General features: G+C 34.0%; 94 protein-coding genes, 2 tRNA genes, 1 other RNA gene and 2 pseudogenes (2 of these 99 cut by a window edge). 57 read left to right on the top strand and 42 right to left on the bottom strand.

Features of this window, described 5'->3' with window-relative positions:
• The 3 genes in view from ACZIX2_RS07155 to ACZIX2_RS07165 are tightly spaced (at most 29 nt apart) and all read left to right on the top strand, a layout consistent with a single transcriptional unit that may run on beyond the window.
• Positions 1–1,256, top strand: the 3' portion of a protein-coding gene (locus tag ACZIX2_RS07155; protein ID WP_463339407.1) for a TolC family protein. It extends 145 nt beyond the left edge of the window; the window shows 1,256 of its 1,401 coding nt (coding positions 146–1,401); its start codon lies beyond the left edge, outside the window; the stop codon is at positions 1,254–1,256.
• A 29-nt stretch (positions 1,257–1,285) separates the two neighbouring features.
• The gene (locus tag ACZIX2_RS07160) at positions 1,286–2,239 is read left to right on the top strand and encodes an HlyD family secretion protein (RefSeq protein WP_463339408.1); all 954 of its coding nucleotides are present in this window, start codon (positions 1,286–1,288) and stop codon (positions 2,237–2,239) included.
• 2 nt (positions 2,240–2,241) lie between these two features.
• On the top strand, positions 2,242–3,399 hold the full coding sequence (locus ACZIX2_RS07165; protein WP_463339409.1) for an ABC transporter permease: 1,158 nt from the start codon (positions 2,242–2,244) through the stop codon (positions 3,397–3,399).
• Positions 3,400–3,458: 59 nt separating this feature from the next.
• Here ACZIX2_RS07165 and ACZIX2_RS07170 read toward each other — a convergent pair whose 3' ends face one another.
• The 3 genes from ACZIX2_RS07170 to ACZIX2_RS07180 all read right to left on the bottom strand — a co-directional run bounded on the left by ACZIX2_RS07170 (position 3,459) and on the right by ACZIX2_RS07180 (position 6,863).
• The gene (locus ACZIX2_RS07170) at positions 3,459–5,096 is read right to left on the bottom strand and encodes an ABC-F family ATP-binding cassette domain-containing protein (RefSeq protein WP_463339410.1); all 1,638 of its coding nucleotides are present in this window, start codon (positions 5,094–5,096) and stop codon (positions 3,459–3,461) included.
• Positions 5,097–5,271: 175 nt separating this feature from the next.
• Complete coding sequence (locus ACZIX2_RS07175; RefSeq protein ID WP_463339411.1) at positions 5,272–6,447, bottom strand: GlmU family protein; 1,176 nt, start codon at positions 6,445–6,447, stop codon at positions 5,272–5,274.
• Positions 6,448–6,611: 164 nt separating this feature from the next.
• Entirely contained in the window at positions 6,612–6,863 is a 252-nt protein-coding gene (locus ACZIX2_RS07180; RefSeq protein ID WP_024981357.1) for a type B 50S ribosomal protein L31, read from the bottom strand.
• Positions 6,864–7,109: 246 nt separating this feature from the next.
• On the opposite strand from ACZIX2_RS07180, the gene ACZIX2_RS07185 reads away from it, so the two are divergent.
• The 5 genes from ACZIX2_RS07185 (at position 7,110) to ACZIX2_RS07205 (ending at position 13,047) form a co-directional block, all read left to right on the top strand.
• Positions 7,110–7,643 carry a DUF4199 domain-containing protein gene (locus ACZIX2_RS07185; protein WP_463339412.1) on the top strand — a complete coding sequence of 178 codons (534 nt, stop codon included), beginning with the start codon at positions 7,110–7,112 and terminating at the stop codon, positions 7,641–7,643.
• A gap of 5 nt (positions 7,644–7,648) precedes the next feature.
• The gene (locus tag ACZIX2_RS07190) at positions 7,649–8,605 is read left to right on the top strand and encodes a glycosyltransferase family 2 protein (RefSeq protein WP_463339413.1); all 957 of its coding nucleotides are present in this window, start codon (positions 7,649–7,651) and stop codon (positions 8,603–8,605) included.
• Between the two features lie 62 nt (positions 8,606–8,667).
• Complete coding sequence (locus ACZIX2_RS07195; protein WP_463339414.1) at positions 8,668–10,395, top strand: phospho-sugar mutase; 1,728 nt, start codon at positions 8,668–8,670, stop codon at positions 10,393–10,395.
• A 73-nt stretch (positions 10,396–10,468) separates the two neighbouring features.
• Positions 10,469–12,304, top strand: a complete 1,836-nt coding sequence (locus tag ACZIX2_RS07200; protein WP_463339415.1) for an ABC transporter ATP-binding protein — start codon at positions 10,469–10,471, stop codon at positions 12,302–12,304.
• A 41-nt stretch (positions 12,305–12,345) separates the two neighbouring features.
• The gene (locus ACZIX2_RS07205) at positions 12,346–13,047 is read left to right on the top strand and encodes a hypothetical protein (RefSeq protein ID WP_463339416.1); all 702 of its coding nucleotides are present in this window, start codon (positions 12,346–12,348) and stop codon (positions 13,045–13,047) included.
• On the opposite strand, the gene ACZIX2_RS07210 is transcribed toward ACZIX2_RS07205, so the two are convergent.
• The 3 genes from ACZIX2_RS07210 to ACZIX2_RS07220 form a co-directional block, all read right to left on the bottom strand.
• Complete coding sequence (locus ACZIX2_RS07210; protein WP_463339417.1) at positions 13,044–13,766, bottom strand: hypothetical protein; 723 nt, start codon at positions 13,764–13,766, stop codon at positions 13,044–13,046. The genes ACZIX2_RS07205 and ACZIX2_RS07210 overlap by 4 nt on opposite strands.
• Before the next feature lie 88 nt (positions 13,767–13,854).
• Positions 13,855–16,320, bottom strand: coding sequence for a TonB-dependent receptor (locus ACZIX2_RS07215; RefSeq protein WP_463339418.1), 2,466 nt, complete (start codon positions 16,318–16,320; stop codon positions 13,855–13,857).
• Positions 16,321–16,327: 7 nt separating this feature from the next.
• Positions 16,328–18,028 (bottom strand): M23 family metallopeptidase, encoded by a 1,701-nt coding sequence (locus ACZIX2_RS07220; RefSeq protein ID WP_463339419.1) that lies wholly within the window; start codon positions 18,026–18,028, stop codon positions 16,328–16,330.
• 178 nt (positions 18,029–18,206) lie between these two features.
• Between ACZIX2_RS07220 and ACZIX2_RS07225 the strand changes: the two genes are divergently transcribed.
• The 4 genes from ACZIX2_RS07225 (at position 18,207) to rny (ending at position 20,568) form a co-directional block, all read left to right on the top strand.
• A complete protein-coding gene (locus ACZIX2_RS07225; RefSeq protein WP_463339420.1) occupies positions 18,207–18,497 on the top strand; it encodes a hypothetical protein in 291 nt (96 codons plus the stop codon).
• 2 nt (positions 18,498–18,499) lie between these two features.
• Positions 18,500–18,790 (top strand): cell division protein ZapA, encoded by a 291-nt coding sequence (locus tag ACZIX2_RS07230; protein ID WP_463339421.1) that lies wholly within the window; start codon positions 18,500–18,502, stop codon positions 18,788–18,790.
• A 55-nt stretch (positions 18,791–18,845) separates the two neighbouring features.
• A non-coding RNA gene (gene ssrS / locus ACZIX2_RS07235) (6S RNA) lies at positions 18,846–18,952 on the top strand.
• Positions 18,953–19,002: 50 nt separating this feature from the next.
• Positions 19,003–20,568, top strand: a complete 1,566-nt coding sequence (gene rny, locus ACZIX2_RS07240) for a ribonuclease Y (RefSeq protein ID WP_463339422.1) — start codon at positions 19,003–19,005, stop codon at positions 20,566–20,568.
• A 513-nt stretch (positions 20,569–21,081) separates the two neighbouring features.
• Here rny and ACZIX2_RS07245 read toward each other — a convergent pair.
• Positions 21,082–21,984, bottom strand: a complete 903-nt coding sequence (locus ACZIX2_RS07245) for a site-specific tyrosine recombinase (protein WP_463339423.1) — start codon at positions 21,982–21,984, stop codon at positions 21,082–21,084.
• 193 nt (positions 21,985–22,177) lie between these two features.
• Between ACZIX2_RS07245 and aroQ the strand changes: the two genes are divergently transcribed.
• Positions 22,178–22,591 carry a type II 3-dehydroquinate dehydratase gene (gene aroQ / locus ACZIX2_RS07250; RefSeq protein ID WP_463339424.1) on the top strand — a complete coding sequence of 138 codons (414 nt, stop codon included), beginning with the start codon at positions 22,178–22,180 and terminating at the stop codon, positions 22,589–22,591.
• A 120-nt stretch (positions 22,592–22,711) separates the two neighbouring features.
• Positions 22,712–25,240, top strand: a complete 2,529-nt coding sequence (locus tag ACZIX2_RS07255) for a DUF5686 and carboxypeptidase regulatory-like domain-containing protein (RefSeq protein WP_463339425.1) — start codon at positions 22,712–22,714, stop codon at positions 25,238–25,240.
• A 20-nt stretch (positions 25,241–25,260) separates the two neighbouring features.
• Here ACZIX2_RS07255 and ACZIX2_RS07260 read toward each other — a convergent pair whose 3' ends face one another.
• The 4 genes from ACZIX2_RS07260 to ACZIX2_RS07275 all read right to left on the bottom strand — a co-directional run bounded on the left by ACZIX2_RS07260 (position 25,261) and on the right by ACZIX2_RS07275 (position 28,574).
• A complete protein-coding gene (locus ACZIX2_RS07260; protein ID WP_463339426.1) occupies positions 25,261–26,127 on the bottom strand; it encodes a cation diffusion facilitator family transporter in 867 nt (288 codons plus the stop codon).
• Positions 26,128–26,206: 79 nt separating this feature from the next.
• Positions 26,207–27,517, bottom strand: a complete 1,311-nt coding sequence (gene murA / locus ACZIX2_RS07265) for a UDP-N-acetylglucosamine 1-carboxyvinyltransferase (protein ID WP_463339427.1) — start codon at positions 27,515–27,517, stop codon at positions 26,207–26,209.
• Positions 27,518–27,558: 41 nt separating this feature from the next.
• Entirely contained in the window at positions 27,559–28,275 is a 717-nt protein-coding gene (locus tag ACZIX2_RS07270) for a DUF4290 domain-containing protein (RefSeq protein WP_463339428.1), read from the bottom strand.
• Between the two features lie 2 nt (positions 28,276–28,277).
• Positions 28,278–28,574: a DUF493 family protein gene (locus tag ACZIX2_RS07275; RefSeq protein ID WP_463339429.1), complete on the bottom strand. Its 297-nt coding sequence runs from the start codon at positions 28,572–28,574 to the stop codon at positions 28,278–28,280.
• A gap of 271 nt (positions 28,575–28,845) precedes the next feature.
• Here ACZIX2_RS07275 and ACZIX2_RS07280 point away from each other — a divergent pair, with 271 nt between their 5' ends.
• The 5 genes from ACZIX2_RS07280 (at position 28,846) to ACZIX2_RS07300 (ending at position 33,406) form a co-directional block, all read left to right on the top strand.
• Complete coding sequence (locus ACZIX2_RS07280) at positions 28,846–29,406, top strand: AAA family ATPase (RefSeq protein WP_463339430.1); 561 nt, start codon at positions 28,846–28,848, stop codon at positions 29,404–29,406.
• 26 nt (positions 29,407–29,432) lie between these two features.
• The gene (locus tag ACZIX2_RS07285) at positions 29,433–31,325 is read left to right on the top strand and encodes a RecQ family ATP-dependent DNA helicase (protein ID WP_463339431.1); all 1,893 of its coding nucleotides are present in this window, start codon (positions 29,433–29,435) and stop codon (positions 31,323–31,325) included.
• 1 nt (position 31,326) lies between these two features.
• Entirely contained in the window at positions 31,327–32,274 is a 948-nt protein-coding gene (gene fmt, locus ACZIX2_RS07290) for a methionyl-tRNA formyltransferase (RefSeq protein ID WP_463339432.1), read from the top strand.
• A gap of 177 nt (positions 32,275–32,451) precedes the next feature.
• Positions 32,452–32,724: an HU family DNA-binding protein gene (locus ACZIX2_RS07295; protein ID WP_200107302.1), complete on the top strand. Its 273-nt coding sequence runs from the start codon at positions 32,452–32,454 to the stop codon at positions 32,722–32,724.
• A 121-nt stretch (positions 32,725–32,845) separates the two neighbouring features.
• On the top strand, positions 32,846–33,406 hold the full coding sequence (locus ACZIX2_RS07300) for a YqgE/AlgH family protein (protein WP_463339433.1): 561 nt from the start codon (positions 32,846–32,848) through the stop codon (positions 33,404–33,406).
• On the opposite strand, the gene ACZIX2_RS07305 is transcribed toward ACZIX2_RS07300, so the two are convergent.
• Together ACZIX2_RS07305 and ACZIX2_RS07310 are read right to left on the bottom strand one after the other, a co-directional pair.
• Positions 33,403–34,242, bottom strand: coding sequence for an aminotransferase class IV (locus tag ACZIX2_RS07305; RefSeq protein ID WP_463339434.1), 840 nt, complete (start codon positions 34,240–34,242; stop codon positions 33,403–33,405). The two genes, ACZIX2_RS07300 and ACZIX2_RS07305, sit on opposite strands and share 4 nt — an antisense overlap.
• A 50-nt stretch (positions 34,243–34,292) precedes the next feature.
• Positions 34,293–34,685: an START-like domain-containing protein gene (locus ACZIX2_RS07310; protein WP_463339435.1), complete on the bottom strand. Its 393-nt coding sequence runs from the start codon at positions 34,683–34,685 to the stop codon at positions 34,293–34,295.
• A 147-nt stretch (positions 34,686–34,832) separates the two neighbouring features.
• Here ACZIX2_RS07310 and ACZIX2_RS07315 point away from each other — a divergent pair.
• Positions 34,833–34,906 (top strand) — tRNA-Met (locus tag ACZIX2_RS07315).
• Positions 34,907–35,169: 263 nt separating this feature from the next.
• On the top strand, positions 35,170–35,343 hold the full coding sequence (locus ACZIX2_RS07320; protein WP_463339436.1) for a hypothetical protein: 174 nt from the start codon (positions 35,170–35,172) through the stop codon (positions 35,341–35,343).
• Between the two features lie 32 nt (positions 35,344–35,375).
• On the opposite strand, the gene ACZIX2_RS07325 is transcribed toward ACZIX2_RS07320, so the two are convergent.
• On the bottom strand, positions 35,376–35,837 hold the full coding sequence (locus tag ACZIX2_RS07325; protein WP_463339437.1) for a DUF4442 domain-containing protein: 462 nt from the start codon (positions 35,835–35,837) through the stop codon (positions 35,376–35,378).
• 37 nt (positions 35,838–35,874) lie between these two features.
• Here ACZIX2_RS07325 and ACZIX2_RS07330 point away from each other — a divergent pair, with 37 nt between their 5' ends.
• The 5 genes from ACZIX2_RS07330 (at position 35,875) to ACZIX2_RS07350 (ending at position 39,538) form a co-directional block, all read left to right on the top strand.
• Entirely contained in the window at positions 35,875–36,042 is a 168-nt protein-coding gene (locus ACZIX2_RS07330; protein WP_463339438.1) for a hypothetical protein, read from the top strand.
• Positions 36,043–36,167: 125 nt separating this feature from the next.
• Entirely contained in the window at positions 36,168–36,623 is a 456-nt protein-coding gene (locus tag ACZIX2_RS07335; protein WP_463339439.1) for a DUF4870 domain-containing protein, read from the top strand.
• A gap of 118 nt (positions 36,624–36,741) precedes the next feature.
• The gene (locus ACZIX2_RS07340; protein WP_463339440.1) at positions 36,742–37,074 is read left to right on the top strand and encodes a PadR family transcriptional regulator; all 333 of its coding nucleotides are present in this window, start codon (positions 36,742–36,744) and stop codon (positions 37,072–37,074) included.
• A 2-nt stretch (positions 37,075–37,076) separates the two neighbouring features.
• On the top strand, positions 37,077–38,795 hold the full coding sequence (locus ACZIX2_RS07345) for a PspC domain-containing protein (protein ID WP_463339441.1): 1,719 nt from the start codon (positions 37,077–37,079) through the stop codon (positions 38,793–38,795).
• Positions 38,796–38,797: 2 nt separating this feature from the next.
• On the top strand, positions 38,798–39,538 hold the full coding sequence (locus ACZIX2_RS07350) for a head GIN domain-containing protein (RefSeq protein WP_463339442.1): 741 nt from the start codon (positions 38,798–38,800) through the stop codon (positions 39,536–39,538).
• A gap of 60 nt (positions 39,539–39,598) precedes the next feature.
• On the opposite strand, the gene trxB is transcribed toward ACZIX2_RS07350, so the two are convergent.
• The 4 genes from trxB to ACZIX2_RS07370 form a co-directional block, all read right to left on the bottom strand.
• The gene (gene trxB, locus ACZIX2_RS07355) at positions 39,599–40,546 is read right to left on the bottom strand and encodes a thioredoxin-disulfide reductase (RefSeq protein ID WP_463339443.1); all 948 of its coding nucleotides are present in this window, start codon (positions 40,544–40,546) and stop codon (positions 39,599–39,601) included.
• Positions 40,547–40,838: 292 nt separating this feature from the next.
• Positions 40,839–42,005 (bottom strand): response regulator, encoded by a 1,167-nt coding sequence (locus ACZIX2_RS07360; protein WP_463339444.1) that lies wholly within the window; start codon positions 42,003–42,005, stop codon positions 40,839–40,841.
• Between the two features lie 22 nt (positions 42,006–42,027).
• Positions 42,028–43,191 (bottom strand): glycosyltransferase, encoded by a 1,164-nt coding sequence (locus ACZIX2_RS07365; protein WP_463339445.1) that lies wholly within the window; start codon positions 43,189–43,191, stop codon positions 42,028–42,030.
• Between the two features lie 21 nt (positions 43,192–43,212).
• Positions 43,213–44,451: an MATE family efflux transporter gene (locus tag ACZIX2_RS07370; protein ID WP_463339446.1), complete on the bottom strand. Its 1,239-nt coding sequence runs from the start codon at positions 44,449–44,451 to the stop codon at positions 43,213–43,215.
• Between the two features lie 1,063 nt (positions 44,452–45,514).
• On the opposite strand from ACZIX2_RS07370, the gene ACZIX2_RS07375 reads away from it, so the two are divergent.
• The 7 genes from ACZIX2_RS07375 to ACZIX2_RS07405 all read left to right on the top strand — a co-directional run bounded on the left by ACZIX2_RS07375 (position 45,515) and on the right by ACZIX2_RS07405 (position 54,419).
• Positions 45,515–45,928: a response regulator gene (locus tag ACZIX2_RS07375; RefSeq protein ID WP_463339447.1), complete on the top strand. Its 414-nt coding sequence runs from the start codon at positions 45,515–45,517 to the stop codon at positions 45,926–45,928.
• 253 nt (positions 45,929–46,181) lie between these two features.
• Complete coding sequence (locus ACZIX2_RS07380) at positions 46,182–48,479, top strand: PAS domain S-box protein (protein ID WP_463339448.1); 2,298 nt, start codon at positions 46,182–46,184, stop codon at positions 48,477–48,479.
• A 59-nt stretch (positions 48,480–48,538) separates the two neighbouring features.
• Complete coding sequence (locus ACZIX2_RS07385) at positions 48,539–49,672, top strand: FIST signal transduction protein (RefSeq protein WP_463339449.1); 1,134 nt, start codon at positions 48,539–48,541, stop codon at positions 49,670–49,672.
• A complete protein-coding gene (locus ACZIX2_RS07390; RefSeq protein ID WP_463339450.1) occupies positions 49,672–50,712 on the top strand; it encodes a sensor histidine kinase in 1,041 nt (346 codons plus the stop codon). Before ACZIX2_RS07385 ends, ACZIX2_RS07390 begins: the two co-directional genes overlap by 1 nt.
• Positions 50,699–51,025, top strand: a complete 327-nt coding sequence (locus ACZIX2_RS07395) for an Hpt domain-containing protein (protein ID WP_463339451.1) — start codon at positions 50,699–50,701, stop codon at positions 51,023–51,025. Before ACZIX2_RS07390 ends, ACZIX2_RS07395 begins: the two co-directional genes overlap by 14 nt.
• Positions 51,026–51,028: 3 nt before the next feature.
• Positions 51,029–51,739 carry a LytR/AlgR family response regulator transcription factor gene (locus ACZIX2_RS07400; RefSeq protein ID WP_463339452.1) on the top strand — a complete coding sequence of 237 codons (711 nt, stop codon included), beginning with the start codon at positions 51,029–51,031 and terminating at the stop codon, positions 51,737–51,739.
• A 226-nt stretch (positions 51,740–51,965) separates the two neighbouring features.
• Positions 51,966–54,419 (top strand): DUF4114 domain-containing protein, encoded by a 2,454-nt coding sequence (locus ACZIX2_RS07405; RefSeq protein WP_463339453.1) that lies wholly within the window; start codon positions 51,966–51,968, stop codon positions 54,417–54,419.
• 312 nt (positions 54,420–54,731) lie between these two features.
• Here the strand turns inward: ACZIX2_RS07405 and ACZIX2_RS07410 are convergent, their stop codons facing one another.
• The 7 genes and pseudogenes from ACZIX2_RS07410 to ACZIX2_RS07440 all read right to left on the bottom strand — a co-directional run bounded on the left by ACZIX2_RS07410 (position 54,732) and on the right by ACZIX2_RS07440 (position 66,485).
• Positions 54,732–56,786 (bottom strand): tetratricopeptide repeat protein, encoded by a 2,055-nt coding sequence (locus ACZIX2_RS07410; RefSeq protein WP_463339454.1) that lies wholly within the window; start codon positions 56,784–56,786, stop codon positions 54,732–54,734.
• A 247-nt stretch (positions 56,787–57,033) separates the two neighbouring features.
• The gene (locus tag ACZIX2_RS07415; protein WP_463339455.1) at positions 57,034–58,587 is read right to left on the bottom strand and encodes a glycoside hydrolase family 2 TIM barrel-domain containing protein; all 1,554 of its coding nucleotides are present in this window, start codon (positions 58,585–58,587) and stop codon (positions 57,034–57,036) included.
• Positions 58,571–59,803: a hypothetical protein gene (locus ACZIX2_RS07420; RefSeq protein ID WP_463339456.1), complete on the bottom strand. Its 1,233-nt coding sequence runs from the start codon at positions 59,801–59,803 to the stop codon at positions 58,571–58,573. The genes ACZIX2_RS07415 and ACZIX2_RS07420 overlap by 17 nt, the downstream gene beginning before the upstream one ends.
• Positions 59,803–62,892, bottom strand: coding sequence for a hypothetical protein (locus tag ACZIX2_RS07425; protein ID WP_463339519.1), 3,090 nt, complete (start codon positions 62,890–62,892; stop codon positions 59,803–59,805). Before ACZIX2_RS07425 ends, ACZIX2_RS07420 begins: the two co-directional genes overlap by 1 nt.
• Positions 62,893–62,917: 25 nt before the next feature.
• On the bottom strand, positions 62,918–64,288 hold the full coding sequence (locus tag ACZIX2_RS07430) for an IS1380 family transposase (protein WP_463339520.1): 1,371 nt from the start codon (positions 64,286–64,288) through the stop codon (positions 62,918–62,920).
• A gap of 67 nt (positions 64,289–64,355) precedes the next feature.
• Positions 64,356–65,251: pseudogene (locus ACZIX2_RS07435) on the bottom strand (IS982 family transposase).
• A gap of 349 nt (positions 65,252–65,600) precedes the next feature.
• Positions 65,601–66,485: pseudogene (locus ACZIX2_RS07440) on the bottom strand (IS982 family transposase).
• A 395-nt stretch (positions 66,486–66,880) separates the two neighbouring features.
• Between ACZIX2_RS07440 and ACZIX2_RS07445 the strand changes: the two are divergent.
• The gene (locus tag ACZIX2_RS07445; RefSeq protein ID WP_463339457.1) at positions 66,881–69,169 is read left to right on the top strand and encodes a glycosyltransferase family 4 protein; all 2,289 of its coding nucleotides are present in this window, start codon (positions 66,881–66,883) and stop codon (positions 69,167–69,169) included.
• A gap of 201 nt (positions 69,170–69,370) precedes the next feature.
• On the opposite strand, the gene ACZIX2_RS07450 is transcribed toward ACZIX2_RS07445, so the two are convergent.
• Entirely contained in the window at positions 69,371–71,221 is a 1,851-nt protein-coding gene (locus ACZIX2_RS07450; RefSeq protein WP_463339458.1) for a glycoside hydrolase family 130 protein, read from the bottom strand.
• Positions 71,222–71,801: 580 nt separating this feature from the next.
• Positions 71,802–71,876 (bottom strand) — tRNA-Pro (locus ACZIX2_RS07455).
• Positions 71,877–72,192: 316 nt separating this feature from the next.
• On the opposite strand from ACZIX2_RS07455, the gene ACZIX2_RS07460 reads away from it, so the two are divergent.
• The 6 genes from ACZIX2_RS07460 (at position 72,193) to ACZIX2_RS07485 (ending at position 77,449) form a co-directional block, all read left to right on the top strand.
• A complete protein-coding gene (locus tag ACZIX2_RS07460; protein WP_463339521.1) occupies positions 72,193–72,960 on the top strand; it encodes a ParA family protein in 768 nt (255 codons plus the stop codon).
• A 4-nt stretch (positions 72,961–72,964) separates the two neighbouring features.
• Positions 72,965–73,864, top strand: a complete 900-nt coding sequence (locus ACZIX2_RS07465; protein ID WP_463339459.1) for a ParB/RepB/Spo0J family partition protein — start codon at positions 72,965–72,967, stop codon at positions 73,862–73,864.
• Positions 73,864–74,424 (top strand): DUF5683 domain-containing protein, encoded by a 561-nt coding sequence (locus ACZIX2_RS07470; protein WP_463339460.1) that lies wholly within the window; start codon positions 73,864–73,866, stop codon positions 74,422–74,424. Before ACZIX2_RS07465 ends, ACZIX2_RS07470 begins: the two co-directional genes overlap by 1 nt.
• Before the next feature lie 22 nt (positions 74,425–74,446).
• Complete coding sequence (gene dapB, locus ACZIX2_RS07475; protein ID WP_463339461.1) at positions 74,447–75,151, top strand: 4-hydroxy-tetrahydrodipicolinate reductase; 705 nt, start codon at positions 74,447–74,449, stop codon at positions 75,149–75,151.
• A 40-nt stretch (positions 75,152–75,191) separates the two neighbouring features.
• Positions 75,192–76,748 (top strand): signal peptidase I, encoded by a 1,557-nt coding sequence (lepB, locus tag ACZIX2_RS07480; RefSeq protein WP_463339462.1) that lies wholly within the window; start codon positions 75,192–75,194, stop codon positions 76,746–76,748.
• 80 nt (positions 76,749–76,828) lie between these two features.
• Positions 76,829–77,449 carry a WbqC family protein gene (locus tag ACZIX2_RS07485; protein WP_463339463.1) on the top strand — a complete coding sequence of 207 codons (621 nt, stop codon included), beginning with the start codon at positions 76,829–76,831 and terminating at the stop codon, positions 77,447–77,449.
• A 23-nt stretch (positions 77,450–77,472) separates the two neighbouring features.
• On the opposite strand, the gene ACZIX2_RS07490 is transcribed toward ACZIX2_RS07485, so the two are convergent.
• The 6 genes from ACZIX2_RS07490 to ACZIX2_RS07515 form a co-directional block, all read right to left on the bottom strand.
• Positions 77,473–78,516 (bottom strand): endonuclease/exonuclease/phosphatase family protein, encoded by a 1,044-nt coding sequence (locus ACZIX2_RS07490; protein WP_463339464.1) that lies wholly within the window; start codon positions 78,514–78,516, stop codon positions 77,473–77,475.
• A 92-nt stretch (positions 78,517–78,608) separates the two neighbouring features.
• Positions 78,609–79,475 carry a rhomboid family intramembrane serine protease gene (locus ACZIX2_RS07495; protein WP_463339465.1) on the bottom strand — a complete coding sequence of 289 codons (867 nt, stop codon included), beginning with the start codon at positions 79,473–79,475 and terminating at the stop codon, positions 78,609–78,611.
• A gap of 58 nt (positions 79,476–79,533) precedes the next feature.
• Positions 79,534–80,292 (bottom strand): rhomboid family intramembrane serine protease, encoded by a 759-nt coding sequence (locus ACZIX2_RS07500; protein ID WP_463339466.1) that lies wholly within the window; start codon positions 80,290–80,292, stop codon positions 79,534–79,536.
• On the bottom strand, positions 80,289–82,178 hold the full coding sequence (mutL, locus tag ACZIX2_RS07505; RefSeq protein WP_463339467.1) for a DNA mismatch repair endonuclease MutL: 1,890 nt from the start codon (positions 82,176–82,178) through the stop codon (positions 80,289–80,291). Before mutL ends, ACZIX2_RS07500 begins: the two co-directional genes overlap by 4 nt.
• Positions 82,179–82,339: 161 nt before the next feature.
• Positions 82,340–82,912, bottom strand: coding sequence for a 6,7-dimethyl-8-ribityllumazine synthase (gene ribH / locus ACZIX2_RS07510; protein ID WP_463339468.1), 573 nt, complete (start codon positions 82,910–82,912; stop codon positions 82,340–82,342).
• 247 nt (positions 82,913–83,159) lie between these two features.
• Positions 83,160–83,933, bottom strand: a complete 774-nt coding sequence (locus tag ACZIX2_RS07515) for a tetratricopeptide repeat protein (RefSeq protein WP_463339469.1) — start codon at positions 83,931–83,933, stop codon at positions 83,160–83,162.
• A gap of 236 nt (positions 83,934–84,169) precedes the next feature.
• On the opposite strand from ACZIX2_RS07515, the gene recF reads away from it, so the two are divergent.
• The 10 genes from recF to ACZIX2_RS07565 all read left to right on the top strand — a co-directional run bounded on the left by recF (position 84,170) and on the right by ACZIX2_RS07565 (position 94,864).
• Positions 84,170–85,249, top strand: a complete 1,080-nt coding sequence (gene recF, locus ACZIX2_RS07520) for a DNA replication/repair protein RecF (protein ID WP_463339470.1) — start codon at positions 84,170–84,172, stop codon at positions 85,247–85,249.
• A gap of 83 nt (positions 85,250–85,332) precedes the next feature.
• The gene (locus ACZIX2_RS07525; protein ID WP_463339471.1) at positions 85,333–86,028 is read left to right on the top strand and encodes a thioredoxin domain-containing protein; all 696 of its coding nucleotides are present in this window, start codon (positions 85,333–85,335) and stop codon (positions 86,026–86,028) included.
• Between the two features lie 8 nt (positions 86,029–86,036).
• Positions 86,037–86,708 carry a DUF2461 domain-containing protein gene (locus ACZIX2_RS07530; protein ID WP_463339472.1) on the top strand — a complete coding sequence of 224 codons (672 nt, stop codon included), beginning with the start codon at positions 86,037–86,039 and terminating at the stop codon, positions 86,706–86,708.
• Positions 86,709–86,718: 10 nt separating this feature from the next.
• Entirely contained in the window at positions 86,719–87,732 is a 1,014-nt protein-coding gene (murB, locus tag ACZIX2_RS07535; RefSeq protein ID WP_463339473.1) for a UDP-N-acetylmuramate dehydrogenase, read from the top strand.
• A 263-nt stretch (positions 87,733–87,995) separates the two neighbouring features.
• Positions 87,996–89,102 (top strand): glycosyltransferase, encoded by a 1,107-nt coding sequence (locus tag ACZIX2_RS07540; protein ID WP_463339474.1) that lies wholly within the window; start codon positions 87,996–87,998, stop codon positions 89,100–89,102.
• Complete coding sequence (locus ACZIX2_RS07545) at positions 89,093–89,644, top strand: RNA polymerase sigma factor (RefSeq protein WP_463339475.1); 552 nt, start codon at positions 89,093–89,095, stop codon at positions 89,642–89,644. The genes ACZIX2_RS07540 and ACZIX2_RS07545 overlap by 10 nt, the downstream gene beginning before the upstream one ends.
• Positions 89,645–89,813: 169 nt before the next feature.
• A complete protein-coding gene (locus ACZIX2_RS07550; RefSeq protein WP_463339476.1) occupies positions 89,814–90,629 on the top strand; it encodes an energy transducer TonB in 816 nt (271 codons plus the stop codon).
• 135 nt (positions 90,630–90,764) lie between these two features.
• Positions 90,765–91,634 carry a lipoyl synthase gene (gene lipA / locus ACZIX2_RS07555; protein ID WP_463339477.1) on the top strand — a complete coding sequence of 290 codons (870 nt, stop codon included), beginning with the start codon at positions 90,765–90,767 and terminating at the stop codon, positions 91,632–91,634.
• A 45-nt stretch (positions 91,635–91,679) separates the two neighbouring features.
• Complete coding sequence (gene gap / locus ACZIX2_RS07560; RefSeq protein WP_463339478.1) at positions 91,680–92,687, top strand: type I glyceraldehyde-3-phosphate dehydrogenase; 1,008 nt, start codon at positions 91,680–91,682, stop codon at positions 92,685–92,687.
• Positions 92,687–94,864: a tetratricopeptide repeat-containing hybrid sensor histidine kinase/response regulator gene (locus ACZIX2_RS07565; RefSeq protein ID WP_463339479.1), complete on the top strand. Its 2,178-nt coding sequence runs from the start codon at positions 92,687–92,689 to the stop codon at positions 94,862–94,864. The genes gap and ACZIX2_RS07565 overlap by 1 nt, the downstream gene beginning before the upstream one ends.
• Here ACZIX2_RS07565 and ACZIX2_RS07570 read toward each other — a convergent pair.
• Together ACZIX2_RS07570 and lpxK are read right to left on the bottom strand one after the other, a co-directional pair.
• Entirely contained in the window at positions 94,861–95,673 is an 813-nt protein-coding gene (locus ACZIX2_RS07570; RefSeq protein ID WP_463339480.1) for a purine-nucleoside phosphorylase, read from the bottom strand. The two genes, ACZIX2_RS07565 and ACZIX2_RS07570, sit on opposite strands and share 4 nt — an antisense overlap.
• Complete coding sequence (lpxK, locus tag ACZIX2_RS07575; RefSeq protein WP_463339481.1) at positions 95,645–96,670, bottom strand: tetraacyldisaccharide 4'-kinase; 1,026 nt, start codon at positions 96,668–96,670, stop codon at positions 95,645–95,647. The genes ACZIX2_RS07570 and lpxK overlap by 29 nt, the downstream gene beginning before the upstream one ends.
• A gap of 204 nt (positions 96,671–96,874) precedes the next feature.
• Here lpxK and ACZIX2_RS07580 point away from each other — a divergent pair, with 204 nt between their 5' ends.
• From ACZIX2_RS07580 to rluF, 4 genes are all read left to right on the top strand, one after another.
• Complete coding sequence (locus tag ACZIX2_RS07580; protein ID WP_463339482.1) at positions 96,875–97,990, top strand: Nif3-like dinuclear metal center hexameric protein; 1,116 nt, start codon at positions 96,875–96,877, stop codon at positions 97,988–97,990.
• A gap of 3 nt (positions 97,991–97,993) precedes the next feature.
• Positions 97,994–98,773 carry a zinc ribbon domain-containing protein gene (locus ACZIX2_RS07585; RefSeq protein ID WP_463339483.1) on the top strand — a complete coding sequence of 260 codons (780 nt, stop codon included), beginning with the start codon at positions 97,994–97,996 and terminating at the stop codon, positions 98,771–98,773.
• A 48-nt stretch (positions 98,774–98,821) separates the two neighbouring features.
• Complete coding sequence (locus tag ACZIX2_RS07590; protein WP_463339484.1) at positions 98,822–99,679, top strand: alpha/beta fold hydrolase; 858 nt, start codon at positions 98,822–98,824, stop codon at positions 99,677–99,679.
• An 86-nt stretch (positions 99,680–99,765) separates the two neighbouring features.
• Entirely contained in the window at positions 99,766–100,584 is an 819-nt protein-coding gene (gene rluF, locus ACZIX2_RS07595) for a 23S rRNA pseudouridine(2604) synthase RluF (protein WP_463339485.1), read from the top strand.
• An 85-nt stretch (positions 100,585–100,669) separates the two neighbouring features.
• Here rluF and ACZIX2_RS07600 read toward each other — a convergent pair whose 3' ends face one another.
• The 7 genes from ACZIX2_RS07600 to argS all read right to left on the bottom strand — a co-directional run bounded on the left by ACZIX2_RS07600 (position 100,670) and on the right by argS (position 110,714).
• Positions 100,670–101,596: a magnesium transporter CorA family protein gene (locus ACZIX2_RS07600; protein ID WP_463339486.1), complete on the bottom strand. Its 927-nt coding sequence runs from the start codon at positions 101,594–101,596 to the stop codon at positions 100,670–100,672.
• Positions 101,597–101,822: 226 nt separating this feature from the next.
• On the bottom strand, positions 101,823–102,701 hold the full coding sequence (locus ACZIX2_RS07605; RefSeq protein WP_463339487.1) for a bifunctional 5,10-methylenetetrahydrofolate dehydrogenase/5,10-methenyltetrahydrofolate cyclohydrolase: 879 nt from the start codon (positions 102,699–102,701) through the stop codon (positions 101,823–101,825).
• Between the two features lie 95 nt (positions 102,702–102,796).
• Complete coding sequence (gene ffh, locus ACZIX2_RS07610) at positions 102,797–104,149, bottom strand: signal recognition particle protein (RefSeq protein ID WP_463339488.1); 1,353 nt, start codon at positions 104,147–104,149, stop codon at positions 102,797–102,799.
• 184 nt (positions 104,150–104,333) lie between these two features.
• Entirely contained in the window at positions 104,334–106,031 is a 1,698-nt protein-coding gene (locus ACZIX2_RS07615) for an MBOAT family O-acyltransferase (RefSeq protein WP_463339489.1), read from the bottom strand.
• 9 nt (positions 106,032–106,040) lie between these two features.
• Positions 106,041–107,447 carry a GDSL-type esterase/lipase family protein gene (locus ACZIX2_RS07620; protein WP_463339490.1) on the bottom strand — a complete coding sequence of 469 codons (1,407 nt, stop codon included), beginning with the start codon at positions 107,445–107,447 and terminating at the stop codon, positions 106,041–106,043.
• Positions 107,437–108,906: an SGNH/GDSL hydrolase family protein gene (locus ACZIX2_RS07625; protein ID WP_463339491.1), complete on the bottom strand. Its 1,470-nt coding sequence runs from the start codon at positions 108,904–108,906 to the stop codon at positions 107,437–107,439. Before ACZIX2_RS07625 ends, ACZIX2_RS07620 begins: the two co-directional genes overlap by 11 nt.
• A 29-nt stretch (positions 108,907–108,935) precedes the next feature.
• Positions 108,936–110,714 carry an arginine--tRNA ligase gene (gene argS / locus ACZIX2_RS07630; protein ID WP_463339492.1) on the bottom strand — a complete coding sequence of 593 codons (1,779 nt, stop codon included), beginning with the start codon at positions 110,712–110,714 and terminating at the stop codon, positions 108,936–108,938.
• 330 nt (positions 110,715–111,044) lie between these two features.
• Between argS and ACZIX2_RS07635 the strand changes: the two genes are divergently transcribed.
• The 3 genes from ACZIX2_RS07635 to ACZIX2_RS07645 form a co-directional block, all read left to right on the top strand.
• On the top strand, positions 111,045–113,447 hold the full coding sequence (locus ACZIX2_RS07635) for a TonB-dependent receptor (RefSeq protein WP_463339493.1): 2,403 nt from the start codon (positions 111,045–111,047) through the stop codon (positions 113,445–113,447).
• 232 nt (positions 113,448–113,679) lie between these two features.
• Positions 113,680–114,594, top strand: a complete 915-nt coding sequence (locus ACZIX2_RS07640; protein ID WP_463339494.1) for a S66 peptidase family protein — start codon at positions 113,680–113,682, stop codon at positions 114,592–114,594.
• 2 nt (positions 114,595–114,596) lie between these two features.
• Positions 114,597–115,343 carry the 5' portion of a S66 peptidase family protein gene (locus ACZIX2_RS07645; protein WP_463339495.1) on the top strand. It continues 234 nt past the right edge of the window, so the window shows 747 of its 981 coding nt (coding positions 1–747); the start codon lies at positions 114,597–114,599; its stop codon lies off the right edge, out of view.

Raw genomic sequence — 115,343 nt, forward strand, 5'->3', positions numbered from 1 at the left:
AAACACTCGAAATCGAAAAATTGCATTTACAAGAAAAAGGAATCTGGAACAAATACATTCCGACGGTTGAAGCTAGTGCCCTTTATTCTTATTTCGACAACAAACTCACGGTAGATTTACCCACTACTCAAATACCCATTATCAATTATCCTCTTTTTGACGGAAAAACGCCTTTCGATAATTATGGCAATATTTTCAATGGTAGTATTATGGCAAAAACAGTCCTTTTTAGTGGTATGCAAATCCCAAATGGCGCCAAAGCGATTAAAGAAAAAACCAAAGGGACGCAATTCCTAAAAGACTCCGAAAAAGACCAAATCATCAAAGAGGTTATCAATACTTTTGATCAATTGTCACTTTTAAAAGCCATTGACACTTTAATTAAAGACAGTAATAATCGCCTTCAAACCGAAGCAAAAAGAGTCCAAAAAGCCATCGAACAAGGCCTAGCAGTACCCTATGACCGAGACAAAATCAAACTTGCTGCTTTAGAGTTACAATCCAAAAAAGCAGAACTTGACGGAAAAAGAGAGCTGATTTACAAAAAAATCACATATTTAACCGGCTACGATGCCTCGCAAATTAACTTGGTTACCTACAATTTAGAACCATACCTTATCCTGAATAATCAATTAAACACTGAAAACAAACAGGAAATCAAAGCTCTCGAATCTTTTAAAACAGCTTATGAATTTTTATTAAAAAAAGAAAAAGGCACTTATCTCCCAACAGTTGGAGCCTTTGGAGGCATTACCTATTCAAGTTTATTCGATGCTAGAGCCACTACACCAGTAATCACTGGAGTCAATCAGGCGCTATATTTAGGGCTCAACGAATTGACCATAAGCAACAATTGGATGGTTGGAGCAGCTGTAAAATGGGAGATTTTCACAGGCTTTGAAAGACAACACAAAATTCATGAAGCCAAACTAAACATCCATCAACTGCAAAATCAAATTGATGATACGAAAGAAAAACTAGCATTGCTACTTGAAAACAATTGGGTCAATTATACAGTTTTGAATAAAAAATTAGAAATCGCTTACCAACAAGAAAAAATTTCAAAAAACAATTTAAATCTTGCTTCGAAACAATACGCTCAAGGTCTTATCTCAGTCTCTGAACGATTAGAAGCTGAAAATGATTGTTTCAAAAGTGCCGTAAGCAAAATTAATACCCTAATTGACCAACGTTTGGCAGCTATAGAAACGATAATTGCTACTGGCGATCTTACCAAACAACTTAACAAACAATAAATCAGATTCCAATCAAAATATAGCTAAAGATGAAAAATATACTCCTATCATTCCTCACTCTTCTATTATGTGCGAGTTGTAACCAATCCCAAAAAAAAGAACTCCTTCAGGGTAAAGTAGAAAAAGAACAAATTGCAATTGTTAGCAAAGTACCTGGAAAAATCATCCGTTTGCTGGTCAAAGAAGGAGATTTGGTACAGAAAGGAGACACCCTTGCCATTTTGGATATTCCAGAAGTCGATGCTAAAAAAAGTCAAGCAGAAGGCGCTGTTTTTTCGGCAAAAGCCCAATACAACATGGCTGTAAAAGGAGCAACCGACAATCAAATCAAACAATTGGAAGCCAAACTAATGGCTTTAAGAGAACAATATCAGTTTGCACAAAAATCGATTAAACGTTTGAATAATATGCTGAAAGACTCTCTGATCCCACAACAAACTTACGACGAAACTTTTGCCAAATATCAAGGCGCTTTAGCCCAATACAATGCCGTTCAAGCCGAATTGGACGATGCTAAAAAAGGAGCAAGAAAAGAGCAACAAGAAATGGCGCTCGGACAACAAGAACGTGCATACGGGGCACTACAAGAAGTAGAAACTGCCAATAAAGAACGATATGTAATTGCACCTCAAGACATGAGCATCGAAACCATAACTTTAAATCTGGGAGAATTGGCGCTTCCAGGCTACACTCTATTTAATGGATTTATAAAAAATAGCACGTATTTTAGATTTACAATCGCAGAGAGCAAGTTAAACCAACTCAAAAAAGGTCAAGAAGTAGAAGTTACTATCCCATACAACAAACAATCGATCAAAGGAAAAATCACTACCATAAAGCAATTGAGCGCCTACGGAAATATCGCAACCGCTTATCCCGACTATGAAATGCAAGAAAGTTTGTTTGAAATCAAAATTACACCCATCCAAGTGCAAGACACGAAAGATTTGATCTCAAAAACATCAGCCACTTTATCTTTATAATTATGCAGCACTTCTTTTCCCTATTAAAAAGAGAATTTCAATTGTTTTGGCAAAATAGTGTGTTACGAATGCTTTTCATTGGTGCACCACTTTTGTATGCCATATTATTAGGATATGTATATAGCAAAGGAAAAGTAACCGACTTACCCATACTAGTAATAGATTATGATCAAACCGAAATGAGCGCCAAAGCCATCGAGATGTTTAACGATGATGAAGTTATCAATGTAGCTGCGGTTTTATACGATCAAAATGAAGTGGCAAAAATTACTATTGATAAAGAGGCTAATGCGGTAGTCATCATTCCAAAAGGTTTTCAAAAAATGGTGTTTACCAAAAAATATCCTGAGATAACTACTATAGTTAACACAGCCAATATTCTAACTGCCAATTATGCATCAACCGCTATACAAATTTGTTTAGGGACTTTAAAGGTGGGAATTCAAATGGAAACGCTAAGAAAACAAGGTGTTCCCGAAAAATTAATTCCCTCTCAATACGAACCTTTTAAAACAACTTTCATAAAAAAATACAATCGAAGCACCAACTATATGTATTATCTATGGCCAGGTGTTTTATCGGCGGTTCTACAACAAGTTATGTTATTAGCCTTAGCGCTTTCCTTTGCGTCCGAATTCGAGAACGGTACTTTTAGCCAATTAGTCCAAAAAAGCAATTCGATTGTACAGATGATAAGCGTTAAAATTATCCCTTATTTAGTGATGAGTTTTGGAGTATGGCTTATCTATTGGTTGTTCACCTTTTACTTCCGGATTCCTTTTTTCACGAACCTTCCACAACTCACTTTTGTGGCAGGTATCTTTATTCTCTCGGTCTCTTTTATTGGAATTCTAGTAAGTATTTTGATTCCAAATCAGCTCAAAGCCACCGAAATTTTAATGGTGATTGCTACTCCAAGTTTTATTTTGAGTGGATTTAGTTGGCCTTTAAGCCAAATGCCCAATTGGGTTCAAGGCGTGGCTAATATTATTCCATTGACCCACTTTTTAAAGGCGTTTCGAATCCTAATTATTGAAGAAGGCACCTTATCACAAGTACAAAATCCAATTTACAATATGATTATAATTGGAATAGTTTGCGCTATTTTATCCTATATCGCCTTGTATTTCAAAAGCAAAAAAGCATTACAATCAACATAAAACAAAAAAGGCAAGTGAATGAACCACTTGCCTTTTTGATTATTTCAAAATAAAATAAATTATTTCTTTTCGATTTCTCGCATACTATCCATTTTCTTATGAGCAAGAAAACCTTTGATATCTTCAAAATGCTCTACGACACGCTTGTTTCCAAACTCAAAAACTTTTGTGGCCAATCCGTCAAGGAAATCCCTGTCGTGCGAAACTAGAATTAAAGTCCCATCAAAATCACGCAACGCATCTTTGATAATATCTTTGGTTTTCATATCCAAGTGATTGGACGGCTCATCCAGAATCAAAAGATTTACAGGTTCTAATAACAATTTAATCATGGCCAAACGCGTTTTCTCTCCACCAGAAAGTACTTTTACTTTCTTTTGAATATCATCTCCTTGAAACATGAACGCTCCAAGAATATTTTTTATTTGCGTTCGAATATCTCCAACAGCAATTCTGTCAATGGTTTCAAATATGGTAGCATTCTCATCCAACATGGCGGCTTGATTTTGGGCAAAATAGCCAATTTGTGCATTGTGCCCAACCTCTACAGAACCCCCATTGATTTCGATTTCCTTCATGATGGCTTTAATCATGGTAGATTTACCTTCACCGTTTTTACCCACGAAAGCCACTTTTTGACCGCGCTCAATTACTAAATTGGCATCTTTAAAAATCAATTTATCGCCATACGATTTTTCCAAATCTTTCACAATAACAGGATATTGCCCCGAACGAACTGATGGTGGAAATTTCAATTTCAAAGCCGAAGTATCAATTTCATCTACTTCGATAGGAACAAGTTTTTCCAACATTCTCACACGAGATTGTACGGCATCGGTTTTAGAAAAAGTACCACGAAAACGCTCAATAAACGCCTGATTATCTGCGATAAATTTTTGTTGCTCATCGTAAGCTTTTTGCTGATGAACACGTCTTTCTTTTCGCAATTCTAAATAATGAGAATATTTGGCTTTGTAGTCATAAATTCTTCCCATTGTCACTTCGATAGTACGGTTGGTAATATTATCGACAAAAGCTCTATCGTGAGAAATTACCATAACCGCTTTGGCTTGATTAATCAAAAAGTCCTCTAACCATTCGATACTATCCATATCCAAGTGATTGGTTGGCTCATCGAGTAGAATCAAATCAGGCTTAGTCAAAAGGATTTTTGCCAATTCAATTCGCATTCTCCAACCACCAGAAAACTCTTTGGTGGGGCGATTGAAATCCTCTCTTTCAAAACCTAAACCTTTTAATATTTTTTCAACTTCAGCTTCATAATTAACCTCTTCAATCGAATAATATTTTTCGGACAATTCAGAAACTCTTTCAATCAATTTCATGTAGTCATCGCTTTCGTAATCCGTGCGAATGGTCAATTGTTCATTGATATCATCGATTTCTTTTTTCATATTCAAAACACCCGCAAAAGCTTTGGATGTTTCTTCCATCACAGTACAATTATCTTCCGTTAATAAATGTTGCGGCAAATAAGCTACTACGGCATCGTTTGGAGCCGAAATAACCCCACGTGTAGGCTTGTTTACCCCTGCTACAATCTTTAACAAAGTAGATTTCCCCGCTCCATTTTTACCCATAAGGGCAATTTTATCGGTTTCATTAATAGCAAAAGTAACTTCGCTAAAAAGAGTTGTGCCACCAAATTCAACGGCAATATCGTTTACTGTAATCATTAATTTAAAAATAAAAGGTTAGAGGTTAAAAATCAGATGATTTTGAACGCTAAAATTTTGAAGGTGCAAAGATAGTTTAAATAAAGAATTGCGCAATTGGTATCCCGATTAAGTGCAATAAAAAAAGCCTCTCCAAAATGAAAGAGGCATTTTCTATAAACAGTTGAAGAACTTTTTATTCTTTACGATACTTTTTAGTAATTTCAAAAACGTGCTCTAAAATCGCTGCTTCTTTTTCATCAAAAGCAATATTGCGACGTGACATTACTAGTCTCGCCGTTTCAAAAGCTTTTTTGGTTTGATAAGTCGTAAACCCAGATGCACCTCCCCATGAAAAACTTGGAACAAAATTTCTTGGAAACCCACTTCCAAAAATATTAGCACTCACTCCTACTACAGTTCCTGTATTGAACATGGTATTGATACCACATTTACTATGATCGCCCATCATTAATCCGCAAAACTGAAGTCCTGTTTTCGCAAAACCCTCTGTTTGATAGCTCCACAAACGTACTTCTTCATAATTGTTTTTAAGGTTCGAATTGTTGCTATCGGCGCCAATATTACACCATTCACCCAGAACAGAATCCCCTAAAAACCCTTCATGACCTTTATTAGAATTAGCAAAAATAACCGAGTTTTTCACTTCGCCTCCTATCCTAGAACCCGGGCCTACTGTAGTCGCGCCATAAATTTTGGCCCCCAATTTTACAGAGGCATTATCACAAAGCGCGAATGGTCCACGAATTACAGTACCTTCCATGATCTCGGTATTTTTCCCAATATAAATAGGACCAGTTGATGCATTCAAGGTTACAAATTCAAGTTGAGCCCCTTCTTCAATAAATATATTTTCCGGCGCTATAACATTCACACTTTTGGGTACTCTTTGTGAATGTCTCTCTTGTGTCAAAATAACAAAGTCCTCTCTAATTGCTTGATCATTCTTAGAAAAAATATCCCAAGTATTTTCGATAACAATCCCCTCATCAAGGTAATCAATAATTTCATAGGAATCAAAATCAACTTCCTCTTGACTATCTGTTGTGTAAAATGCAACAATTTCATCATTCTTAAGAATGGCTTGATTGGGTTCCAAATTTTTAACCATTTCTGCCAAAACAGCATTGGGCAAATAAGAAGCATTAATCATTACATTATGCTCTAATTCTACCATAGGGTATTTCTCAGACAAATACTCCTCGGTCAAAGTGGTAGTTGTTGTACCTAAATACCACTCCCACTTTTGACGAATGGTCATGATACCTACCAAAATATCAGCCACCGGACGAGTAAAAGTAAACGGCAACAACGCATTTCTTGCGGGACCGTCAAAAAGGATGTAATTCATTATTAAACGTTTTGGTTATTGTTTTAGTTTTTGCGTTTTTGTGCACAAATTTACAACTAATTTCCTTTACACTCCCATTATAAACGTATAGCAAACCACTAAAAACCAATAAAAAAAGCCTTTCTAAATAGAAAGGCTTTACTGTATTTAAAAACGAGTTAAAATTATTTAACGTGTTTTGCGTATTTAGTTTTGAATTTATCAATACGTCCTGCAGTATCGATAAGTTTAGATTTACCTGTGTAAAAAGGGTGAGAAGTTCTAGAAATCTCCATTTTTACAACTGGATATTCAACGCCTTCGTGAATAATTGTTTCTTTAGTTTCTGCTGTAGATTTAGTGATAAAAACATCGTCATTTGACATGTCTTTGAAAGCAACTAATCTGTAATTCTCTGGGTGAATACCTTTTTTCATGATAAATTTTGTTTTATAAGTTTCAATTATAATTTGTTTTGCAGCTTTTCAAAAACCTTGAAAAGGTATAAACAACTTATAACTTTTTAATATTTCATTTTTATTTTTGAGTGTGCAAATTTACATTTATTTTTAGAAACACAAATCTTTTATTTCATTTTTTTTTACCTCAGCTGAAAAAACATTTTTAATACTAATACGTGCATATTTGCTATATTTGTCGATTAAATTAAAACCTTGCCTAAAATGATTAACGAAATCATCAAAAAGAACGGGATAACCTTCGGAATCGTATCAGGACTATTCTCTTGTCTCCTTACTGCTACACTCTACACAATTGACCTTAAACTATTTATCAAACCATGGATTGGAATTTTAAGTATTGCCATCTATTTAATTATTGGCATCCTTTTATTAATTAAAACCAAAAAAGAAATTCAAGGAGATTTTTCTTTTAAAGACGCTTTCACTACTTATTTCATAGCTGCAGCTTTAGGAATACTAATATCTACCCTTTTTAATATCTTGCTTTTCAATATTATTGATCCTTCTGCCAAAGATACATTAAACGAAATTACCCTAAAATATACCATTTCAATGATGCAAAAGTTTGGAGCTCCAGCTTCGGCAATCAATGAAGCGATAAAAGGAATGAAAGAAAGTAGCCCTTATGACATTTCATCCTTATTAAAAGGAATGCTAACTAGTTTAGCTTTTAGCTCTATTTTCGGTCTTATTATGGCCGCTTTTTTCAAAACAAGAAAATCTTATCAAGAATAAATTAAATGAATTTATCAATTGTAATACCTCTTTTGAACGAAGAGGAATCTCTACCGGAATTGTACTCATGGATAATCAAGGTGATGCAATCCAACAACTACTCTTATGAAATCCTTTTTCTAGACGATGGAAGCTCAGACAACTCTTGGCAAATAATCGAAAAGCTGGCTGAGGAAAATCCTAATGTAAAAGGCATTCGTTTCATGAAAAACTTTGGTAAATCGCAAGCGTTACATGCTGGATTTGCCCAGGCTAAAGGTGATGTAATTATCACAATGGATGCCGATTTACAAGATAGCCCTGATGAAATCCCAGGATTATACAACATGATTACCGAACAAAAATATGATTTGGTTTCGGGCTGGAAAAAGAAACGCTATGACTCCGTTGTAGCCAAAAATCTTCCTTCCAAACTATTTAACTGGGCTGCCAGAAAAACCTCTGGAGTGCAATTGAATGATTTCAACTGCGGATTAAAAGCCTATAAAAATGTTGTGGTTAAAAACATTGAAGTTTCTGGTGAAATGCACCGTTACATTCCTGTATTAGCCAAAAACGCTGGTTTTGGAAAAATTGGCGAACAAGTAGTACAACATCAAGCCAGAAAATACGGCGAAACCAAATTTGGAATGGACCGTTTCATCAATGGATTTTTGGATTTAATCACCATTTGGTTTTTGTCTCGTTTTGGCAAAAGACCAATGCATTTATTTGGTGCCATTGGCTCTCTAATGTTTGTTATAGGTTTTTTTGCAGCCGCTTACATTGGAATTTCAAAATTGTATCATATGTACAATGACATGAAGTATAGCCTCGTTACCAACAACCCCTGGTTTTATATTGCATTAACAACAATGGTATTGGGTACTCAATTGTTCTTAGCAGGATTTTTGGGAGAAATCATCCTTAGAACCAAAAACAATGAAGAGCGCTATAAAATTGCAAAACAAATAAATGTATAAGTTGATTTCATCCTTTTTTAATTATACATCCAATATAAATTGTTTCACTAAAATTAATAAAAATGCATATTCCTCAAAATATCCTAGATGCACTAAATGTTTGGCTTACCCCAACATTTGACACCGCAACTCAAGAGGCGGTAAAAGAGTTAATGACCACTGCTCCAAAAGATTTAGAAGAAAGTTTTTATAAAAATTTAGAATTTGGCACCGGCGGTATGCGAGGTGTAATGGGGGTTGGCGATAATCGCATCAACAAATACACTTTAGGCAAAAGCACTCAAGGCTTATCCAATTATTTAAAAAAAGTATTTCCAGGGGAAAAAATTAAAACCGTAATTGCTTACGACTGTAGACACAATAGTAAAACACTAGCAAAAACAGTAGCGGATGTATTTTCGGCTAACGGAATAGAGGTGTATTTATTTTCCGATTTAAGACCTACTCCCGAATTGTCATTCGCCTTAAAACACTTAAATTGTCACTGCGGAATTGTTTTAACTGCGTCTCACAATCCACCAGAATACAACGGTTATAAAGTATATTGGCAAGATGGCGGACAAATTGTTCCTCCACAAGATGGAGAAATTATTCAAATGATTGAAAATCTCAAGTATGACGAAATCAACTTCACCGCCCAAGAAGAGTTGATTCACCTGATCGATACAGAAATTGACGAGGCTTTTATCGCTTCATCAATCAAAAACGCAAGTTTCAATACACCATCAGCAGCCAAAGAAAACCTAAACATCGTTTTCACTTCTTTACATGGTACATCAATTACAGCAATTCCTCAAACATTGAAAAATGCTGGCTACACAAATGTACACATCGTTGAAGAACAAGCAGTGCCGAATGGTGATTTCCCAACAGTAAAATCACCCAACCCCGAAGAGCCAGAAGCACTAACTATGGCATTGGCATTAGCTGAAAAAACCAATGCCGACATTGTAGTTGGAACCGACCCTGACTGTGACCGTTTAGGTGTAGCCGTTAGAAATAACGAAGGAAAAATGGTGTTATTAAACGGAAATCAAACCATGATTTTAATGACCGCCTTTTTGTTAGAAAAGTGGAAACAAGCCGGCAAAATCAACGGAAAACAATTTGTTGGATCCACTATTGTTTCTACACCAATGATGATGGAGTTAGCCTCAGCCTATGATGTAGAATGCAAAGTTGGACTAACAGGTTTCAAATGGATTGCCAAAATGATCAAAGATTTCCCTGAATTAGAATTCATTGGAGGTGGCGAAGAGAGTTTTGGATTCATGGTCGGCGATGCCGTAAGAGATAAAGATGCCGTAGCAGCTACCTTGTTGGTTTGCGAATTAGCCGCTCAAGCAAAGGCCAATGGAAGTTCTGTTTATAAAGAATTAATCAATCTATATGTTGATCACGGATTTTATAAAGAGCACTTAATTTCCTTGACCAAAAAAGGTATGGATGGCCTACAAGCTATCAATCAAATGATGATTGATTTGCGCGAAAATCCATTGAAAGAAATTAACGGACAACGCGTGATTATGGTGGAAGACTATCAATCTTCTATTGCCAAAAATTTATTGACAGGCGAAGAAGACACTATGAACATTCCAAAATCGAATGTACTGATATACTACACCGAGGACGGTTCAAAAATTTGCGCTAGACCTTCTGGTACTGAACCTAAAATTAAGTTTTATATCAGCGTGAATGCCACTTTAGAATCAACCAAAGATTTTGATGCAGTTGAAAGCCTTTTAAACCAAAAAATCAACAATATCATAACTGCAATGCAACTTAATTAAGCCCAAACTACGTTTTGGCAAAGACCCGATAAGTGATCAACTCATCGGGTCTTACTAATAAAAAACAACTTAAATGGATCAAAACATAAAAAAATTATTACCCTATACAAAACCTTATCAAGCACATATCATTTGGAATGTGATTTTTAATATTTTGTATGCCTTGTTTAGCACCATATCGATGTTGACTCTATTTCCTGTACTTCAAGTACTTTTTGGAAAAACAGAAGATCAAAAAGCATATGCTCAACCTATTTATAAAGGAATAGGGCACCTGAAGGAATATGTAACTGATTATATCAATTTCAAAATTTCATCTTTATCAGAGAATGAGAGTACCGAGGTGGTACTCTTGTTTGTGGTTGCTATGGTAATAACAACTTTTTTTATTAAGAATTTATTCAATTATTTAGCCTCTTTTCACATCATGCATCTTAAAAATGGTGTTTTGAAAGATTTGAGACGATCAATGTATGCCAAAATTATTGAGTTACCTATCTCCTATTATTCTGAAAAAAGAAAAGGTGATATGATGGCGCGCATGCTTGGTGATGTTAACGAAGTTCAAAACTCTTTTTTTTCCATCTTAGAATTAGTAGTAAAAGAACCCTTAACTATCGTTTTTGCTTTGGGAATGATGTTTGCCATTAGTACGAAACTTACTTTATTTGTATTGGTTTTCATGCCAATCTCGGGTTGGATTATTTCCAAACTAGCTAAAAATTTACGAAGTCAATCCTTAGAAGCGCAAAGAGAAAGCGGTTCATTAATTTCTGTGGTTGAAGAAACTTTAGGAGGACTTAAAGTAGTAAAAAGTTATAATGCAGAACCTAGTTTTAAAGGTCGATTTAATGACTCGGTAACACGTTTGCTTAATTTAACCAACAGCATCGGAAGCCGAAACAACTTGGCTACTCCGCTTAGCGAATTTCTTGGGGTAACTACCATTGCCATACTACTTTTTTACGGAGGCCTCTTAGTTTTAAATGACAAATCACTTGATGGAGCTTCTTTTATTGTCTATTTAACCTTAGCATTCAATATCCTAACACCAGCTAAAGCTATTTCCAAAGCTTCGTATTCGGTGAAAAATGGACTAGCAGCTGCCGAGCGTGTTTTTGAAGTTTTGGATGTAGAAAACGAAATCACTTCTAAAGAAAATGCAATTCAAAAAGAAGCATTTGAATCAGAAATTACCATTTCGAACATTAATTTTAAATACGAAGATGAAAATGTACTTAAAAACTTCTCTTTAGAGGTTAAAAAAGGACAAACCGTTGCCTTAGTTGGACAATCTGGAAGCGGAAAAAGCACCATAGCCAACTTGTTAACCCGTTTTTACGATGTACATGAAGGAGCCATTCAAATTGATGGAATAGACATCAAAGACATGGACTTGGTGGCTTTGAGAAATTTGATTGGTTTGGTTACACAAGATAGTATTCTATTTAACGATACGATAAAAGCCAATCTACTTTTAGGAAAACCAGACGCTACCGATGAGGAAATTATTGATGCTTTAAAAATTGCCAATGCTTTTGAATTCGTAAATGATTTACCTAACGGAATCAACACCAATATTGGTGACAGCGGTAACAAACTATCAGGCGGACAAAAACAGCGACTTTCTATCGCTCGAGCCGTACTCAAAAATCCTCCAATTATGATACTTGATGAGGCAACATCTGCCTTAGACACTGAGAGCGAAAAATTTGTACAAGAAGCCCTAGAAAACATGATGCAAAATCGCACTTCTATCGTTATTGCCCACCGCCTTTCCACTATACAAAATGCTAATCTTATTGTGGTAATGAAAAAAGGCAAAATTGTAGAACAAGGTACACACGAAGAATTAATTGCGCTAGACGGAACCTACAGTAAATTGGTTTCGATGCAATCGTTAGAATAATTTCTGAAAGATTAATTTAATTAACATTCAATCCCTAAAGAATGTATAAACATCAATCCAAAATCAAACTTCCGCAAGATTTAGATACTATCGTATGGAAATATCTAGACTTGTCGAAGTTTTTGGATTTGTTGATTTCAAAGAAATTGTTCATGTCTAGGTCCGACAAATTTGAAGATCAATACGAAGGGACATTTAGCGAACCAACTTACGAAGAAATAAAAAAACTATCGAAAGACAATCCAGACTTCCTTTCCTATTATAAAAAACACCGAGAAAAAGTAGCCATTAGTAGTTGGCATATCAACGAATACGAGTCTTTTGCGATGTGGCAAATATTTACACAAAATAGTGAAGGACTTGCTATACAATCCACCATAAGAAGATTACAAGACGCGTTAAAACCTGAAAAGGAATTTGAACAATACATTGGAGAGGTTAATTATATTGACTACAAAATTGAACACATTCCTTTTGACGATATGTTTTTCCCATTTTTATACAAAAGAAAAAGCTTTCAGTACGAACGTGAGGTTCGGATTTTGAGTGATGTTAGCCCATCCAATCACAAACTAAATGACGGCTTAAAAATCAATGTGGATTTAGATATACTAATTGAAAAAATATACATCCATCCTAAATCAGAAAATTGGTATAAAAGACTAGTCATCGAATTGGTATCAAAATTAGGATACCAAATTAAGATTGAAAAATCTGATTTAGAAAGTGATATTTTAATTTAAACTGGAGAATATCGGATTACTTCCCATTTATTTTTAGACAAATCAATGTAATTGTAGTGTAACACATCATTTTTGTCAAATTGCCCATTTTTATTAGTATCTTCTATTGTTCTAAAATACAATTTGTTATTTGATTCTATAAGATTCCAATCGATTAGTTCTTCTAACTCCGCAGACATTTTAACAAAATTTTGCCCACTAACCCAACTTAAGTATAAGGTATTGATATCATTCGTATCCAATTTACCATCTCTATTAGTATCGTTATCAACCAAAGTATAAACTAAAATTTTCTTACCCAAGTTATCGGAAACTGTTTTCAAATAGGTTATGGTCTCAATTAAAACAGGTTTCTTTGTCAATGGACGAATAGAATCCGAATTGATTTTTTGGAATTTTACATTCTGTAAATAACCTGTGATTTCATACTGAGATACATTGCTTATGGTAAAACTAACATCTTTTACAGCAGAAGACCCAAATCTTGATTTATCGCCTCGTTCCAAAACTCTCATATCACCTACTGGGTGAAGCAAATAATCCGTCCCTTCCATTTGAATGGGTAAATCAGCAATCTCCACCTTAGCAGAGTCAACTCTTACGGTTGCCGCTTTTTTAGAAGAATCCCCATAAATTACTTTTGGCTTTTCTATTTCCTTTTGGCAACTTACCAATACAACGAGACAAAACAAGCAACTACTGAACGAAAATTTTATCATCTTTATAAATTTATATCCAAAAATAATCAATTCTAACGAACCATAAACTGAAACTCAAAAGTTAAAAAACAAAACTGTATGTTTTTAATTAAAAACTAGCATTGAGTTTTACATTAAAAACCCTTGAAGTCATATAATTGGGAATCCCGTATTGCGTTTTGGTATACACGTCGCGCACCCAAGTATTGGTTATTGCATTTTGATTATTAAATATATTAAAAACTTCAAGACCAATGGCTAATTCTTGAAAATATTTTGCCCATTTCCCATAAGACCTTGAAGCATTCCTGTCTACTAAAAGCTTGGAAAAACCAACATCGGCCCTTCTATAATCCCGCAATCGGGATTGATACAAATATGGATCAGCATAGGACGGTGAACCTCCAGGCAAACCCGTATTGTATACTAAGTTCAAATACAATTTAACGCTTGGAATATTCGGCATATAATCTTGGAAAAGCATGGCAAACTTCAATCGTTGATCTGTAGGACGAGCAATAAATCCATTGTTTTGATAATTTTCTTCTGTCTTCATATAGCCAAAACTAATCCACGACTCAGTACCCGGGACAAATTCTCCATTCCACCTCAAATCAATACCTTTGGCATAGGCAACAGCATCATTATTGGCCTGATATCGAATGCGAACATTATCAAGAGTATAGACATTAACATCTGATAAGGACTTATAATACCCCTCCGAAATCAATTTAAAGGGTCGGTCCCACAGATTAAAAGAAAACTCATTAGCCAACACCAAATGAATAGACTGCTGGGCTTTTACATTGGGCACCACCTCCCCTTCACTATTCCGAAGTTCGCGATAAAAAGGAGGTTGATGATAAAATCCTCCCGAAATTCGGAATAAAAGATTTGGAATTGCTTGAGGAATTAAAGACAATTGAATTCTAGGACTAACCGTCAATTGTGATTTACCCGCAATTAGTCCACCATTTACTTGCCAAGATTGAAATCTAGAACCTAAAGTATACCAAACTTGCGCTTTTTCAAAGTTTAACTTTTGACTCCATTGTATAAACCCTGACAATCTATTAATTGTATTATAATTGATAGCTCTTACCTCTTGAAAAGGCACTAAAGGCCCATTGTAAACAGTGTAAGGTTCGTCCTTTTGGGGTAATAAAATAGGGGGATTAATGGCAAAACCGGCCGAATCTATCACCTCCCATTCACTTATTCTATCACGTATGGACTCCCGAGTGAATTTTACCCCCCACTCCAAACTGTTTTTTTTCCAATCGTGCATCGCTTTGATTTCCGTATTGAGAATTAGAGCATCCAAATCATTTCTAGCATGATTTAACTGAGACCCAATCCCTCTTGAAAAAGTAACTTCTCCAAAAGACTCCGAACCAATATTGGCATCCACTTCTGCCAAGCGATATTGTGCTAAAATGTCAAAATACTCTTTTTCTTGGGTGTGAAAAATTGTATTTAAAAATTTAAAAGTTGAAACATCGTTGGCTTTGAATGTAGTTTTCATGGCGCCAAAAGTTGTTTTATATTGATCTTTTTCTTTCCCCTCATAAAAAATCAACAATGCTTGAGGATTATCAATGGTTCCAAAATTAGTTTTTCTGGTAAGGGGCTCGTAGTTATAATTGTTTTGAGAAATGTTACCTAAAAAACTCCATTGCCATTTTGAAGAAGCGTGATAATTAATAGCGGTCTGCACATCAACAAAAGTGGGGGTGAAATTGGTTTGCGTTTCTTGACTCTCAACCAACAAACTGTTGTTTCGGTATCTAACACCGGTAACTGCTGACCATTTTTGGTTCTTAGAAACCAAATCCAATGCTGCACTCCCTCCTAAAAAGCTAGCCTCAACTTTGGCTGCAAAGGCATCTGGAATTCGATAGGTGATATCCAAAACAGAAGACAATTTATCTCCAAATTTTGATTGAAAACCTCCCGCCGAAAAATCAATACTCTGAATCAAATCAGAATTGGTAAAACTAAGCCCTTCTTGTTGTCCAGAACGAATTAAAAAAGGGCGATAGACTTCCATTTCATTTACATATACCAAATTCTCATCATAATTTCCACCTCTAACGGAATACTGACTACTTAATTCATTGTTGGCATTAACACCCGCTAAGGATTTTAGGATATTCTCTACTCCTGGATTTGCTCCTGGTATATTTTTTAAAATTTTAGGATCAATAGTCGTAATCCCTTGAATTTTTTTCTTGTTATAAATCGTCACTACTACTTCACCAATTTGCTCTTCACTTTCTTTTAGTACCAAATTAAAATCAACTACTTCATTGGGAGCGATGGTCAAAGTCAATGTAACCTTTTTGAAAGAAATATGGGTAAAAACCACAGCTACTTTTTGGTTGGGTTCTACAGCAACACTATAAAATCCTTTTGTATTTGATACTATCGTTTGCCCAGAAGCCGAAACGTTTACTCCAGAGACAGGGATGTTTTTTTCATCAACAATAACACCTTGTAACCTGCCTTTCTGAGCAAAAACACTCAAACATATAAAAGGAACAAACCATAAAAAACGAAGGGAGACTAATTTCAAAAGATATTTATTTTTGTATTTGACTTCTAAAAAAACGTGTTTCAAAGGTAGTAGAATTCCCCATTTGATCTTCAACAATTACTTTTAATGTATTGGCACCTTCAGCTACTATACCATCATCAAATTTATGTGTAATCGTATTGGTTTTGTTATCATACTCCATTAAAATCCATTGGTCATTCAAATACCCATTGTAAGATTTGATCCCAGATAATGCATCAAAAACAATCAAACTTAATTCTTTTTGCCCAGTCAGCCATTTCCCCTGTATAGGTTTATTCATTGTAATAACAGGTTTAACATCATCGATGATCAAACCATATTTCCCTAAAACTTTAGTTTTAATAGCAAAGGTATCCTCATTAACTATAGTTGGGTTATATGCAATTTTTTTTCCGTTAACGCGACCAATAAACATTTTTTGCCTTTTTTCTTTGGCATGAGATGCATCTTGAACCTGAATCGAAAAACTAGCATTAACCGGAACAATATCTTCGTGTAACGAAAGGACTTTGTTAGCCACAGAAAGATTGAGGTCAAAATCATTAAAAAAAGTATTGGCTGGAAGATTAACAGACCAATTATCCTTTTCAAAAACATAATCTTTTTTCGCTTTGACAGCATAAAGTGATGGCATAGGTTCTGATGGAACTACAACTGCATGGGTATCATAAACAATTGGTATGTTGATTTGCGTTACATTATTATGATAATCGGCAATTTCCATTCGATAAGTACCCGATAAATTGGGCATAACAGATATCATTCCATTACTAGCATCTGCTTGTATACACTTAAAACCAAAAGAACTTTTGCTAAACAATTGTTGTACGCGCTGTTGTGTCTTTTTATACTTTTCGTAATCTATTAGTACGTTGATGTATTTCATATCATCAAAAGAATAGGTATCAAATTGAAAAGCATAACTCAGACTGCCATTATAATATCCTTTGGCTGAAAAAATTCCATTATTATTATTCGACACATTGTCTTTATCAGAAGCAACAAAACCAAATCCAATTGTCCCTCTAGCCGCAACCGGATCGGCCAAATAGGTCCCATCTTTTTGCAATGACAATGAAATAGGGATAGGACGCTGAGATTGATTTACTGCACTATTTTCATCCAAAGGATAAACATAAACAGCTGTAACTTGTGGCTTTCTAGTATCCTGCATAAACGAATCAAAACCAAAAAACATAGGATTTATAACCCATTCCGTTTTAGAATCTCTGATTTCAAAATGCAAATGCGGCCCTTGAGAAGCTCCAGTATTTCCAGTATAAGCAATTACTTGGCCTTTAGATACAGGCAATTCATTAGGAGATAAAAAAAGTTCCAATTCAAATGTTTTCTCCTCATAATGGCGTTTTTTGACTAAGGCTTCAATAACGCCTTCCATTTTTAAAAGATGCGCGTAAACTGTTGTAAACCCATTGGGATGTGTAATATATAGTGTTTTTCCATTGCCGAAAGTCGAAATTTTAATTCTAGAAACATAACCATCGGCTGCAGCAAAAACAGGTAAACCTTGTTTTTGCTGTGTTTTAAAATCCAACCCGGCATGGAAATGATTGGGTCTTAACTCGCCAAAATTACCCGACAATTGCATTGGTATACCCAATGGAGATTGAAAATAATCCTTAGGATATTGATTCTGAGCCTGTAAAAGCCCTGTTAAAAGAAATAAAATTAAAAAGTTTTTCATACCATTTACTTTCAGCTAAGTTAAGTAAAAGAGGTAAAAATACGACCAAAAAAAACAATACGCTATACTATTGGTTAATAAAGTGTTAGTTGTTTTTAAAAGAAAAAATCAAATAAAACGTTGTAATAATAAAAAGGAATACTAACTTTGTATGATTAAGAAATGATTGGATTCAAGGATGAGTGTAATTGCAGAAATAATTGATACTCTTGAAATTAAAATAGCTCGGCTTTTTTCTAAGATACAACTTTTACAAAAAAACGAACTAGAATTAAAGGCAAAAATATCAGAATCAACAGCAATCATAGCCCAACAGTCGCATGAAATAGATCGACTGCAAAAGCAAAATGAGGCACTCAAATTTGCCAATTCATTATTAGGCAGTGAGGATAATAAAAGAGATACAAAGCTGAAAATAAATTCATTAATTCGTGAAATTGATTCCTGTATAGCCCAGCTATCAGAATAACCATGAAAGAAAAGCTTAAAATAAAAATATCAGTTGCAGATAGAGTATACCCTCTAACGGTAGACGCTAACCAAGAAGAAGGCTTAAGAAGTGCTTCGAAAAAGATTGATATGATGATTAAGCAATTTGAAGAAAATTATGCGGTTCGAGACAAGCAAGATGTACTTGCCATGTGTGCACTACAATTTGCTGCTCAGGTGGAACAAAAACAGATTGACAAAACATTGGATAATAGTAACACTATCGACCGATTGCAAAAAATCAATTTGATATTAGACCAATATCTCGATTAAATACGTTCTTTACAAAAAATTAAGATACTGCCTACATTAGTTTTTATTTTGATAAACTCAACACTAACAAATTAAAATGAGCGAATCATCGTTACTATAGCAAGCCAATTCAGTTTGGAAGCTTGAACAGCGAGTTAGCTCAAAACTTGTCTTTTCGAGTTTATACAAACCCACTAATGTAGGTTTTTTTTATATAAATAACTCAAACACCAATGGATAGTACATTATTAATTATCATTTCAGGAATCATAGGAGTAGCCATAGGTTTTGGCGTAGCCAAAATCATTGAAAAAAGTAACATTTCTAACTTAATCAAAAATGCGAAAAAAGAAGCTGCTTCTATCTTAAAAGATGCCTCTTTTGAAGCTGAAAACATTAAAAAAGATAAAATTCTTCAAGCTAAAGAAAAATTTATCGAATTAAAATCAGAACACGAACAAGTGATTTTGGCTCGCGACAAAAAAGTAGCAGAAGTAGAAAAAAGAATACGCGACAAAGAATCGCAAGTATCTAACGAACTTTCTAAAGCCAAAAAAATCAACGAAGATTTTGAAAACAAAAAAGCGGAATACCAAGCCAAAATAGATGTTTTAGACAAAAAACAGGCTGAAGTAGAAAAATTGCACCGTAGCCAACTCGAACAACTTGAGGTAATTTCAGGTTTATCTGCTGAAGAAGCCAAAGAACAACTTGTTGAAGGTTTAAAAGCTGAGGCAAAATCGAAAGCAATGTCTCACATTCAAGATACAATCGAAGAAGCCAAACTTACAGCCCAACAAGAAGCTAAAAAAATCATCATCAACACCATTCAACGTGTAGGTACCGAAGAAGCTGTAGAAAACTGCGTATCCGTTTTCAATATCGAATCGGATGATGTAAAAGGAAGAATTATTGGTCGAGAAGGACGAAACATCAGAGCCTTAGAAGCAGCAACAGGTGTAGAGATTATTGTAGACGATACTCCTGAGGCAATTATTTTATCTTGTTTTGACCCTGTTCGTAGAGAAATTGCTCGATTATCTTTGCATAAATTGGTTACGGACGGCCGAATTCACCCTGCTAGAATTGAAGAAGTGGTTGCCAAAACCACCAAACAAATTGATGATGAAATCATTGAAGTAGGAAAAAGAACTGTTATCGACTTAGGAATTCATGGACTACACCCTGAACTAATCAAAGTTGTAGGTCGTATGAAATACCGATCTTCTTACGGTCAAAATCTTTTACAACACTCTCGAGAAGTTTCCAAGTTGTGTGGTATTATGGCTGCCGAATTAGGCCTTAATGTTAAACTAGCGAAAAGAGCTGGACTATTACACGATATCGGTAAAGTTCCTGACACAGAAAGTGATTTACCACACGCATTATTAGGGATGCAGTGGGCTGAAAAATATGGTGAAAAAGAAGAGGTTTGCAACGCTATTGGAGCTCACCATGATGAGATTGAGATGAAATCCTTACTTTCTCCAATCATTCAAGTTTGTGACGCTATTTCAGGAGCAAGACCTGGCGCAAGAAGACAAGTTTTAGATTCATACATTCAACGCCTTAAAGACCTTGAAGAAGTAGCTTACGGCTTCAACGGTGTTAAAAATGCCTACGCAATTCAAGCGGGTAGAGAACTTCGTGTTATTGTTGAAAGTGAAAAAGTGAGCGATGAAAATGCTGCTACTTTATCATTTGAAATTTCTCAAAAAATTCAAACAGAAATGACTTACCCAGGACAAGTCAAAGTAACTGTTATTAGAGAAACAAGAGCTGTAAATATTGCTAAATAATTACATTTGATATAATCATAAAAAAATGGCTTTCTTTGAAAGCCATTTTTTTTTATAGTATCACTCCATTTATCCCCCGATTTCCTTTTGCCTTTTCTTAAAATAAAGCCGAAAAGTAGTTCCAATACCCAAGATGCTTTCAACTTCAATTTTTCCTCCCATATTTTCAATTTGGTTTTTCGTCAAATACAAACCAACTTCTTAGACATCCTTTTTTTTATGAAAATTTTTAATTGAACAAAATTGAATAAAATTTATTGTAGTAAACCAAAGGCATCCTTAAAAAATTATTAGCTTTTTACGTTTACATTCAAATCGGATTAGAAAGCTAATTTTGGGTAGATTATTAATCAAACTTTCATGAAGTTGATTCAAGTTTTCTAGTACTCTATTGTTTGCAAATAATTACACATTGTTACTTAGGAATAATTTAAAACCATCTTAAAGAAAAAATCAACATGGATAAAGAGTTAAAGTAATTGACAATCCCAAACTAGATTATAAAATAAATGACTATTTATTATTTCTAGGATGATAATTGTGTATTACTTGTTTCAAAAATTTACGATCCAAATGAACATAAATTTCAGTAGTAGTTATGGATTCGTGCCCCAACATTAATTGAATAGAACGCAAATCTGCACCATTTTCAAGTAAATGAGTTGCAAAAGAATGCCGAAACGTATGTGGGCTTATTTTTTTATTGAGCTCAATTAAATCAGCCAATTGATTTATGATAGTAAAAATCATAGCACGGGTTAGCTGTCTTCCTCGACGATTTAAAAACAAAGTGTCTTCAAATCCTTTTTGAATGGGCACATGCAACCTACATTGTTCTTTATAAATCAAGATGTATTTTTGTGCCGTTTCGCTTATCGGAACAAATCGTTCTTTATTGCCTTTTCCTCTAACTTTGATAAACCCTTCCTCAAAAAACAAATCAGAAATTTTAAGCTGAACCAATTCGGATACTCGAAGCCCACAACCATATAACGTCTCAAGCATTGCTCGATTGCGCTCTCCTTCAATAGTACTCAAATCTATAGCCAATATCAAATCATCAATCTCCGAAACTGATAAAGTATCTGGCAATTTTCTACCCAATCTAGGCGTTTCGATCAATGCCATTGGCGTATCATCACGTAAATCTTCAAAAACTAAATAGGAAAAAAAACTTTTTAGTCCTGATATGATTCGGGCTTGAGAACGTGCATTCACCTCCTTAGAAACAGCATAAATAAAATCTTGTATATGCTCTTCATTAATTACTAACGGACTTACATTTATTCTATTTTCTTCCAAAAAAAGGCACAATCGCTCCAAATCAAAAGTATAATTAGCAACCGTATTGGCTGATAATCCCCTTTCGATTTTAAGATAGGATTGATAATTTTTAATATAGGTACTCCAATTCATGTAAAGCAAAAATACAACAAATTTTACTTAGAAGTTAACCAACAATGCTATGTCTTAACTCTAAAATGCTTAAGTCTTTCTAAAGACGGATAAATACACCTATGTTGTTTTTTTTTAAAAAACAAACCTACATTTTTACTCGCTATCATTTAAATTTATTAAAAGTGTTTCCTATTTTTACAAAAAAAAGATTATGCAAATTGCGATTATTAATGGACCAAACCTCAACTTATTAGGCAAAAGAGAACCCGAGATTTATGGCAGCCTAACTTTTGAAGATTATTTAGTTACCCTAAAAGAAAAATTTCCTTCCATAACTTTTACCTATTTTCAAAGCAACATTGAAGGCGAATTAATTGATAAAATTCAAGAATTTGGGTTTTCCTACACAGGCATCATTTTGAATGCAGGGGCCTACACACACACTTCTGTAGGTATAGGTGACGCTGTTAAAGCCGTAACAACACCTGTTGTGGAAGTACATATTTCAAACACTTTTTCCAGAGAAAGCTTCCGCCATCAATCTTACATCTCTGGTAATGCTAAAGGAGTGATCCTTGGTTTTGGATTGAAAAGCTACGAATTAGCCATAGCCTCTTTCTTATAATTGACATAATTTTAACCGTAATAATTTTAACAAATTTTTAATATGTAAGTTTTTTCATCTGTGTAATTTTACTAAAACACAATTTGTCACGCCTTTAACTTTAGTTCTTTTAAACTAACAATGAAGTCAACAGGCGAAAAACAAGGTAAAAAAGCAATTCATTTGAAAAAATTTTACATTTTAACTCTTCTAATTACTACTTCCTTTTTTGCTCAAATTAAAGGCAAGATTACCGACGACAAAGGCCAACCGCTGTCTTATGTTTCCGTTAATATTCAAAACGCTTACACCGGAACTACTTCAAACGAAAAAGGGGAATACGAACTTTTTTTAAAAAACAAAGGCGAACACACCTTGCTTTTTCAATACTTAGGATTTAAAACGGTAAAAAAAACGATACAATTTGACCAACAACCTTTTGTTCTTAATATCCAAATGACTGAGGAAAACTTCAACTTAAACGAAGTTATCATTACCACCAAGAACAATCCGGCCAACTCCATCATCAAAAACGCAATTAAAGCCCGAAAAAACAATACGGAAAAAACAGCGCGATTTACCGCTGATTTTTATTCACGTGGCATGTTTACCATTAAAAATTTACCCAATAAGATTCTGGGTATGAAAATCGATATGCCGGAAACTATGAGTGCAAATCTCGACTCTACCGGAAGTGGCATCTTGTATCTTTCGGAAACAGTTTCAAAAATTTCATACGAAAAACCGAATCATTTCAAAGAAAAAATTATAGCTTCAAAAATTTCAGGAAACGACAAAGGCTTTAGCTATAATACTGCTCTTTCTTCCTTTTATGATTTCTATGAAAATACGGTTGATTTGAATGTAAAAATGATTTCACCTATTGCCTCTAATGCTTTTGAATATTATAAGTTCAAATTGGAAAGTACTTTTACCGATGAAAACCATCAACTAATCAATAAAATAAAAATAATTCCATTACGCGATAAAGAACCTGTTTTTGAAGGATACATTTATATAGTAGAAGATAGTTGGGCAATATATGCTGTAGACTTAGACATTAAAGGGTATCGAATGCGGAATGAATTCACCGAAAAAATGGTGCTTCAGCAAAATTTCAATTTCAATTCCAACACTAAAATATGGAGTAAAAACTTACAAATATTATCTTTTACCGCCGGATTTATGGGTATTTCATTTTCTGGAAAATTCAACTACATCTATAGCAATTATGATTTTCCTAAATATTTTGACAAATCTACATTTGGGAATGAAATTGTAAGTTTTGAACTCAATGCAAACAAAAAAGAAAACAGTTATTGGCAAACCATAAGACCCATTCCTTTAACTATAGAGGAAAGTCAAGATTATCAAAAAAAAGACAGTCTTCAAACACTTCGTAATAGCAAAACCTATCTGGATTCTATTGATAAAAAAAACAACAAATTTCAACTTACAGCTCCAATTGTAGGATATGCTTACAAAAACAGCTTCGAAAAATGGTCTTTCAACTATAGTGGTTTGCTAAACATGAAATCATTTAATTTTAACACGGTTCAAGGATACCATTTAGACTCAGAAATAAAATTTAAAAAATGGGACGATAATTCAGGAAAGATCTCGTCATTAGCTTCTAATTTTAACTATGGATTTTCAGAAAACAAATTGCGAATTTCGGGCATTTTTAGTCATCGATTTAACAATCAAAATTATGCTACACTCGAAATCAAGGGTGGATCGATTGTAAAACAATTCAACGAAAACAACCCTATTAGTGCTTTTGTAAACTCTATAAGTTCTTTATTTTTCAAAGAAAATTACCTTAAACTCTATCAACAAAAGTTTATTGCTGCTAGTTATTTTCAAGATATTGCCAACGGCATCAGCTTATACGGCAATATCAATTATATGCTACGTTCTCCATTGTTTAACACAACCCTTCAAACATTTATTAAAAATGACAAACTTTATACTTCAAATAATCCTTTGGCTCCTAGCGATTATTCAACTCCTGCTTTCACAACTCACAACCTAGTAAAAGCCAACATTAATTGCCGCATAAATCTAGGCAATCAATACATTTCACGTCCAGATGGAAGATTTAATATTCGCAACGAAAAACTGCCTTCTATTTACTTCTTCTTCGAAAAAACATTTGCAGGAAGCGATAAAAAATATGAATACGACTTTCTTGGAACTCGTATAGAATATGATTTAGCTTTAGCTAATAAAGGGATTTTGGGACTTCAGGCAAAATCTGGAAAATTTTGGAATGCCGATCAAATTGCTTTTATGGATTACAAACATTTCAATGGTAATCAAACCTACATTGGTATAACCGATCGATATTTGAATGTTTTCAATCTCTTGCCCTATTATTCAAACAGTACAAACAATGCGTATTTTGAATGGCACTCAGAATACAACGATCAGGGGTATATTATGAATAAAATTCCTTTACTCAATTTACTCAAAACAAACTTAATTGTAGGCTTTCACAATCTATCATTACCCAATCAAAAACCTTATTTCGAAACAAGTATTGGTTTAGACAACATTGGTTTTGGAAAATTCCGTCAATTGCGATTGGATTATGTTCGCTCTTATCAAAGTGGACAACAAAGGGACGGTATTGTTTTTGGACTTAAATTTCTAAACCTTTTAGACTAGAAAAAACAACGAAGGTTTGGTCAATTGGGTTCAACATGAATTAAAACATGACCTAAAGAAGGAATTTTGGACCGCAAAGTGTCTTTCAAATCATGTGCAATTTCATGTCCTTCTCTAACAGAAATGGTACCATCAACTCTTGCGTGTAAGTCCACATGAAATTGCATTCCTGCTTTTCTGATGAAACATTTTTCGGTATCTACAATTCCTGGTACAGTCAAAGCCACTGCACGGATTTCATCTACTAATTCATGATGAAAATGCTCATCCATAATTTCACTCAAAGCTGGTCTAAATATTTTATAGCAATTATAAAGAATAAAAAAGGAAGCAAATAAAGCTGCCCAATCATCAGCGGTTTCATATCCTTTACCAAAATACAATGCAATTGCAATTCCAATAAATGCTGCAACCGACGTAATCGCATCGCTTCTATGATGCCAAGCATCTGCTTTCAAAGAAGAACTATTGGTTTCTTTACTTTTACGCATGACCACCTGAAACGAATACTCTTTCCAAAGAATTATTGCTCCCAAAACATACAGCGTCCATGATTTGGGCAATGCATGAGGGGTGCCAATGTTTTGAATACTTTCATAAGCAATAATAGTTGCCGAAGTAATTAAAAAACCCACTACTATAAAAGTAACCAAAGGCTCAGCCCTTCCATGTCCGTAAGGATGATTTTCATCGGCAGGTTTATTGGCATATTTAATACCAAAAAGCACTAAAAAAGAAGCAAAAATATCTGTAGTGGATTCGATAGCATCAGCAATCAACGCATACGAATTACCAAAAAAACCAGCAGTCCCTTTTATAATTGCTAGCAAAGTATTTCCTATTATACTGAAGTAGGTTGCTTGTATCGCTTTTTGTTCTTGGGTCATTCTCTTTCATTTAAAAAAAATCGTTTAAATTGGTCTTGATAACCAAAACCAATTTAAACGACAATAAATAATTAAAGGCTTAAGCTCTTACAATGTTAGCGCCAATAGCTCTTAGACGCTCATCAATACGCTCATAACCTCTATCAATTTGCTCAATATTTTGAATGGTACTTGTACCTTTTGCGGATAGAGCGGCAATTAAAAGAGAAATACCTGCACGAATATCTGGAGAAGACATCGTAGTAGCTTTTAATTGTGATTTAAAATCATGCCCAATTACCACAGCACGGTGCGGATCACAAAGGATGATTTTCGCTCCCATGTCGATAAGTTTATCTACGAAAAACAAACGACTTTCAAACATTTTTTGATGGATCAGAACATCGCCTTTGGCTTGAGTAGCCACCACCAATATAATACTCAATAAATCAGGAGTAAAACCAGGCCATGGAGCATCGGCTATTGTTAAAATAGAACCATCTATATCGGTTTTTACTTCGTAACCATCAAGATGCGCTGGAATAAAAATATCATCACCTTTTCTTTCTATAGTAATTCCTAATTTTCTAAAAACATTAGGAATAACTCCAAGATTATCCCAACTTACATTTTTGATTGTAATTTCGGACTTAGTCATAGCCGCTAGTCCAATCCAAGATCCAATTTCAATCATATCAGGAAGAATACGGTGTTCGCACCCTCCAAGTTGCTCCACTCCTTCAATAGTTAAAAGATTCGAACCTATCCCTGAGATGTTGGCTCCCATAGCATTAAGCATTTTACATAGCTGTTGCAAATAAGGCTCACAAGCAGCATTGTAAATGGTCGTAGTTCCTTTAGCCAAAACTGCAGCCATCACAATATTTGCCGTACCTGTTACCGATGCTTCATCGAGCAACATATAAGTACCTGTTAGTCCTTCTGGAGCTTCAACACCATAAAAATGATCTTCTCTTCTATAACGGAAAGTAGCTCCTAAATTAATAAATCCTTCAAAATGAGTATCCAACCTTCTTCTTCCTATTTTATCTCCTCCAGGTTTTGGAATATAACCTCTTCCAAAACGAGCCAATAATGGACCAACAATCATAATTGACCCTCTAAGAGATCCACCTTCTTTTTTGAAAGCTTCGGTTTCAAGATAGCCCATATTTACCTCATCGGCTTGAAAAGTTATGGACCCACTTCCGTTTTTTTGGATTTTAACTCCTAGATTACCCAATAATGTAATCAACTTATTGATATCGATAATATCAGGAATATTATTGATAGTTACTTTTTCTGAGGTTAGCAATACCGCACATAAAATTTGTAACGCTTCGTTTTTCGCTCCTTGAGGAGTTATTTCTCCCTTTAATTGAATTCCTCCTTCGATTTTAAAAACACTCATGTCTCTGTATTTAATTTAGAATGTTGAATAATGCTCAACAATTACTTTTTCTTATTTTGATTTTTATGAATTGGAGCTTTGCCCGATTTATTTTTATTGTTTTGATTTTTTTGTTGATTTGAAGAACTGGTTTTATTCGACATTTTTTTATTGGTTCGCAACAAATCATTGGTCCCCAAAAGTTCTTCATTACTCTGCAACAAATTCAATTTGCCATTAGACAACTCTAATAAATGTTCAAAAATGACATCATCTTTTACCGTATCTTTATTCCAACTCAAATACGATTTTTTCATATGATTAGCAATCACTTTTACTAGAGCACTTTTTAACTCTCCATCTTCCCATTCGTTTGCCACATCAATCATGTACTTGATATTATTCCCATAATATCGATACTTAGGGTAGTTTTGAGGATAATGTAACGGGGCTGGTTTTAATTGCAACACTTCTCGAGATGGTATAGGATAGGGCGAATCGACTACCAATCGAAAATCTGAAATGATAAAAAGTTGATCCCACAATTTATGCTGAAAATCAGGAACATCCCTCAAATGAGGATTTAAACTTCCCATCACCTGAATGATGTATTTTGCCGCTTTGTTACGCTCTTCTAGATTTTCGATTGCAATGGCTTGCTCTATCAATTTTTGCAAATGACGCCCATATTCTGGAATAATCAGTGGTTGTCGTTCAGAATTATACTCTAAATGACACACTACATCATTTGCATTTTCTTTTATATATTTTTCCATCATGTTTATAAGGATACAATGCCTTCTATCGTAGAAAGTTCTTGGTATTTCTCAATAATTTCTTGAGAATTCTTCATAGTTACATCAACCGAAACACTTGTAAATTTTCCTGTTTTGGACTTGGTTGTTTTGATAACAGCTCCCATGCAATTAAAAGCTTCTTCTACTTTTTTAACATTTTCTTGCAGAGATGGGACAATAAATTTAAATAAATATTCCGCTGGCCAAGTATTACTATTATCTAGTTCAACTTGCAAACGCTCATAAAATTCGGCAATTTCTCTTTCTCTATCTTTATCCATTACTTTTTAAAATAAACGCAAATATACGGTTTTGATGATAGATATTCGAATTTCACTATAGGTTTTAGGATTTTTTTAAAAAAACAAGTTGTACTAAAATAAATACTTGTTTTGTTTCGCACATTTTCACTTGACACTTTGATCTGCATTGCATTTTTCCTAATTTTTACTTTGCTCCACAACCTAGAAAAACACGATTCTAAAAAACCACTTAATATTTTTTTTAAATTACCAATAAGTTTAGGTAAATTTGCATTTTTATTTCAAAATCGTGCAAAAAGAAATTATCGTAATCATTGGTGGTCCAGGCACAGGTAAGTCAACCATTATAAATCAACTAGTTAAACTAGGCTATTGCTGTTATCCAGAAATTTCAAGACAAGTAACAGTTGAGGCTCAAAAAATGGGAATTGACCAACTTTTTCTGGAAGACCCTTTACTTTTCAGCGAAAAACTTCTCGAAGGAAGAATCAAGCAATTTCACGATGCAAAAAAAGAAAACCATCCAGTTGTATTCATTGACCGAGGTATTCCTGATGTAGTAGCTTATTTGAATTATATTGGAGACGACTACCCTCCACATTTTGAAGAAGCATGCATGAATTGCAACTATTCTAAAATTTTCATGCTCCCCCCTTGGGAAGAAATTTACGAAAGTGATAACGAACGTTATGAAGATTTTGCACAATCAGAAGAAATCTTTCATCATCTCAAAAAGACTTACGAAAGTTACGGTTACGAACTTATTGAAGTTCCAAAAGATACTGTAGATAACCGAATTCTTTTTATCTTGGACAGAATTTCCAACAAACCTTCGCAACCTACAAACTGATTGTCGGTTGCAACGACATTTAATTCATGCAAGAGGCATTACAAATTCTTAAGCAATATTGGCAGCACAACAGCTTTCGATCCTTACAAGAAGAAATCATAACTTCTGTCCTGAAAGGCAATGATACTGTAGCAATATTACCAACCGGTGGCGGAAAATCAATTTGTTTTCAAGTTCCTGCATTAATGACCGATGGTATATGCTTGGTCATTTCACCACTAGTTGCGTTGATGAAAGATCAAGTTGCCAATTTACAAAAAAGAAACATCAAAGCCATTGCGCTCACAGGAGGCATCCCTACAGAGGAGCTTATTGATTTGTTAGACAATTGTCAATATGGCAATTATAAATTTTTATACCTTTCGCCTGAACGCCTTCAAATTGATTGGATTATCAATCGCATAAAAGATTTACCAATAAACTTCATCGCAATAGACGAAGCACATTGTGTTTCGCAATGGGGTCACGATTTTCGACCTTCATATTTAAAAATCAACCAACTCAAACAATTTTTTCCAAAAATCCCTTTTATAGCACTAACCGCAACTGCCACCCCTAAGGTAAAAGAAGACATCATCCAAGATCTGAATTTAAAAACACCCGCTGTTTTTCAAAAGTCTTTTGCCAGACCCAATTTGGCCTATATGGTTTTTGATGTAGAAGACAAACTACACCGCATAGAACAAATTCTTACTAAAAATCCAGAACCTAGTATCATATATGTGCGTAATCGAAAATCTTGTTTAGATATCGCGTTCCAACTTAATGCTTTAGGCTTCAAAGCCACTTACTATCACGGCGGCTTATCCTATAAGGAAAAAGAAAAAAACATGAAAAGTTGGATGACCGAAGAAAATCGAATAATCGTTGCAACAAATGCATTTGGCATGGGTATCGACAAGCCTAATGTTAAAACCGTAATACACATTCAATTACCTGAAAATCTCGAAAACTACTATCAAGAAGCAGGGAGGGCCGGAAGAGACAACAATAAAGCCTACGCCATATTACTCAATAGCCCATCAGACCCTATCCGCGCACAATCCCAATTTGTAAACAATTTACCCGATCGCTCTTTCTTAAATTTGATGTTTAAGAAATTGTGCAATTATTTTCAAATTGCTTACGGCGAAGGCATTCATGAACGATTTGGATTTAATTTGAATCATTTCTGTACCAAATATCAATTTCCGATACTGAAAACTTTTCAATCATTGCAATTTTTAGACCAACAAGGTATTATAACATTGTCACAAGAGTATTCAGAAAAAATAACAATTCAGTTTTTAATTCCTTCCAAGGAGGTAATTCGCTATATCAGTTTACATCCTAACGAAGAAGACTATCTACTGACCTTACTTAGAACTTACCCTGGAATATACGAAATACCCACCTCCATTAATCTTTCTTTGCTTGCCAAAAAAACCAACACAACCGAAGCAACGATTCATAGCATTTTACAAAATTTAAGTAAAAACAACATCATTAGTTACCAAGCCAAAAACAATGATGCCACACTTATTTTTAATGAAATTCGCGAAGACGAACACACAATTAATCGTGTAATAAAATATCTAAATCAACAAAATCAAAACAAAAAAAGCCAGCTAGACGCAGTAATCAATTACGTTCAAGATCAAAAGCACTGCAAAAACCAAATACTATTAGGTTATTTTGGCGAAAAAACACACCAATCCTGCGGTACTTGCTCCTATTGCATCGCTCAAGCAACTCCCAAAAAGCCAAACACTTCGCTAACTTCCATCATACTTAATCTTTTAAAAGATAAAAATTTAGATTCAAGAGAAATCGAAAAAAACACCAATGAAAGCCCAGAGGCTATTATCTTTGCACTTCAATCATTATTAGAAGACAATAAAATTCAAATTCTTTCCAACAATAAATATTCTTTACAATAGCATGAAAAAATTACGAATTGTTTTTATGGGCACTCCTGATTTTGCCGTAGGTATTTTAGACGCTATACTTCAACACCACTATGAAGTAGTAGGAGTGATTACAGCAACCGACAAGCCTGCAGGAAGAGGTCAAAAGATTCATCAATCTGCCGTAAAAGAATATACCATAGCAAAAGGACTTCCAATCTTACAACCTAATAATTTAAAAGATGAAACTTTTTTAGCAGAATTAAAGGCTTTAAATGCCAATCTGCAAGTTGTTGTAGCTTTTAGAATGCTACCCAAAGTCGTTTGGGCAATGCCTGAATTGGGCACCTTCAACCTTCATGCTTCTTTACTTCCAAATTACAGAGGAGCTGCCCCCATCAATTGGGCCATTATCAATGGTGAAACACATACTGGGGTAACCACTTTTTTCATCGACGACAAAATAGATACTGGCGCCATGATTTTAAGCAAAAAGACCCCAATAGAACCGGACGAAAATGCTGGACAATTGCATGACAGACTCATCACTATTGGAGCTGAAACCGTTATTGAAACCCTAAAGCTTATTGAAAGCGACATGGCCCACACTACTGCCCAAGTCGAAACCACAACAGACAAAACAGCTTACAAACTGAATAAAGACAACTGCAAAATCGATTGGAATTTGCCTGGAGATTCGATTTACAATTTAATTCGAGGTCTATCTCCGTACCCTGCAGCATGGTGCGTTTTGAAAGATCAAGAAAAAGAGTATTCAATCAAAATTTATCATGCCAAAACCCAAAAAACACAACACTCCAACCATATTGGCCAAGTAATTTGCACCAAAAAAGAAATGAAAATTGCAGTACAAGATGGATACATTGAAATCTTAGAAATACAATTTCCTGGGAAAAAACGCATGAAAACTTCCGATTTACTCAACGGAGTAAGTTTTACAGATAATGCAATAGTGGAGTAAGACTAGCAAAAACAAGGATTTAAAGGATTTATTTAATTAAAAAGCTATCGTTTATCAACAAAAAAAACGAAGTTATTAACAAATTAAACTAAAATTAACTAAAACGCTTGCAAGGAACATAAATCCTACTAAATTTGTTATCATAACATTTTAACCAACAATTAATAACTATTTATTATGAACAAATCAGAATTAATCGACGCAATTGCAGCAGATGCAGGAATTACTAAAGCCGCTGCTAAATTAGCTCTAGAATCATTTTTAGGAAATGTAGGAGCAACTTTGAAAAAAGGTGGGAAAGTTTCATTAGTAGGTTTTGGTTCATGGTCTGTTTCTTCTAGAGCAGCTAGAGACGGTAGAAACCCACAAACTGGAAAAACGATTCAAATTGCTGCAAAAAATGTTGTAAAATTTAAAGCAGGAGCTGAATTAGAAGGCGCAGTAAACTAAAATACTGACTACAATACACAACCTTCCAATTGGAAGGTTTTTTTTTGCATTTTAACGATTTTTTTTTTTTTTTACCATAATTATGTAATAAATTCAATCTTAAATTTAAAAATTTCGAAAAATGATTACAGAAAAATTAAAAAAAGGGCGCTTGCTTGTAGCGGAACCTTCGTTGATAGGCGATTTATCTTTTAATAGATCTGTAATTTTATTAGCAGATCACAATCAGGAAGGCTCTATTGGGTTCATCATTAACAAACCATTGAAGTACACAATTCATGATTTAATCCCAGATATTGATGCAAAATTTAAAATTTACAATGGTGGTCCTGTTGAACAAGACAATCTCTATTTTATCCACAACATTCCTGAATTAATTCCTAATAGCATTGAAATCTCAAACGGCATTTATTGGGGCGGCGATTTCGAACACACAAAAGAGCTTATCAACGCAGGTCTTATAGGAAAAAACAACATTCGTTTTTTCCTAGGATATACTGGTTGGGACGAACATCAGCTAGAAGAAGAAATGGAGAGCAATTCATGGATTGTAGCCAAGAACTCCTACGAAAACAAAATCATCGGCAAATCAGCAACTCATTTTTGGAGAGAACAACTTATGGAAATTGGAGGAGACTATCTTATATGGTCTAACGCCCCTGAAAACCCTTATCTCAACTAATTTAACTCCAATATCTCGTTAAGCTTTTCAACTAATTGTCTAGCTGTATCCACAGAAAATTCCTTTTTACGGTATTTCGTAATAGGCTGAATTCCTTTCATTACATTAGTCACAAACAATTCCTCTGCTTTTTGCAACTCAAAAGGTGATATAGGCTGTTCGATTACATCAATCCCTAATTCGCTTTTGGCGATTTTAATTATTTGCTTTCTCATAACACCATTCAAACATCCTTCTGACAAGGGAGGCGTAATCAGCTTTCCGCCTGTTTTCATGAACAGATTTCCTTGCAGTGCTTCAGTTACATTTTTAGAATCATTTAAAAGCAAGCAATTATCCAAATCATTTTCTTTGGCATAAATACTACCGGTAATATGCACCATTTTATTAGTGGTTTTTAAAGTAGATAGCAGTTGCTTAGTAACATAAAAATCTTTGTAAAGATCCACTTCGTAAGAAACAGCATCAAAGCTATAAGCTTTTGCGTGCCAAGCTGAGGCTTGTATTGTATAGGAAATTGTATTTTGAGTTGGTAAGTACAAACCTCCTTCATTTCGATAAACTGTAATTCTAACCCTAGCAAGATCAGAAATTCCTAATGTATCAACAAGTGTTAGTATTTCAGTTTCTACAAATTCTGGAGTAAAATGCATCGGAATTTCCATGCGAACAATACGCATGCTTGCCATTAATCTAAAATAATGATCTTCAAAAAATAAGATCTTGCCATTGGCAATTTTTAAAGTTTCGAAAACCGCATCACCGTATAAAAAACCTCTGTTTTGTGCCAATGAATTGTTGGCTACCTCTTGAATCGATCCGTTCCAATTAATCATAAAAAAAGCCCTAAAATTTAGGGCAAAGATAAGGTTTAAAATACAAAAAACTATACAGATCCTATGAGATGTTTCAAATCGGATATTTGATTTTCCCACAGTTTTCTAGCTTCTGCAACTTCGTTTTTCTCAGCAAAATCAATAACCAACAAAGATACGTCTTTAGTAAGTTCGTCTTCTAAAATATGTAATTCAAAAAAATATTCCGTATCCTTATTTTTCTCATCTACCCATCTGAATTTTACTTTTTCACCTGATTTTTTCGAGGCCAAACGAGCTTTCTCTTGAGAATCATCCCAAATAAAAGTAAAAAATTCTCCCCTTGAATTTACATCGTCAGCAAACCATTCAGCCAAACCAGAAGGAGTAGAAATGTATTGATACAATAACTGAGGAGATGAATTAATCGGAAACTCAATCTCATATCTTACTTTTTGGTCCATGTTGATTTTTTTTTCGAAATATAAGAATATAATGCCAAAAACAATGCGTTTGAAAAAAATATTTTTTTTAATGAAATTAACTTGCTTAATATAATTTTATAGCTATATTTGCACCCGAATTCAGGGATTACATTTTTAATCCGATTCGGCGAGATAGCTCAGTTGGTTAGAGCGCAGGATTCATAACCCTGAGGTCCCGAGTTCAAATCTCGGTCTCGCTACAAGGTTGAAAAATCAAAAAACACAGATTTTATGCGGTTTTAAAGCAATTTAAAACCGTTTTTTTATGCCTAAAACTTTCGCTCTTCCTCAAAGTAAAGAATCAAAAAGCAGCATTATACACAATAAAACAGTAATTTTAAATGAATTACCAATACCACTCCACATACAAAAATCCTAAAAAAAATTTTCATCTGTTTTAGGATAAATATATATCTTTATATTTGATATTAAAATGTAATTATCTATCCTAAAAAATAATCAAATGAAAAAAATAGCCTACGTTCTAGCATTAGCTTTTTTCAGCTTAACAATCCAAGCACAAGAAACTCCAGCAAAAGAAAAAGCAAAAAAAGAATCCACCAGCAAAAAGCAAACAAAAAAATCATCATGTTCGATGGAAAGCAAAAAATGCTGTTCTTCAAAAAAGACAAATTAAAAAAAGCCTCATTGAGGCTTTTTTTATATACTTTAAATACAATATTTCACTTTGATACTCCATTCAAAATCCATTTCCGATACCTGAATGCCTTTTTCATCGGTACCAATGGATTTCATCCAAAAAGTTTGCCCCTCTCCTGTTGCTATAGTTTTTTGAATAGCTTCTTCAATTAAATGTCCATCATTGCATATAAATATAATTCTACCCGTGGCTTTTTTTGTAAAATTACCTTTGTTGTTGGCTACCAACATAGATATTTTTCTACCACTTTTTTGAATTTGATACATCACTAAAGCGCCAGTCGACAACTCGGCCGCCATGGCTTGCACCGCAAAATACATTGAATTGAAAGGATTTTGATTAATCCAGCGGTGTTTTACACTCACCACACATTTTCTTTCATCAATAGCTTTTACCCTCACCCCACATAAAAAAGCGGAAGGTAACTTGAATAGCAAGAATTGATTCAATTTTGATACGTTTATTTTCATTTGGTTATAGTTTCTTGTAAAAATAAAAAAAAATAGTATGCATGCATATATTCGATACCAAGATTGTAATAAAGACCCTCTATCCTATATGTATAAAATTACCACAAGTTCAAATCTAAAGAAATCCAGACATCATAATCAGGCTAATTTCTACATGTTTTTCTATCAACCCAAAATCACCCCCGTTTCACAATCCTTTCACTAACAACTTCTTAAACCCAGAAAAACAGCGTATTTTGTTAATTTTTTGTTAACAATTACTACTATGCGTTACATAATACTTGTTTTTAGACATATATTTGTATTAGAAATTACTATATACAATTAATCATGGAAACAACATCAGAAAAAAACCTGGCCACTTTTACTCATCTTAGTACCTTGAGCCAGTATATAATTCCGTTTGGCAATTATATCTTTCCAATCTTAATTTGGACCTCCAAAAAAGAACAATCCGAATTTGTAGATCATCATGGCAAACAAGCCATTAATTTTCAATTGAGTATGCTTATTTACTCTTTGGTTTTGGCAGCAATAGCATTACCGATTTTAATTTTTACTGTTTTGAACAATATGACTTTTAATGAATTCTATCATAATCACGGCTTAGTGATAAAAGATTTTAATTTTGAAGATCACATTGGACTTATTACCGTTGGAATCATCGCAGCTCTAGCCTTTGTGGGATTCAAAATAGCCGAATTTTTCTTAATCATTATTGCGGCAGTCAAAGCCTCAAACGGCGAAAAATACGAATACCCATTTACGATCCCCTTTATAAAGTAATCAATTATAAAGTATATAGTAGTCTCATCAACACTATACAATCATCAAATGTTTCAGCAATGAAAAACAATCAAAAAACGAACAGTTTATTTCAGTATCAAAAATCAAACTTAAAATCATGAACATTGAAAACACAAAAGCACAGATGCGTAAAGGTGTTCTCGAGTTTTGCATCTTATCAGTATTAAAAGAAAAAGATGCTTATACTTCAGAAATATTAGACACTTTAAAAGACGCCAAATTGTTAGTAGTTGAGGGCACTATTTACCCACTCTTAACTCGATTGAAAAACGATGGTTTATTAAACTATCGATGGGAAGAATCAACTTCTGGCCCACCAAGAAAATACTATGGTTTAACCGAAATTGGACAAACATTTTTAAATGAATTAAGCGGTACATGGAATGAATTATCCGAAGCCGTACATCTTATCACCAACCAAAAGAAATAGTCATGAATAAAACAGTAAATATCAATTTAGGCGGAATGTTCTTCCATATTGACGAAGATGCATACCAAAAGTTATCTCGCTACTTTGAAGCAATTAAACGCTCTTTAGCCAATTCTTCAGGTCAAGAAGAAATCATTAAAGATATCGAAATGCGCGTATCCGAACTTCTAGATGAGAAACAAAAAAGCGACAAACATGTTGTAGGCTTAAAAGATGTTGATGAAGTAATCGCTGTAATGGGACAACCTGAAGATTATATCATTGAAGAAGATTCTTCGGCTCAAAAATTTAGCAATTATGAACCAAGAACTACTAAAAAACTATACCGCGACAAAGAAAAAGGTATGATTGGAGGTGTAGCTACTGGACTTGGACATTACTTTGGCATTGATGCGGTTTGGTTAAAAATCATGTTCTTAATTTTTGTATTCGCTGGGTTCGGTACTGGTATATTAGCTTACATCATTTTATGGATTGTAACTCCAGAAGCAGTAACAACCTCTGAAAAATTAGAAATGACTGGCGAACCGGTAACCATTGCCAATATCGAAAAAAAAGTTCGCGAAGAATTTGACAGTGTATCCGATAAAATTAAAAATGCCGATTATGATAAAATGGGAACTCAAGTTAAATCTGGAGCTCAAAAAATAGGCAATTCATTGAGTGATTTTATTATGACTGTATTTAAAGTATTCGCTAAAATACTTGGTGTTGTTTTGATAATGATTGGACTTTCGGTTTTGATAAGTCTGTTTATCGGAGTTTTTACTTTGGGTTCATCAGCATTTATTGACTTTCCTTGGCAAGACTTCATTGAAGCAGGTAACTTTGCAGACTATCCCGTTTGGAGTTTTGGACTACTCATGTTTTTTGCTGTTGGAATTCCATTCTTCTTCTTGACTGTTTTGGGCTTTAAATTGTTATCACCAACCATTGGTTCCATTGGAAACATAGCCAAATACAGTTTGCTTGCGCTTTGGATTATATCGGTTGCAATATTAATATCTATTGGTATTCAAACAGCATCTCAAGTAGCTTATGACGGAAAAACTGTGGAAAAACAAAGTCTACCCATTACCGCAAACGACACTTTGGCAATAAAATTCAAATACAACGATTATTTCACTAAAGACATTAATGATCATTCTGAATTTGAATTTTTACAAGATTCTGCCAACAACAAAGTCATTTATTCCAACAATGTTAGCCTACGCCTATTGTATACTGAAGAAAAATCACCTTACATTCAAGTGGAAAAAACAGCCAAAGGCAAAACATTTCAAGAAGCAAAAATTAGAGCTGAAAAAATTCAATATCATTTGAAATTTGAAAATAAAACTTTGTATTTAGACAATTATTTTATTACCGATATTAAAAGCAAATTCAGAGGACAAGAAATCGAATTGTATTTATATCTACCAGAAGGCACTTTCATAAAACCTGATGCATCTGTTCAAAACTTCGACCACTCTGACAATTCATTTTTTAACTTACATTATAGTTCAGATAATTATGTATATAGAGTAAGTAATTCACAAATTAAATGTTTGAATTGCCCAGCAGATGAAAATGAATGGGATGATGTTGACAACAACGATTCTGTTGATGTGAATATTAATGAGGATGGAATTTCTATCAAAAAAGATACTACCATCAAATCCGGAAAGGATTTTAAAGAACTTCGTATCAACAAAGACGGTATCATTATTAAAACCAAATAATCATGCTTAAAATCATCACCCTAGTAACAAAATTCATCATTGTTACTTTAGCCGCACTGCTTTTTGCTTCCTGCAATATGGTATCACAAATAAATGGCATCAAAGGAAGCGGACACGTTACTACGGAAAAAAGAATTGTAAATGGCAACTTTACTCAAGTATCTGTTAGCAACGCCATTGATTTAGTGCTAGAGCAAAGCGACAAAGTAGAAATCATAGTAGAAGCCGATGATAATTTGCAAAACGGAATTACAACAGAAGTCAACAATGGAAAGTTAGAAATTGGTTGCAAATACAATGGATTCAGCAACATCACTTCCAAAAAAGTTGTGGTTCGAACACCTTTCCTTGAAAGTATAGAAGCCAATAGTGCGGCTACAGTTACTAATCAAGGTATTATCAAAGCCTCGGAGATAACTATAGATGGCTCAAGTGCCGCTACAATCGATTTACATATCGAAGCGGAAAAAATCTACTGCAACGCTAGCAGCGCAAGTACAATAAATATAAAAGGAAAAGGTCTGAATGCCTACTATAAAACCTCTAGCGCAGGCACTATCAAAGCAGCCGATTTATTCATCAACGACATACAATCAAAGGCTTCAAGTGGAAGTCATCAAATTATAAACCCTAGAGTCAACTTGATTGCTGAAGCCTCTAGTGGTGCAAGTATAAAATACAAAAACAAACCTATAAGTCTTTCAAAAGACACATCTTCCGGAGGTTCTGTTTCTCAAGAATAGGCAAATAAAACCAAAAAGTCCTTTTTTCAAGGACTTTTTGGTTTTTAATACTTTATAGTATTATGCTTTGGCAGCTAAATATCGTTCGGCATCCAATGCGGCCATACAACCTGTACCTGCAGCAGTAATAGCTTGGCGGTATACGTGATCGGCAGCGTCTCCTGCCACGAAAACTCCTGCCACATTCGTTTTGGAACTCCCAGGAACATTTACGATATATCCCGTTTCGTCTAAGGTCAAGTAATCCTTGAAAATATCAGTGTTGGGTTTGTGACCAATGGCTACAAAAAATCCAGTTGCTGGAATATCATACACTTCATCGGTGGTTTTGTTTTTTACTTTGATAGCCGAAACCACTTGTTCATCTCCTAAAACTTCAACGGTATCGTGGTTTAAAAGGATTTCGATGTTTTCAGTTTTGCGTACTCTTTCTTCCATAATTTTAGAAGCTCTGAATTTTTCGCTTCTAACCAACATCGTTACTTTTTTACACAACTTAGATAAGTAGTGTGCTTCTTCGCAAGCAGAGTCACCCGCTCCAACGATCACTACTTCTTGATTTCTGTAGAAAAATCCATCGCAAACGGCACAAGCGGAAACTCCTCCACCCATTTTTAAATAATGTTGTTCTGATGGCAAACCTAAATATTTTGCAGAAGCTCCTGTGGAAATAATTACAGTTTCGCAATTTAATTCAATGGAGTCGTTAATCCAAACTTTGTGAATATCGCCAGAGAAATCAACTTTGGTAGCCCAACCATCGCGCACATCGGCACCAAAACGTTGCGCTTGTTGTTGCAACTGAATCATCATTTCTGGTCCTGTAATTCCGTCTACATAACCTGGAAAATTTTCTACTTCGTTGGTCGTAGTCAACTGTCCACCTGGTTGCATTCCTTGGTACAAAACTGGATTCATATTGGCTCTAGCAGCATAAATGGCAGCCGTATAACCCGCAGGTCCTGAACCTATAATTAGGCATTTTATTTTTTCGATAGTATTAGACATGACGTATAGTAATTAAAATAGATAAAAAGCAAAAATAGGATTTTAAAAATAATATTCTGCAATGAAGTATTTATTTTGATTATAGGGTAATAAAAAAATCCCTTCTGAAACTCAGAAAGGATTTTGTCTGCATAGCTGGATTCGGTATGCCCCCCTTTTATATCGATTGAATCACTTTTGTCTAGTTTTTACAAAAAAACAACAAGTCATGTTACTCTTTAAAAATAAAAAACTAGAACATTATTTATCAAATACTTAAATGAACATAAAATTTAAGTAGTAGAATATTCTTTTATCTATAATGAACCGCTATTTGCCCTAATTGTCCTACTATTTTTACGGAATCTTTCATGGAAAGTTTGGACCCATCCGCATGAATCCATCTATTTAATGGTTTTTCAAGGATCATTCCTTTGGTTTCATTGAGTCCGTATATTTTTTTCATTCTCATAAAAATTTCTACATCAAATAGCCATTTGGTAATAAATTTTTCTTGAAATGTTTTTTGTACAATTTCTTTGGTCATGATTTTGGCTCCACATTGGGTATCATTGATTTCCATGGACAATGTTTTTCGAATGATAAAGTTGATGGTTTTGCTAATGATGGCTCGTGCGGATTCTTTGGTAATATCTGCGCCCATTCTGGAGATTCGGGATCCAAATACGAGTTTGTATTTTGAATTAGAAATGGCATCGGTTAGATCATTAAAATCTTCGAAATTAGTGGACAAATCAGCATCTAGGAATCCTACATAATCAAATTGGGATTGTTTGGCCAAATGAAGCATTCCTAGGCGCACGGCTTCGGCTTTGCCACCATTTTTTTCGCAGTCATAGATGCTGATGTAGTCTTCTTTTCCTTTGATTAAATCTTGGAGCACTTCTAAAGTTCTGTCTTTGCTGCCGTCATTGACGAAGCAGAGATGGTAGCCTAAATTTTTGTGTACAAATTTTCTAAAATCTTCTCCTAAAAGCCGTTTTTCTTCGTTGTAACAAGGGATTACAACTCCTACACATTTATTTTGTATGTAGCGTTCTTTTCGGTCAATTTGTGGGCTTTTTTCGGCATCTTCTTTTTCTGGGCTTCCTATTAGTCGTTTTACTCGGAGTCCGATTTCACTCAAACTTAATGGTTTTTTCATATAGTCATCAATTCCTAAATCAAACCCTTTGATGATGACTTCTTCGTCTGTATTGCCAGATAAAACCATTATGGGTGTGGTTGCTTTCTTGTCGTGTTTGATGTATTTGACCACTTCCAATCCTGAATTTTCAATATTGAGTTCTTCACCAGATAAATTGATATCTACAATTACCAAACTTGGTGTGTGCAAATCAAATTTCTCAATAGCTTCAGTGATGGTTGTGGCAGTTACCACTTCGTATCCTAGATCGTTTAGCGATTTTTCTAATGATAATAAAACTAATTGTTGATCATCAATAATTAAAATTTTCATGGTGGTTAAGTTTTAGATTTTGCTAAATAGTTTGAAATGCTTTTAGGTACATCGCGACAATTTTGTCCATTGCCAGTGCATTGGCTGCATTGAAATTAGCCATGGCGATATTTTTTCGATGGGTATCATTGAGAAGGATGTTTTGAATTGCGCTCGCTAAGGAATCAACGTTGTCTGGTATAAAGAATTCGCCTTTATAGCCTTCGTCTTTGACCAATAAGGCTAAATCTCCTAGATCTGGCATGATTACAGCTTTACCATAACTACCGGCTTGATGTAAAACTCCTGAACTACCGGTAGTGGAAGTATAGGGAAAAACAACGATGGAACTTTCGGTAAAAATTCGTTCTACATCATTTTCTTCTACATAACCTGTAAAAATATTTCCTTTGATATGTTGGTATTTTTTTTGAACAGATTCAAGATAGCCTGGGGTATTTGGACTATCCGTTCCTGCTATGACAACGACTAGTTCCTCGGGATACATTTTTCTAACTTTTTCTACGGCTTCTATTAGAATTTCTACTTTTTTATAGGTTCCAAATTTTCCAAATGCCATAATTTGAAGTGGTGCCTGTTTTTTATCGAAATTGGGTTCTTGGATTGTTTCGAAGGTGCCGTGAGGGATTAGCAGTACCCTTTTTGTTTTGTATTTGGCTTCTAAAATTTCTTTATACTTGTGAATAGTTACCGCTACTCTATCGGCTTTTAATATGCATTTTGTTAAATTTGTACCTATAAAATTATAGATACTACTTAAAATTTTACTATCCGTAAATCCTGCTTTCTCTAAATCTACTTGCTCGAGTATGTTATGTAACAGCACTATGGTTTTGTATCCCATGAGACGCAAAAACATGGGGGTCAGCAATCCTAAAGCCGAGGGAATTTTTTTATCTCCAAATTTCACAAACTGCAGATTGAATAAAACACAATCGGGCTTGGTTTTATGAACTCTTTTCAAAATGCGAAATAATGTGCGATAACTATTGAATTTCCAACACGATTCCACGCTGATTTTTTCTTTATTTTGAAAATCCAATTGCTTATTTTCTTTCGTTTCATCAGAAAGCAAAATAAGCTCGGATACCTCATCATTTAGCACAAAATTTTTAACCAAATGATATCCGTATTCATTGAGGGTTACCTTGCTTGGAGGGTAGGCGGTTACTACTGCTAATTTCATATTATAATGGCTATTAAATTATTAATTTGAATTGTTTTTATTCAAAAGAAAAAATAAAGTTTGGGACAACAACAATAAAAACATAGCAATCAATTGCATACTAACAACCTGTTCCAAAGAGCTATGATACCATAGGATTAATACAATTTGAAAACCACCAAAAAAAGCGGCTACTACAACAGGAAAGTATTTTTGAATGGATAAAAAATAATAGGCAAAAATATTGGAAATGGCAAAAATCGAAGTCGCTAAGGCATACTTCCAAAGTAAATTGGCAATGGATAGATACGCGTTACCAAAAAGTATTTTGACCATTAACTCCGGGAATAAAAATGTAGCACCTACGATAATTGTAGCCAAAATAACCACATAAAAAACATATTTAAAAAGGACTCCTTGGGTCGCTTTTCCTTCTTTTTGAAGTAAAATAACTTTAGGTAAAAGCAACATCACAAACATCCATGCCACAAAGTAAACCACCCGTCCTATAAGGGCTAAGGAAGCATAGAGTCCTGCGTTATAATTATCAAAGTAATGCTTGACTAGCAAAATATCGCTGTTGTTTATGATTATTAATGTGAATTCATAGCAAGCAGTAATTAAAAAAAACAGCACAATCGGCTTGGTTTGAAGAGGCTCATCAACTTTTCCTTTAGGTTGCATGATTATTTTTTGAAAAGGAATCAATCCTACCACTATAGAAATCAGTATTCCAATGGAGACAAAAATGGAAGAAGTGGTTTTAGGAAAAAAATAAAGCAAGCAAAAAGTTACTGATAATCGGCAAAACATTTCGTAAAAGTAAGTTTTGGAGAGATCCAATAAATTATTTTGTCCCTGATATAAGCCTCTATTCACACTCATTAAAAAATAAAATGGGAGGGAAAACGAAAACACGGTAAAAATAATGGAGGTTTGTGTGTTCAAAATTTGACTTAAATACCCACTAAATACTATTCCAAAAACAGCCAAACTACCACCAAAAAAAACAGCTCTAGTAGCTATAAAACGCAAAAATTGTGATAAAAAAGAATTTGAAAATAAAACAGCATATTTAGCCGAGACGATTTGAAAAGTCATCCCTACAAAGGAAAGCACCAAAAGCAGTGTAATTAGGATGGCTGCATCAGCAAATGCAGCAGGACCTAGAATTCGTCCTAGTAACAAATTATAGAAATAATTACCGAAATTAACAACAAACATGGTAATCATAAAAAATTTATCGGGGCCTAAATTTTTGTAAACCTGTTTTATTTCCATTATTTAGAATTTGATATGCAATATAATTGTTATAATTTTTGAACTTCGTATTTTTCACACATATCTTGCTGATTTCCAAATATAAAAAATTACAATAAACAATTTTAACTTTTTATTAAATAAATTGTTTTTTTACCCAAAATGCGTTTTATACATTATAGCGAAACTGAATTATGCAAAAAACAGCAGCTCACATACTATTTTTAAAAATGAAAACTATGTAAATTGATTATCTCTTAAAAATGCAAGTTAATGAGCTAATACTTGTTTTTTGGAATTTACTCTGACTATTCTAGTGAGAGTAGGTTCTTAATTTTGAGGAAGAAATTCATTATTTGAACTCCTGTAAAAAAAATAAAATGAAATCCGTTGGGTTAAATTGTATTAATGAAATAAATCAAGGAAAGATATCAACCAAAACATACATACTCAGCACCTTGAAATCACAAAACAAACCAGTATTCATGTCAAATTTAGTAGAATTATTTTGGAGTGAAAGGGTTTTCCACTCTATTGATTAACGATAGTAAATGCTCATGGTTTGAATCATTTAAAAAATCAATTATCAGATTGAGTGTTACTTTCCCATTGAGGACATTTACCTTCAACTAAACAATTGTTTTTTTTTTTAATCAGCATAAATCATTATGGAAACACCAATGAGATTGAATATTAAAAGGGTTTAAAAACCGCCATAAATCTATATCAAGTCAAAAAAAAAAAATTTAAACTATTTTATCATTATTTTAATACGAATTAAAAATAAGAAAGAATTATAACAGGTGTTTCGAAGCATTTAACAAGAGTTTTGTCAAAATTAACGGTTCTTACTCTGACTCTCATTACATTAATAAATTTGAAATGTTAATAAATAACATTTCAATCAAAAATTTTTTATTTCAACAAGGGTTAAAATTATTTACTGACTTAATTCTAAAAATTATGAGCATTCAACGATACTTTAATGCATTTCGTCGAAATTAAAATGCCTCTTATCGATTATTTGTTAATCACAAAAATTAATTAATTAAGTTTAAGTTGTGTAAATACTAAACAATAAAAAATGACAAATTCACTCAATATACTTCTAATAGAAGACGATATGATAGAAATCATGAAATTTAATAGAGTTTTAAATAACTTAGGAGGGAATCATAAAATTATTGAGGCCAATAATGGTGAAGAAGCACTTGAAATATTACAGAACAAATCCAGTATTCTAGATATAATCGTTCTTGATTTAAACATGCCAAAATTGAATGGTATAGAGTTCTTAAGAATATTAAAAGATGATCCTATTTTTAAGTATATCCCTTCTATAGTGCTTACCACTTCTAGCAATCATAGTGATTTGCTAGAATGTTACAAAATTGGAATTGCTGGTTATCTTTTAAAACCATTAAAATATGATGATTACATGGTTAGAATAAAAAGACTTATAGAATATTGGAGTACTAATGAGTTAATTGAAAAATAGTTTTTCTTTAAAAATTTTGGAAACACCATAATCTAAAATGATTAGGGTGTTTTTTTTTATCTACATAATACTTATCCCCACTTGTTTTTTCACCTAATTATTTTATCTTTAATGTTTTATATCGATAATATATGCATTTCAAAGATAAATATAGTGTAAATTAGCAATTGTTAATGTTATAGTTAATTGTCTGAATAGTTTAATTTATTATTTGATTTTGTATTTTGAATTGTGATACCTCAAATTTTTAAGTATGGAAAATATTCAATACCATTTCAATCAATCTACCTTTGATGTAATATTTCCTTTTCATATCTTGATTAATGAAGATTCGAATATTAAAAATATCGGATCATCACTACAAAAAATGTGTCCTTCCTTAATAAAAGATTCTAGTTTTTTTGATTTTTTCAAAATTGGAGAACCTTACGGTTCAGTTTATGATTTAAATAGGATCTGTTCTAGCACAAAAGATAGGATAACACTTGATTATTTACCCAATACTGCCATCTCTCTCGAAGGACAAATCACAAAAAGTGATTCTGATTATTTATTTCTAGTCACTCCTATTTTTAAAGACATAGAGAGTATTGAAAATATGGGACTGTCTAATCATGATTTTTCGGTTCATACTCCTATTTTCGAATATCTGTCTGATTTAAAAGGATACCAAGCCCATAACGAAGGTTTGAAGAATATGCTAACTACTGTAAAATTAGAACAGGCAGTTTTAGAGAAAGATAAACAAGAACTTAATAAGATATCTGTAGTTGCAAGTGCTAACAAAAATGGAGTAATTTTCTGTTATCCAGATGGGAAAATTTATTGGTGCAATGACGCTTACGAAAGCTTAACGGGATATACCAAGCATGAAATTTACGGAAGAACGCCTATAGAAATTGGTAAATGCGCGGATACAGATCTTGAGGAAGTAAAAAAAATGATAACAGCTTTTCACGAAAGTAAAACATTTGATGTGGAATTATTGCACAACACAAAAAGTGGTCACTCTTTTTGGTCAAGATCTAAAGGACAGCCCATAAAAAGTGAAAGTGGATTTACTCATTATTTTGCGATGATTGATGATATAACGCTTGAAAAACAAAAAGAAGAGAAATTACATATTTTGTCGTCCATAGCAGATGTAAATATTAACGCAGTAATTATTTCTGATAAAAACGGCAATATTGAATGGGTTAATAAAAGTTTTGAAAAAATGACGGGATATACCTCCGATGAGGTTATAGGAAAGAGACCAGGAAATTTTTTACAAGGTGAAGAAACGGATCCGGAAACTGTAAAATATTTAAGGAATCAAATAGCAAAAGGAGAACCTTTTAATTGTGATATTCTAAATTATTCAAAATCTAAACAAAAATACTGGATTCGAGTACAAGGACAGGCTTTACGGGATAAATATGGTAAAATTTTTAAATTTTTTGCGATAGAGCAAGATGTTAGCCTTGAAAAAAATTTTTTAGAATCTATCAAAGTAGAGAAGGATAAGTACAGCAATGTTATCGCAAGTATGAAAATGGGACTTCTTGAGGTAAATCTAGAAGACGAAATAGTATTTGCAAATCAAACTTTTTGTGATATCACTGGCTACACTATTTCAGAATTGATAGGTAAAAAATCAGATTTTTTCTATTTCAATGCTGGTGAAAATGTATTAAATCTTAAACACAATAAAACGGAAGGTATCATTTCCTATGAAGTAAAAGTTAGAATCAAAAATGGGACAGAAAAATATTTACTCATAAGTGGAGCTCCAAATTATAATGTAAAAGGAGAGTTGATCGGATCCATAGGAGTACATTTGGATGTTACAGATCAAAAAAAATTAGAGCATCAAAAGGAACAACTCTTGTTGCGTTTAGAAAATCAAAATGAGCAATTGAATAATTATGCCCAAATTGTAGCTCATGATTTAAAATCACCACTAAGAAGTATTCACGCTTTGATTTCTTGGATCAAAGAAGATAATCAAGATGCCTTAAACATGAATACTTTGGATTACTTGAACAAAATACAAGGTAAAGTCGAAAAGATGGATCACTTTATCCAAGGAATTTTGACGTACTCTAAAATTGATACTATCGAACTTACAACGGATTTTGTTGATGTTAATGATATCATTAACAATTTAATAAGCATCATCCATATTCCTGAAACGGTGACGGTGCAAATTGTTCAAAAATTACCTACAATAAGAGCCGATAAATATAGAATGCAGCAACTTTTTCAAAACCTAATTGGAAATGCCGTTACCTATGTTGATAAAAACCCGGGATGGGTTAAAGTAGATTTTAAGGAAGATGAAAATAATTATGTATTTTCAATAGAAGACAATGGCCCCGGCATAGCAAAAGAGAATCAAGAAAGGGTATTTGCTATATTTCAATCATTTACAAAAAATGAGCATTCAACAGGTATCGGACTGTCTATTGTTAAAAGAATTATTGACAACTACAAAGGCGAGATTTGGATTGAAAGTGAAGTAAAAGTTGGCACAACATTTTTTGTTAGAATTCCTAAAAATATTTTATAGAGCGCAAATTCAGATTGTAGATAATAAATCAGTAGTAACCTTACATATATTTTTTGCTTATGAAAATTATACAAGCATATTTGATGCAAAACCAAGAATGGTGTTATTTGTCACCAAAAATAGAGGTAAAGAATCCATTAGTTTTCGTTTTTGGAAATCGTGCTATGTTAGAAAACACTATGATTATCGATGCAGTTAGAGAGGAATTTCCTTATGAAGATATTGTGTATGGCTCTACATCAGGTGAAATTCTGGCCACTAATGTTTTTGATGAATCGATTACAGTCACTGTTGTTGAATTTGAAAAATCAAGTTTTATTATCAAAAGGGCTAATATTTTGGATTATAATTTTGATGCAGTTAAATTAGGTGTAGATTTGTATGCACAGTTTCCTGAACAAAACCTCAAGCATCTCTTTTTGATATCTGAAGGAAGTTTTGTTAATGGTAGTGCCTTAATTCAAGGCTTGGAAACCGATTTAAAAGACAAGCATATCATTTCTGGCGGTATGTGTGGAGATGGCCATAAATTTGAAAAAACAGTTGCCTCATACAAAGAATATCCCAAAGCAGGTGAAGTAGTACTGATCGGTTTTTATGGTGATAGTTTGGAATTTTCGGTAGCTAGTGTAGGAGGTTGGAGTGCCTTTGGGCCTGAACGAATGATCACAAAATCAGATCAAAATGTGCTTTATGAAATTGATGGATTACCTGCATTAGAATTGTATAAAAAATATTTAGGAGAGTTAGCCAACGAATTGCCGCAATCTTCTCTCTTGTATCCCTTAAATGTTACTAAAGAAAACAAAGATAGACCTGTTGTTAGAACCATTTTAAGTATTGACGAAAATAATAATTCAATGACACTTGCAGGTGATGTTCCTATGAATTCAAAAGTACAATTAATGATGGCGTCTAATGATGAATTAGTTCAAGGTGCTTATAATGCGGGAAATCAAGCAATGAAAAACCGAGTGAGCCCTCCTCAATTAGCATTAATTGTAAGTTGCGTTGGCCGTAAGCTTGTAATGAAGCAAAGAGTAGAAGAAGAAATTGAAGAAGTTCATAATGTAATTGGTCAAAAAACGGCAATCTGTGGGTTTTATTCTTATGGCGAGATGGCTCCTTTTTCAGATAATACCTTTTGTGAATTACATAATCAAACTATGACATTAACATTAATCAGCGAATAATGAATCCACTTTTAAGCCGACAAATTAAGAAGAAATTGAAACCTGAACAATTAGAAGAGATTCAGGATTTTCTTAATTTAGTTAACGCTTCATATGATGATTTTGATCAACAACTTATCATGTTGCAAAGGGCAATGAAAATTAGTTCAGATGAATTATTTTTTGCCAATCAAAAATTACGTGCAGAAGCCGAAAGTTTAAAAGAAATCAACAAAAAATTAGAAGAAATATTCGAATCAATGAATGTCGAAGTATCCAAAATAAATAAGGATACAGCCTTCAATACTGCCGAGTATTTAAAACAACAAGCTCTCGAAATTGTTTCTATCAATGAACAAAGAGAAATTTTATTGCAAAATTTAGAAAAACAAAATAAAGAATTGAGTGATTATGCTCATGTGGTGTCTCACGATCTTAAGGCTCCTTTACGTAATATTGATACTCTGATTGGTTGGTTCATTTCAGATTATGAGAGAGTAATTGCAAAGGATGGTATGGAATCCTTAAAAAAAGTAATTTTCAATGTTGAAAAAATGGATTTACTCATTAAAGGAATATTAGATTATTCTACCATTGATAAAATTAAGTCCGAAGATCGATTAGTGGATTTTAATCTTTTATGCGACGAAGCTCTTAAAACGATTGAAATTCCTAAAAATATAACAATTACGATTGAAGATGATTTACCGATCGTATATGGTAATTTTGTTAGATTTAAACAAGTTTTATTAAATTTAATTGAAAATGCCGTCAAAAACTCAGATAAAAACTACGGAATTATTTCGTTAGGTTGTATTGATAAATCTGATTATTTTGAATTTTTTGTAAAGGATAACGGTAAAGGCATTAATCCAAAATATTTTGACCGAATCTTTAATGTGTTTACAAAATTAGAAAGTGATACGCAAGCTCCAGGAATTGGACTTTCAATTGTAAAGAAAATTATTTCACTTTACAATGGTAACGTTTGGCTTGAGAGTGAAGAAAAAAAAGGAACTATATTTTATTTTACCTTACCTAAAAACAATGGAAAATCCTAATTTAGAGTACATCAATCAACTTTCTGCAGGAAACAAGGAATTTGAAATCAAAATTATTTCAATCTTAAAATCCGAACTACCTCAAGAAGTTCTAATTTATCAGGAAGCAATTGCGTCAAAGCGATATAAAGCGGCAGCAGATTGTGTGCATAAATTAAAACATAAAGTTTCGTTTTTAGGTTTAATAGAAGGATATGCTATTGCAGAAAAACATGAAGAAGCTTTAAAAAACAACCAAATTGAGATGAAAGTAGAATTTGAAGAAATCTTAAAAAAAATACAAAATTTTGTTGTAACCATAGATAAAGAGTAGCTTATGAATTGTATAATTATTGATGATGAAGCATTAGCAAGGACTGTACTTGCCCAAATGATTGCTACTGAAGAAAAGCTTAACTTGATAAATCATTTTGATAATGCTGTTCATGCCATAAAATTTTTAAATCAAAATGACGTTGATTTAATTTTTTTGGATATTCATATGCCAGATTTTACAGGCTTTGACTTTATACAAATGATTAAATATCCGCCGAAGATTATATTGGTGACGTCTGACAAAAATTTAGCAATTGAAGCTTTTGAGTATGAATGTATCATAGATTATTTAGTAAAACCAATTACTTTAGAACGTTTTCAAAAAGCGGTTCATAAAGTGTTTGTTTCTAAAAATGTAAAACACTTAGATTTTTTAAACACCTCGTTATCCGCAGATTATACCAAGGAATTTTATGTTAACATTGATAGAAGATTGATTAAAATTGAATTTAATTCTTTAACAATTGTTGAAGCAAAAGGGGATTACATTCACATTATAACTGAAAATAAAAATTACATTGTACATTCTACATTAAAAAAAATTGAAGAGAAATTACCAAAACATTTGTTTTTAAAAGTACATCGTTCCTTTATTATTAATGTTACCAAAATTATCGACATTGAAGATAATAGTGTATTAATTACTAAGCAATTAGTACCCGTTAGTCGATCAAATCGACCTGAATTGATGAAACGTTTAAACTTATTATAATAATACTTTTTGAATGGTGTGTCTAAAATTTAGCCTCATTAAATTTTAGAGTAAGATCTCAAGCTATTACAGCTTAATTTTTCTGTAACCCAGGAAAAATGTGCATGTTACTTTTTTTAATCGCAATTTTTTTACTATTCATCGATAGATTTTTTTCGTTTGCCTATTACTCAAATTTAGCATGAAATGTTTTTTTTAAATTAGTACAAATCTAAAATTACAATCTATGAAAACAGCACTACTTTTTTTGGTATTTTTATCAACTTCTTTAGGATATTCCCAAGCCTACAAGTTTTTAGGATCCTACACTTCTGACGGCACACCATTGTATTTTGATACAAAAGATGTTGTTGACAATGCAACTTTGACTCTAGTATCTAATTCTTTACCAGAAAATTACCCTGTACCTACTTACAATCCACAGTATATATCTTCAGGATATGATACTAATATTGTAGTCACAAAACCAGCCGATGTTTGGGTTACCTTTGTAAGTGAAGGAGCAGGATACAAAAATGTTCTAGGATTTTACACTTACGACATTAATAATCCCCCCACTGTTGCTCCTAGTAGTTCAGATATTACTATAATTTTTCCAAATGTTTCCGCCAAAGGAAGCGGTGGTTCATTGCTAGCTGGAGATAAAGTAAAAATTGGTACTTTCCCAGCAGGAACGGGTATTGGATGGGTATTGTTAGCCAATGCATGGAATGGATCAGCGGTGACCAATGGCTTGTGGAGATTATTTTCAGATACGAGATTTAATCCGGAAGGGACCGCTAGTTTAAGACAACACAATGTGTTATTAAATGATCCAACTAACCAGAGAATTTTGTTAGGTTTTGAGGATATCAGAAGAGATTACAGCAATTGTGATCAAGATTTTAATGATGCTATTTTTTATATTACGGCCAACCCTTATGATGCAATTACTTCTGAAAACATCGCAGATGTAAGTATTTCTAATAATGTAACTTCAGGGAACAACGGCGGACTTGAAAGTGAGGGTAGTTTGGCGGTTCTAATTGCTAAAAGAAACTTTAGTAGAATGAAAAATAATTCCTATAATGATAAAAAAGAAACTCAAAAAAAATACATTAAATCCAGTATAGCAGCTAAGAGTAATTCAGGAATTGCTATTAATTCCTTATTACCAATAACTGCTATGTACCGTTCAGAAACTAGTAATGTTTCTAGCCCCAATGATCTAAAAAATATAACTAATGCTACTGAAGTATTTTCAGTAGATTATTATCAAACCAATGAAAGAGTAGCAGCGGTTCTTGCAACTACCACTAAAACAGAAGTATACAGTCATTCAAAAGCAATTTGTGATCGTTTAAACAACTCTTCGTTAGAAGATATTAGGACTATTACTATAGATGATTATGAGATGATTATGAGCAAAATAAAAAGAGAAAACGGAGCTCTTGAATATGCATTGCATTTCTCAATTCTCAATCCAAATGGAACTGCAAAATTGCAGAGTTATTGGAATTTGAGCCAATATCCCAAAGGAGACTATTTCAATTTTCAAGTTTGGGGAATGAATATGGGACAAGTTTGCAGTATTACAAATAGTATCATCAAAGAATTTAAAGCCAAAGCTACACTAACGCAAGATGTGGTATCTGATAAAATCCCTGCTGTTTTTATTCGAAAAGGTGCTTACAAAGACGGAAAGCTAACCCTATCGTTAGTCAATAAATCTAAAGCGACCTCAGTAGTATTTACAGGCAACAAAAAAGTAACGGAATTTTCTACTATCGAGAATTTTTCTAAAAACTTAACTTTAAATGGAAGCTACACTGAAAGTATTGAAGTAGATACAGGATATTTATTCGATTTAGGACTTTCTATTCAAGAAAATAATTCGTCAAAATTTGATGCAGCCTATATGGCTGATGGCCCTTGGGGATTAGATTATCAGGCTGCCGAAACTGTAATTACAAAATTCGAAATTAACAATAAAGCGACAAAAGTATCCAAAGAAGAGGCTTCTAGTAAAGCTAATTTAAATGACTATGTAGTAGAAAGAGATGTCAAAGTGGAAGGTACGGTTAAAGGTACAGTAAACTTATTCAGAAATTTACTTCCTGGAGAATTAGTACTTGACGCAACAGGTTTTTCTTATGTGAAATTTAAAGTAGTGAATAGCAAAGCGCTAGAAATGGTGCTAGTTACAGAAAATTTGACAGATTGGAATAAACGATACCGTCTTCAAGTAGATCCGAACCTCACCGCCAAAGAATTGAGTATTAGTCTAGCAGATTTTAAAAATGCGCAAGGACAAAGCTTTAACAATGAAAAATTAAAAGGATTTGTTTTTTCTACTATTGGCGATTATGCTTCCTTTCAAAGTTTTGCCATAGCCATCAATGATTTGAGGTTATCGACAAACGGCACTTTAGGAATAAATGAATTTTCTTTAGCCACGAACAAAATTTTCAGTTATCCTAACCCATGTTCATTAGAAACCACAATAGTACTTCCTGAATTTACAGAAGAAGCTACGATTAAAATTATCGGAGTTTTAGGTAATTTGATTCAAAACTACAATCAAAAAACGGATTCTAATGAAGTGAAGGTAAATGTAGCCAACCTAAATAAAGGAATTTACTTTTTTGAAGTCACCACAAAAGAGAATAAAAAATACAGTAACAAGTTCATAGTGAATTGATTAATTAGTTATTTTGTAGTAATGTTGAAAGCCACCTTTTATGCACAAAAGGTGGTTTTTTTTATTGGATTCTGGGTTTAACAACTTTTAGATTTGAATAATTAGAACTAAATACTGTTATGCTTTATACTGATTTCTAACAAAGCCGAAAAGAAAGCAATATGAATACTGCGTCTTAGCGAGAATATTGATTTGTAAATTGCTAGCGAAATTGTGTAAGTCGAAATCGGAATTAAATACTATAATTTATGTTGCCAACATCTTACCTTGAAAAAAATGGTTAGGATTTTGAGGGTAATAAAAAAGCTAGCCCTATAATTTAAAAAGTGGAAGTTTGTACAAATACCATTTTATTCGTAATCCGAATTCAGTGTACGTAAATCCAGCCACAGTAACCGATGCGATATTGCTTCGTCCGCCGTATAAATTCATTAGTAATCTATTAGAGAATTTATAGCCAATTTTAGCTTGTACTCGGTAGGTAAACTGTTTTTTATTGTCCTCAATAAATTGGAAGCCCGTGGCCGCATTGGCACTGTAAAACCATTCTTTGGCTAAGCTTATTTTTTCATCTTTCAAACAATCTATAAAAATTTCAAAAGCATTGAATTTACTGGGACTAAAATAGGTGTTTGGAACTTGGTTTTTAAAGCTAATGTATTGATAATTTAATCCTATTTTGGCAGCAGGTTTTGGAAGAATGTTGTAGTAAAGTGAGGTGAAAAGTAAGTTTCTTGTGTTGTCGTCCGTTTGAGTTGTAAAAAAATATTGTGTAAACCAGCCCAGGTTAAAATTACTAGAAAGGTTAAAATTGAAATAGTAATTATTCGTTGCTATTTTCTCTTCAATTAAATCGGTATTGAAATTTTGAACTTCTCTTTTGTATCCCACTTCTAAATCTTGCAATTTGTATGGTTTTATTTTGAAAAATGAATGAAAAAGAGGTTGAGAATAACTAATTTCGGTTGCATTAGCTGTAGTTACCCCTCCTTCAAAATTCCAACTTATTTTAGGATGAAATTTATATTCAAAAGCCAATAAAAAATCATTTGAATTTGCCTGTATGTCTGTTTGTGAATTTCCGGTTTTTCTAAATTGGTAGGTAGCACTTGCTGCCCATTTTGTAGATATTGGAAAGAATAACAAAGTTTTAAATGATTGGGCTGTATTATTTCCATTATCAAATGAATAGCTTATTTTTTCTTCCAAGTAGGGTGTATAATCCTCCTTTATCTTATTTAAAAAGTTTGTGGCATCATTTTGTTTTTTAAAGATTTCAAGTGTTTGATATACTGCTTTAACAGCATCGTCTGTTTTTCCTGAGGCATAAAAAGCGTTGGCAATTCCTAGATTACCATCAAAGGATTTGTTATCATTTTCGAGTATTTTGGAATAATTTGAAATACTACTATTAAATTCACTTTTATAGATAGCAAGGGTGGCGGCTAAGGATAAAACCCAGTTTTCATTAGGGTAAGTTTTGGTTAATTCATCAATTTTATTTGCTGCTGGTGTGTATTTTTTGTTCCAAATTAAGGCTTGAACATTACGTTCTTGTGTTTGTTTGATTAATTCAATTGGTGTTGAAGTCGAAAGTTCGCTGATCGCTTTATTGGAATATTCTAATGCTTTTTTTTCTTTTCCATCTAGATGTTCAAGTAAAGAAAGTCCGTTTAAGGCAAGTATTGGATTTTCTTTCGAAAGTATGCCGTAAGTACTTTTACCTTTGGCAATATTTTTTGTGATTAAATACAAATTGGCTTTATTCAATAAAGTTTCTTTATCTCCGGGAAAATCATTTAGTATTTCGTCATAAAATTGTTCCGCTTTATTATATTCTTTGTCGCTTATTTTTTCGTTTGCGTAGCCTAATTTTATGTATTTTCTGGAGACTAATGCTCCTTGATTGCCTGGAGAAATTTCAAGTGCTCTATTGACTTGTTGCAAGGCTTCGTTGTATTCTTTTAAATTTGAAAGGGTATTTGCATAGCCTAAATGAGCTACAAAATTGCTTTCATAATCCGTAACGAGTACTTTATAAAAAACTTTTGCGTCATCAAATTTTTTATTCCAAAGTAACGATTCAGCATAATTCAGTTTTATTTCGAGATCCTCTGGATATTCGGCTCTTAAGGTTGTGAATAAGGCTAGCGCTTTTTGTGGGTCTTTGTTTAATCCCACAGCTCTGGCATAACAAAGCCTCGCGGTCTTATTTTGAGGATATTCTTTTAAAATAGTATTGAAAAAAATTTCAGCTTGATCAAATTCTCCTTTTTCTAAATTCGAAAATCCAGATTGCATGTTTTGACAAAACAGTAGGGCAGGCATTAATACTAAAAGAAGCAGTAATTTAGCTGAGTTTTTCATGGGTAGGTTTTATAAATGTTACGGGACTAATGCATTGACAATCAATGTCTAATTTACGAAAATAGTTACAACTTTAAACGATAAAACTAGAGAAATAGCTACGCAAGGCTAAATTAAAATATAGGATTTAAACGGTTGTTGCTGCTATCGAGTGTTTTTTACTATTAAATTAATTTTCTTAATAACTATTGGAGAAATTTTTACTTCTATTTTCTTGGCTACTTAATAAGGGATAGCACCAAAATATTTAGTGATTGATGTACTGGAAGGCGGCTTTTTTGATTCCTTTCTCATTTATAAAACCGAATTTTTTTTGTCTTAATTTTTGCCAAGGCCATTTGCCCGCTACAATATCAGGGACTTTTGGAAAATCATACAGTGTCCATGACATAAAAGCGACGTTGTTTTTTTTAAAAAGAAGTTGCATTTGCTTATGATATTGTGCTTGTTCTTCCTCGTTGTATCCATTCCAATTCCAAATTCCTTTATAGGAGGGGATTCCAAATTCTTGTACGACAATAGGTTTAGAGGTTTTTTTATTAAGTTGAGCTTGTTCATTTTCAAAATCACTAATTGCATTGTAGAAATGATACGAAATAAAGTCTACTTTGTTTTTTAAATGAGTGGCCTCTGTGGAGTTTGACCAGCCAATGGTAATTAGATGATTAGGGTCACTTTCTTTAATTAAGGTGGCCATTTGCTCTAGCCAATGGAGGACATTTTCTTTGCCGCGATTTTCAAAATCTAAATTGGGTTCGTTCTTTAAATCCCATGCTAATATGGCTTTATGTAACTTAAAAGTGGACACAATTTTTTCAGCATGTCGTAATGTTAGGGACCAATCTTTTAAAGAATAATCGCTATAAAAATCAAATAATGTCACAATAACTTTTAGTTTTTTGTGTTCGGCTAAGTCCAAAATTGCTTTTAATTTTCTTAATTTTTCTGGTTTTACATCCGCTTTACCAAAATCTTCATATTGAATAAAAATTCGAATGGTATTCAATTTAGCATGGCTAATAATATCAAAATCTTTTGCAATCGTGTCTAATTGGAATGATTTTCCGAACATGTCCCAGGCCGCGTTTTTTGGATAATAATTGATGCCTTTGATGACAAAATCATTGGATTTGAATTTTATTTTTTTGCCTACGATTTTAAATTCGGAAAGCGTGGGAAGCGTGTCTTTTAAAAATGGAAGTTTTGGCGCTTTATAAAAGTGGCGAATGCGCCAAAATCCATCTTCTAATAGGAAGACAATTTTGTAAGTAGCCGTATCTTGAATTTCAGCTATCAGGTTTTTGTCTTTGTAAACATGTTGAAATTCGATTACATTTTTATCGGTTAAAGCAATTTGTTGTCCATCGGCACTATAAAATTCTATTCTGGGATGATGTTCAATCGTGGTACTTTCAATGTGGATGTTATTTTTTTTATTGTAATCTATTGTTTTAAATAAATTGGCTCTAGAGCTTTTGGTATAAAAATCTTCGATACCATTTTTTTTATTTTCTTCAAAGGCATTGTTTCTTATGTACCAAGAAAGGAGGTAATGTTTTTCTAAAATTTGTAAGGTATTAGGCTCCATGACACGGCCTTCATTGTCGATTTTTTCCCAAATTACTTTCGGAAGATAAGTATTGATGGTTTCTTTTTCTAAGTGGAGAATATTTTTTCTATCAGCGCCTGAATTTAGAAATTCTAAGACGTTACTTAATCCATATAATAAGAGAATGTTTATAAAAACAAAGGAACTTAATAACACTAATCGGATGATATTTTTATTATTGATGAGACTCATAGTTTAGTGTTTTTGTTTTTTTAGTGATTCCCATGGTAGTGATTTCGAAGCTATATTTTTTTAAGGGGTAATATTCTTTTAAAAAATTAAATGTAGCAACCCCATTGGTGGTTTCTTCTTGAATGGTGTTACGGAGCATATTTTTATGGAACACTTTTACCACTACTTTGATGCCGTCGGGTACTAATTGTTTCATAAAACTTTTTAAAGGTCCTACTTTGAGTGTTCTATGATCTTTAGAAAATTGATATTGAAAGGTAGTAATTACTGGAGCATAAGTGATGAAAAGATCATTACTTTCTGCAATACCGGTTACATATCCTTTAACGTTATATTTTTCTGCATGATCAGGGTGTAAGATAGTTGCTGTAGCGATTCCGTTGATAGTTGCCCCAAAACTTTTTAGGATGTAGTCATTTTTTGTTCTAATTATAAAGGAAACTAGGGTGCCATCACTGATGATGTTGCCGTAGGTGTCTTTTATCTGGGAAGTACTAAACTTGGTAAAATGATTGCCATCTGCAAAGCTGTGGTTTCTGTCAAACGATATCGTGAAATTAGTAGGGATATTCGGATAAATTTCGGTCTCAATTTCTTTAGTGGCTATCTTTTCACATTCTGATGAAGCTAATAATTTTCCGGATTTGTTAGGTGAATAGATGGAGTACCAGGTGATGAAAAAATTCGTTTTTAAAAGAGTAGTTGTTATATTTTCTAAAAATTGATATTTCACTAGTACGTTAGTTTGATCTTTTTTAGGATTATCATAAGCGTCTGTTGGGATGGTTACGAGCATTGTAAATTCCTTCCCGCCTGCCAATATGGTTCTGGGGCCTAAATAGTTTTCTATCTCCGTTTTTGTCGCGTCATTGGGCTCTATTTTAAGAATTCCTTTTTGAAGGGTTTGGTTTTTTACAATTAAAAACCAAGATATATTACCCGTTTTGCAATAAAAGCTTTGGGGCAGTGCAAAGAGATAAGTGTTGTTTTTTTCTGTAGCTTCTAAAACTGTTTTTCCGTAGGAATGGATAATAAATAATTCAGGTTTTAGATTACTAAGATTACTTTTGAAGGCCAATGTAAGAGGATGTCCTGCAATAGGAGGCGTAGGTGATTCTTGGAATTGGAATACTGGTTTTCTATCCGGCAATGAGTATCCAAATCCTAAAAGGAACAACAAGATACTGCTGAGTATGATGTAATAGCTTTTTTTCATTATCTTGGATTACCTATGAAATTATTGATTTCAATTTTAATATAGCTAAAACCTCTGCCTTTTACTTTTTGCAGTTGTTGTGGAGCATGTGTATTGTTTCTGTTTGGTACAATAGCTTCTGAAATTGAGGCGTTACTCAAGCCGTTTACAAAACAATTTTTTAGACTCGAAAGGATGACTTTACAGTGGGTTAAATTTTTAAGTTCATAGTCAAAATAATTTTTGCGTTCCACTCTTACTCCATCTCCCAAGAAAAAATGATCCACATAGATAAGTTCTTTGTTTTGGTCATAATAGGAAATCAGTAATTCCGGAATAGTACTTTCTTGTATTCCGTAATTAAAGAGTGTGCCTTTGAGGTGATTTTCTTCAATGGTTAATTCAGATAGGGCTACTTGATTGTATAAATCGGTTATGGCAACGTTTCCGGCACTTTGAATATCAAAAGTAAAAGGTTTATCGTTGAGCTCTGCAGGAGTAAATTCGGTTGGATCAAAAGTTTTTGGTTTGATATCTGTTTTTTTTGCCCAAGCGATATCTTCAAAATTGACTTTGAAACTGGTAATTTCTTTGGGTAAGAGTTTGTGTTTGATTTCATATTTGGAGTTGAATGTAGCCACCATTTTATTGTTTTTGTTGTATAGTGTCGATTTCAACACCACATCTGCGGGTAAGTCATCTACGTTTTGTAGTTCTCCAATGATGATGTATTCGCCTTTAAAGTAGATGAGTTTTGCCGATAAGATTTCTAGGACAGGTTGTTTTAAAATGTCCTCATGATAGGTAACTTGAGTAGATACAGCGCGTCTTCCGTGTTTGTAATACTCAGTTGTATTATTGGCTACAAATTGATCAGGAGGGATGTCTAAATCAATTTTATTTGGAATGATGAACCATTTTCCTTTACGTTTTATGACTTCATGCAGGTATTCTTTGGATAATTTTCGTACTGGAGTTATCCATTTTGTAAACACTTTAATTTTGGCTCTATTGGCAGAAAGATTAGTAATCTTCATATCAATAGCATCGAGTTTTGCATAAGAATTTAAAATACCATCTTGTACGGAAGTTTCTAACATAAATTGGGATAAAGATTTATGAAAGGTAGGGTCCAAATAAGAATGGGCTTTTTCAAATTCTTTGTAATCTAAGGCGTCATAATATGCTTTTACTACATTTTTTGGGCTAATTTGAGCTGTGTTATTGATGTAAAAAAGAAAAATGCAATACGACAAAACTCCTATAATTAGAATCACCCAAATGTGCATAAAGGTGAGTATCTTATTAGAAAAATGATCATATTTAAGGGAATATTTTAGAAAATCAGGTTGCACAAGGAGTTTTATTTTCAATGCCTGATAAAAAATCATTTGAATATTTAGGATGAAAGCAATAAGCACTGTCGCCATAGGCGTGATAGCCCAAAGTAATTTTTGGTAAACCGGCACTTCTTCAAAAGGTAAAATTTTGGACAAAGGAGGAACATTAAGTTTTTCCCAAACCATGATGCCATTTTCTAATTGTGACAAGCGATGCCATCCACAGAAGTACAAAATAGGATCGTAAAACTTATCATTGGAAAAGACATATTTCAGATTGTATTTTTCGGGAACGGTCAAAAATTGTTGTAATGACCCGATGCCTTCGAGTCCTCTAAACTTTGAATTTTCTAAACGTTCGATGGCTCTAGAGGTTAATTCTGGGAGACGTCTGGCGGAGTGATAATTTCCGTCAACAGTCATGGCTCTGGTTTGATAGGATAACACTGCCATTTGATCGCCAAATCCTAAAGGCAAATAACGCCATTTGTCATGTTGATCTTGATTTAAGAAATTGACAATAGGAAGCGTATTGATTTTTTGAGGCTGTAAGGGACGAAAATAGCTAAGCGTGATTGTGAAAATTGCCATCAATAAAAAAGCGCCTGCAAAAAGTCCCGTTACAATTTTGTAATAAACCGAGCCAAATTTTGCTTCTAAACTATCTCGCAAATCACCTTCAACCAATCGATAAATCAATTCGCCAAAAAGTGGCAAACTCATGAACGTTGCCCATAAAGTAAAACGGTCTAACGTTAGAATGTTGAAAGCATTGTCTCCCAAAATTTTTAATGGTATAGGTGTTGTTCCTCCAGTACCTAATAAGGCTAATAACGAAAAGGATAACCCAAAAAAGAGGTAACGTTTACTAAAATAGCGATAAAAAAAGTAAGGCAATAAAAACAACAAAACTCCCCACGGAATAACAAAAAACATCAGTCCTGATGAGGTAACTTCAATGAAATTATCTCTGCTACCATGAGGAATAGGCACTTGAGTTATTGGATTTTTTTTAGAATTGATCCAGTAAGGAAGGATGCAAAAAACTATTAAAAAGACAGCGGTACCCCCAAACAAAATCATTCGCTTTAAATGTTGAATGGCCGTGATTATGAAAATTTTAAAGGTGACCTTTTTGTAATTCTCCACTTTATCTCGTGCGGCATCCATGACCGCTGTGCCAATTAAGGGCAGTATGAAGAATATCATTCCGAACAAAGGCGTAACATGGTGCGAGCAAACGGTAACTGCTATTAATGACACTGCGTTGAAGAAACTTTTTTTCTTACCCTTTTTAATCCAATTATAAATTTCAGGTAAAGCATGCATCAAAACCGAAATGCCCACAATACTGGGTAATTGTCCAAAAACATGCAGGGTTTCAACAAAAGAAGAAGAAAAAATAGCCAAAAGTGATGCGTATCCTGCAACGTTTTTATTGCCCGTCATGAGTAGTGAAAAACGATACACTCCTGTGATAAAAAGTATGATGCCAATGATGGCTACAGTATACAAACCAAATTTTAACCCACCAATTAACGACAACAAACCAATACTTTGATGCACCAATGGCGGATAACCCATTACGGTAAATCCGGTATACCAACTATAATTCCATGGTTCGAACCAACTATGAGCGTAATGATTTCCGAAAAATAAGTGAATAAGTGCGTCGTAAGTGTTGTCAAGAGTGTAAAATATGGCACTCGAATGGAAAACCACTCCAAATAACAAGGCAGTGAGAAGATATTTGTTGGATTTTTCTCTAATCAAGGGATGTTTTTTTGGTTATCAGTTATGTAAATATAATAATTATTGTTATAAATATTACATAATTTAACCCAGAGTATACATTAGAAATCCCAAAGGGATAATTAAAATTTTTTGAATGATTCCAAAGTCCCCCAAACCAAGCTCTCCGTTTCTTGTTTAAAGCAATTTTTAGGACAATTTTGTCATTCTGTTTTTCAAAATAGGCTCCTATTGCAAAGGTTCTGTACCTCAAAGTAGATAACGTTTTTTGAGTCATTTCCTGTAATACAAAAGTTCTGAAGAGCGACATCAGATTGTATGCAATCATTGCAAAGATTAATGCCCCTTCGGTGGCAAAAAAATCTTTTAGATTAAAACTATCGAATCCAAAGTCATATTTCAATTCTTTGATTCTGTTTTCGGCATTGGCTCTTCCTCTATAAAGTCTCCAAATTTCTGCGGGTGCTAATTTCATATTGGTTACATAGGCAGAATACCTGTAATTTTTGAAGATTTCTTCTTCCGAAAAAAGAGAGAGTTGTTTACCGGGAGCTTTGGGCCTGTCTTTTATTCTTTGTCGAACAATTACCATTCTTCTTGATTTCACCCAAGAATTACTTTGGTACATTTGTTCACAAATTTCAATCCCTGTGTCTAATGTAATCCAATTGGTACTATCGTGAATAACTCTTTGGATGGGGTGCGTAAATTTAGCAGCAATAATATAATCGATTGTTTTTTGTTCCAAATAATCCAAAATATCAGATTGAAAAAAACCACTGTCTAATCGTATTAAACCAATAGTTTTGTTTTTGAGTTTGAATAAAGTATCTTCTAGAAAGGCCAGGAAATTATTAGCCGATGAAGTATCTCCGCTACGAAGCCACATATTAGCAACAAGTTTTACATCGTCAATAAAAGCAATCAGTGGATGATGGGATACTCGCCCTCTTTTAGAAGGGTTATATCCTTTTTTGGCTCCTTCTTGCTGGCCGTAACGTGTCATTACAGATGAGTCTATATCCAAAGTAAAATAATCAAATTTGAAATTATCAAATATCCACGAGTAAAAATGATTGCTCACTGCTTGATTCGTTGCTTGGCTAAATTTGCCAAAGAACCTTTTGTAAGTGTCTTGATCTGGAATCTCTTCCCAGTCAAATATTCTACCTAATGCAACATCGTGTCGAGTGACTTCGGTGTGCATAAATCGATTAGCTCCACACCAAATACTGGTCACAAATGCCTCAATTATCGTGGTTACTTTGTGACCTCTGTTAGATTTGGGCTGGGGCAAGTCTTTACATTGGACAATCTGCTCTCTAAAGCCAATTTTACCAAGCATTTGCTTCAAAAAAACCATTCCACCCCAAGGCGTAATCTCTTTAATGGTATAGGATATATCAAATTCAATAGCTCTTTTTTTTTAATGCTACGCAATAGGATTTTAAACCACAATTTAACTATTAACCTGAACTCGATTAATAAAAGACCGATAATTGGTAGGTTTTAACTATTTCGTATTTTAAAGAAGGCTTTTTAGGTAGAAAATTATAAGCAATTATTCCAGCCATAAGAATTGATAAAAAGTTTGTAAATGAACGATGTCTAGAATGTTTAACTTGACAGATATTTTTAAGTTCATCGTTAACTGTCTCGATTATTGAGCGTTTACGAAGTAAAATTTTACCACTCATTTCCATCAAACTATTTTTCATATTACTACGAATGCTTATAATTAACTGGATTCCATCAACAAATAATAATTGAGAAAGTTTTTCGCTTATATACCCTTTGTCACCAAATAACTTTCCAAAAATAGCATACAAAAAGCCCTCATTTTTAAGTGGTTATCTATCATCTACATTAGCTTGAGTCACAGCAAAGCTTAATAATCCTCCTTTGTCATTGATAATGATATGCAGCTTGAAGCCATGAAACCAGCCCATTGTAGATTTACCTGTAGTGGCAGTGCCTTTGAATACTTTATTTCTAATGATTCTTTTATTTTTACAAATTCTTATTGGAGTTAAATCTACAAAAGAAATTCCTGTGCAACTGCTTAAACAATATGTTTTTGCAAAAATAGTCATTGGTAAAAGAACACTTAGCATCAGTTCTAAAAAACGATTAAATGAAACTGTATTTGGAAACTCATTTTGCATATGCTTTTGAACATAAAAATAAAATAGAGCTTGAAACAGCGAAAACCACTCAAATGGAAAAGTAAATAAATTGTAATTACTTCTGACATTGAAATAATCGAAGGACGTTTTGAAAGTTTTCCTAGCAGAAAAGGTTGTGTAGTGTTTTCAAAATCTTTACAAAATTCATCAACAATAGAGAAAATATCATTAATTTTAAAGAAACAAATCACAAGGTATAATTTAGCTAAATATTTAATTACCAGAGATTTAAACACACTAAATTTTACTTTTTTGTGCAATGTTTTCAACCTAAATTATTAAACGAGTTCAGGTTATTAATTTCTAATGCGGAATTTGGGTTTATAATGTTAATTTATAGATTATGAGCCCCTTTATGTTATAGGGTGTTTGTCTTTAATTCAATAATTAAATTTATTTCAATCTGCAAATATCACATTTTAGATGCACAAATGAGAATGAATTTAAAGGTTAAATATAACAGCTATAGATCTCTTTAAAATTAATAAAAGAATAGATTCCTTCTTCATACATTTATAAAGATAAACCCGTTGGGTGTAATTAAATTATTTGATTTTTGATATTATTTATTGGTCTATCAAAGATAAATTTATTGATATATTGAACCAGAGTCAAAGCTATTATTTTTGTCAAAACTCTTGTTTTAAAACCTTCAAAACTTTTAGCATAATTTCTTCTAATTAAGAATTGGTCGCAGAGTTGAGAAAAAAGTGTTTCGATTCTTTTTCTAGTTTTTCTAAAAATATACGGTTGTGGTTTATAATCTTTTTGATTGATTCTTTTGGTTGTTTCCAATTTGATATTTGCCGTTTGAAACAAGTCCAATTGGATTGACTCTGACAAATAACCTCTATCACCAAGTAAAACACAATCAGACATTTGTTGTTTTATATTTTTCAAAAAATGAACATCATGAACCTCTGATTTTGTAATATCCAAAGAATGAAAAACTCCCGAAACCGAACAAACCCCGTGAAGTTTATAACCATAAAACCAATTATTTTGAGAAGCACAAAATCCTTTCGATGGAGCAGTTTCAAAATCTTCTTTACAGATTTTAGCTCTGTTATGACGGGAAAATTTACAAACCTCCAACGGCATACTGTCCACAACGAAATAGTCTTCAAATTTCAAAAATTGACAAGCTAGTTTTGTTCGAACTTCTTCGGAAAACAAAAACAATTTTATTCTTCGTTTATTGTACTGACTTCGTTCAATTAAATTTGGAATTTCCTTTGTGGTAATCTGTTTAAAAAGTGAATTTTCACTATCAATAGACATAAATTCCGCAGTTAAACTTAAAGCAACTACCTCTATATCAGACATTTTTCATTTCCGACCAATTCCTGATTTAAATTCTGATTCACAATTCAAAGAACTTATAACTTCTAAAACTCTAAAATAATTTTCAAATATATTTGACATGGATATTGGTTTGCTTAACAACTTCAAGATGCTGAATTTCAGCATCTTGACCAATATCTAATCAATATTTATTTACCTTAAATAATTACACCCAACGGGTTAAATAAACTAATTTCTTCAAACCGGTTGTTATTTGTTTTTTGTGGTATAAAATTCAATTTTTTTTTTTGGCCTATTTTTCTTGTCAATATTTAGTATTTTTTTATCTTCGAAGAAAGTATAGTAAAATTTTAGAAATATATTTAAACCCACAAGTGTTTTTATTCATTTGTTTTAAGTTGTTTAATTTTTAGTAATTATATATAGAATTATCAAGTCTAATTTTTAATAGAAAAAGCTTTTCTATTTTTTTGGTTTTAGCGTTTAAAAAAAGTATTTAAACAAATGTATACATTATGAAAATTGCAATTTTAGGAAATTATCTCCCCAGAAAATGTGGTATCGCTACATTTACAGTAAATCTTACGAATTCAATTATAAATGCTAATGACGCCTCAGCGGTTGACGAGGTGTTTATAGTAGCAATAAACGATAATGGTAATGATTACAATTATCCCGAAATTGTAAAACATACTATAAGACAGCAAGAAAAAGAAGATTACTTGGTAGCAGCAGATTACATTAACCAATCCAATGTTGATCTATGTATTGTTCAGCATGAGTTTGGTATTTTTGGAGGTGAAAGTGGTGTATTTGTTTTATCACTTGTGAAACAATTGAAAGTGCCCGTGGTGACAACACTTCATACTGTGTTGCAAACTCCTTCATATCATGAGAAACAAATTATTAAAAAATTAGGGGAGTTGTCACAGAAAATGATAGTGATGAGCAAACTTGCCATACATTTTTTAAATACAATATATGAAATTCCTATTTCGAAAATTTCTTTCATTCATCACGGAGTTCCTGATTTTTCAACTATGAAGAATGCACCTACAAGGTTTGTTTATCCTGGAAAAAAAGTGATGAGCACGTTTGGCTTTTTAGGGAGAAGTAAAGGAATTGAAACAGTTATTAATGCATTACCAGAAGTTGTAGTTCAACATCCTGATTTGATTTATGTCGTAATGGGGCAGACACATCCAAATGTAAAACGACACTGTGGTGAAGAATATAGAGATTATCTGAAAAAATTAGCGCATGAAAACGGTGTGGCTTCCCATGTAATCTTTGAAGAAGAATTTATTGATGAGGATGAATTGAAAACTTTTTTGCAAACTATAGATGTTTATATTACTCCTTATTTGAATGAATGTCAAATTACTAGTGGCACTATTTCTTATGCATTAGGTGCAGGTGCCTGTATTTTGTCTACTCCTTTTTGGTATGCAAAAGAATTGCTGGCAAACGGAAGGGGAGTGATATTTGGTTTTGGTGATTCTGAGGATTTGGCAAAAAAAGTTTCCGGTCTTTTGGCATCTCCCAAAAAAATTACTGCCATAAAAGAAAAAGCCTATGACTACGGAAAAGAAATGTATTGGAATAAAATTGGGTTCCTATATAAAAAAGTATTGGCCAAAATCATTGCAGCTCCAGTGGAAATCAAGGATACAAGTTTGAGTACTGATTTCAGTCAATTGCCAAAATTTAGTTTAGATCACATACATCGTTTAACTGATTCTACGGGTATAGTGGAGCACGCTAATTATTCGGTCCCCGATTATAAAGAGGGATATTGTTTAGATGATAATGCAAGAGCTTTGATTTTGGTATTAAAGGCATACGAACTTGGTTTGGATAGATTATCTATTCGATTAGCAGACGTTTATTTGCAATATATTAAGCTCATGCAGTTAGAAGACGGTAGGTTTCATAACGATATGAGTTTTGATAAGAAGTTTTTAGACGAAAATGGATCTGAGGATGCTTTTGGGCGAACGATATGGGCTATGGGGTATTTGATTAAACTAGCGCCAAATGATAGTCACTTTCAATTTGCAAAAGATATCTTTTTTAAAGCGTTAGATCATTTCGAAAATCTAAAATCGATAAGAGCTTTAGCTACTACAATAATAGGTATTTGTAATTTTTTAATGCGATACCCAGACAATGAAAGATTAATGTTTATGTTAAATGCGCTCACAAATAAGTTAACCTTGCAATATTCGGCAGAAAAAGAGCCTGATTGGTTATGGTTTGAACCTGTCTTGTCCTATGAGAATGCAGTTTTGCCTTTGGCTTTATGGGAATCCTATGCTATAACTCATGATAAAAAAACATTAGTTTTAGCCAAGGAAACCACTCTTTTTTTAGATCAGCAATGTTTCAAAAATGGTTTTATTTCGCTTGTTGGTAATTCTTGGTATTACAAAGGTCAGTCCAAAGTATCTTCAACCGGACAACAGCCTATAGATGCGATGGCTTTGGTGAAGGTGTATTATAAAGCCTGGAAAGTCACTAAAGAAGCTTTGTATTATAGTAAAATGCAAATTGCTTTTACTTGGTTTATGGGGAACAATGATTTAGGAATTCCTTTATATGACAATGATACAAAAGGCTGTAGTGACGGATTAGAGGATACCTGTGTGAATAGAAATCAAGGAGCAGAAAGTACCCTATCATATCTTATGTCTTATCTAACCCTTTGGGAAGCTGAGCGAGATAGAAAAGTAGGATTACCTATTCAGAAAAAATCACCTGTTCCGCTTGAAAAACAAGTGCTTACTACTACATCATTAACCTAATTTGCTCTTTTTTATGATGAAAATAACAGGGATTTTCTTGATTTAATTTGATAGAAGCATCCCTTTTTTGAAAATAATACACACTTAATCTTTTGTTTGAAATTTTGATCGCAAAGGAATAGTGATGCATGGTATGTTCTCAATATTTTGAGCCTAGGTATGCGTTACCGGATAGTTGTAAAAATAATAATACGCAATAAATTAGTCGCTTAGGATATTGGCAAGTTTAGCAAGCAATAACTCGGCACTAATGGTTTTGTTAAGATACTCTGTAGCACCTAATTGTAAGCCTTTTATTTTATCATTATTATCCGTGCGGCCTGTTAAAAGTACCACGGGTGTTTTTAAATTGTTTTTTTGTAGAAATTCTAGTAACTCAAATCCGCTAAATTTGGGCATGTTTACATCAGTTAAAATTAAATCGAAGGTTTTTTCTCCCACTTTCACTAATGCAATTAATCCGTCATTAGCAACTTCTACGTCATATCCCGCATCCATCAGTATTTTTTCTACAATTGTGGCGCTAAAGATGTCATCTTCAACTAGTAGAATTTGTTTCTTTTGCGTTTCTAGAGTTGGTTGCTTAGTAAGCATTTCAGCGAATAGTTCTTGTAATTCTATACAGGCAAATCCTGAGCTTGTATCACTCATTGCATAAGGAATTATTAAACTATCATTGTGTATCATAGAGCCACAAGAGTAAACTACATTGGGGACATATCCCTCTCTTTCGTTTTCATTAGCGACTAGAAGTGGCGTGTTTAGTTGTGCAATCATTTGTGAGGGATCTTCTAGGTCTAATAATATAGCACCCAAAACGTAGCGACGCATCGCTCCCACGCCATGAGTGATAACTAGCCAGCCTTTTTCAGTTTCTAAAGGTGATCCGGAGTTTCCTAATTGTACAAATTCCCATGGAAATTTAGGCTCTTGCAATAAAATAGCTTCTCCATCCCAATTATTAATAGAATCGCTATACATGAGATAATTATTCTCACCATCATGCCTTGAAAGCATAGCATATTTCCCGTTAATCTTTCTAGGAAAAAGTGACATGCCTTTATTTTGAGCATTTTTACCATAAATCGGCATTACCGTAAAGGTATAAAAATCATGAGTTTCAATAAGTTGAGGCATAATTACATAGCCATTATAAGCGGTGTAAGTTGCGTAATATTTTGTAGTATTGTCCTCCTCGATAAATTTTACAAACCTAGCGTCTTCAATTCCATTGCTTTCAGAATCTGTAACGGGAAAAATTACTCTTTCGCTTAAAGAAGTATCAAGTGAAAAACTTATTTTGTATTGCGCATTTGCAGTAAATCTAATCGCTTTTAAAATGGTATTGTCATGTACAGTAAGGGTGTTGTTTTTTATAAATTGATTGATGTTGTTAAGTAAATCTCTAAACAAAAACGAATCATTTAAAGGAGTCAGGATAGCATAAATTGTTTTGGTGTCAGAAAAATTCATGTCAAGTAATTTATGAATGAAGTCTTTCTTGTTGTATTCGTGCAATTGAATTGTTTCTGCAATTTCCACTAATTTGCTAACTGGACTGAACAAGAGATTATTTTCTTTATCAACGATAGCGCTTCTAAATCCGATAGAAGATACATGACCTTCACCTGTGGCCCTAAAGCTAACTATCACACGCTTTTGTCCATTTTCTAAATGGGATTGATCCGGATCCTCAACCATTGAAGGGTTAAAAAAGGCAGCAGACTCAATAGAATACTCATGAGTAAAATAGGCACCTATTAATAACTTTCTTTCTTTAGATAAAGTATGTGGATCAAGGCCTATTTGTTCAAATAAAAAAGAAACTTTTTCAAAATGATTGAGAAATATTTTGGTAATATTTCGGTGTCGATTACTAAAATCTCTAAGCGTTTGATTTAGTACTTGTAGAGCATCTTCTTCTTCCAGATTGTTTATTCGACTAATAATTTTCTTGGCTCGCTCTTCGCCTCCAGGCATAAAAAATCTTACAATTACGCGTTTTGGATCGGGGGAGAAAAAGTTAACTAAACGTTTTACATTAATTGTCATTTAGAATTGTTTTGTTGGTGATTTTTTTACTTTCAAATATTATTCTTAAATGGCGAATGAGATTTAAAAATAGCCTAAATAAAACAATTGCAAAGCTTGATAATTGTTTATTTAATTAATAGCAATTTTTAAATATTTCTAAATTTATTTCTTTTATTGAGTTTTTCTTACTTTGTATTTGTAAAAACACAAACTTTAACAATAAAATTATGAAAAAAAAATAACATAAACAAAAAAAAAAAAAATTAACATTTTTGACACTATCCCAAAAGAGTGTAAGTTGAAAAGTTAAGGCTTCGGTTTTTATAACCGGACCCTTTTTAAAACAAAAGGGTAAGTTAGTTTAAAACCACTCTCCAATTTCAAAAAAGGCATTGACCATTTTTTTGTTGCTTCCCTTAGGGCCAAATATACCGATTTTAGGATTGCTTCGAGAAAAATTGATTTCTTCTTATTCAGATTATCTAAACTCTATACAAAATCCCCAACCTTTGAACTTGATCCCAATTTTGAATACAATATGTAAACTGTAAATTCCATATATACAAAAAATCCTTCCTGAAACTCAGAAAGGATTTTGTCGGGGTGGCAGGATTCGAACCTGCGGCCTCCTGCTCCCAAAGCAGGCGCGATAACCGGGCTACGCTACACCCCGTTAGCGGGTGCAAATATAAAATACTTTTTATAAATAACTATCTTTTTGAAGAATTATTTCTGCTAAAAAAATTCACCCCCCTTTCCTATGCTTGAACCACTGGATTTTGAACATTAAATATCCTTGCCTATAAAAAACTCCTTGCGCTCCTCTACCATGAAAATCACGGAGTAGGATATTTTTTAACAAGATTTATACAGTAAAAACAGCAAAATAAGACCGAAAAAAAATAAAAATTGTATCACAAATGTTTTTAAATAGATTTTCATTAACCATAAAAAATTGTATTTTTACCGCTCAAAATTCAAAAAAGAATATGGGCAAAATCATTGCTATTGCTAATCAAAAAGGAGGAGTTGGAAAAACCACAACTTCCGTAAATCTTGCAGCCTCACTAGGTGTTTTAGAGAAAAAAGTTTTGTTAATCGATGCTGATCCACAAGCCAATGCCACATCTGGCTTGGGAATTGATGTTGAAACCGTTGAAATTGGCACGTACCAAATCCTCGAACATAGCCATACACCAAAAGAAGCACTCTTAGCCTGTACTGCTCCTAATGTTGAAGTTATCCCTTCTCACATTGACTTGGTGGCCATCGAAATCGAATTGGTCGACAAAGAAAACAGAGAGTATATGCTCCAAACAGCTTTAGAAAGCATCAAAGATGAATATGATTATATATTGATAGATTGTGCCCCTTCCTTAGGACTTCTAACATTGAATGCATTAACTGCTGCCGACTCGGTTATCATCCCTATTCAATGTGAATATTTTGCCCTTGAAGGTCTTGGCAAACTTTTAAATACTATAAAAAGTATTCAAAAGATTCACAATCCCGATTTAGACATCGAAGGATTGCTACTGACTATGTATGATTCTCGTTTGAGGCTTTCCAACCAAGTCTTAGAAGAGGTGCAAAAACATTTTAACGACATGGTTTTTGAAACCATTATTCAGCGTAATGTCAAATTAAGCGAAGCACCTAGTTTTGGTGAAAGCATCATTAATTATGACGCAACGAGCAAAGGAGCAGTAAACTATATTCATTTAGCCCAAGAAATAATTAAGAAAAACAGCAAATAGTTTTATGACAAAAGCAATAAAAAAACAAGCACTAGGTAGAGGTTTATCCGCATTATTAAAAGATCCTGAAAATGACATCAAATCAGTTGAGGATAAAAATGCTGATAAAGTTGTTGGAAATATAATTGAGCTTGAAATTGATGCTATTGAAATAAATCCATTTCAGCCCCGAACCAATTTCAATGAAGAATCATTGCGAGAATTGGCTTCATCTATTAAAGAATTAGGCGTAATTCAGCCCATTACTGTTCGCAAATTAGAATTCAACAAATACCAATTAATTTCCGGAGAACGTCGTTTAAGAGCTTCCGTTTTAGTAGGATTAAAAACTATACCTGCTTATATTCGTATTGCCAATGACAACGAATCTTTGGTCATGGCCCTTGTTGAAAACATTCAACGTCATGATTTAGACCCTATTGAGATTGCTCTTTCCTACCAAAGATTAATGGACGAAATCCAATTAACGCAAGAACAAATGAGTGAAAGAGTAGGTAAAAAAAGATCTACTATCGCTAATTATTTACGTTTATTAAAATTGGACCCCATTATTCAAACAGGAATTCGCGACGGTTTTATCAGCATGGGGCATGGACGCGCCATCATCAATATTGAGGATTTGGATGTTCAAACTCAGATGTATCAAAAGATCGTGAGTCAAAATCTTTCGGTTCGTGAAACAGAAGCTTTAGTAAAGAACTATCACGAGAGTTTACTACCGAAACCCAATTTACCAACGAAAACTTCAGCTTTTGAAATCGACAAAGAACAACAAGATAGTTTTAATTCCTATTTTGGTACCAAAGTTGATTTAAAAGTAGACCCTAAAGGAAAAGGAAAAATAACCATTCCTTTCCACTCACAAGAAGACTTAAATCGAATCATTAAATTAATTAAAGGATAGTGCGTAAACTCCTTTTTATAAGCTCGATTGCCTTATTTTTTGGAAACAGTATTGCTTTTGCACAAATCAAGGAAAAAGACAACTTGATTGCAAAAGATACTGTTACCAAATTAGACATTGACCCCCTTACCCCTGCCAAAGCAGCCTTTTATTCGGCAATATTACCTGGTTTAGGACAAGTGTACAACAAGAAATATTGGAAAATCCCACTTGTGTATGCCGGAATCGGGACAAGTCTTTATTTTTACCTTGACAACAATCGAAAATACAACCAATATCGGGACGCCTACAAACGAAGACTGGAAGGCTACACTGATGATCAATTTTCGTATTTGGACAACAGTCGTTTAATTGCTGGGCAAAAATTTTACCAAAGAAATAGAGACTTATCGGCTTTAGTTACTGTTGGTTTCTACGTTTTGAACATTATTGACGCCAATGTTGATGCTGCTTTAATACAATTCAACGTCAATGAAAGACTCTCATTGAAACCAGAAATTTACCCCAACGATGTAACATTTCGCCCCAACTTAGGACTTACTTTTAATTATACTTTTTAAAAAGTAATAAAATAAAACAAAAATGAAGATTGCACTTTTAGGATACGGAAAAATGGGTCAAGTAATCGAAAGGATTGCTATAGAGAGGGGACACGAAATTGTTCTAAAAAAAGACGAACACAACACCTACGATGGACTATCAAATGCCGATGTTGCCATAGATTTTAGCGTACCTGCTGCAGCTGTTGCAAACATATCGGCTTGCTTCCATAATAATGTACCGGTAGTTTCAGGAACCACAGGCTGGCTAGAACATTATGATCAAATGATTGCGCTTTGCCATGAAAAAAAAGGCGGTTTCATATCAAGTTCTAATTTTAGCTTAGGGGTTAATCTTTTCTTTGAACTGAACTCTTATTTATCGAAAATCATGGCTCCTTATAATTCGTACAAAGTAGCCATGGAAGAAATCCATCATATTCACAAATTAGACGCTCCAAGCGGTACCGCTATTACACTTGCCGAAGGTATTATTGAACATAGTACTTACACCAATTGGACTATGGATGCCAACCCAAAACAAAATGAGCTTCCAATTGAAGCCATAAGAACAGGAGAAGTACCAGGCACTCATACCGTTGCATACAACTCACCTATAGACTCTATCGAAATAAAACATACCGCTCACAATAGAGAAGGATTTGCTTTAGGTGCTGTAATTGCAGCCGAATGGTTAGCAGGCAAGCAAGGAGTTTTCACCATGAAAGACGTTTTAAACTTTAAATAATTTCAAAGCATCGTAAGCTTTAATTAAAATACCGAATACTATGACATTTTATTCTTGGTTTGTTTTCTTTTTAGTAATTCAACTCATTCATTTTTTGGGTACTTGGAAAATGTATGAAAGCGCAGGTAGAAAACGCTGGCAAGCTGCCATTCCTGTATTCAACGCAATTGTTTTGATGAAAATAATTGGTCGCCCTACTTGGTGGACATTATTATTATTTATTCCGGTAATCAACTTAATTATGTTTCCTGTAATCTGGGTAGAAACTTTGCGTAGTTTTGGAAGACGCTCAACTCTAGATACAGTACTAGTAATCGCAACTTTTGGATTGTATTTGTTTTATATCAATTACACCCAACCATTAAATTACGTAGCCGATAGGAATTTAGCTCCTGATCACAAAGCAGCAGATACCATTAGCTCCTTGTTATTTGCTGTAATTGTTGCCACCATAGTGCATACATATTTTATTCAACCCTTTACTATTCCAACTTCATCGTTAGAAAAATCCTTGTTAGTGGGCGATTTCTTATTTGTAAGTAAAGTAAATTATGGAGCCAGAGTTCCGATGACAACCGTAGCCCTACCCATGGTGCATGACACCATTCCACTAACAAAGAAAAAATCTTATTCTATCTGGCCCCAGTTGCCATATATGAGATTCCCTGCTATTGAAACCATCAAAAGAAATGATATTGTGGTATTCAACTGGCCAGTAGACACGGTATATAAATTTAGAGATCAATCGGGTTTACGAGCAGAAAAACCAATCGATAAGAAATCCAACTATGTAAAACGTTGTGTAGGGTTACCAGGAGACAACTTATCCATAAAAGAGGGAGTGATTTATATTGATGGCAAAGAATTGATTTTACCCGAAAGAGCTAAACCACAATATTCCTACAAAGTTGCCTTAGATGGAAAAACACCTATTGACTTTGAATCATTAATTAAAGAATTAGACGTTACAGATCCTTTAGGATTTTTAAATAATGAAAAACGAGACACTTTATTCTTTAGTGCCCTAACACATGCGGGAGCAGAAAGGTTAAAACAAGTCCCAGGGATTACAGCAGTAACACGTATTATTGCCAATTCACCTGAAAAAATGGTATTTCCCCACACCAAAAATTGGAATCAAGACAATTATGGACCAATTTATATTCCTCAGAAAGGGAAGACAGTGGCTTTGAACTTAGAAACGCTACCATTTTACAAAAACATCATTACCGATTATGAAAACAAGGAATTAAAAGTTAATGGTAGTGAAATCCGAATTGATGGTAAAGTTGCCACTAGTTATACTTTTGACCAAAATTATTATTGGATGATGGGAGACAACCGTCATAACTCTGAAGACAGTCGTTATTGGGGTTTTGTACCAGAAAATCACATTGTAGGAAAACCAGTCTTTATTTGGATGAGCTGGGACACCAATGGGAAAGGATTAAACAAAATACGTTGGGAGCGTCTTTTTACCACCGTAAATGGAGAGGGACAACCTCAATCTTATTTCAAATATTTCTTAGTTGCTTTAGCCTTATTCTTTATCGGAGAATATTTCTGGAAAAAGAAAAAAGCCAAAACAACATTATAAAATTACACTTTCAATAGTAACCCAAAAAAGTCATATCTTCCCTGTGGAAAATATGACTTTTGACATTAAAACAAAACAAAATGGAAATCTTACTTCACCCCTCTTACTTTCCTTCAATTAGTCAGTTTGCTGCGATTGTACAGTCCGAAAGGGTTACCTTTGAAATGGAAGATAATTTTCAAAAACAAACCAATCGAAATCGCACCTACATTTATAGTCCCAACGGCATTCAAATGCTGAACATCCCCATTAAACACGCCAATAAAGGACATCAAAAAACCAAAGATATTTTAATTGAAAACGATTTTGATTGGCAAAAACAGCATTTCAAATCATTAGAAGCAGGCTATAGAAGTTCTCCTTTTTTTGAATTTTTCGAAGATGATATCTATCCTTTTTTCGAAAAGAAGCACACTTATTTGATGGATTTGAATTTTGAATCGATGGCTTTGGTAGAAAAATGTCTTCGCTACTCATTTGATTACTCCAAAACAGAAGAATATTTTCATTTAGCCGATGAAAAAACTACCGATTTCAGAAGTTTAATCAACGGAAAAAAGGACAACAATCAATTTGACGTATATCCTCAAGTTTTTGATGACAAACACGGGTTTATTTCAAATTTAAGTGTTTTGGATGTAATATTTAACGAAGGAAAATTTGCTTTGGACTATTTAAAAAATCAAAAGATTGTGATGTAGCTACTGTCTTTGTTAGTATCAACCTAATAACTCAGGCGTGCCATGATAGGAAAATGATCGGAGTTTTGAAAATTTGGAAAACTTTCAAAGTCCTTGACTTGCATCGTCTGATCTGCAAAAATATAATCAATACGAGCGGGATAATAACGAAATTTATAGGTAGACCCAAATCCAACTCCTGCTTCTTCAAATGCATCTTTTAGCTTACCTTTTACATTGCGATATACGTAAGAAAAAGCACTGTTATTCAAATCACCACAAATAATCAAAGGATAACTACACTCCTTTTTGTGATTGATAATAATTTCCGCTTGTTCCTGTTGCTGCTTAAAAGCTTTACTGATACGATTGTAGATCTTTTGGGATTTTTTTTGATTAATTACCTCAATATTTTCAGACATTTCGTGAACATCTGGCGAAATTTTAATAGACTGAAAATGAATATTGTAAACCCTTATGATATCTTTCCCCCTTTTGATATCGGCAAAAACAGCATTGTTATTTGAATTTGGAAAAACAATATTGCCTTGATTGATTATCGGAAATTTAGAAAAAATAGCTTGACCAGTTCGTATTTTATCCCCTTCTATAAAAATATAACGATAGGGATATACTTTCAAGTCTAAATTACCATGATTAGAATACTCTTGAATACAAAGAATATCAGGGTTGTTTTCGTTGATAAAAGCCAAAATTGAAGCGGGTACATCTTCTCGGTCCAACCACTTAAAAACGTTGAACAAACGCACATTGTAGCTCATTACCTTAAAGTCTTTTGGCGATGCTACATATTCTTTTTTAGAAAACTTATAAAATTTATTGATAAAAGTAATACCCATTAACAACACCAATCCTGACAAAATCAATCGTTTTTTGAACTGTATTCCCCAATAAATAAAAAACAACCCATTCAGTACAAAAAACACGGGCATAAACAGCGTAAAAACAGCAAATAATGGGAAAATTTTAGGAGAAAGAAAAGGAAAAACATACGCCAAAAAGGTGCAAAGTGTTAGTACTATATTTAGTAAAAACATAATTTTATTAAACCAAGAAAGGTTTTTCATTTTTGACTAATTAAAATAGTTAATCCTTACATTTAGAATACATCAATACCTAAAAAAACGGCATGCTTGTCGATTGTGAAATAATCCTAACGTTACTTTCCTACTTTGAACAGAAATTCTTTTTCTTCTTTGGTCAAACAATCATAACCAGACTGACTGATTTTATCCAGTATTTCATCGATTTGTTGCTGATTCCTGTCCTTAATTACCACTTTGGGAGCGTCTTTTGGTGTTGCTTTTTTAGAATAATTAACATGAACTTTTTTAAAAGGATGTTTCTTTTTCTTTGTGAATAGATTCTTGATGAAATCTATCACGTTGGTTACTACAAGACTCATGTCAGTACCCGTCAAAAGTAACTTTATGAATAAAAAACCAAAAAAAGCACCTGCAAAATGCGCAATATGCCCCCCCATATTTTCAATTCGAAATTGAAGCACGTCTAACAATAGTATAAAAGCAGTGAGATACCACAACTTTATCCTACCAAACAAAAACAAGTGTATCTCCATTAACGGTTGATAGGTTGTTGTAGCCACTAAAACAGCATAAATAGCCGCTGAAGCCCCTACAATTAAGCTTGCATAACCCAAAAAGTAATACGATACTACAAATACAAATCCAGAAAAAATGGCACTTAGCACATACACTCCAAAGAATTGTTTGGTCGTGAAGTAAGTCAAAAAAAGTTGACTCGAAAAGTGCAATACCATCATATTGAAAAACAAATGCCCTATCCCGTCATGAAAAAAAGCATAGGATAAAAGCGTCCAAGGATACTGCAGTGTAGTTACAATATCTGAAGACAAAGCCAAGCCTTCTGGAAATAAAAAATGGCCTAATTTGAACTCATAAAATAAGGGAATGGAAAATACAAAAAAACCTATATTCCAGAAAATCAATTGCATAGCAACACCACCCATTCGGTAACGCAACTTCAAATCCTCGAGTAAATTCATAAATTAGGAATTGTAAATGATATCAAATATAATTAAAATTGAAAAAAAACAAACACGATTAATTCCAACGATTGTTATTGAATTGATTTTTCTTCCAATACCACATCATTAAAAACCCCAATAACGCACCACCAAGATGTGCAAAATGTGCAACCCCAGAAGAGCCTCCAAAAATAGAACCTCCCGAAACCCCAGAATACAAATCGATAAGCAATAATACGGGTACAAAATACTTAGCTTTTACTGGAATAGGCAGGAAAATAAGCATCAATTCAGCATTAGGAAACATAAAAGCAAAAGCTACCAAAAGCCCATAAATAGCACCTGAAGCCCCTACCACAGTCCCTAAATAACTCCCTATAAAGGCATTAAAATCAGATACTGTCATAAGCTCTTGCCATCGGGTATCCATTTTACCTTCGCTTAGCACTTGCAAGATTTCTTGTTTTGAAAACCCATTAGCCATTAACGTTTGCATACCATTTTCGAAAAAATAATAATTTACCCCCGTATGCAACAGAGCCGCTCCTAATCCACAAGAAATGTAAAAAAACAGAAACTTTTTACCACCCCAAAAATGTTCTAATGCAGAACCAAAAGAATACAACGCAAACATATTAAAAGCGATATGCATGATATTGGGCAGAGGCGCATGCATAAACATATGCGTTAGAATTTGCCAAACATGAAAATCAGGGTTGTCATAATAATACATGGCAAGCAATCGATAAGCAGGCTCGCCTACCATTATCGATCCAATATAAAAAAGCACATTAACTATAAGTAATTGCTTCACCGTGGGAGTTATACTCATCATATTGCAAATTTTTTATCTATATCTTCTACTCGAAGAGTAATAAAAGTAGGTTTATTGAATGGAGATGTATCGGGATCTTTGCATGCAAATAATCCGTTTACTAAATTTTCTTGTTCTTTTTCGTTCAAATAGGTACCTGTTTTAACGGCCAAGCTTTGCGCCATAGATTTGGCTATAGTATCGCTTTGGCTAAAACTATTTTCAGGCAAGCCATATTGCAAATCGGCTACTAATTGCTCAATTACTCTCCCTACTTCACTCTCAGAAATAGTTACGGGAATTCCCGATACCACCAAATGATCGTTGGCTGAGTCATCAAAAACAAAACCCGTTGCCGTCAAAGTAGTGGCTAGTTCTTTCACAAGGAGCATTTCCTCCGAAGTAAAAAATAGGTTTAACGGAAAAAGCAATTGTTGACTTGCCGCTTGATGCATGGTCATATTGGTTAAAAACTGCTCGTACAAAACACGTTGATGAGCGCGTTGTTGGTCTACAATAACCAAGCCCGATTTTATTGGAGAAACTATATATTTTTTGTGTAATTGATAGGTTTTATGAACAGTTGTTTCCTCATCGGCAGCAGCAAACAAAGAAGCAGTAACCGCTTCATTTTCAAAAGCCATACTTGAAAAATGCTCATGCTCCGGAGTTAAATCTGGTTCTGGACTCGATTCGAAATTTTGTTGCAATCCTACATACAAACTTTCCCAATTAGAGGAAGTTACTTTTGGTTTGTAGGCGGGCGATGGGCTACTATTTTTTGGCGTGGAAAAAGAGGCATTAAACGGATTGAAAGTACCATCAACTTCAATGGTTGGAGAAACCCCTTCCAAATCTTTGTAATGATAAGGCGTATCCAAATTCGCATCTCGTTCAAAATCCAAAACAGGAGCTACATTAAATTGCCCTAAACTGTGTTTTATAGACGCTCTTAAAATAGCATACAAAGCCTTTTCATCATCAAATTTGATTTCAGTTTTGGTGGGGTGAATGTTGATATCTATGGTATTAGGCTCAACGGTAAGGTACAAAAAATAGCTTGGCTGCAAACCATCTTTCAAAATACCTTCATAGGCTGCCATCACTGCATGATGCAAATATGGGCTTTTTATATATCGATCATTTACAAAGAAAAACTGTTCGCCTCTACTCTTTTTGGCAAACTCAGGTTTACTGACAAATCCTTTAATTGAAACAATTTCTGTTTCTTCATTCACTGGAACTAATTTCTCATTGGTTTTACCAGCAAAAATCCCTACTATTCGCTGACGTAAAGTGGCACTAGGTAGATTAAACAAATCGCTTCCATTATGATAAAATGAAAAATGAATAGAAGGATGAGCCATTACAACTCGATGAAATTCATCTACTACATGTCGGAATTCAACCGTGTCTGACTTTAAAAAATTACGCCTAGCTGGAATATTAAAAAATAAATTTTTCACTGCAAAAGAAGTTCCTTTGGGCAAAACAGCCACTTCTTGCGAAACAAACTTACTCCCTTCAATTTCTATATGCGTTCCTAACTCGTCTTGCTCTTGTTTAGTTTTCATTTCAACATGAGCAATAGCCGCTATAGAGGCTAAGGCTTCCCCTCTAAACCCTTTGGTGTTCAAAGAAAAAAGATCTTCTGCTAGTCGAATCTTGGATGTAGCGTGACGTTCAAAACACAATCGAGCATCTGTAACGCTCATACCCACCCCGTTATCGATAACTTGTACCAAAGTTCTTCCGGCATCTTTAATAATCAGCTTAATATCTGTTGCCTTGGCATCAACTGCATTTTCAAGCAATTCTTTCACAACAGATGCAGGACGTTGTACTACCTCACCGGCAGCAATTTGATTGGCAACATGATCGGGAAGTAATTGAATAATGCTAGACATTAATAGATTTTTGTTAAAGTAAATGAATTCGATTGGGCAAAAATGTAGGTCACAAATTTAAGTAAAAACTATTAGGTTTTATAAGGTACTCACTCTTAAAAAAACCAAAAAACCTATACTAAAATGAAAGTATAGGTTGTATATTTCAAAAAAGTGCTTCGCTATTCTTCTATTTGCAAAGGCTTATCTTCTATGCGTAATGCTCCCGCTCCTAACAAGGTTTGATTTTGAAATTGATGTGTTAAGGTAGCCTGATAGCGTATATAAGCCATTTTAATAGCTGCAATAGCCGCTTCGGTTCCCTTATTACCATGCTTCCCTCCGCTTCGGTCAATAGATTGCTGCATCGTATTATCTGTTAACACACAAAAAATCACCGGAATATCTGATTGTACATTTAAATCTTTAATTCCTTGAGTCACCCCTTCGCAAACAAAATCAAAATGTTTTGTTTCGCCTTGAATTACACAACCAATAACAATTACGGCATCAACATTTTGAGTTTGCAACATTTTTTTGGCACCATAAACCAACTCAAAACTCCCTGGAACATTCCATCGAATGATGTTTTGCGGAAGTACTTGATTTTCGATTAAAGCTTGATACGCGCCGTTAAAAAGTCCTTCGGTGATGTTCTCATTCCATTCTGCCACAACCACGCCAAAACGGAATTGACTTGCTTCTGGAACTTCATTTTTATTATAATCGGATAAATTTTTATTGATGGTTGCCATTGTACTATTGATTTTAAATTATACCATAAAATTAAACATAAATAATATGCTTCCAAAACACATTCAATGCTATCCAATTTTGTTTACATACTTTGAATAGCAATTCAAAATAAACAACAGCTTCATCTGCTGCTTCTAGAATGAATTAGTAAATATAGGTATAAAAAAAAAGGTTAGAAATACCAGCATTCAAAATTTGATTTGAAAACTAAAAATTCCTAACCTCTTTATATTGAAAAGGTTTTCTTTATTGTGCTAAACCAATTAAAGCATCTACAGTTGCTGCTTCTGGAGAAGCATCGTAGCTTTCTTTAATTTCAGTGAAATATTTTAATGCTTCTTCTTTTTTCCCTAATGACAAAGCTGTTTTTCCTGCTTTCATCAAAAATCTTGGCGTAGTAAAATCGTTTTTGTTACTTTCAGCTGCTTTTACATAATATCCAAGAGCTTCTTCAGGCTTATTTGTTTGAGCATAGGCATCTCCAATTGCTCCTTTGGCCAAAGCGCTTAAAATAATATCTTCGGAACTGAATTTTTCTAATGAAGCAATCGCTTCTGTAAATTTACCAGTATTCAAATAAGCCATACCAGCATAATAATTGGCTAAATTTCCTGCTGCAGTTCCTGAATATTCTTCGGCTATTTTCACAAAACCGAATTTCCCTTCAGAACCATTCAATGCTAATTTATATAATGAATCGCTAGCTACACCATCGGTTGCTTTTTGAAAGTTTTGTTGCGCCACAAACATTTCGTTTGCTGCTTCGTCTTCTTTAGGTGAAGCGATAAATTTTTGATACCCTAAATACCCAATGGTAACAATGGCAATACCAGCTACAATTCCGATGATAGTTTTTTGATTTCTAGCAACAAAATCTTCTGTTTTAGAAGCTGTTTCGTCTAATTTTGAAAAAACTTCGGCAGTGGTACTGTCTTTTTCATTAATTTGAACTTCTTCAATCGGTTCTTTAACTTCTTTCTCTTTCGGTGTTTTATATCCTCGTTTGCTATACGTAGCCATTTAAAATAAATTTAGTGAGTCGCAAAAATAAAATTTTTATTCAAATCGACGTAAAAAAAAGTGATTTTATCGATAATTTTAAAACAAAATCACAAACGAATCTTATTTTGCTGGTTATCACTCGCTATAGTATTTCTTAAAAACAATAGAGTTTCAATAATTTTCAATAATTTGCACCCATTTAAAATCGCCTTAGATTTTCCAATTTTGGACACCAAAAATCCACACCATTTTCAATGTATTTAAAAAAAATAACTCTTTTCAATTATAAAAATTTTGCTGAAGCTGAATTTGACTTTGACCAAAAAATCAATGGATTTGTTGGGAAAAACGGCATAGGCAAAACCAATGTTCTCGATGCCATCTACCATTTGGCTTATGGCAAAAGTTATTTCAACCCATTAGCCATTCAAAACATCAAACACGGAGAAGATTTTTTTGTGATTGACGCTCTTTTTGAAAAAAACAATCGCGAAGAGCAAATTGTTTGTTCCATCAAAAAAGGACAAAAAAAAATCCTTAAAAGAAACGGAAAGCCTTATGATAAATTCTCGGAACACGTAGGTTTTATCCCTCTTGTTATTATTTCGCCAGCAGATCGTGACCTTATTATTGAAGGAAGCGAAACCCGAAGAAAATTCATGGACAGTGTGATTTCGCAATCCGATTCTTCCTATTTGCAGGAATTGATTTTGTACCAAAAAACCCTCGTGCAACGCAATGCTTTACTGAAATATTTTGCCCTAAACCAGACTTTTGACGCAGCCACATTAAGTATTTACAACGAACAATTAGACACATTTGCCGCCTCTCTTTTTGAAAAAAGAAAAGCTTTCATTGCTGCTTTTTTACCAATTTTCAACAAACACCATCAGGCCATTACAGGCAGCGAAGAACAAGTCCAATTGGTCTACGAAAGTCATTTACTAGAAAACAACCTGCAAAAACTACTTGAAGAAAACCTAACAAAAGATAGAGCCTTGCAATACACTAGTGTTGGAATTCATAAAGATGATTTAGCCTTTGAAATTGATCATTATCCCATCAAAAAATTTGGCTCGCAAGGACAACAAAAATCATTTTTAATAGCACTCAAACTCGCGCAATTTGATTTCTTAAAACAACAAAGTGGCGTTACACCCATATTGCTCTTGGATGATATTTTTGACAAGCTAGACGAATCACGAGTAGCCAAAATAATAGAAATGGTAAAAGATGATTCCTTTGGTCAACTTTTCATTACTGATACTCATCCGGAACGGACCGAAAGCATCATACAGTCTACTTACCAGAGTTTTAAAATTTTTAATTTGTAAGTTCCACAAACCCCAATCTATATCCCATTAAAAAATGACTAATTTTGTCCGCAAATCAATTCAATTATAATCCCAAAAAAAATATGAAAAAAACAATTACTCTAGTACTTTTTACCATAATCTTCATCACTTCATGCCAAGGACAAACTTCAAATCACATTCAAGTTCTTGATGCAAATGCTTTTGCAGAAAAGATTAATGCAACTCCTCAAGCACAAGTAATAGACGTAAGAACGCCCGAAGAATACGCCACTACACATATTGAAAATGCACAAAACATCAATTGGCTCAATGAAGCTTTTGTAAACAACCTATCAAATCTTGACAAATCCAAACCGGTTTTCGTGTATTGCAAAGCAGGTAGCCGAAGCCAAAAAGCCGCAGCAAAGCTAGCAGAACTAGGCTTTACGTCGATTTATGATCTACAAGGAGGCATTCTCAAATGGGAAGCTGCTGGGTTAGGCAATAAAGACAACAAACAAGTAGGAATTACCCAAGCTGGACTTAACGACCTACTCAATACCAATAAAAAAGTCCTTGTCAACTTTTTTGCCCCTTGGTGTGCCCCTTGCAAAAAAATGGAGCCTTACTTGCTTAAAATGCAAAAAGAGACCAACGAAAACCTTGTAATCGTTAGACTAAATGCTGACCAAAACAGCAGCATTATGAAAACTTTAAAAATTGAAGAACTACCTACCATGTTGCTTTACAAAGACAAGAAAGTGATTTGGAAGAGCAGCGGTTTTGTAAGCGAAGACGATTTAAGAAAACAATTATAAACCAGCGTATGATTTCTGAACACACCCTTACTTTCTTAAAAGAACTGAAAACCAACAACAACAGAGATTGGTTTTTAGACAACAAGCAACGCTATGAATTGGTTAAAAAAGAATACTACCAGTTTACAGCCGATTTGTTAGAAACTATGAAATCCATGGATGCCACTTTAGAGTCCTTGGAGGTAAAAAAATGTGTATTCAGAATCAACCGTGACATTCGTTTTTCGAAAGACAAATCGCCTTACAAAACCCATTTGGGCGTTTGGTTTTCGACCGCTGCAAAAAACGCCGAGGCCGCAGGTTACTATTTACATATAGATCCTGAAAATCCATTTGTTGGTGGAGGAATCTATTGTCCACAGCCGGATCAAATTCAAAAAATCAGAAAAGAAATTCATTTTTTCTATGACGATTTGACTTCCATTTTAAACGATAAAAAATTCGTTTCAAACTATAAAATGCTCAATAGAGACGAAAACACTACACTGAAAAACCCTCCCAGAGGATATGAAAAAGACGATCCTGCTATTGAACATTTGAAGTTAAAAAGCTTTACTGCCACTGAAAATTTTGATCCAAAAATAATCACTCAAAAAAACTTTCTGCCGTTAATGGCCGAAAAAATGATTACTTTACAACCTTTAATTGCGTTTATCAATAGAGCGCTAGAAACTGAATAACCTAATTATCATGGAAATACTTTCAAACTTTTCATTAAAAAACCATAACACTTTTGGTATTGACGCCAAAGCCTCAAGGTTTGTTGCCGTTGCAACTATAGAAGAACTCAAAGAGGTACTTATAACTTATCCCAATGAAAAAAAGTTCATTTTGGGAGGCGGCAGCAATATGTTGCTTACAAAAGATATAGAAGCATTAGTAATTCATGTTGATTTAAAAGGTAAAAAGATAGTTCAATCCGACGATGACTTTGTTTGGGTTGAGGCCCAAGCAGGCGAAAATTGGCATGAATTTGTACTATGGACCATTGATCAAGATTTTGGAGGATTAGAAAACATGTCCCTAATCCCAGGGAACGTGGGTACTACTCCGGTTCAAAACATTGGAGCCTATGGTGCAGAAATTAAAGACACTTTTGTTTCTTGCCAAGCGCTCCACATAACGGATTTAGAAGTAAACACCTTTACCAATTCAGCCTGTCATTTTGGATACCGAGAGAGTATTTTTAAAAATGAAGTAAAAGATCAATACATAATCACAAGTGTTGTTTTCAAACTCACTAAAAGAAACCACAAAATCAATGTTTCCTACGGGGATATTTTATCAGAATTAAACAAAAAAAACATCGAACAACCTACCTTAAAAGATGTTAGCAACGCTGTAATCGCCATTCGTCAAAGCAAACTCCCTGACCCAAAAGAGTTGGGCAACAGCGGAAGCTTCTTTAAAAACCCGATTATCCTGAAATCTGATTTTGAAAAAATTCAGAAAAAATTCCCAGAAATCCGTTTTTATACTGTATCTGAAACCGAAGTAAAAGTACCAGCTGGCTGGCTGATTGAGCAAGCAGGATTTAAAGGCAAACGATTTGGTGACGCAGGAGTTCACAAAAATCAAGCTTTAGTATTAGTAAACTACGGCAATGCCACTGGGCAAGAAATCGTGGCATTAGCAAAAAACATTCAAAAAACAATTTTAGACACTTTTGGCATTGCTATAGAAGCAGAAGTAAACATTGTATAACACTAACAAGCTTGATTTTTTAACATCATTCCGTTATCAAACACCATCACAAGACAAGACATCAAAATCAATTATTCGATTTCCTTGGAATACCCTCTTGACTTGAGCTTTTGTCAAAAAGCAAACAAATTGTACTAATGTGTTTTAAAATCAAGAAACCAGGTTGACTGAAAAAAAATAAAAAACTAAATCCTTCTTCGTAGAAAAAGTTAGCATGGGTTAGTTAACTTTGCAACCGATTTATAAGAAATCTTTTTTGTGCTATGTTGATCTATTTATTATATACTCTTATTGCTGTTATTGCTGTACAATTCTTTTATTTCATTGGCGTTTTTAGCCGGTTTTCTTTTGCAAAACCGAAATCTGCCACACCCAAAAACTTACCAATTTCGGTCATCGTTTGTGCCAAAAATGAAGAAGAAAATGTAAAAGAGTTCATCCCTATTCTTGCACAACAAGATTACCCTACTTTTGAGTTGGTTTTAATCGACGATGCCTCTAGCGATAACACCTTAGAAGTGTTTGAAGAATTTGAAGCACAATATCCAAATATAAAACTGGTAAAAGTTAAAAACAACGAAGCTTTTTGGGGCAACAAAAAGTACGCCCTTACCTTAGGGATAAAAGCCGCAAAATACGAACATTTACTTTTTACCGATGCCGATTGTTTTCCTTTAACCAAGGATTGGATTACTACAATGTCTTCTCATTTTGATAGTCAAAAGAAAATTGTGCTTGGCTATGGAGGCTACATTAAAATTGGCGGTTCCCTTTTAAATAAAATCATCCGCTATGAAACCGTATTGACTGCAATGCAATATTTTTCATGGGCAAAAATTGGTCAACCCTACATGGGAGTTGGTCGGAATTTAGCTTACAAAAAAGAAGTTTTTTTTAATGTAAATGGATTTATCGACCACATCCAAATCCGCTCTGGAGACGATGATTTATTTATCAATCAAACTGCAAATAAAAACAATACTACTATCTGCTATGAACCGGCTAGTTTTACCTATTCTCAACCCAAAACTACATTTGGAGAATGGTTCAAACAAAAACGAAGACATGTGGCTACCGCGCAACATTACAAAATGAAAGATCAGATCCAGCTGAGTCTCTTTTATTTTTGTCAGTTGGCATTTTTTATTCTAGCACCCATTTTACTAGCACTTCAATACCAATGGATAATTGTATCTATTTTAATTGCCTTCCGATATGTGTTTAGCTGGACTTCATTTGGATGTGCTGCTCAAAAATTAAAAGAAAAAGATCTCATTATTTGGTATCCCATTTTAGAATTTTGGCTTATCTTCACACAAATTAATATCTTTATTACCAATATCTTCTCAAAACCCGTGCATTGGAAATAAATAAAAACATTGAAAAGGCAAAAGAAGGCGATCAAATAGCTTTTACTTTCTTGTTGGATTTTTATTGGAACGAAGTGTATAATTTTATGCTAAAACGTACCGAAAACGAAGCCGACGCGGAGGATATTACTATTGAAACCTTTTCTAAAGCATTTGACAAAATTGGGACCTACAGCAGCGAATTCCAATTCAACACTTGGCTTATTGCCATTGCGAAAAATGTTCATATTGATCTCTTAAGAAAGAAAAAATCGCACTTATTTATAACAATATCAGAAAACCAAGAGCTTCAAACACAAAACATTGCTGACACTTCCCCTTCTGCAGAAGACGAATTGATAACAGAGCAGAATGTTTCTCAATTGCTACGCTTTATTAAAGAATTAAAACCTCACTACCAAGAAGTTATTCAATTGCGCTATTTCCAAGAACTTAGTTATCAAGAAATTGCTACCAAAATCAACGAACCTATAAGCAATGTGAAGATTAAATTACTTCGTGCAAAAAAACTGTTAGCCGAAATCATCAAAGAAAGAAGGTAAATTTATATTTTTCAAAAAACCCACCAAAATACAACATATTTTATATACTTTTAATTAATACTGTAAATATTTTTTTGTAATTTAACACAATAAATAAATTATTACCACCGTTAACACAAAAAAAACTGTCCTGTAGACAATAGTTATTAAACCTCTAAAACTATATATTATGTCTCAATTTAGCATTTTCGAAAGCGGATGGGTAGAACTTGTTTTTGAACACAAAAACAAAAACTACGGAGCTTACCAATTGCGTAAGGAAACCACCAAAAACACCGTTACAGCATTTTTTTTCGCTGTATTGTTGATTGTATCAATCATTAGCATTTTTATCCTAATCAACAAGCTAAGTCCTAAAATAACAGCTCCTCAAACAACTATCGAAACAATCATCAAACCCATTGATTTAGACATAGTCATTCCTGTAACCCCAACAAAACCGATTCCGAAAACCACTAGCGCTAAAACAAACAAAACGATAAATCACATTACAAACACTCCCGAATTTACACAACCTGAAGTTGTACCTGAAGCCTTGGCTACTACAGAAAAATTCCCGGACTCCAATAATTTTCAATCCACAACTACTAGTTCTAATTATGATGGTGTTGTTACAAACTCAGATTCTAAAAACCAAAACGCTACAAATACAGCAACAGAAAACAATGCAATTGTCACCACGATTGCACTAGACGCCGCACCCGAATTTCCAGGAGGAATTCAAAAATTTTATCAATATGTGGGCAATCATTTTAGCAAACCCGAAATTGACGAAATGGTTACTTTTAAAGTAATGGTAGCCTTTGTGATTGAAAAAGACGGCACAATGACAGACCTTAAAATTCTGAAAGATCCGGGTTACGGCTTAGGACAAGAAGCCATTCGCGTTTTGAAATCAATAAAAACCAAATGGACTCCTGGCATCTTAAACGGCAAACCCATGAGTACAGCTTATACTCTGCCAATTATCATTAAAACAGAATAATCTTTACAATTTCATATTGCCAACAAAACTAATGTTAATGTACACTAGTTTTGTTGGTATTTTTTCTTAAACCCAACCCAAAGCTATTTTTAGAAGCCAACTTTCTACTATCTTTGTACCTTTGAAATTGAAGATATGGATAGCACAATAGAAAACAACTCCCCTATAGCCAAACCAAAATGGTTAAAAGTTAAATTACCCATTGGCCAAAAATACACTGAATTACGAGGATTAGTTGACAAATACAGTTTAAACACCATCTGTACTTCGGGAAGCTGTCCTAATATGGGAGAATGTTGGGGAGAAGGAACCGCCACTTTTATGATTTTAGGCAACACTTGTACCCGTTCTTGTGGATTTTGTGGGGTAAAAACCGGCAGACCCGATACAGTAGATTGGGACGAACCCGAAAAAGTTGCCCGTTCTATAAAAATCATGAACATTAAGCATGCCGTAATAACTAGTGTAGACAGAGATGACATCAAAGATGGTGGCTCTATTATATGGAACGAAACCGTTAAGGCTATTCGTCGAATGAATCCTAACACCACACTCGAAACCTTAATTCCCGACTTTCAAGGAATAGAAAGAAACATAGACCGTATTATAGAGGCCAATCCCGAAGTTGTTTCTCACAACATGGAAACAGTAAGACGATTAACACGCGAAGTTCGTATACAAGCAAAATACGACAGAAGTTTGGCTGTGTTAAAATACCTAAAAGAAAACGGCATTCGCAGAACAAAATCTGGAATTATGCTTGGACTTGGTGAAGAAGAGGAAGAAGTCTTTCAAACGTTAAGAGATTTACAAGCTGCCAAAGTTGACATTGTAACTATTGGTCAATACCTTCAACCTAGTAAAAAGCATTTGCCTGTTAAAGAATTTATTAGTCCAGAGCAATTTGCAAAATACGAAGAATACGCAAAAGAATTAGGATTTAGACACGTAGAAAGTGGACCATTGGTTCGCTCTTCCTACAAAGCCCAAAAACATATTTTATAAATCCTGATTTTCCAATAACTACCCAACCCACTTAACCAACCACAATTGAAAACAAGAATCGCAATCAATGGTTTTGGCCGAATAGGAAGAAATCTATTTCGGTTATTACTGCATCATCCTTATATCGAAGTTATAGCCATTAACGACATTGCTACAGTGTCGACCATGGCGCATCTTTTAAAGTACGATAGTATTCATGGCGTGTTACCTGAAAAAGTTAGTCACGACACTTCCGGACTTTGGATTGGAGAAAAACATTTTCTGTTTTACAATCAATCCAATATTTCGGATCTAAATTGGAAAGACCTCAATATCGATTATGTTATTGAATGCACCGGAAAACACAAAACTTTTGAAGCGATAAACGCACATATTGTTTCTGGAGCCAAAAAAGTAATCCTGTCTGCACCAGCCGAAGTAGAAGAAATCAAAACCGTAGTTTTAGGCGTTAATGATACTATACTAGACGGTACCGAAACTATTATTTCTAATGCTAGTTGTACCACTAACAATGCCGCCCCCATGATTCAAATCATTGATGAATTATGCGGCATAGAACAAGCGTATATTACTACGATACATTCTTTTACTACAGACCAAAGCTTACACGATCAACCTCACAAGGATTTAAGAAGAGCTAGAGGCGCTAGTCAATCTATCGTACCCACAACTACTGGAGCAGCAAAAGCGCTGACTAAAATTTTTCCACACTTAAACAACAAAATTGGAGGATGTGGAATTCGCGTACCTGTACCAGATGGCTCTCTAACAGATATTACTTTCAATGTCAAAAATGCCGTAACTATCGAAGAGGTGAATCAAGCATTTCAAAAAGCAGCTTCAGCAAACCTCAAAGGCATTTTGGATTACACCGAAGACCCGATTGTATCAGTTGACATTTTAGGCAACACCCATTCTTGTCTGTTTGACGCACAGCTTACCTCAGTTATTGACAAAATGGTAAAAGTTGTAGGTTGGTATGACAACGAAATCGGCTATTCATCCAGAATTATTGACTTAATCCTTTACCTTCAAAAGAAGAACATTACTTAATGCGAAAATCAATTCAATTTTTATTGTTGGTTTTCTTCGTTTGCACCACTTGTATTGTTCATGCGAAGTCCAACCAAGACAGCATTAGTTATTATCACGAGTTATCAGAGTATAACTTCAAGATACATAACTACAACAAAGCTATTGCATATGCTTCAAAATCTTTGCACTTCACCGAAAGCGGGAACAATATTAACGGTCAAATTGCTCAACATTACCATTTAGGAAAAATTTATTACCATTTAAAAAAATATTCCGAAGCACATTTCCATTTTTTAAAAAGTGTTCAGCTCGAATTCCAAAATCCAGCCGATTTTAACACTTTTAAAAAATATTACTATTTAGCTTTTAGCGCATTGGAACTTAGACAATGGAGCAAAGGCGCTTACTATTTCTCTAAAGCCGAACAAATAAAAATTTCTCCTTCAAAAAAAACAAATGTAAATAAGTTGCTTTTATGTAAGGCTACTTTTTATTTCCGAAAAAACCAACCCAAAATAGCAGAACAAGAACTTCATCGGCTCTTGTCTCAAGCCAATTATTCAAAAGAAAGAAATAGCATTGAGACGGCTTATATTTACCTAGGTATCATAGCCTCAAACAACAAAAGCCACCTAGTATCATGTGACTATCTAGAAAAAGCATTAGCCCTAAACAAATTCACTAAAAACCTAGAAAACAAAGCAAAAATACTTTTGTACTTAAGTAAATGCCATAAAGCGTTAGGCGATTTTGATCGAGCCTATTCGCTTTTAGACGAATACCATTTGGTTGACAAACAACTGGCCTTAATCAAAAATACTCACGACAATCAAGTTGCATTTAATGCTTTTAACCAAAAAGAAAAAGAAAAAATTAAGCGAGAATTAGATAAAGAACGCCAGAAAATAGAAAACAACAATAAATATTCTAAGCTAATCAACATTTTAGCTATTGCTCTAATAAGTATTTTATCGCTGTTAAGTTTTACTTTGTACAAAATCAACAAAATTAAAAGCGAAACCAATGAACTTTTAACACGTAAAAACAAAGAATTGACCACAGCCAAAAACAAAGCAGTTAAAGCCTCTAAAGCTCGTTCTGAATTTCTTGCCACTGTAAGTCATGAACTCCGTACTCCACTTAATGCCATAAATGGAATTACGCATTTATTACTTCAAGAGAAACCCAAAAAAACGCAATTAAATTATTTAAACGCACTTCAATTTTCTGCCAATCACCTTACTAATTTTATACATGAAATACTTGAAATCAACAAAATTGATTCAAAAACCATTCAAATTGAAAATCATCCATTTGCCTTAAAAGACTTATTAAACAATGTAATCAATTCTCTTCAAAAATCAGCTTTGACCAACAACAATGAATTGACCTTAACCTATGATAATTCGATACCAACAACAATTTTGGGTGACCACACTAAGCTCTCACAAGTATTTTTAAATTTGATTAGTAATGCTTTGAAGTTTACTGAAAATGGAACAATTCAAGTTGATACTCAACTCTTATACCAAGAAGCAAATGTAGTTACTATTCAATTTCAAATAATTGACAACGGAATAGGCATTCCAAAAAACAAACAAAAAATAATTTTCGACAATTTCACTCAAGGTTCAATAGAAATCAACCGAAAATATGGTGGCACAGGACTTGGACTCTCAATAGTAAAAAAAATTGTTACATTACTTGGCGGCAATATAAAAGTAAAAAGTAAAGAAGGCGAAGGTGCTACATTTCAATTTTATGTTCCTTTTCAAATAGCAAACCAAATCCAACCTGTATCTAGTCCGGAAAAAGTTTCTAACAACAATTCAAAAAACCAAAAAATTCTGATTGTAGAAGACAATAAAATCAACCAATTGGTAATCAAAAAAATGCTTACTAATAAAAGCTATTACTGCGACATAGTAGATGATGGAGAGACCGCTGTGCAAATTATGCAAGAACAAGAATATGATTTGGTTTTAATGGACATTCATTTACCTGGCATACATGGTACTGAAGCTACCAAACAAATCCGTGTATTTGACAATAAAACACCAATTATTGCTGTTACAGCTATTTCAAGAAATGACAATAGAGACATGCTGCTATCATACGGCTTAAACGAAGTAATTAACAAACCTTTCATACCAGAGGATTTCTATACCACTATCGAAGACTATTTAAACAATTAATAGGTAGTTATTAATTCACGGATAAGCAATCTCACCTTAGGTTCTGCACCTTTGGCTGCTTCTAGTACTTCATCATGTGAAATACTATCAATGCTTTCTGCATCGCCCATGTCAGTAATCACAGAAACACCAAAAGTTTCCAAATCCATATGGCGTGCAACAATAACTTCTGGCACGGTAGACATCCCAACACAATCTGCTCCAACCGCCTTGACCATTTTATACTCTGCCAAAGTTTCAAATGTAGGTCCTTGCAATCCTAAGTAAACCCCAACATGTACTTTTATGTTCAAATTAGAAGCTAAATCTGTAGAATGAGCAATCATTTTTCTACTGTAAGGCTCACTCATATTTACAAAACGTGGTCCAAATCTTTCGTCGTTTTTACCTCGCAAAGGATGTTCTGGCATAAAATTAATATGGTCTTTGATCAACATAATTGAACCCACCTTAAAATTTGCATTCACTCCACCTGAAGCGTTCGAAACAATCAATTTAGAAACACCTAAATATTTCATTACTCGCACAGGAAAAGTCACTTCCTTCATAGAATATCCTTCATAATAATGGAAGCGTCCTTGCATAGCCATTACTTTTTTGTCGCCTATAGTGCCAAAAACTAATGCTCCTTTGTGCCCTTGAACTGTCGAGACTGGAAAATTTGGAATTTCGGTATATGGTAAAATATACTTAATACTGATTTCTTCCGTAAAACTACCCAATCCTGAACCTAAAATAACTCCATATTCTGGAGTAAAATCGATTTTATTTTGAATAAAACTAACTGTTTCTTGAACTTTTTCCCACATAATCTAAAATAGTTTGGTCAAATTCTTTTTCATTTTTGATAAAAGAGCTTTGAATTGGTAAATAATACAATTGATCAGAAAGCGATGTGTCTTTCAATCGAACATAATCTTTTTCAGTCGTAATAATTTTTCTTCCTTGTGCTTTGTGTAGGATAGATTTTATTTCGTCTTCATTAAAATGATGATGATCAGAGAAGGTCAAACACACGTCTTGATCTTGCTTCAAATATTCGAAAAACGGTTCAGGTTTGGCAATTCCTGCCAATAATAATTTGGGTTCTGTGTTTAAATCCTCCACTTTTAGAATTTCATTTTTGGAATACACCGAATCAGCATAGGCTATAAAGGTAAAGTATAATTCCTGGTTCGCATGGAGTTTTAACTGCTTTTTAATAGTATATTGTTCTTGTTCTGACAAATCCTTAGGGCATTTGGTAACAACAACTATAGCTGCTCTTGAGGCACCCGCAGGCGTTTCACGCAAATTACCAGTAGGCAACATACAGTCATCACTATACAAATCACCGTAGGCGGTTAGCAAAATATAAAGCCCAGCCTTCACTTTTCGGTGTTGATAGGCGTCATCTAACAAGATAACTTGAGGAGCTCCCTCCTTCGACAACAATTGTGTAATACCGTTTTTCCGATTAGCATCTACCGCTACTTGAATATTTTGAAATTTTAAATAAAACTGATACGGTTCGTCTCCAAGTTCAAGCGCATTAGAACTTTTGTTGGCTAAAACAAATCCTTTGGATTGACGTTTGTACCCTCGGCTTAAAGTAGCAACTTTATACTTTGAAGAAAGCAAATGAATTAAGTATTCTATCTGAGGAGATTTTCCAGTACCCCCAACACTCAAATTACCTACAGCAATAATGGGTACCGAAAACGAATAGGATTTAAAAAAACCTTTATCAAAAAGAAAATTTCTAATAGTTGTGATTCCTCCGTATAGGATAGCGAAAGGAAAAAGTAATTTTCGTAGTAATTTCATTTTACGAAATTAGAATAAATAATTAAATTATTTGGAGAGTATAATGATAAAAAGCAGAGCCAACATTGACCGAAAGCCTCTCAAAACACTGATTAAATATAATGTTTTTACTTTAAAAACCAAAAAACAGTATATTTGTTAAGCTTTTGCTTTAAGAGCAGAATTCAACATTTAATCCTAGTTGACTTACAAAAATACACTCGAATGAAAATAAAACAAATCCTAACGATATTAGAAGAAATGGCTCCGCTGGGCTATGCCGAAGATTTTGACAATGTAGGCCTACTGGTGGGCGATCAAGAAGCAGAAGCTACAGGAATTTTGGTATGCCACGATGCTTTAGAAAACGTCATTAGTGAGGCTATTGCAAAAAAATGCAACTTGGTCGTTTGCTTTCACCCGATTCTTTTTTCAGGTATCAAAAAAATTACAGGAAAAAATTATGTTGAAAAAGCTATCCTAAAAGCAATTAAAAACGATATAGCTATCTATGCCGTTCATACCGCATTAGACAACCATCCGGAAGGTGTAAATCAAATATTTTGTGATGCTTTGGGCTTAACCAACACTAAAATATTAGTTCCCAAACAAAACTATATTCGCAAATTAGTTACCTACACCATACGAGAAAATGCATATGCCGTTCGAAACGCTTTGTTTAAAGCTGGCGCAGGAAGCATTGGTAATTATGATAATTGCAGTTTCAATTCTGAAGGTACTTTTACTTATCAAGGGAACGAAAAAAGCAACCCTGTTGTAGGCGAAAGAGGTGTATTGTCTACGGGAACAGAAACTAAAATAGAAGTAGTTTTTGAAAAACATTTACAAACTAAAGTTCTCAAAGCCTTATTTAACGCTCATATTTATGAAGAAGTAGCCTACGAAATTTATGATTTGCAAAACAATTACCAAAAGATTGGACTTGGAATGGTGGGCGAACTAGAAGAACCAATGGAAGAAACTTCCTTTTTGCATTTTGTAAAAGAAAAAATGCAAGCAGAAGGGATTCGACATTCGGCTTTTTTGGGTCGTCCTATCAAAAAAGTAGCGGTTTTGGGTGGAGCTGGAAGTTTCGCTATTTCACAAGCCATACAAGCTGGAGCCGATGCTTATTTGACTGCTGATTTGAAATACCATCAGTTTTATGAAGCCGAAAATAAAATTCTGTTAGCGGATATCGGACATTTTGAAAGTGAACGGTATACAAAAAATTATATTGTTGAGTATCTTCGAAAAAAAATTCTTAATTTTGCACCCGTCTCGCTTCCAAGCGGAATCATTTTATCAGAAGAAAATACAAATCCAGTTAAGTACTTATAAAATATGGCCACTACGAAAGAATTAAGTGTTGAAGAAAAATTAAGAGCAATCTACGATTTACAACTTATTGACTCAAGAATTGACGAAATTAGAAATGTAAGAGGAGAGCTTCCTTTAGAGGTTGAAGATTTAGAAGACGAAGTTGCAGGCTTAAGCACACGTACGGAAAAATTAAAAGCCGATCTTGAGGTTATCGAAGACATGATCAAAGTAAAGAAAAATGCCATCGATGAGCACAAAGAAGCGATTAAAAAATACACGAAACAACAAGAAAGTGTTCGTAACAATAGAGAGTTCAACTCTTTGACTAAAGAAATCGAATTTCAAGAGTTAGAGATTCAATTGGCTGAAAAGCAAATCAAAGAAATGAAAGCTTCTATTGAACATAAAAAAGAAGTAATTGCCAATTCTAAAGAAAAATTAGAAGCAAAAGCTTCTCACTTAAAACATAAAAAAGCTGAGTTGGAAGACATCATGGCTGAAACTCAAAAAGAAGAAGCCTTTTTAACTCAAAAGTCAGAAGAATTTCAAGCTGAAATCGAGCCTAGATTATTAGCAGCTTATCAAAGAATTAGAAGCAGTGTACGTAATGGATTAGCTGTAGTTTCTATTGAAAGAGGTGCTTCTGCAGGTTCATTCTTTACTATTCCACCACAAACGCAAGTTGAAATTGCTGCAAGAAAGAAAATCATTATCGATGAGCATTCTGGTAGAATTCTTGTGGATAGCGTACTTGCAGAAGAAGAAAGAGAAAAAATGGAACAATTGTTTTCCTCTATCTAATCTACAACACCAAGCCTCCTAAATGGAGGCTTTTTTACACCTTCTATTTTGATACTTATAAAAAGCCTCCGTTTTCTGTTTGTTAAAGCTGTGGGACAGTATATCAATTTACTGTTTATTGTTCATCGCAAGAAAGCCATTCAATTATCCTACACATTATTCACAAACCCGAGAAAAGGAAAAATCAAAAACGACAATCTCCCTTGGGTATTACGCAAGGCCATTCAAGAACAATTACTGCATCAAAACGACTATTTTCAGACGTATGTTTGGAAAGGAAACGCCATCAAAATTCTTTTAGTGCACGGATGGGAAAGCAACTCGGCCCGATGGAAAAAATTGCTGCCCTACTTAAAAAAATCAGGAGCTACTATTATTGCACTAGATGCCCCAGCTCACGGGTTAAGTAGCGGCAAAGAGTTTAACGTAGCCAAACATAGCGAATACATCAAACAGGTTGTCGATATACACCAACCTAGCATCATCATTGGACATTCAATTGGAGGCGCAAGTTGCCTCTACCATCAATATTTGTATCCAGAAAGCAGCATTAAAAAAATGGTGATTTTGGGAGCTCCCTCTGACTTGAAAACCCTTATCGAACACTACTTTAGTCTTTTGAGTATCAATTCAAAAATGTATCCTTATTTAAAAAAACGATACATAGAAAATTTCAAAAAACCACTACTTGATTTTTCATTATCCGAAATTACTCAAGAAATTGAAATTGAAGGGATCATAGCCCATGACATTACGGATCCTATTGTTGCTTATCAAGAGGGTGAAAAAATTGCAAAAGCTTGGAATAACGGACGGTTTATAACCACAAAAAATCTAGGCCATTCTATGCATGACTCAAAATTGTATCATGAAATTTACCAATTCCTGTTTCAATCCTATGAATAAGCTTGCATTTTGCCCCAAAGCAACAATCCTGCATACAATTTCGGTACAGAATCTATAAAAGCACAAAAAATGAGTATTTTTGCATCATGGAAGAAAATCTAAAACGACTCAATAAATTCATAGGAGAAACAGGATATTGTTCTCGTCGAGAAGCCGATAAACTAATCGAAGAAGGTCGCGTAACCATTAATGGCGTGGTTCCTGAAATGGGAACCAAAGTTTCGCATCAAGATGAAGTACGCATAGACGGAAAATTGATTACCGAAAAGCATGAAAAATTAGTGTATTTGGCTTTCAACAAACCCGTAGGCATTGAGTGTACTACCAACTTAGAAGTTCGAAACAACATCGTGGATTACATCAATTATCCCAAACGTATTTTCCCGATTGGCCGATTGGACAAAGCCAGTGAAGGTTTGATATTTATGACCAATGATGGGGATATTGTAAACAAAATTTTACGTGCAAGAAACAATCACGAAAAAGAATATACAGTTACGGTCAACAAACCCATAACCGATCGATTTATTCAAAGAATGGGCAACGGTATTCCGATTTTGGAAACAGTAACTCGCAAATGCAAAATAGAGCAAATCAGCAAATACACTTTCAAAATTATATTAACTCAAGGCTTAAATCGTCAAATACGTAGAATGTGCGAATACTTAGGCTATGAGGTAACTGCTTTGAAACGTATCCGAATCATTAACATCTCTTTGGATGTTCCCGTGGGGCGCTATAGAGAGTTAACCGATGCCGAAATCAAGGAGCTCAACACACTAATCGAACCTTCTAGTAAAACAGAAGAAGCCAGCTTACCCAAAGCCAAAGCTGAAGCTCCCAAACGAAGAGCCGAGTTCATCAAAAAAGACGACCCTAGATTTAAGAAAAGAGGAGAATATTAAGTTTTAAAGAATATAAAAAAGTAACATCCCATACCCAAAAAAGTATGGGATTTTTATTGCGTTTTTTATTTGTTCAGATAAGTTTTTAAAACCATCTTTTTTTCTTAAATAAAAACACACCAAAAGTAGAGAGTATGATAGAAACTAATATTAAAATGGGTAATCCATAAGTATTCTCTTCCAAGTTATTTGGCACATTCATACCATACAAACTTGCAATTACAGTAGGAATCATTAAAATAATAGAGATAGAAGTCATTTGCTTCATTATCGTATTCATATTATTTGAAATAACAGAAGCATAGGCATCCATAGTTCCAGTCAAAATATCACTGTAAATATTTGTCATTTCTTGCGCTTGACGCAACTCAATCTCTACATCTTCCAATAAATCGGGATCGTAAGATTCTCTTTGAACTTTTAAATTCTTTAATTTATGTAGTAAAATATCGTTCCCTTTTAAAGAGGTTACAAAAAACACCAAACACTTTTCAATTTGTAATAGGGCTTGCAATTCTTCATTCTTGATTGATTTTTCTAAGTTTTCTTCTGCTAATTTAATTTTTTGATTTACTTGTTTTAAATACTTTAAGTACCAAACACTAGAGGACAATAGCAATTTCAAAACTAAGTCAAAGTTATCTTTTATGTTTTTGCCTTTACGCTGCGTGTAAACTACAAAATCCGTCAACATTTCGGTTTTATGAAAACTGATTGTCACACAAATGTCACCTTTAAAAACGATTCCAACAGGAATTGTATTGAAAGGTAATTTTACATTATTGGTATTTACTGGTATTCTAATAATAATCAAGGTCCAACCGTTCTCTATCTCAATACGTGGTCTTTCGTCAATATCTTCGATATCATTATAGAATTCTTCGGGAACTTTAAGGTCTTCTAGGAGGTATTTCTTTTCATCTTCTGTTGGACATTCAACATTAATCCAACAATTAGGAGTCCACTCTTTTGACTCAAACAATCCGTTATTGTTTTTGTAAAACGCTTTCATTTCAAAAATCTATAGGTTAAGTTATGGCTTCTTGAAATGATTTTCAAGAGCTTTATTTTATCAATTTTTCCGAATAACAATCGTCCATTGGGGCTACTTATTTTAAGTGTTGCAAAAGTATTGTTTAAATTCCGAATAACCCTTTGATGCTTATTATTTATGCAAATCTTAAGACAAAAAAAAGCCCAAACTTTCGTTTGAGCTTTATCATTTATATGAAAGAAAATTATTTCATTCTCATTTTTCTAGCTAATAAGGTGTTTTGCAACAGCATCGCTATGGTCATTGGCCCAACACCGCCAGGTACTGGAGTGATGAACGATGATTTTTTGCTTACCCCATCAAAATCAACATCTCCTGTGATTACATATCCTTTTGGATGTGAAGCATCTTCCACTCTAGTGATTCCTACATCAATTACAACAACTCCGTCTTTTACCATATCAGCTTTCAAGTAATTTGGAACACCCAATGCGGTTATGATTATATCTGCATTCTTAGTGAATTCTTCAATGTTTTTGGTTCTACTATGCGTTAAGGTAACGGTTGAATCACCTGGATTCCCTTTACGACTCATCAAGATACTCATAGGGCGACCTACAATATGACTTCTTCCAATTACAACCGTATGTTTCCCAACGGTATCAATTTTATAGCGCTCTAACAATTGCATGATTCCAAAAGGAGTCGCTGGAATAAACGTTTCCATATCTAGCGCCATTTTCCCGAAGTTCGTAGGGTGAAAACCATCTACATCTTTATCCGGATCAATAGCCATTAATATTTTTTGTTCGTCTATGTGACGTGGCAAAGGCAACTGAACAATAAAACCATCTAAATTATCATCTTCGTTTAACTCCTTAATTTTAGCCAACAATTCCTCTTCGGTAATCGTTTCTGGTAAACTCACCAAAGTAGATTCAAAACCAATTTGCTGACAAGAACGTACTTTACTGCCAACATAAGTTAAACTAGCGCCATCATTCCCTACAATTACTGCTGCCAAATGAGGTACTTTCTCCCCATTATCTTTCATTTGTTGTACTTCGATAGCAATTTCTTTTTTAATATCTTCCGATGTTTTTTTACCGTCTAATAATTGCATTATTTGTATTTAATTTAGTTATGTTACTTTATTGGTTGGTTAGAAAAGACAAAGGTTTAAACCTCATATAACATGATTTTTAAACCTTTGAATTATTATCTTGGCATTCCGCCGGGCATTCCTTTCATGCCGCCCATCATTTTCATTAAATTTTTACCGCCTGGACCTTGCATCATCTTCATCATTTTGCTCATTTGATCAAACTGCTTCATCAATTGATTGACTTGCTCTACTTTGGTACCCGATCCTTTAGCTATTCTAATTTTGCGTTTCGCATCTATAAGCGCTGGCTTGCTACGCTCGCTAGGAGTCATGGAATAAATTATCGCTTCAATATGTTTGAAAGCATCGTCTTCGATTTCGATATCTTTCATAGCTTTGGAAGCACCTGGTATCATTCCTACCAAATCCTTCATATTACCCATTTTCTTTACTTGCTGAATTTGAGTCAAGAAATCATCAAAACCAAATTCATTTTTGGCGATCTTCTTTTGTAATTTTCTAGCTTCTTCTTCGTTGAACTGCTCTTGCGCACGCTCTACCAACGAAACTACGTCTCCCATTCCAAGGATACGTTCTGCCATACGAACAGGGTAGAATACATCAATTGCATCCATTTTTTCTCCTGTACCCACAAACTTAATCGGTTTGTTAACCACAGACTTGATAGATAAAGCAGCTCCACCACGAGTATCCCCATCTAATTTCGTCAAGATAACTCCATCAAAATTCAAACGATCGTTGAAAGCTTTGGCAGTATTCACGGCGTCTTGACCTGTCATTGCGTCAACAACAAACAAAGTTTCTTGTGGTTGAATGGCCTTGTGAACGCGTTCGATCTCGTTCATCATTTCTTCATCCACTGCCAAACGACCAGCGGTATCGACAATAACGACATTGAATCCGTTAGCTTTGGCGTGTTGAACGGCTTTTTGAGCAATATCAACAGGGTTTTTATTTTCGATATCCGAAAACACTTCTACTCCAATGGCATCACCCACAACATGCAACTGCTGAATCGCTGCAGGACGGTATATATCACAGGCAACCAATAATGGTTTTTTATTCTTTTTCGTTTTAAGATAATTCGCTAATTTACCTGAAAAAGTTGTTTTACCCGAACCTTGTAAACCAGACATCAAAACTACTGTTGGAGTACCAGAAAGATTAATTCCTGCCACATCTCCACCCATCAATTCTGTCAACTCATCTTTTACCAACTTCACTAAAAGTTGACCTGGTTGTAAAGTAGTCAATACGTCTTGCCCAATTGCTTTTTCTTTTACTCTAGCGGTAAAATCTTTTGCAATTTTGAAATTCACATCGGCATCTAACAAAGCACGACGAACTTCTTTTAACGTATCGGCTACGTTAACTTCGGTAATCTTTCCATGCCCCTTTAAAATATGAAAGGCTTTATCTAACTTATCACTTAAATTATCGAACATAATTTTTATTTTTTTGAGTTGCAAATATACTACAAAGGTTTAGAGGCACAAAAGTTTGCAGTTTAAAAGTTAAGTGTTTTTTTTGGGTAAATTGCCTCCAAATCGAGTAAATCAACCCTCCATTTCAATACAATAAAACACTCTTATTTATGTTTTTATTACATAAAAAAACAAGCAACAAGGATTAAAACTGGAAATAAATAAAAGGCACCAACTCACTCGAAGCCGTGGCAAAAACCAACCAAAAGACAAAGGACAATACTAGCGCTTTAAAAACCATTGGCAATCGATCAAAACAAGATTTTAACCCCAAGGTAACTTTTATCGGCACAAAATGGAGTGCATATCCAATTGCGATCATAATAAATACATTTTGATAACCTGAAATAATCACCATCCACTTCTCCCAATTGAACTCTAATTTCCCTATAGTTTGCAGCATGTCTAATGCTACCGTAAAGTCCTTGGCTCGAAAAAATATCCAACAAAAAGCCACAAAATGAAAGGTAAAAAACACCGATAGACCTATCGTCAAAGCTTTAGTGATCGTTAATTTTTTATTGGTAGTTCCCGGGAAATACTCAGAAAACAACTTATTAACCGCTAATGCAATACCATGCAAAGCCCCCCAAATTACAAATTTAAGGCTCGCTCCGTGCCAAAAACCACCTAACAACATCGTAGTCATTAAGTTAACATTGGTAAACATCGTTCTTTTCTTGTCTTTGGCTAATAAGAACGTCAAACAGAAAACTAACAGTGAAGCAATAGCAATCACCAACGGAATTGGACTCACCGGATAATACCAAGTCGCCCAAGCCATTAATCCAGCAAAGAACAACGAAGGAAATAAAAACCCTCCAAAGCTTCCTCTACGATTCCCTCCTACTGAAATGTATAAATAATCTCGTAACCAAGTTGATAATGAAATGTGCCATCTTCTCCAAAACTCGGTGATAGAAGCCGATTGATAAGGAGTTCTAAAATTGACTGACAATTTGAATCCCATCAACAAAGCTATCCCAATAGCCATATCTGAATAGCCCGAAAAATCACAATAAATTTGGATGGTATATCCGTAGGCCGCCATAAGATTCTCAAAAGCCGTATAGCTCTTGGGCATATCAAAAACACGGTCCACAAAGTTGAGAGAAATATAATCGGATATTACTGTTTTTTTGATTAATCCTCCTATTATTAAAAAAGCAGCATTATCAAAATCTTCTCGAGTAAGCTTTATTTTACTATAAATTTGAGGGATAAATTCAGAGGCCCGTACAATTGGCCCCGCAACTAATTGCGGAAAAAAAGACACAAAAAAGAGGTAATCCAATAAGTTTTTAGTTGGTTCTAATTCTCTTCTGTAAATATCCAAAATGTAACTCATGGATTGAAAAGTATAAAAGGAAATTCCAACTGGCAAGAGCACATCTATAAAGTCAATGTGTCCTTCGAAAATCTGGTTGTAATTGGCAATTAAAAAATTGGAATATTTAAAATATCCCAGAAAAGACAGATTAAACACTACGCTTACCACAAGAAAAAACTTCCGATAGCCTTCTATGGTTTCTTCGTAGAGGAATTTAGCCAAAGTATAATCGACTAAACCTGAAAAAAGTAACAGACAAAAATAAATTCCACTGGATTTATAATAAAAAAACAAGGAAAAGGCAAATACATACACATGACGATATACCCTCGTATTGGCTTTTGTTGTTAGGATATAAATTGGGTAAAACAACAAAAACAATCCAAGAAAAAAAGCGGTATTGAACAACATAGGCTCTTTCGGATTATACGTAATCCAATCTTGAATTCGCTCTGCATCAATCACGCCAAAAAAAGAGTTAATACGATTTAAAAAGTCAGCAATAGTAATCACAATATAATTTTATTTTAAAAATTTTTGAAAAGCGTTCAGTAACGCATTAGTCAACATTTCGCCTTGCAATTGGTATCCTTTTGTGGTATAATGCACACGATCGGGCTGCATTAAGCCCTTGGAGAAATTGTCATTTACCCCCTGCATACCACCGAGATTTTGAAACAAATCCCAAACTGCATATTTACCTAGCGCGGCATAACTTATCAAACTTCTCGAGTAATCATCTACATACGTATTGAGTTTGTGGTGAGGCAAAAAAGAAGGGGGCGGTGTAATCACCAATACCGAAGCTGTTGGATTTTGTTCTTTTAAATGCAATAAAAAAGCTTGAACTTGCTTCATATAATCTAATGAAGTGATTTTCCCATAGGATTCATTTGTACCCATTGACACAATTATCAAATTGGGTTGCAAGCTCTTTAATTGTTCAAAAAATAAAGGATATTTGGTATAATCCGAAAATTTAGCCCCATTTACCCCTATATTGTGATACAAAACTCCTGAAGCATTGTTTTCTAAGACAACACCACTTAAAGCTACCGTTTTAGCGTCATTATTAGGCAACAACATAACTTTTTTCACTGGTGTTGGAAAATCAAAATAATGATACAACTCCGCTTCTGCCAGTGGATTCGAATGATAAACCGTGCTGACAACCGTTTTTTCAACGCTTTGATCCGAAACAATTTTAAGCGTTTTCCCAGCCGTAATTTTGGTGCCCGACAAACGGTTTTCCTTTTTCAAACGCGCAACAGTCGTATGGTAAAAATCAGCAATTTCCGAAAGCGTTTCTCCCTTTTTTATGGTGTGTGTCTTTTTAAGCGGCACCGATTTTACTTTACTCTGTTTTTCGATCTCTCCGGCTAAGTCAAAAAGCCTTTCATTATTTGGAGTAATTACCTTTAACTTTGTAAAAACATCACTTTGATCTTTAACTTGAAGCGACAAGCGCAAACTTTTGGAGGCAGTTGTCAAAGCAATACCACTCAAGCCCACAGGACTCGAATTTTTGGGTAAAATATTTCGATAACTATTCCATTTCACATTTGAAGAAAAACGCACATCACTAGCGCCATTAGTATGAGCTAAAGCATGAGGAAAAACCAAACCTCTTCCTGCGTTTCCAAAAACAGCCTGCAATTGAGTTCTACAAACATCCGTCATTACATCACCTTGAATATGCGAATCACCAATATGGACAATATTTATTTTTCCATTTTTAGTGGTTTGTAATTCATTTAACTGGCTAAAAAATGCATTCAATTCTTGTGCGTTTTGAATTCCCTGTGGAATAAATTCAGGACCAGAACTCATGTTATCGGTTACAATCATTATCGGTTTTGGTATTACGGTATATTGTGAATACAAAGAAAAGCTTAGCAAGCCCAACACAAATAAACTCCTAATTTTCATTAGTTTCTTGATTTTGTGTAGCCGTATTACTACTATCTACCAAATTCGCAGCTTTTGGTGTTGAGGCAATACTGCGAAGCCTTTTATACTCTTGGTACCCTTCGATTAAATAATCGTACACCATAGCGGCAATTTTTTTTGACCCTTTACGGTTAAAATGAGTATAATCTCTGTTGGCCAAAGCAGGCTCTTGCTCTACCCATTTCACCATCGAACCATCTGCTCCCATAAGAGTATACAAGTTTACAAATCCTGATTTTGTATTTACAGCATAACGTCGTTGAGCATGGGTTAACGGCACCACTGCCGAATCGGTTTTCATTTCGGTGCCATATTTCGTTGCTTTATCTGCTGTAGAAACAATCAAAATAGCTGCACCAGGAAATCCTTCTCGAAGTCTATTTACCGTTTTGGTCATGCTTTTGGCATACCATGAATAATTTTTTGTACCGTAATTTAACACGTTGGTTCCATAATGCAACACAATCAAATTGTAGTTCAATTTTTTATGAAAAGCTTGCATTAAAGCTGGATCAAACTTAGAAATTGGAATACCTGAATTGCCTCTTTGAGAAAAATTATCTACATGAACCCCTTTTCCATCGTCAAAATTGACTCCATAAATTGGGACTGATTGAGCATTCTTAAAGGTAAGTTTCAATGTTTTTAGCGTTCCTTTTTTCAAAACTATGGTATTCAACACCTGATTTGATGTTAATGCCTTATAAATGGTGTCTTGATTAATCTGATAATTTACTTGCCCGGATGGATTATCTGAACTTCCATAAAACAAGGTTGGATTTTCAAGTAAAGTAGTATTCTTCTTTTTGGCCGAAGAAAATTTCACCCATACATCGGCCTCAGGATTATTAGCGAAAAACACATGGCCATTGACCCCAAAAGGACGAATAGGATTTTTCACATTCAAGTAGGATTGCGTTTTCCAATTATCCGAAAATTGATGTAAGATAGACGAACGAGATGCTGCTGACTCTGAAGTTATCGACACAAAACCTACTCCTTTCCCTCCAAAAACATTTTGAAACGAGGAACGAATATCTTGTACAATCATGTCGCCATCGGTCATTGAATCGCCATAATAAGCAATACGAACTTTCCCTTTTTGATTGGTTTCCAACTGATACAAATGCTCATAAAATGGAACCAAATACTGAAACCCTTTGTAATTCTCTAGTGTTTCTACTGGAAAAGTAACACCATTATAGGCTTCAAATACTATTTTTTCATCGGCCATGGTATCGTTTGGAGTAACCACTTTTACCTCTGGTTCGGCTTCATAGGCATCCAGCAACATACTATCTATGAGTACATTTTTGGAAGGCCCTTCTTTGATGGCAAAAATTTTACTTGGCAAGACTTCTTTCAGAACAACAAAGAAGCCCGCTGCCATTACTAAAATTAAAAAGGAACGTAGAAAATAGGATTTAGGTGAATTCACAAGTTTAAATGTTTATCTAAATTTATTTACTACATGCGCTCTGGCACATTAATTCCTAACAAACTAAAGGCTGCAGCAATTGTATCGGCAACTTTCTTAGACAATTGTACTCTAAAAATTTTCTTCACTTCGTTTTCTTCACCCAAAATAGAAACTGCCTGATAAAATGAATTGTATTCGCGTACCAATTCGTAAGTATAATTAGCAATCAACGCTGGACTGTGTTGAGTCGCTGCATTTTGAATCACTTCTGGGAATTCCTCTAGTATTTTGATTAATTCCTTTTCTTTAGCATGAATTTCATCAACGGCAAGGGCTGCTGTGAAATCGAAATTTGCTTTTCGTAAAATGGACTGAATTCTAGCGTAGGTATATTGAATAAATGGACCTGTATTTCCAGCAAAATCAACTGATTCTTCTGGATTAAACAAAATACGTTTTTTAGGATCCACTTTTAAAATATAGTATTTCAAAGCTCCAAGCCCAATGGTTTTATAAAGAGCCGCTTTTTCTTCGGTAGAATATTCGTCTAATTTTCCTAATTCTTCCGAAATTTTCTGAGCTGTAGTTGCCATTTCTTGCATCAAATCGTCAGCGTCAACAACTGTTCCTTCTCGGCTTTTCATTTTTCCAGAAGGTAAATCCACCATTCCGTAGGACAAATGATATAAGTTTGAAGCCCAATCAAATCCTAATTTTTTCAAAATCAAAAATAACACTTTGAAATGGTAGTCTTGCTCATTACCTACGGTATACACCATCCCCCCTACATCGGGCATGTCTTTTACACGTTGAATAGCAGTACCAATATCCTGTGTCATATATACGGCTGTTCCGTCTGAACGCAATACAATTTTACGATCCAAACCTTCATCCGTTAAATCAATCCAAACGGAACCGTCTGGATCTCTTTCAAAAATCCCTTTATCCAACCCAACTTGTACCACATCTTTACCCAACAAATAGGTATAGCTTTCGTAGTAATAACTATCAAAATCAACTCCCAAATTGGTATATGTAGTAGCAAATCCATCATAAACCCATTGGTTCATCATAGACCAAAGTGCTTTTACCTCAGCATCACCGGCCTCCCATTTTAAAAGCATTTCTTGTGCTTCCAAGAGTATTGGAGCTTGCTTTTTGGCTTCTTCTTCGGTTTTTCCTTGGGCCATAAGTTGGTTAATTTCATCTTTGTAGGCTTTATCAAAAGCTACATAGTAATTTCCTACCAATTTGTCTCCTTTCAAACCTGTAGATTCGGGCGTTGCTCCGTTTCCAAATTTTTGCCAAGCCAACATCGACTTGCAGATGTGTATACCTCTATCGTTGATGATTTGAGTTTTGTATACTTTTTTTCCCGAAGCTTTGATAATTTCGGCAACGGCGTAACCCAACAAATTGTTTCTAACGTGCCCTAAATGCAACGGCTTATTAGTATTTGGCGAAGAATACTCAACCATTACCGCTTTAGCATCTGGTTGTGGAGACACAAATCCGTAACGGGTATCGTCTTTGATTGTGTTGAAAAAATTCACGTAATACGAATCATCAATTACGATATTCAAAAAACCTGACACCACATTAAAACGAGCCACTTCCGACACATTTTCAACCAAATAGTTCCCTATTTTGGTTCCTAATTCAACTGGATTACTTTTGATGATTTTCAATAATGGAAAAATCACAAAAGTGATATCGCCTTCGAATTCTTTTCGAGTGGCTTGAAATTCTACTTTTTCAAGAGATACCTCAAACAAGGTTGAAACAGCATTTTGAATATGCGGAGTAAGAATCTGTTGTAATGACATGTAAACTGATTTTTTTAAGTGCGCAAAGATACTTCTTATTTACAAACTAGAAAACCTCAAAACCAATCATTTTGTTGCAGTTTTTCAAAAAATGTAAAGAATCGAACTAATTTAATTGTCATAAAAATCATCTGACGCAATAGCCGCCCAAAACCAACACTTCCAACTCATTTACAATTACTTAGAAGAACACCTCAACAATATTTCATTCTAAATAAATTCTTACAAAAAGAAAGTTTTTTAGTAAAAATTTAAAAATTGTTCGTTTAAAACTGTAACACTAGGGCAATACTAACGTCTTAATCCATCATCAATCAAAATTAATCAATCATGAAAATCAAATTAATCACCTATTTATTGCTATGTATAGTCGGAATAGGAAATGCCCAAAATCCAGGAAAAATATCTGGAAAAGTTATTGAAAAGAATTCTAACGCAGCGGTATCCTACGCCAATGTAAGCGTGAAAGACAATGGAAAAATTATTTTTGGAGTAAGCACCGACGATAATGGCGAGTTTACCATTCCCAATCTTGCTTTGAAAAATTATACGGTCGAAATTCAATACATCGGCTATAAAAAATATAGCACTTCGGCTCTCTTAACCGAAAACAAAAAAGAACTTCAATTAAAAGTAAGTCTTGAACAAGAAGCAACTCAACTCAAAGGAGTAAATGTTGTAAGCGAACGCTCCACCATCGAACAAAAAATTGACCGAAAAGTGATTACTGTAGGTAAAGATCTAACCACGGCTGGTGCTTCGGCCTCGGATATTATGAACAATATACCATCGGTCAATGTGGATCAAGACGGAAAATTATCGCTTCGTGGTAACGAAAATGTGCGTGTGCTACTAGACGGACGTCCTACAAACATTGACCCCGCTCAATTGTTAAAACAAATCCCTTCCACATCTATTAAAAAAATCGAATTGATAACCAATCCAAGTGCCAAGTACAATCCGGAAGGCAATTCAGGAATTATCAATATCATTTTGCATAAAAACACCAACAGAGGTTTTAATGGCACCTTCTCAGGAGGTATTACCTTTGGCGAAACCCCTAAGTATAACCAATCCTTGGACTTAAACTACAAAGTTGGTAAGGTAAATTTCTTTGGGAATGGAGGACGAAACTTTGGCGCCTATTTTAACGATGGAAACATCTTAAGGTTAGACCGTGATGTTAAACAAAGATTAGACATAGTAAACGATAATGATTCGTTTTTGTACAAAATTGGTCTAGATTATTTCATCAACGACCACAATACCCTCTCTATTTACACCAACCAAAATAGAGCTGATGGCTTTGGGAATGTAGACACGTATATTGATTTTAATGTAGCGCCTTTTGAATCTATCTTACAAAAATCCAATTATGAAGGCCCAAATGCTACCCAAACGTATAATTTAGCCTACAAACACCTCTTTAACAAAGAAGGACACACGCTAGACTTCGAAGCCAATCTCAACCAATACAAAGAAACTCAACGAGCCAATTTCGACACGCAATCTAGCAACATCAACAATAGTTTCTTTTACAAGGACAACATTCAGGATCATCAAAAATTAACTACGGTAAATCTTGACTATGTCAATCCTTTAAACGAAAAATCAACCTTTGAAGCTGGTGCCGAAGCGCGAATTACTAGAACTGAAAATAATTATCAAACCAGTAATCCAACCGTTGCCACAGCAGACCAACAATCGAACTATACCTATGATATTGATATTTTTTCGGCCTATGCCACTTTTGGACAAAAGTTCAAAAAGTTTAGTTACCAAATTGGAGCAAGAGTTGAAAAATATAAAGTTGTAGCCAATTTAAACTATGGCAAAACCACTTTTGAGGACGATTATCTAACCATCTACCCTTCTTCCTATTTCACTTACAATGTAAACGAAAAAAACACGCTGCAATTCAGTTACAGCCGACGTGTAGATCGTCCAAGCATAGAACAAACCAAACCCATTCGAGAATTTGCTACACCCTTAGTTACTTCATTTGGTAATCCGGAATTGTTGCCTCAATTTACCAACTCTGTAGAATTAAACTACACTAAAACTTTTGAGAAAGGTAGCTTTACGGCGGGTGTTTTTGTAAGAAGCATCCACGATCAAATTAGTAGAATTTTGTTCCCAGACGAAACGGATGCAAGCGGGCAAAAACAAATTTTAACCTTTACCAATTTTGATAACAATACGGCGTCGGGCTTTGAACTTTCTGCCAATTATAAAATTACCAAATGGTGGGATATTCAACCAGCTATTGACTATTCTAGCATTAAACAACGTGGTGTTGTGTTTGTTTTTAACCCTAGCACCAATACCTCATCGCCTATTGAAAGAGAAGTTACTGTAGCTGCTTTCAATGCTCGAATGAACTCTAATTTTAAAGTAAATAAACGCATTAGTTTTCTATTATTCGGATTTTACCGAGGGGGCGTTGATGGACTGCAACTCAATTCAAAACCAATGTATAAAATTGATTCGGGTGCCCGATATAATTTATTAGACAATAAAATGAATATTTCTGTTCGTTTTAACGACATGTTCAACACCATGCGATTTGGCTTTGACTCTGATTACCCTTTCCCACAAGAAGGAAAATTTATGTGGGAAAGCAGAACGGTGTATTTAGGAGTAACTTATAATTTTGGTGGAAGCAAAATCAAAAATTTACAACGCAAACAAAGAGATGACAACACTAACAAATCTGGAGGTGGTATATTTTAACCGTATTGAATTAGTGAATTACTTGTAGAAAAATCACTCTAAAGAATGCCAACTTTAGGGGGATTTGTTTTTGTCTTCTTTATTTCATTCATACAATTATACCTCAACCTATTTTAAATTCTGTCGCTTAATTTTATTATTAAAAATTATAGTAAATCAAGAGTCTTTAAAAAAATCTTTTATATTTACTTTTTAAAATATTGTCTCAGCAAATTGATTATTGCCCATTTTAATGAACACTATCTCAAATTTTATTTGTCCTCCTCACTTACAAAAAGGAGATACCATTATGATTGTTGCCCCTGCGGGTTTTTTAAAAGAAGCCTCAGTAATTCAATCTGGAATTGCTTTAGCTGAAAGTTGGGGACTGAAAGTAGTATCAGGGAAACATTATGCCGAGAAATTCAATCATTTTGCTGGTACAGACGAACAACGCCTGGCCGATTTTCAAGAAGCCCTTGACAGAACTGATGTAAAAGCCATTTGGTGTGCTAGAGGTGGTTATGGAACAGTCCGAATCTTAGACCAAATCGATTTTTCAAATTTCACAAAACACCCAAAATGGATCGTCGGATTTTCCGACATTACAGCCTTACATGCTCACCTACATCACTTAGGTTTTCAATCCTTGCATGCAACTATGCCAGGAGGAATTCGTAGTGCATCTCCATTAGCAAAAGACACATTATATAACGCATTATTTGGATATAATAACACGATAACCATTCCGACGAATCCTTTGAATAAATTGGGTACTACAGAAGGAGTACTCATTGGAGGTAATTTAGCAATCATAGACTCAATGATAGGAAGTGTCTCCGAAATTGATTGGCAGGATAAAATTATGTTTATTGAAGAAATTGGTGAACATCTTTATCGCGTGGACCGAATGCTGTACAGTTTAAAACGAAGTGGTGCATTAAACCAACTCAAAGGCATCATTGTTGGCGATTTCACTTATGATATCGAAACTAGTTTACCATTTGGAGGAACTCATCGAGAAATAATTTTAAACGCAGTAAAAGAGCAATCTTACCCTTTATTATTCGATTTCCCTGCAGGACATATCGATAATAATGTTGCGCTATCATTTGGAAAAAAAATTACAATTGATGCCACTGCCGATACTACAGAAATTAACTTTTAACCATGAATACGACTTTGAAAACCCTTAGTTTGGTACTTTTAGCTTTTGCCTTTATCCAATGTGGTAGCCAAAAAAATGCTACCATCAAAAAATTTCCACCCAACTTAAAAAAAGGCGATACTATAATGGTGCTTTCTCCGGCAAGCAATTTATCTGACAGTACAGTTCTTGATAATGGGATACAATTGATGAAAGAATGGGGACTACACGTGATAAAGGCTCCTCATGTTTTTGCTAAAGACTTTACTTTTGCTGGTACCGATGCCGAACGTATTCAGGATTTACAAATGGCCTTCGACAATAAAAATATCAAAGCTATTATGTGTGGTAGAGGTGGTTATGGTTTAAATCGAATTATTGATGAGTTGGATTTTTCAACATACAAGAAAAACCCAAAATGGTTTGTGGGTTATTCAGACATCACTGTTTTGCATAATGAATTAAATGTTTTACGTATACCATCAATACATGCTACCATGCTCGGTGCCATTACCAAAGCAACCCCCGATGCCCAAAACACCCTATACAAAGCCCTTTTTGGGATTCCGTATACCATACAAACTTCAACTTCAGTTGAAAATAAATTAGGAGAAACCAAAGGTGAATTAGTAGGAGGTAATTTGTCACTAATTGATGCAATGACCGGAAGTAAATCGGAACTGAATACTAAGGGCAAAATCTTGTTTTTGGAAGAAGTAGACGAACCGGTATACAAAGTAGATAGTATGATGCGAAGTTTGTTGCGCAGC

It is taken from the genome of Flavobacterium riviphilum (genome assembly GCF_055231795.1).

What these genes read in the sequence shown, in the direction of transcription:
- ACZIX2_RS07420 (WP_463339456.1), bottom strand. Translation starts at nt 59,803, where the DNA reads ATGAAAAAAAGCTATTACATCATACTCAGCAGTATCTTGTTGTTCCTT.
- rny (WP_463339422.1), top strand. Translation starts at nt 19,003, where the DNA reads ATGGATAGTACATTATTAATTATCATTTCAGGAATCATAGGAGTAGCC.
- ACZIX2_RS07385 (WP_463339449.1), top strand. Translation starts at nt 48,539, where the DNA reads ATGAAAATTATACAAGCATATTTGATGCAAAACCAAGAATGGTGTTAT.
- ACZIX2_RS07525 (WP_463339471.1), top strand. Translation starts at nt 85,333, where the DNA reads ATGAAAAAAACAATTACTCTAGTACTTTTTACCATAATCTTCATCACT.
- ACZIX2_RS07490 (WP_463339464.1), bottom strand. Translation starts at nt 78,516, where the DNA reads ATGAAAAACCTTTCTTGGTTTAATAAAATTATGTTTTTACTAAATATA.
- ACZIX2_RS07580 (WP_463339482.1), top strand. Translation starts at nt 96,875, where the DNA reads ATGAAAATAAAACAAATCCTAACGATATTAGAAGAAATGGCTCCGCTG.
- ACZIX2_RS07195 (WP_463339414.1), top strand. Translation starts at nt 8,668, where the DNA reads ATGCATATTCCTCAAAATATCCTAGATGCACTAAATGTTTGGCTTACC.
- ACZIX2_RS07350 (WP_463339442.1), top strand. Translation starts at nt 38,798, where the DNA reads ATGCTTAAAATCATCACCCTAGTAACAAAATTCATCATTGTTACTTTA.
- ACZIX2_RS07205 (WP_463339416.1), top strand. Translation starts at nt 12,346, where the DNA reads ATGTATAAACATCAATCCAAAATCAAACTTCCGCAAGATTTAGATACT.
- ACZIX2_RS07230 (WP_463339421.1), top strand. Translation starts at nt 18,500, where the DNA reads ATGAAAGAAAAGCTTAAAATAAAAATATCAGTTGCAGATAGAGTATAC.
- ACZIX2_RS07285 (WP_463339431.1), top strand. Translation starts at nt 29,433, where the DNA reads ATGCAAGAGGCATTACAAATTCTTAAGCAATATTGGCAGCACAACAGC.
- murA (WP_463339427.1), bottom strand. Translation starts at nt 27,517, where the DNA reads ATGAGTGTTTTTAAAATCGAAGGAGGAATTCAATTAAAGGGAGAAATA.
- ACZIX2_RS07515 (WP_463339469.1), bottom strand. Translation starts at nt 83,933, where the DNA reads ATGGCTACGTATAGCAAACGAGGATATAAAACACCGAAAGAGAAAGAA.
- ACZIX2_RS07400 (WP_463339452.1), top strand. Translation starts at nt 51,029, where the DNA reads ATGAATTGTATAATTATTGATGATGAAGCATTAGCAAGGACTGTACTT.
- ACZIX2_RS07380 (WP_463339448.1), top strand. Translation starts at nt 46,182, where the DNA reads ATGGAAAATATTCAATACCATTTCAATCAATCTACCTTTGATGTAATA.
- ACZIX2_RS07325 (WP_463339437.1), bottom strand. Translation starts at nt 35,837, where the DNA reads ATGAAAATAAACGTATCAAAATTGAATCAATTCTTGCTATTCAAGTTA.
- ACZIX2_RS07300 (WP_463339433.1), top strand. Translation starts at nt 32,846, where the DNA reads ATGATTACAGAAAAATTAAAAAAAGGGCGCTTGCTTGTAGCGGAACCT.
- ACZIX2_RS07180 (WP_024981357.1), bottom strand. Translation starts at nt 6,863, where the DNA reads ATGAAAAAAGGTATTCACCCAGAGAATTACAGATTAGTTGCTTTCAAA.
- ACZIX2_RS07640 (WP_463339494.1), top strand. Translation starts at nt 113,680, where the DNA reads ATGAACACTATCTCAAATTTTATTTGTCCTCCTCACTTACAAAAAGGA.
- ACZIX2_RS07170 (WP_463339410.1), bottom strand. Translation starts at nt 5,096, where the DNA reads ATGATTACAGTAAACGATATTGCCGTTGAATTTGGTGGCACAACTCTT.
- ribH (WP_463339468.1), bottom strand. Translation starts at nt 82,912, where the DNA reads ATGGCAACCATCAATAAAAATTTATCCGATTATAATAAAAATGAAGTT.
- ACZIX2_RS07330 (WP_463339438.1), top strand. Translation starts at nt 35,875, where the DNA reads ATGCATGCATATATTCGATACCAAGATTGTAATAAAGACCCTCTATCC.
- ACZIX2_RS07485 (WP_463339463.1), top strand. Translation starts at nt 76,829, where the DNA reads ATGGAAATCTTACTTCACCCCTCTTACTTTCCTTCAATTAGTCAGTTT.
- ACZIX2_RS07225 (WP_463339420.1), top strand. Translation starts at nt 18,207, where the DNA reads ATGAGTGTAATTGCAGAAATAATTGATACTCTTGAAATTAAAATAGCT.
- dapB (WP_463339461.1), top strand. Translation starts at nt 74,447, where the DNA reads ATGAAGATTGCACTTTTAGGATACGGAAAAATGGGTCAAGTAATCGAA.
- ACZIX2_RS07175 (WP_463339411.1), bottom strand. Translation starts at nt 6,447, where the DNA reads ATGAATTACATCCTTTTTGACGGTCCCGCAAGAAATGCGTTGTTGCCG.
- ACZIX2_RS07410 (WP_463339454.1), bottom strand. Translation starts at nt 56,786, where the DNA reads ATGAAAAACTCAGCTAAATTACTGCTTCTTTTAGTATTAATGCCTGCC.
- ACZIX2_RS07365 (WP_463339445.1), bottom strand. Translation starts at nt 43,191, where the DNA reads ATGAAATTAGCAGTAGTAACCGCCTACCCTCCAAGCAAGGTAACCCTC.
- ACZIX2_RS07605 (WP_463339487.1), bottom strand. Translation starts at nt 102,701, where the DNA reads ATGCAATTATTAGACGGTAAAAAAACATCGGAAGATATTAAAAAAGAA.
- ACZIX2_RS07310 (WP_463339435.1), bottom strand. Translation starts at nt 34,685, where the DNA reads ATGGACCAAAAAGTAAGATATGAGATTGAGTTTCCGATTAATTCATCT.
- ACZIX2_RS07460 (WP_463339521.1), top strand. Translation starts at nt 72,193, where the DNA reads ATGGGCAAAATCATTGCTATTGCTAATCAAAAAGGAGGAGTTGGAAAA.
- ACZIX2_RS07530 (WP_463339472.1), top strand. Translation starts at nt 86,037, where the DNA reads ATGATTTCTGAACACACCCTTACTTTCTTAAAAGAACTGAAAACCAAC.
- rluF (WP_463339485.1), top strand. Translation starts at nt 99,766, where the DNA reads ATGGAAGAAAATCTAAAACGACTCAATAAATTCATAGGAGAAACAGGA.
- ACZIX2_RS07190 (WP_463339413.1), top strand. Translation starts at nt 7,649, where the DNA reads ATGAATTTATCAATTGTAATACCTCTTTTGAACGAAGAGGAATCTCTA.
- recF (WP_463339470.1), top strand. Translation starts at nt 84,170, where the DNA reads ATGTATTTAAAAAAAATAACTCTTTTCAATTATAAAAATTTTGCTGAA.
- ACZIX2_RS07160 (WP_463339408.1), top strand. Translation starts at nt 1,286, where the DNA reads ATGAAAAATATACTCCTATCATTCCTCACTCTTCTATTATGTGCGAGT.
- fmt (WP_463339432.1), top strand. Translation starts at nt 31,327, where the DNA reads ATGAAAAAATTACGAATTGTTTTTATGGGCACTCCTGATTTTGCCGTA.
- ACZIX2_RS07565 (WP_463339479.1), top strand. Translation starts at nt 92,687, where the DNA reads ATGCGAAAATCAATTCAATTTTTATTGTTGGTTTTCTTCGTTTGCACC.
- mutL (WP_463339467.1), bottom strand. Translation starts at nt 82,178, where the DNA reads ATGTCTAGCATTATTCAATTACTTCCCGATCATGTTGCCAATCAAATT.
- ACZIX2_RS07620 (WP_463339490.1), bottom strand. Translation starts at nt 107,447, where the DNA reads ATGAAAATTAGGAGTTTATTTGTGTTGGGCTTGCTAAGCTTTTCTTTG.
- ACZIX2_RS07270 (WP_463339428.1), bottom strand. Translation starts at nt 28,275, where the DNA reads ATGATGGAAAAATATATAAAAGAAAATGCAAATGATGTAGTGTGTCAT.
- ACZIX2_RS07210 (WP_463339417.1), bottom strand. Translation starts at nt 13,766, where the DNA reads ATGATAAAATTTTCGTTCAGTAGTTGCTTGTTTTGTCTCGTTGTATTG.
- ACZIX2_RS07635 (WP_463339493.1), top strand. Translation starts at nt 111,045, where the DNA reads ATGAAAATCAAATTAATCACCTATTTATTGCTATGTATAGTCGGAATA.
- ACZIX2_RS07415 (WP_463339455.1), bottom strand. Translation starts at nt 58,587, where the DNA reads ATGAGTCTCATCAATAATAAAAATATCATCCGATTAGTGTTATTAAGT.
- lpxK (WP_463339481.1), bottom strand. Translation starts at nt 96,670, where the DNA reads ATGAAATTACTACGAAAATTACTTTTTCCTTTCGCTATCCTATACGGA.
- ACZIX2_RS07375 (WP_463339447.1), top strand. Translation starts at nt 45,515, where the DNA reads ATGACAAATTCACTCAATATACTTCTAATAGAAGACGATATGATAGAA.
- ACZIX2_RS07220 (WP_463339419.1), bottom strand. Translation starts at nt 18,028, where the DNA reads ATGAAAAACTTTTTAATTTTATTTCTTTTAACAGGGCTTTTACAGGCT.
- ACZIX2_RS07305 (WP_463339434.1), bottom strand. Translation starts at nt 34,242, where the DNA reads ATGATTAATTGGAACGGATCGATTCAAGAGGTAGCCAACAATTCATTG.
- ACZIX2_RS07345 (WP_463339441.1), top strand. Translation starts at nt 37,077, where the DNA reads ATGAATAAAACAGTAAATATCAATTTAGGCGGAATGTTCTTCCATATT.
- aroQ (WP_463339424.1), top strand. Translation starts at nt 22,178, where the DNA reads ATGCAAATTGCGATTATTAATGGACCAAACCTCAACTTATTAGGCAAA.
- ffh (WP_463339488.1), bottom strand. Translation starts at nt 104,149, where the DNA reads ATGTTCGATAATTTAAGTGATAAGTTAGATAAAGCCTTTCATATTTTA.
- murB (WP_463339473.1), top strand. Translation starts at nt 86,719, where the DNA reads ATGGAAATACTTTCAAACTTTTCATTAAAAAACCATAACACTTTTGGT.
- ACZIX2_RS07295 (WP_200107302.1), top strand. Translation starts at nt 32,452, where the DNA reads ATGAACAAATCAGAATTAATCGACGCAATTGCAGCAGATGCAGGAATT.
- ACZIX2_RS07570 (WP_463339480.1), bottom strand. Translation starts at nt 95,673, where the DNA reads ATGTGGGAAAAAGTTCAAGAAACAGTTAGTTTTATTCAAAATAAAATC.
- ACZIX2_RS07585 (WP_463339483.1), top strand. Translation starts at nt 97,994, where the DNA reads ATGGCCACTACGAAAGAATTAAGTGTTGAAGAAAAATTAAGAGCAATC.
- ACZIX2_RS07600 (WP_463339486.1), bottom strand. Translation starts at nt 101,596, where the DNA reads ATGAAAGCGTTTTACAAAAACAATAACGGATTGTTTGAGTCAAAAGAG.
- ACZIX2_RS07445 (WP_463339457.1), top strand. Translation starts at nt 66,881, where the DNA reads ATGAAAATTGCAATTTTAGGAAATTATCTCCCCAGAAAATGTGGTATC.
- ACZIX2_RS07550 (WP_463339476.1), top strand. Translation starts at nt 89,814, where the DNA reads ATGTCTCAATTTAGCATTTTCGAAAGCGGATGGGTAGAACTTGTTTTT.
- ACZIX2_RS07495 (WP_463339465.1), bottom strand. Translation starts at nt 79,475, where the DNA reads ATGAATTTACTCGAGGATTTGAAGTTGCGTTACCGAATGGGTGGTGTT.
- ACZIX2_RS07360 (WP_463339444.1), bottom strand. Translation starts at nt 42,005, where the DNA reads ATGAAAATTTTAATTATTGATGATCAACAATTAGTTTTATTATCATTA.
- ACZIX2_RS07260 (WP_463339426.1), bottom strand. Translation starts at nt 26,127, where the DNA reads ATGACCCAAGAACAAAAAGCGATACAAGCAACCTACTTCAGTATAATA.
- ACZIX2_RS07340 (WP_463339440.1), top strand. Translation starts at nt 36,742, where the DNA reads ATGAACATTGAAAACACAAAAGCACAGATGCGTAAAGGTGTTCTCGAG.
- argS (WP_463339492.1), bottom strand. Translation starts at nt 110,714, where the DNA reads ATGTCATTACAACAGATTCTTACTCCGCATATTCAAAATGCTGTTTCA.
- ACZIX2_RS07185 (WP_463339412.1), top strand. Translation starts at nt 7,110, where the DNA reads ATGATTAACGAAATCATCAAAAAGAACGGGATAACCTTCGGAATCGTA.
- ACZIX2_RS07390 (WP_463339450.1), top strand. Translation starts at nt 49,672, where the DNA reads ATGAATCCACTTTTAAGCCGACAAATTAAGAAGAAATTGAAACCTGAA.
- ACZIX2_RS07500 (WP_463339466.1), bottom strand. Translation starts at nt 80,292, where the DNA reads ATGATGAGTATAACTCCCACGGTGAAGCAATTACTTATAGTTAATGTG.
- ACZIX2_RS07370 (WP_463339446.1), bottom strand. Translation starts at nt 44,451, where the DNA reads ATGGAAATAAAACAGGTTTACAAAAATTTAGGCCCCGATAAATTTTTT.
- lepB (WP_463339462.1), top strand. Translation starts at nt 75,192, where the DNA reads ATGACATTTTATTCTTGGTTTGTTTTCTTTTTAGTAATTCAACTCATT.
- trxB (WP_463339443.1), bottom strand. Translation starts at nt 40,546, where the DNA reads ATGTCTAATACTATCGAAAAAATAAAATGCCTAATTATAGGTTCAGGA.
- ACZIX2_RS07200 (WP_463339415.1), top strand. Translation starts at nt 10,469, where the DNA reads ATGGATCAAAACATAAAAAAATTATTACCCTATACAAAACCTTATCAA.
- ACZIX2_RS07275 (WP_463339429.1), bottom strand. Translation starts at nt 28,574, where the DNA reads ATGGATAAAGATAGAGAAAGAGAAATTGCCGAATTTTATGAGCGTTTG.
- ACZIX2_RS07335 (WP_463339439.1), top strand. Translation starts at nt 36,168, where the DNA reads ATGGAAACAACATCAGAAAAAAACCTGGCCACTTTTACTCATCTTAGT.
- ACZIX2_RS07320 (WP_463339436.1), top strand. Translation starts at nt 35,170, where the DNA reads ATGAAAAAAATAGCCTACGTTCTAGCATTAGCTTTTTTCAGCTTAACA.
- ACZIX2_RS07405 (WP_463339453.1), top strand. Translation starts at nt 51,966, where the DNA reads ATGAAAACAGCACTACTTTTTTTGGTATTTTTATCAACTTCTTTAGGA.
- ACZIX2_RS07245 (WP_463339423.1), bottom strand. Translation starts at nt 21,984, where the DNA reads ATGAATTGGAGTACCTATATTAAAAATTATCAATCCTATCTTAAAATC.
- lipA (WP_463339477.1), top strand. Translation starts at nt 90,765, where the DNA reads ATGGATAGCACAATAGAAAACAACTCCCCTATAGCCAAACCAAAATGG.
- ACZIX2_RS07255 (WP_463339425.1), top strand. Translation starts at nt 22,712, where the DNA reads ATGAAGTCAACAGGCGAAAAACAAGGTAAAAAAGCAATTCATTTGAAA.
- ACZIX2_RS07450 (WP_463339458.1), bottom strand. Translation starts at nt 71,221, where the DNA reads ATGACAATTAATGTAAAACGTTTAGTTAACTTTTTCTCCCCCGATCCA.
- ACZIX2_RS07165 (WP_463339409.1), top strand. Translation starts at nt 2,242, where the DNA reads ATGCAGCACTTCTTTTCCCTATTAAAAAGAGAATTTCAATTGTTTTGG.
- ACZIX2_RS07395 (WP_463339451.1), top strand. Translation starts at nt 50,699, where the DNA reads ATGGAAAATCCTAATTTAGAGTACATCAATCAACTTTCTGCAGGAAAC.
- ACZIX2_RS07540 (WP_463339474.1), top strand. Translation starts at nt 87,996, where the DNA reads ATGTTGATCTATTTATTATATACTCTTATTGCTGTTATTGCTGTACAA.
- ACZIX2_RS07465 (WP_463339459.1), top strand. Translation starts at nt 72,965, where the DNA reads ATGACAAAAGCAATAAAAAAACAAGCACTAGGTAGAGGTTTATCCGCA.